Origin of the sequence: Delftia sp. UME58 (genome assembly GCF_014170385.1) — a bacterium.
Taxonomy (GTDB): domain Bacteria; phylum Pseudomonadota; class Gammaproteobacteria; order Burkholderiales; family Burkholderiaceae_C; genus Comamonas; species Comamonas acidovorans.
The window spans coordinates 1-112,971 of the sequence record NZ_LZZV01000014.1 but is presented as its reverse complement, the minus strand read 5'-3'; the positions used below and the strand labels follow the sequence as shown (position 1 = coordinate 112,971).

The 112,971-nt window shown below is 68.5% G+C and carries 99 protein-coding genes and 4 pseudogenes (1 of these 103 only partly in view); 51 read left to right on the top strand and 52 right to left on the bottom strand.

Going from position 1 to position 112,971, the window contains the following annotated elements; translation table 11 throughout:
* Positions 1-1,220, top strand: partial view of a sigma-54 dependent transcriptional regulator gene (locus A9976_RS06060; RefSeq protein ID WP_183018258.1) — the 3' portion only. 127 nt of this gene lie to the left of the window's left edge; the window shows 1,220 of its 1,347 coding nt (coding positions 128-1,347); its start codon lies off the left edge, out of view; the stop codon is at positions 1,218-1,220.
* Between the two features lie 47 nt (positions 1,221-1,267).
* Here the strand turns inward: A9976_RS06060 and A9976_RS06055 are convergent, their stop codons facing one another.
* The 3 genes and pseudogenes from A9976_RS06055 to A9976_RS06045 form a co-directional block, all read right to left on the bottom strand.
* Positions 1,268-1,609 (bottom strand): hypothetical protein, encoded by a 342-nt coding sequence (locus A9976_RS06055; protein WP_310889370.1) that lies wholly within the window; start codon positions 1,607-1,609, stop codon positions 1,268-1,270.
* 265 nt (positions 1,610-1,874) lie between these two features.
* Positions 1,875-2,249, bottom strand: a pseudogene (locus A9976_RS06050) (enolase C-terminal domain-like protein); the annotation flags it as partial.
* 43 nt (positions 2,250-2,292) lie between these two features.
* The gene (locus tag A9976_RS06045; protein ID WP_409049534.1) at positions 2,293-2,541 is read right to left on the bottom strand and encodes a tripartite tricarboxylate transporter substrate-binding protein; all 249 of its coding nucleotides are present in this window, start codon (positions 2,539-2,541) and stop codon (positions 2,293-2,295) included.
* A gap of 70 nt (positions 2,542-2,611) precedes the next feature.
* Between A9976_RS06045 and A9976_RS06040 the strand changes: the two are divergent.
* Positions 2,612-3,133: pseudogene (locus A9976_RS06040) on the top strand (substrate-binding domain-containing protein); the annotation flags it as partial.
* 4 nt (positions 3,134-3,137) lie between these two features.
* Here A9976_RS06040 and A9976_RS06035 read toward each other — a convergent pair.
* A complete protein-coding gene (locus tag A9976_RS06035) occupies positions 3,138-3,932 on the bottom strand; it encodes an arylamine N-acetyltransferase (RefSeq protein WP_183018257.1) in 795 nt (264 codons plus the stop codon).
* A gap of 96 nt (positions 3,933-4,028) precedes the next feature.
* On the opposite strand from A9976_RS06035, the gene A9976_RS06030 reads away from it, so the two are divergent.
* Entirely contained in the window at positions 4,029-5,522 is a 1,494-nt protein-coding gene (locus tag A9976_RS06030) for a PLP-dependent aminotransferase family protein (RefSeq protein ID WP_183018256.1), read from the top strand.
* On the opposite strand, the gene A9976_RS06025 is transcribed toward A9976_RS06030, so the two are convergent.
* Positions 5,491-6,072 (bottom strand): peroxidase-related enzyme, encoded by a 582-nt coding sequence (locus tag A9976_RS06025; protein ID WP_183018255.1) that lies wholly within the window; start codon positions 6,070-6,072, stop codon positions 5,491-5,493. The genes A9976_RS06030 and A9976_RS06025 overlap by 32 nt on opposite strands.
* A gap of 120 nt (positions 6,073-6,192) precedes the next feature.
* Positions 6,193-7,119 carry a LysR family transcriptional regulator gene (locus A9976_RS06020; RefSeq protein ID WP_183018254.1) on the bottom strand — a complete coding sequence of 309 codons (927 nt, stop codon included), beginning with the start codon at positions 7,117-7,119 and terminating at the stop codon, positions 6,193-6,195.
* 133 nt (positions 7,120-7,252) lie between these two features.
* On the opposite strand from A9976_RS06020, the gene A9976_RS06015 reads away from it, so the two are divergent.
* Together A9976_RS06015 and A9976_RS06010 are read left to right on the top strand one after the other, a co-directional pair.
* Complete coding sequence (locus tag A9976_RS06015; RefSeq protein WP_183018253.1) at positions 7,253-8,155, top strand: alpha/beta fold hydrolase; 903 nt, start codon at positions 7,253-7,255, stop codon at positions 8,153-8,155.
* 393 nt (positions 8,156-8,548) lie between these two features.
* A complete protein-coding gene (locus A9976_RS06010) occupies positions 8,549-10,111 on the top strand; it encodes a YdgA family protein (protein ID WP_183018252.1) in 1,563 nt (520 codons plus the stop codon).
* A gap of 40 nt (positions 10,112-10,151) precedes the next feature.
* Here the strand turns inward: A9976_RS06010 and A9976_RS06005 are convergent.
* Positions 10,152-10,502, bottom strand: a pseudogene (locus A9976_RS06005) (IclR family transcriptional regulator C-terminal domain-containing protein); the annotation flags it as partial.
* A gap of 201 nt (positions 10,503-10,703) precedes the next feature.
* A pseudogene (locus A9976_RS31315) lies at positions 10,704-12,047 on the bottom strand (IPTL-CTERM sorting domain-containing protein); the annotation flags it as partial.
* 1,721 nt (positions 12,048-13,768) lie between these two features.
* Between A9976_RS31315 and A9976_RS05985 the strand changes: the two are divergent.
* Positions 13,769-14,800 carry a helix-turn-helix domain-containing protein gene (locus A9976_RS05985; protein WP_259649122.1) on the top strand — a complete coding sequence of 344 codons (1,032 nt, stop codon included), beginning with the start codon at positions 13,769-13,771 and terminating at the stop codon, positions 14,798-14,800.
* A 93-nt stretch (positions 14,801-14,893) separates the two neighbouring features.
* Here the strand turns inward: A9976_RS05985 and A9976_RS05980 are convergent, their stop codons facing one another.
* Positions 14,894-15,433, bottom strand: coding sequence for a PadR family transcriptional regulator (locus A9976_RS05980; protein WP_183018251.1), 540 nt, complete (start codon positions 15,431-15,433; stop codon positions 14,894-14,896).
* Between the two features lie 159 nt (positions 15,434-15,592).
* Here A9976_RS05980 and A9976_RS05975 point away from each other — a divergent pair, with 159 nt between their 5' ends.
* Both A9976_RS05975 and A9976_RS05970 read left to right on the top strand, forming a co-directional pair.
* A complete protein-coding gene (locus A9976_RS05975) occupies positions 15,593-17,614 on the top strand; it encodes an NADPH-dependent 2,4-dienoyl-CoA reductase (RefSeq protein ID WP_183018250.1) in 2,022 nt (673 codons plus the stop codon).
* A 47-nt stretch (positions 17,615-17,661) separates the two neighbouring features.
* Entirely contained in the window at positions 17,662-18,102 is a 441-nt protein-coding gene (locus tag A9976_RS05970) for a nuclear transport factor 2 family protein (RefSeq protein ID WP_183018249.1), read from the top strand.
* Positions 18,103-18,168: 66 nt separating this feature from the next.
* On the opposite strand, the gene A9976_RS05965 is transcribed toward A9976_RS05970, so the two are convergent.
* Together A9976_RS05965 and A9976_RS05960 are read right to left on the bottom strand one after the other, a co-directional pair.
* Positions 18,169-19,620, bottom strand: a complete 1,452-nt coding sequence (locus A9976_RS05965; RefSeq protein ID WP_043821544.1) for a catalase — start codon at positions 19,618-19,620, stop codon at positions 18,169-18,171.
* Positions 19,621-19,882: 262 nt separating this feature from the next.
* Positions 19,883-20,425, bottom strand: a complete 543-nt coding sequence (locus A9976_RS05960) for a PAS and helix-turn-helix domain-containing protein (protein ID WP_012206070.1) — start codon at positions 20,423-20,425, stop codon at positions 19,883-19,885.
* A 73-nt stretch (positions 20,426-20,498) separates the two neighbouring features.
* On the opposite strand from A9976_RS05960, the gene A9976_RS05955 reads away from it, so the two are divergent.
* Both A9976_RS05955 and A9976_RS05950 read left to right on the top strand, forming a co-directional pair.
* Complete coding sequence (locus tag A9976_RS05955; protein WP_013802011.1) at positions 20,499-21,206, top strand: CoA transferase subunit A; 708 nt, start codon at positions 20,499-20,501, stop codon at positions 21,204-21,206.
* 2 nt (positions 21,207-21,208) lie between these two features.
* Positions 21,209-21,847 carry a 3-oxoacid CoA-transferase subunit B gene (locus A9976_RS05950; protein ID WP_012206068.1) on the top strand — a complete coding sequence of 213 codons (639 nt, stop codon included), beginning with the start codon at positions 21,209-21,211 and terminating at the stop codon, positions 21,845-21,847.
* Between the two features lie 42 nt (positions 21,848-21,889).
* On the opposite strand, the gene A9976_RS05945 is transcribed toward A9976_RS05950, so the two are convergent.
* The 5 genes from A9976_RS05945 to A9976_RS05925 all read right to left on the bottom strand — a co-directional run bounded on the left by A9976_RS05945 (position 21,890) and on the right by A9976_RS05925 (position 25,923).
* Complete coding sequence (locus A9976_RS05945) at positions 21,890-22,612, bottom strand: UTRA domain-containing protein (protein WP_183018248.1); 723 nt, start codon at positions 22,610-22,612, stop codon at positions 21,890-21,892.
* A gap of 102 nt (positions 22,613-22,714) precedes the next feature.
* The gene (locus A9976_RS05940) at positions 22,715-23,488 is read right to left on the bottom strand and encodes an amino acid ABC transporter ATP-binding protein (RefSeq protein ID WP_183018247.1); all 774 of its coding nucleotides are present in this window, start codon (positions 23,486-23,488) and stop codon (positions 22,715-22,717) included.
* Complete coding sequence (locus tag A9976_RS05935; RefSeq protein ID WP_183018246.1) at positions 23,485-24,135, bottom strand: amino acid ABC transporter permease; 651 nt, start codon at positions 24,133-24,135, stop codon at positions 23,485-23,487. The genes A9976_RS05940 and A9976_RS05935 overlap by 4 nt, the downstream gene beginning before the upstream one ends.
* 24 nt (positions 24,136-24,159) lie before the next feature.
* A complete protein-coding gene (locus tag A9976_RS05930) occupies positions 24,160-25,017 on the bottom strand; it encodes a transporter substrate-binding domain-containing protein (RefSeq protein ID WP_183018245.1) in 858 nt (285 codons plus the stop codon).
* Positions 25,018-25,032: 15 nt separating this feature from the next.
* The gene (locus tag A9976_RS05925; RefSeq protein WP_259649121.1) at positions 25,033-25,923 is read right to left on the bottom strand and encodes an NAD(P)-dependent oxidoreductase; all 891 of its coding nucleotides are present in this window, start codon (positions 25,921-25,923) and stop codon (positions 25,033-25,035) included.
* A gap of 206 nt (positions 25,924-26,129) precedes the next feature.
* Here A9976_RS05925 and A9976_RS05920 point away from each other — a divergent pair, with 206 nt between their 5' ends.
* The 7 genes from A9976_RS05920 to A9976_RS05895 all read left to right on the top strand — a co-directional run bounded on the left by A9976_RS05920 (position 26,130) and on the right by A9976_RS05895 (position 34,672).
* Entirely contained in the window at positions 26,130-26,429 is a 300-nt protein-coding gene (locus A9976_RS05920) for a CoA transferase (protein ID WP_183018243.1), read from the top strand.
* Positions 26,430-26,618: 189 nt separating this feature from the next.
* Positions 26,619-26,858, top strand: a complete 240-nt coding sequence (locus A9976_RS31310) for a CoA transferase (protein ID WP_259649120.1) — start codon at positions 26,619-26,621, stop codon at positions 26,856-26,858.
* Positions 26,852-27,160 (top strand): CoA transferase, encoded by a 309-nt coding sequence (locus A9976_RS31305; RefSeq protein ID WP_259649119.1) that lies wholly within the window; start codon positions 26,852-26,854, stop codon positions 27,158-27,160. The genes A9976_RS31310 and A9976_RS31305 overlap by 7 nt, the downstream gene beginning before the upstream one ends.
* 308 nt (positions 27,161-27,468) lie before the next feature.
* Positions 27,469-28,833 carry an HD-GYP domain-containing protein gene (locus tag A9976_RS05910; RefSeq protein WP_183018241.1) on the top strand — a complete coding sequence of 455 codons (1,365 nt, stop codon included), beginning with the start codon at positions 27,469-27,471 and terminating at the stop codon, positions 28,831-28,833.
* Positions 28,834-28,923: 90 nt separating this feature from the next.
* On the top strand, positions 28,924-29,796 hold the full coding sequence (gene imuA / locus A9976_RS05905; RefSeq protein WP_183018240.1) for a translesion DNA synthesis-associated protein ImuA: 873 nt from the start codon (positions 28,924-28,926) through the stop codon (positions 29,794-29,796).
* A gap of 6 nt (positions 29,797-29,802) precedes the next feature.
* Complete coding sequence (locus A9976_RS05900; protein WP_183018239.1) at positions 29,803-31,293, top strand: DNA polymerase Y family protein; 1,491 nt, start codon at positions 29,803-29,805, stop codon at positions 31,291-31,293.
* A complete protein-coding gene (locus A9976_RS05895; RefSeq protein WP_183018238.1) occupies positions 31,286-34,672 on the top strand; it encodes an error-prone DNA polymerase in 3,387 nt (1,128 codons plus the stop codon). Before A9976_RS05900 ends, A9976_RS05895 begins: the two co-directional genes overlap by 8 nt.
* A 29-nt stretch (positions 34,673-34,701) precedes the next feature.
* On the opposite strand, the gene tsaA is transcribed toward A9976_RS05895, so the two are convergent.
* From tsaA to A9976_RS05855, 8 genes are all read right to left on the bottom strand, one after another.
* On the bottom strand, positions 34,702-35,202 hold the full coding sequence (gene tsaA, locus A9976_RS05890) for a tRNA (N6-threonylcarbamoyladenosine(37)-N6)-methyltransferase TrmO (RefSeq protein ID WP_183018237.1): 501 nt from the start codon (positions 35,200-35,202) through the stop codon (positions 34,702-34,704).
* A complete protein-coding gene (locus A9976_RS05885) occupies positions 35,199-35,561 on the bottom strand; it encodes a winged helix-turn-helix domain-containing protein (RefSeq protein WP_183018236.1) in 363 nt (120 codons plus the stop codon). Before A9976_RS05885 ends, tsaA begins: the two co-directional genes overlap by 4 nt.
* A gap of 363 nt (positions 35,562-35,924) precedes the next feature.
* Positions 35,925-38,201: an AsmA family protein gene (locus tag A9976_RS05880; RefSeq protein ID WP_183018235.1), complete on the bottom strand. Its 2,277-nt coding sequence runs from the start codon at positions 38,199-38,201 to the stop codon at positions 35,925-35,927.
* Between the two features lie 135 nt (positions 38,202-38,336).
* On the bottom strand, positions 38,337-39,683 hold the full coding sequence (locus A9976_RS05875; protein WP_183018234.1) for an MFS transporter: 1,347 nt from the start codon (positions 39,681-39,683) through the stop codon (positions 38,337-38,339).
* Positions 39,684-39,720: 37 nt separating this feature from the next.
* Positions 39,721-41,046 (bottom strand): MFS transporter, encoded by a 1,326-nt coding sequence (locus A9976_RS05870; protein WP_183018233.1) that lies wholly within the window; start codon positions 41,044-41,046, stop codon positions 39,721-39,723.
* Between the two features lie 121 nt (positions 41,047-41,167).
* Positions 41,168-42,046, bottom strand: a complete 879-nt coding sequence (locus tag A9976_RS05865; protein ID WP_013802021.1) for an SMP-30/gluconolactonase/LRE family protein — start codon at positions 42,044-42,046, stop codon at positions 41,168-41,170.
* Between the two features lie 46 nt (positions 42,047-42,092).
* Positions 42,093-43,025: a 3-keto-5-aminohexanoate cleavage protein gene (locus tag A9976_RS05860; protein ID WP_183018232.1), complete on the bottom strand. Its 933-nt coding sequence runs from the start codon at positions 43,023-43,025 to the stop codon at positions 42,093-42,095.
* Positions 43,026-43,079: 54 nt separating this feature from the next.
* Positions 43,080-43,874, bottom strand: a complete 795-nt coding sequence (locus tag A9976_RS05855) for an SDR family oxidoreductase (protein WP_183018231.1) — start codon at positions 43,872-43,874, stop codon at positions 43,080-43,082.
* A gap of 138 nt (positions 43,875-44,012) precedes the next feature.
* Here A9976_RS05855 and A9976_RS05850 point away from each other — a divergent pair, with 138 nt between their 5' ends.
* The 8 genes from A9976_RS05850 (at position 44,013) to A9976_RS05815 (ending at position 51,472) form a co-directional block, all read left to right on the top strand.
* Positions 44,013-44,768: a GntR family transcriptional regulator gene (locus tag A9976_RS05850; protein ID WP_183018230.1), complete on the top strand. Its 756-nt coding sequence runs from the start codon at positions 44,013-44,015 to the stop codon at positions 44,766-44,768.
* 64 nt (positions 44,769-44,832) lie between these two features.
* On the top strand, positions 44,833-45,060 hold the full coding sequence (locus A9976_RS05845) for an AbrB/MazE/SpoVT family DNA-binding domain-containing protein (RefSeq protein ID WP_183018229.1): 228 nt from the start codon (positions 44,833-44,835) through the stop codon (positions 45,058-45,060).
* The gene (locus tag A9976_RS05840) at positions 45,057-45,473 is read left to right on the top strand and encodes a putative toxin-antitoxin system toxin component, PIN family (protein WP_183018228.1); all 417 of its coding nucleotides are present in this window, start codon (positions 45,057-45,059) and stop codon (positions 45,471-45,473) included. The genes A9976_RS05845 and A9976_RS05840 overlap by 4 nt, the downstream gene beginning before the upstream one ends.
* 12 nt (positions 45,474-45,485) lie before the next feature.
* On the top strand, positions 45,486-46,403 hold the full coding sequence (locus A9976_RS05835; RefSeq protein WP_183018227.1) for a pseudouridine synthase: 918 nt from the start codon (positions 45,486-45,488) through the stop codon (positions 46,401-46,403).
* 105 nt (positions 46,404-46,508) lie between these two features.
* A complete protein-coding gene (locus tag A9976_RS05830; RefSeq protein ID WP_183018226.1) occupies positions 46,509-47,057 on the top strand; it encodes a TetR/AcrR family transcriptional regulator in 549 nt (182 codons plus the stop codon).
* Position 47,058: 1 nt separating this feature from the next.
* Positions 47,059-48,834: an MFS transporter gene (locus A9976_RS05825; protein ID WP_183018225.1), complete on the top strand. Its 1,776-nt coding sequence runs from the start codon at positions 47,059-47,061 to the stop codon at positions 48,832-48,834.
* 29 nt (positions 48,835-48,863) lie between these two features.
* The gene (locus A9976_RS05820) at positions 48,864-50,069 is read left to right on the top strand and encodes an HlyD family secretion protein (RefSeq protein ID WP_183018224.1); all 1,206 of its coding nucleotides are present in this window, start codon (positions 48,864-48,866) and stop codon (positions 50,067-50,069) included.
* Entirely contained in the window at positions 50,066-51,472 is a 1,407-nt protein-coding gene (locus A9976_RS05815; RefSeq protein WP_183018223.1) for an efflux transporter outer membrane subunit, read from the top strand. The genes A9976_RS05820 and A9976_RS05815 overlap by 4 nt, the downstream gene beginning before the upstream one ends.
* A 66-nt stretch (positions 51,473-51,538) precedes the next feature.
* Here the strand turns inward: A9976_RS05815 and A9976_RS05810 are convergent, their stop codons facing one another.
* The 5 genes from A9976_RS05810 to dsrO form a co-directional block, all read right to left on the bottom strand.
* The gene (locus A9976_RS05810; RefSeq protein WP_183018222.1) at positions 51,539-51,829 is read right to left on the bottom strand and encodes a hypothetical protein; all 291 of its coding nucleotides are present in this window, start codon (positions 51,827-51,829) and stop codon (positions 51,539-51,541) included.
* Entirely contained in the window at positions 51,826-53,031 is a 1,206-nt protein-coding gene (locus A9976_RS05805; RefSeq protein WP_183018221.1) for a hypothetical protein, read from the bottom strand. Before A9976_RS05805 ends, A9976_RS05810 begins: the two co-directional genes overlap by 4 nt.
* A 240-nt stretch (positions 53,032-53,271) precedes the next feature.
* On the bottom strand, positions 53,272-56,472 hold the full coding sequence (locus tag A9976_RS05800; protein WP_183018220.1) for a tetrathionate reductase subunit A: 3,201 nt from the start codon (positions 56,470-56,472) through the stop codon (positions 53,272-53,274).
* Between the two features lie 77 nt (positions 56,473-56,549).
* On the bottom strand, positions 56,550-57,593 hold the full coding sequence (nrfD, locus tag A9976_RS05795; protein ID WP_183018219.1) for an NrfD/PsrC family molybdoenzyme membrane anchor subunit: 1,044 nt from the start codon (positions 57,591-57,593) through the stop codon (positions 56,550-56,552).
* Between the two features lie 16 nt (positions 57,594-57,609).
* A complete protein-coding gene (gene dsrO, locus A9976_RS05790; RefSeq protein ID WP_183018218.1) occupies positions 57,610-58,455 on the bottom strand; it encodes a sulfate reduction electron transfer complex DsrMKJOP subunit DsrO in 846 nt (281 codons plus the stop codon).
* 366 nt (positions 58,456-58,821) lie between these two features.
* Here dsrO and A9976_RS05785 point away from each other — a divergent pair, with 366 nt between their 5' ends.
* Entirely contained in the window at positions 58,822-59,286 is a 465-nt protein-coding gene (locus A9976_RS05785) for a hypothetical protein (protein WP_183018217.1), read from the top strand.
* Here the strand turns inward: A9976_RS05785 and A9976_RS05780 are convergent.
* The 4 genes from A9976_RS05780 to A9976_RS05765 form a co-directional block, all read right to left on the bottom strand.
* The gene (locus A9976_RS05780) at positions 59,271-59,672 is read right to left on the bottom strand and encodes a hypothetical protein (RefSeq protein WP_183018216.1); all 402 of its coding nucleotides are present in this window, start codon (positions 59,670-59,672) and stop codon (positions 59,271-59,273) included. The genes A9976_RS05785 and A9976_RS05780 overlap by 16 nt on opposite strands.
* A gap of 11 nt (positions 59,673-59,683) precedes the next feature.
* A complete protein-coding gene (dsbG, locus tag A9976_RS05775) occupies positions 59,684-60,490 on the bottom strand; it encodes a thiol:disulfide interchange protein DsbG (protein ID WP_183018215.1) in 807 nt (268 codons plus the stop codon).
* Complete coding sequence (locus A9976_RS05770; RefSeq protein ID WP_183018214.1) at positions 60,487-61,485, bottom strand: TlpA disulfide reductase family protein; 999 nt, start codon at positions 61,483-61,485, stop codon at positions 60,487-60,489. Before A9976_RS05770 ends, dsbG begins: the two co-directional genes overlap by 4 nt.
* Before the next feature lie 84 nt (positions 61,486-61,569).
* Positions 61,570-62,769: an MFS transporter gene (locus A9976_RS05765; RefSeq protein ID WP_183018213.1), complete on the bottom strand. Its 1,200-nt coding sequence runs from the start codon at positions 62,767-62,769 to the stop codon at positions 61,570-61,572.
* A gap of 143 nt (positions 62,770-62,912) precedes the next feature.
* Between A9976_RS05765 and A9976_RS05760 the strand changes: the two genes are divergently transcribed.
* The 8 genes from A9976_RS05760 (at position 62,913) to A9976_RS05725 (ending at position 69,828) form a co-directional block, all read left to right on the top strand.
* A complete protein-coding gene (locus A9976_RS05760) occupies positions 62,913-63,500 on the top strand; it encodes a TetR/AcrR family transcriptional regulator (protein ID WP_088164477.1) in 588 nt (195 codons plus the stop codon).
* A gap of 151 nt (positions 63,501-63,651) precedes the next feature.
* Complete coding sequence (locus A9976_RS05755; protein ID WP_012206042.1) at positions 63,652-64,314, top strand: response regulator transcription factor; 663 nt, start codon at positions 63,652-63,654, stop codon at positions 64,312-64,314.
* The gene (locus A9976_RS05750) at positions 64,311-65,852 is read left to right on the top strand and encodes an ATP-binding protein (protein ID WP_183018212.1); all 1,542 of its coding nucleotides are present in this window, start codon (positions 64,311-64,313) and stop codon (positions 65,850-65,852) included. Before A9976_RS05755 ends, A9976_RS05750 begins: the two co-directional genes overlap by 4 nt.
* Positions 65,853-66,009: 157 nt before the next feature.
* The gene (locus tag A9976_RS05745) at positions 66,010-66,744 is read left to right on the top strand and encodes a c-type cytochrome (protein ID WP_183018211.1); all 735 of its coding nucleotides are present in this window, start codon (positions 66,010-66,012) and stop codon (positions 66,742-66,744) included.
* A gap of 17 nt (positions 66,745-66,761) precedes the next feature.
* Positions 66,762-67,766 (top strand): c-type cytochrome, encoded by a 1,005-nt coding sequence (locus A9976_RS05740; RefSeq protein WP_183018210.1) that lies wholly within the window; start codon positions 66,762-66,764, stop codon positions 67,764-67,766.
* A gap of 303 nt (positions 67,767-68,069) precedes the next feature.
* Entirely contained in the window at positions 68,070-68,690 is a 621-nt protein-coding gene (locus tag A9976_RS05735; protein ID WP_183018209.1) for a DUF2325 domain-containing protein, read from the top strand.
* Complete coding sequence (gene fur, locus A9976_RS05730; protein WP_183018208.1) at positions 68,687-69,190, top strand: ferric iron uptake transcriptional regulator; 504 nt, start codon at positions 68,687-68,689, stop codon at positions 69,188-69,190. Before A9976_RS05735 ends, fur begins: the two co-directional genes overlap by 4 nt.
* Positions 69,187-69,828 (top strand): nitroreductase, encoded by a 642-nt coding sequence (locus tag A9976_RS05725; protein WP_183018207.1) that lies wholly within the window; start codon positions 69,187-69,189, stop codon positions 69,826-69,828. Before fur ends, A9976_RS05725 begins: the two co-directional genes overlap by 4 nt.
* 67 nt (positions 69,829-69,895) lie before the next feature.
* Here the strand turns inward: A9976_RS05725 and A9976_RS05720 are convergent, their stop codons facing one another.
* The 3 genes from A9976_RS05720 to A9976_RS05710 all read right to left on the bottom strand — a co-directional run bounded on the left by A9976_RS05720 (position 69,896) and on the right by A9976_RS05710 (position 72,273).
* The gene (locus A9976_RS05720; RefSeq protein ID WP_183018206.1) at positions 69,896-70,783 is read right to left on the bottom strand and encodes a class I SAM-dependent methyltransferase; all 888 of its coding nucleotides are present in this window, start codon (positions 70,781-70,783) and stop codon (positions 69,896-69,898) included.
* A 147-nt stretch (positions 70,784-70,930) separates the two neighbouring features.
* The gene (locus A9976_RS05715; protein WP_183018205.1) at positions 70,931-71,539 is read right to left on the bottom strand and encodes a cysteine hydrolase family protein; all 609 of its coding nucleotides are present in this window, start codon (positions 71,537-71,539) and stop codon (positions 70,931-70,933) included.
* A 227-nt stretch (positions 71,540-71,766) separates the two neighbouring features.
* A complete protein-coding gene (locus A9976_RS05710) occupies positions 71,767-72,273 on the bottom strand; it encodes a hypothetical protein (protein ID WP_088164484.1) in 507 nt (168 codons plus the stop codon).
* Positions 72,274-72,406: 133 nt separating this feature from the next.
* Here A9976_RS05710 and A9976_RS05705 point away from each other — a divergent pair, with 133 nt between their 5' ends.
* The 3 genes from A9976_RS05705 (at position 72,407) to A9976_RS05695 (ending at position 74,783) form a co-directional block, all read left to right on the top strand.
* Positions 72,407-72,769: a hypothetical protein gene (locus tag A9976_RS05705; RefSeq protein WP_183018204.1), complete on the top strand. Its 363-nt coding sequence runs from the start codon at positions 72,407-72,409 to the stop codon at positions 72,767-72,769.
* Between the two features lie 180 nt (positions 72,770-72,949).
* Complete coding sequence (locus A9976_RS05700) at positions 72,950-74,287, top strand: hemolysin family protein (protein ID WP_183018203.1); 1,338 nt, start codon at positions 72,950-72,952, stop codon at positions 74,285-74,287.
* Positions 74,274-74,783: a hypothetical protein gene (locus tag A9976_RS05695; protein WP_183018202.1), complete on the top strand. Its 510-nt coding sequence runs from the start codon at positions 74,274-74,276 to the stop codon at positions 74,781-74,783. Before A9976_RS05700 ends, A9976_RS05695 begins: the two co-directional genes overlap by 14 nt.
* Positions 74,784-74,925: 142 nt before the next feature.
* Here A9976_RS05695 and azu read toward each other — a convergent pair whose 3' ends face one another.
* From azu to A9976_RS05670, 5 genes are all read right to left on the bottom strand, one after another.
* Positions 74,926-75,384, bottom strand: coding sequence for an azurin (azu, locus tag A9976_RS05690; protein ID WP_012206029.1), 459 nt, complete (start codon positions 75,382-75,384; stop codon positions 74,926-74,928).
* A gap of 138 nt (positions 75,385-75,522) precedes the next feature.
* Complete coding sequence (locus tag A9976_RS05685; protein WP_183018201.1) at positions 75,523-77,331, bottom strand: ABC transporter ATP-binding protein; 1,809 nt, start codon at positions 77,329-77,331, stop codon at positions 75,523-75,525.
* The gene (locus A9976_RS05680; RefSeq protein ID WP_183018200.1) at positions 77,328-79,160 is read right to left on the bottom strand and encodes an ABC transporter ATP-binding protein; all 1,833 of its coding nucleotides are present in this window, start codon (positions 79,158-79,160) and stop codon (positions 77,328-77,330) included. Before A9976_RS05680 ends, A9976_RS05685 begins: the two co-directional genes overlap by 4 nt.
* Positions 79,157-80,443 carry an MFS transporter gene (locus A9976_RS05675; protein ID WP_183018199.1) on the bottom strand — a complete coding sequence of 429 codons (1,287 nt, stop codon included), beginning with the start codon at positions 80,441-80,443 and terminating at the stop codon, positions 79,157-79,159. Before A9976_RS05675 ends, A9976_RS05680 begins: the two co-directional genes overlap by 4 nt.
* Positions 80,444-80,453: 10 nt before the next feature.
* Entirely contained in the window at positions 80,454-82,538 is a 2,085-nt protein-coding gene (locus tag A9976_RS05670) for a TonB-dependent receptor (protein WP_183018198.1), read from the bottom strand.
* Between the two features lie 96 nt (positions 82,539-82,634).
* Here A9976_RS05670 and A9976_RS05665 point away from each other — a divergent pair, with 96 nt between their 5' ends.
* Positions 82,635-83,579 carry an AraC family transcriptional regulator gene (locus A9976_RS05665; RefSeq protein WP_183018197.1) on the top strand — a complete coding sequence of 315 codons (945 nt, stop codon included), beginning with the start codon at positions 82,635-82,637 and terminating at the stop codon, positions 83,577-83,579.
* 139 nt (positions 83,580-83,718) lie between these two features.
* Positions 83,719-83,985 carry a hypothetical protein gene (locus A9976_RS05660; protein ID WP_183018196.1) on the top strand — a complete coding sequence of 89 codons (267 nt, stop codon included), beginning with the start codon at positions 83,719-83,721 and terminating at the stop codon, positions 83,983-83,985.
* 28 nt (positions 83,986-84,013) lie between these two features.
* On the opposite strand, the gene A9976_RS05655 is transcribed toward A9976_RS05660, so the two are convergent.
* A complete protein-coding gene (locus A9976_RS05655) occupies positions 84,014-84,724 on the bottom strand; it encodes an alanyl-tRNA editing protein (protein ID WP_183018195.1) in 711 nt (236 codons plus the stop codon).
* A 563-nt stretch (positions 84,725-85,287) separates the two neighbouring features.
* Here A9976_RS05655 and A9976_RS05650 point away from each other — a divergent pair.
* The 8 genes from A9976_RS05650 to A9976_RS05615 all read left to right on the top strand — a co-directional run bounded on the left by A9976_RS05650 (position 85,288) and on the right by A9976_RS05615 (position 100,986).
* The gene (locus A9976_RS05650) at positions 85,288-88,230 is read left to right on the top strand and encodes a DUF4132 domain-containing protein (protein WP_183018194.1); all 2,943 of its coding nucleotides are present in this window, start codon (positions 85,288-85,290) and stop codon (positions 88,228-88,230) included.
* A gap of 70 nt (positions 88,231-88,300) precedes the next feature.
* Entirely contained in the window at positions 88,301-91,297 is a 2,997-nt protein-coding gene (locus A9976_RS05645; RefSeq protein WP_183018193.1) for a DUF4132 domain-containing protein, read from the top strand.
* 23 nt (positions 91,298-91,320) lie between these two features.
* Positions 91,321-94,248, top strand: a complete 2,928-nt coding sequence (locus A9976_RS05640; protein WP_183018192.1) for a DUF4132 domain-containing protein — start codon at positions 91,321-91,323, stop codon at positions 94,246-94,248.
* Positions 94,248-95,372: an AAA family ATPase gene (locus A9976_RS05635; RefSeq protein ID WP_183018191.1), complete on the top strand. Its 1,125-nt coding sequence runs from the start codon at positions 94,248-94,250 to the stop codon at positions 95,370-95,372. Before A9976_RS05640 ends, A9976_RS05635 begins: the two co-directional genes overlap by 1 nt.
* A complete protein-coding gene (locus A9976_RS05630) occupies positions 95,362-97,764 on the top strand; it encodes a DUF5682 family protein (RefSeq protein ID WP_183018190.1) in 2,403 nt (800 codons plus the stop codon). The genes A9976_RS05635 and A9976_RS05630 overlap by 11 nt, the downstream gene beginning before the upstream one ends.
* A 32-nt stretch (positions 97,765-97,796) precedes the next feature.
* The gene (locus A9976_RS05625) at positions 97,797-98,990 is read left to right on the top strand and encodes a VWA domain-containing protein (RefSeq protein WP_183018189.1); all 1,194 of its coding nucleotides are present in this window, start codon (positions 97,797-97,799) and stop codon (positions 98,988-98,990) included.
* Positions 98,987-100,675 (top strand): SWIM zinc finger family protein, encoded by a 1,689-nt coding sequence (locus A9976_RS05620; RefSeq protein WP_183018188.1) that lies wholly within the window; start codon positions 98,987-98,989, stop codon positions 100,673-100,675. Before A9976_RS05625 ends, A9976_RS05620 begins: the two co-directional genes overlap by 4 nt.
* The gene (locus tag A9976_RS05615; protein ID WP_183018187.1) at positions 100,672-100,986 is read left to right on the top strand and encodes a hypothetical protein; all 315 of its coding nucleotides are present in this window, start codon (positions 100,672-100,674) and stop codon (positions 100,984-100,986) included. Before A9976_RS05620 ends, A9976_RS05615 begins: the two co-directional genes overlap by 4 nt.
* Here A9976_RS05615 and A9976_RS05610 read toward each other — a convergent pair.
* Positions 100,971-101,798 (bottom strand): oxaloacetate decarboxylase, encoded by an 828-nt coding sequence (locus A9976_RS05610; protein WP_071956111.1) that lies wholly within the window; start codon positions 101,796-101,798, stop codon positions 100,971-100,973. The genes A9976_RS05615 and A9976_RS05610 overlap by 16 nt on opposite strands.
* A gap of 20 nt (positions 101,799-101,818) precedes the next feature.
* Entirely contained in the window at positions 101,819-102,976 is a 1,158-nt protein-coding gene (locus tag A9976_RS05605) for a hypothetical protein (protein ID WP_183018186.1), read from the bottom strand.
* Positions 102,977-103,076: 100 nt separating this feature from the next.
* Between A9976_RS05605 and A9976_RS05600 the strand changes: the two genes are divergently transcribed.
* On the top strand, positions 103,077-103,403 hold the full coding sequence (locus A9976_RS05600) for a hypothetical protein (protein WP_225971107.1): 327 nt from the start codon (positions 103,077-103,079) through the stop codon (positions 103,401-103,403).
* Between the two features lie 188 nt (positions 103,404-103,591).
* Here A9976_RS05600 and A9976_RS05595 read toward each other — a convergent pair whose 3' ends face one another.
* The gene (locus A9976_RS05595) at positions 103,592-104,350 is read right to left on the bottom strand and encodes a hypothetical protein (RefSeq protein WP_183018185.1); all 759 of its coding nucleotides are present in this window, start codon (positions 104,348-104,350) and stop codon (positions 103,592-103,594) included.
* A 23-nt stretch (positions 104,351-104,373) separates the two neighbouring features.
* The gene (locus A9976_RS05590) at positions 104,374-104,847 is read right to left on the bottom strand and encodes a hypothetical protein (protein ID WP_183018184.1); all 474 of its coding nucleotides are present in this window, start codon (positions 104,845-104,847) and stop codon (positions 104,374-104,376) included.
* A gap of 181 nt (positions 104,848-105,028) precedes the next feature.
* Here A9976_RS05590 and A9976_RS05585 point away from each other — a divergent pair, with 181 nt between their 5' ends.
* Positions 105,029-105,358, top strand: a complete 330-nt coding sequence (locus A9976_RS05585) for a hypothetical protein (protein ID WP_183018183.1) — start codon at positions 105,029-105,031, stop codon at positions 105,356-105,358.
* 121 nt (positions 105,359-105,479) lie between these two features.
* On the opposite strand, the gene A9976_RS05580 is transcribed toward A9976_RS05585, so the two are convergent.
* The 6 genes from A9976_RS05580 to A9976_RS05555 are packed head-to-tail and all read right to left on the bottom strand — an operon-like array spanning position 105,480 to position 110,123.
* Positions 105,480-106,703: a DUF1501 domain-containing protein gene (locus A9976_RS05580; protein WP_183018182.1), complete on the bottom strand. Its 1,224-nt coding sequence runs from the start codon at positions 106,701-106,703 to the stop codon at positions 105,480-105,482.
* Between the two features lie 5 nt (positions 106,704-106,708).
* Positions 106,709-108,079: a DUF1800 family protein gene (locus tag A9976_RS05575; protein ID WP_183018181.1), complete on the bottom strand. Its 1,371-nt coding sequence runs from the start codon at positions 108,077-108,079 to the stop codon at positions 106,709-106,711.
* Positions 108,080-108,127: 48 nt separating this feature from the next.
* On the bottom strand, positions 108,128-108,685 hold the full coding sequence (locus A9976_RS05570; protein WP_259649118.1) for a periplasmic heavy metal sensor: 558 nt from the start codon (positions 108,683-108,685) through the stop codon (positions 108,128-108,130).
* 2 nt (positions 108,686-108,687) lie between these two features.
* Complete coding sequence (locus A9976_RS05565; protein WP_183018179.1) at positions 108,688-109,215, bottom strand: hypothetical protein; 528 nt, start codon at positions 109,213-109,215, stop codon at positions 108,688-108,690.
* Positions 109,212-109,826, bottom strand: a complete 615-nt coding sequence (locus tag A9976_RS05560; protein ID WP_183018178.1) for an RNA polymerase sigma factor — start codon at positions 109,824-109,826, stop codon at positions 109,212-109,214. Before A9976_RS05560 ends, A9976_RS05565 begins: the two co-directional genes overlap by 4 nt.
* Positions 109,827-109,868: 42 nt before the next feature.
* Complete coding sequence (locus A9976_RS05555) at positions 109,869-110,123, bottom strand: hypothetical protein (RefSeq protein WP_183018177.1); 255 nt, start codon at positions 110,121-110,123, stop codon at positions 109,869-109,871.
* 468 nt (positions 110,124-110,591) lie between these two features.
* Here A9976_RS05555 and A9976_RS05550 point away from each other — a divergent pair, with 468 nt between their 5' ends.
* Together A9976_RS05550 and A9976_RS05545 are read left to right on the top strand one after the other, a co-directional pair.
* A complete protein-coding gene (locus A9976_RS05550) occupies positions 110,592-111,446 on the top strand; it encodes a hypothetical protein (RefSeq protein ID WP_183018176.1) in 855 nt (284 codons plus the stop codon).
* Positions 111,447-111,682: 236 nt separating this feature from the next.
* Positions 111,683-112,941 (top strand): IS3 family transposase gene (locus A9976_RS05545; RefSeq protein ID WP_232245779.1). Its coding sequence is split into 2 segments (ribosomal slippage): positions 111,683-112,013 and positions 112,013-112,941, totalling 1,260 coding nucleotides; the frame shifts between segments, so codons are not numbered across the junction.
* The last annotated feature ends 30 nt before the right edge of the window (positions 112,942-112,971 follow it).

Genomic DNA, 112,971 nt, shown 5'->3' with positions numbered 1-112,971 from the left:
GCCTGTCGCGCGACTTCGCGGGCATCGTGGTCAGCGACATCCGCCTGCCGCGCATGGACGGCATGGCCTTCCTGCGCGAGCTGGTGGCCATGGACCCGGAACTGCCCGTGGTGCTGATCACCGGCCACGGCGATATCTCCATGGCCGTGCAGGCCATGAAGGACGGTGCCCAGGACTTCATCCAGAAACCCTTCGCCCCCGAAACCCTGGTCGGCGCCGTGCGCCGTGCCCTGGAGCGCCGCCGCCTGGTGCTGGAGGTGCGGGCGCTGCGCCAGCAGCTGGACCAGCGCGACAGCCTGGAGCACCGGCTGATAGGCCGCGCGCCCAATATGCGCCAGCTGCGCCAGATGCTCACGGGGCTGGCGCAGAGCGCGGCCGATGTGCTGATCCAGGGCGAGACCGGCACGGGCAAGGAGCTGGTGGCGCGCTGCCTGCACGAAGCCAGCGCGCGGCGCGATGGCAACTTCGTGGCGGTCAACTGCGGCGGCCTGCCCGACACGCTGTTCGACAGCGAAATGTTCGGCAGCGAGGCCGGCGCCTATACCGGCGCGGGCAAGAAGCGCATCGGCAAGCTGGAGCACGCCAGCGGCGGCACGCTGTTCCTGGACGAGATCGAAAGCATGCCCCTGCCCATGCAGATCAAGCTGCTGCGCGTGCTGCAGGAGCGCGTGCTGGAGCGCCTGGGCTCCAACACCCTGATCCCCATCGACTGCCGCGTGATCGCGGCCACCAAGGTCGATCTGCTGGAGTTGAGCCGGCAAGGATTGTTCCGCGCCGACCTCTACTACCGCCTGAACGTGGCCACCGTCTCGCTGCCGCCGCTGCGCGAGCGGCGCGAGGACGTGCCGCTGCTGTTCGAGCACTTCGCGCTGCAGGGCGCCGCGCGCCACCAGCGGCCCGTGCCCGAGCTGACCACGGCGCGCGTGCAGCAACTGCTGGGCTATGACTGGCCCGGCAACGTGCGCGAGCTGCGCAACGTGGCCGAGCGCACGGTGCTGGGCATCGAGGCCGGCTCGCCCCCCTTCGGCCAGCCGGCCGGCACCACGGCGCAGGACGCCGCGCCCCGGCCGCTGTCCGCCGCTGTCGAGGCCTTCGAGCGCGCCCTCATCGCCGACGCCCTGCGCCGCCACGCCGGCAGCCTGGCGCGCACGGCCGAAGCCCTGTCCATGCCCAAGACCACGCTGCACGACAAGATCCGCAAGTACGGGCTGGATGGATAGGGGCTGGTTGCCCGCCCCCAACCCGGATTTTCGGGAAACGGCCTGGCCTACCTGGATTCGTAGGACGGGCGCAGTGCCGCAATCGCCTTTTGAATCGCAGCGCGCACGTCGGGCCGGTCGATCACCTCGCCACAGTGCAGCACGGGCAATGGCTTGCCCTGCCCGGGACGGGCCTCGTCGCGCATGACGGCCATATCGTCCTTGGCGCCATTGCCGCCTTTGGCGTTCTCCCGCTGCACCTGCTCGGCAATGCCCGCCAGCACTTCGATATCCCCGTGCATGCGCTGCACGACGACGGAGGCCCAGGCATCTCCCTGGTCCTTGAGATAGGGCTCGGCCTGCTGGGTCAGGCAGCTTGCGATGGCATAGCTTTCAACGTCGCGCTGCACTTGCGTGCGAGCGCCACCTGCGGGATTTGTGTCCGGGGTGCATCCGGCGATGGCTGGAACCAAAAGAAGCAAGGCCACGCGCATCAAGTCAGCTCCCAAATTTCGCCTGTTGAGGTTGTGATGGTCGAATGGCCCGGCCCGGCCCGGCATGGACAGCCGCTGTCGTGGTCTGGCTGCCCACAGTCCACGCCATTTAGCCGAGCAATATATGTGAAAAGCCTGAGGTACCGGGTGTAACCAGGCCCTCAGCCGCTCGCAGCCGCCCTCAGCCCCGCTCCCCGAACTCCACGCTTTCGCGCGTCCAGCGCCGCGCCTGTTCGCTCAGGCTCAGTCCCAGGCCGGGGCGTGTGGGCACAAGCATGCGGCCATTGGCGATTTCCAGGCGTTCGTTGAACAGCGGCTCCAGCCAGTCGAAGTGTTCCACCCAGGGCTCGTTGGCGCAGGTGGCGGCCAGGTGCACGTGCAGCTCCATGGCGAAGTGGGGCGCCAGGCTCAGGTGGGCCAGTTCGGCCTGGGCCGCGATCTGCAGGAAGGGCGTGATGCCGCCCACGCGCGGCGCGTCGGGCATGAGGAAGTCGGCGCTGCGGTGGCGTATGAGATCGCCGTGCTCGGCGGCGCTGGTCAGCATCTCGCCGGTGGCACATTGAGGCGCGGTGCGGTCGTTGGAAACTGGAGGGGGAGGGCTATTCCTGGCGCTGGAGTTCGGCGAATTGCTGGGGCGTGCCGGCGACCATCTGGTGGCCGATGGAGACGAACTGCTCGCGAACCCGGGGATCGTTGAGCGCCTCGACAAAGGCCGCATGCGCCTTGTCACGCAGCGCAGGCGGCAGGCCCTTGGGCGCGACGATGGCCTGCCAGGAGGCGACTTCCACGTTTTTCACGCCGGTCACGGCCAGGGCGCGCATCTTGCCGGCCCGGATGTGCCGTATCACGGCATTGATGTTCTGGAACGAGGCATCGACCTGGCCGCCGATCAGGTCGGCATGGGCCGGTGCGTCGCCCTTGTTGGTGGGCTTTTCCCACCTGAAGGTGGGCAGCGCGCTGGCCGGCTATTTCCTCTCGCGCGGCCTGCAGCGCGTGGGCATGGCCACGGGCGGCGACCACCGGGCCCAGCAGCGGCGCGAGGGCTTTCTCGCAGCCTGGGGCCGCGAGGTGCCCACGGTCACCGTGTCCGCGCCCGGCAGCCTGGAGCTGGGCCGGCAGGCGCTGGGCCAGTTGCTGGCGCAGCAGCCTGATCTGCAGGCCGTGGTCTGCAGCTCGGACATGCTGGCCCACGGCATTTTGGTGGAAGCCCAGGCGCGCGGCCTGCGCGTGCCCGTGGACCTGGCCGTCTCGGGCTTCGGCAATGCCGATTTCGCGGCCCACCTTCTGCCATCGCTGACCACCGTGCATGTGGACGGACCGGGCATAGGCCGCCTGGCCGCCGAACTCGTGCTGGCACGCTGCAAGGGCCACAGTGCCGGGCGCTCGGCGTTCGACCTGGGGTTCGAGCTGATCGAGCGGGATTCGACCCGCCTGGCTTAGAGGGTCAGCACACGGCAGCCGCCTGGCGCTCGGTCGCCAGCCCGAACAGGCTGCCCAGCACGTGCTGGATTTCATCAGGGGCCAGCTGCCTGGTCTCGGTGCCGCTGGCCGTGATGGTCTTGAGCGCGTCGCCCACCAGGATCATGCGGCCGGCCGGCTGGTGCAGCACCACCACCCGCTTTTGCACGAAGATGGCGTCCGGGTGCGTGGAGTTCAGGTAGTTGGCGGGCGCGAAATCCACCCACTCCTGGGGCGACAGGTTGAAGGCGTACTGGTTGGCCCATTCACCGTCCACGCGGGCCTGCAGCAGGTATTCGCCCTGGTCGTCCAGGCTCAGGCGGAAGGTGTCGCCGTCCTGGCGGACCTCGGTATCCAGCTCGTCCAGGGCCATGGGTGCGCGTATGCCGTAGCTGCCAAAGCCCAGGTCGCACAGCCAGCGCCGTCCCTCGACCTCGGCCACCAGGGCCATGTGGGTGCGGGGCCGGCGGGCCGGATAGAACATGGGCCGCGCCGCCACAAAGCGGTAGGCAATGCCCAGGGCCTGCAGCGCCATGGCGAACAGGCCGTTCACCTCGTAGCAGTAGCCGCCCCGGGCGCCGCCGAGGATCTTGCCCGCAATGTCTTCGGGCACCAGAGAGACGATCTTGCCGGCCTGCACGTCGAGGTTCTCGAAAGGCACGGAAAACAGCTGCTGGCGCATCAGCGCATGCAGGGTGGCGGCATTCGCCTGGGCGGAGTCCCCGGCACTGAAGCCGATGCGGCGGAAGTAGGCCTGGAGATCGAAATTGCTGGCTTGCATGGGTTTCCTCGGGTTGCTGGATGGCTGCAACGATAAATCGGGACCACCAATGCCTGTATAAGCAGAATCCAAGAAAACTGACCTGTACAGATTGGCATGCCCACCACCAACGAACCCTTGCCCCAGTACCGCCGCATTGCCCAGGCCCTGCGCCAGACGCTGGCCTGCGGCGCACTGCGTCCCGGCGACAGGCTGATCTCCGCCCGCAGCCTGGCCGAGCGCGAACAGGTCAGCCTGCCCACCGCGCTGGAGGCGCTGCGCTGCCTGGAGGCCGAGGGCCTGATCGTCGCGCGCCCGCGCTCGGGCTACTTTGTGCGGCAGGCAACCGGCGGCGCGGCGCTGCAGGCGTCCCGCCCGTCGTCGCGCCCCGTGCCCGTGACCCTGTCGGCCCTGGCGCGCTCGCTGTTCAGCAGCCCCGACACGCGCCTGATCCCGCTGGGTGCGGCATTGCCCGATCCGGCTTGGCTGCCCACGGCCCGGCTGCAGCGCGCGCTGCAGACCGCCGGGCGCCGCCTGGACGCGCACGGCCAGACCTACAGCATGCCGCCGGGCCGCGCGGACCTGCGCGGCCAGATAGCGGCCCGGGCCGCGCAATGGGGTGCGCGCTTCGGCCCCGATGACCTGGTCCTGACGGCAGGCGCCACCCAGGCCGTGCGGCTGGCGCTGCGCGCCGTGTGCAAGCCCGGCGATGTCGTGGCCGTGGAGCGGCCCGCCTATTTCGGCAGCCTGCTGCTGCTGGAGGACCTGGGCCTGAAGGCGCTGGAGATTGCCACCGATCCCCGCGAAGGCCTGCTGCTGGAGCCGCTGGCCGAGGCCATTGCCCGCCACCGGCCGGCTGCCGTGCTGGCATCGCCCACCGTGCAGAACCCGCTGGGCGCCAGCATGCCGGTGGAGCGCAAGCAGGCCCTGGTGGCGCTGCTGGAGCGGGCGGGCATTCCCTTGATCGAAGACGATGTCTATGGCGACCTTGCGGGCGACAGCCAGCGCCCGCCGGCCTGCAAGGCCTTCGACGCCAGCGGCAACGTGCTGTACTGCGGCTCCGTGTCCAAGACCCTGGCGCCGGGCTGGCGCGTGGGCTGGATTGCGGCGGGCCGCTTCCATGCCCAGGTGCTGCAGGTGCGCCTGGCGGGCGACTGGGCCGGTGCGCCGCTGCTGGAAGCCGCCGTGAGCGAGGTGCTGGCCAGCGGCGACTACGACCGGCACCTGCGCCGTCTCAAGTCCCGTGTGCAGGCCGGGGTGCAGGCCGTCACGGCCAGGGTCGAGGCCAGCTTTCCGCCCGGCACCCGCGTCTCGGCCCCGCGCGCGGGCTTTCTGCTGTGGGTGGAGTTGCCGCGCCAGGTGAATGCACTGGAGGTGCACCGCCGCGCGCTGGAGCTGGGCATTGGCGTCAGCCCCGGCCCGCTGTTTTCATCGCGCTCTGACCTGCCCAACCACCTGCGCCTGAACTGCGCCAACGAGCCCACGCCGCGCCTGCTGGGGGCCGTGGGGCAGGTGGGGGAGATATGCCGGGGTTTGGCCGAGGGTGCTGCGGCGCGCCAGGGGGCACAGGTCGGCCAGCCTACTTCTTCTCGCGCGGCACGCGCCCCATGAGGAAGAACTCGGGATTGGGCTGCATGCCGGCAAAGCTGGCCATGCGGTTGGACAGGCCGAAGAAGGCGGTGATGGCGGCGATGTCCCAGATGTCCTCGTCGTCGAAGCCATGCGGGTACAGCGCCTCGAAGTCGGCCTCGCAGATTTCATGGCTGCGTTCGCAGACCTTCATGGCGAAGTCCAGCATGGCGCGCTGGCGGGCGCTGATGTCGGCCTTGCGGTAGTTGACGGCTACCTGGTCGGCCACGTAGGGCTGCTTTTCGTAGATGCGCAGGATGGCGCCGTGGGCCACCACGCAGTACAGGCACTGGTTGGCCGCGCTGGTGGTGGTGACGATCATCTCGCGCTCGCCCTTGGTCAGGCTGCCTTCCTCCTTGAGCATGAGGGCATCGTGGTAGGCGAAGAACGCGCGCCACTCGGCGGGGCGGCGCGCAAAGGCCAGGAAGACGTTGGGAATGAAGCCGGCCTTTTCCTGCACTTCAAGAATGCGGGCGCGGATGTCCTCGGGCAGGCTGGACAGTTCGGGCTGGGGGTAGCGGGCGGTGGCCATGTGTCTTGTCTCCTGGGTGTGGTGGTTGCTGTTGCGGGCCATGTTCGCATGGCCTGCGCTGCGCAGGGTGAACGCACATGACAGCCTGTCTGCCGCCGAGGTTGCAGATTGCGCCTGGGCTCAGGCGGGCACCATGTCCGGCTCAGGCCGTTGTGCAAACCAGTCGCCCAGAAAGCCGGTGAGCGCGCGGATTCTGGCCGACATCTCGCTGCGCGTGGCGTGCACCAGGTAGATGTCGGCCGCAGGCAGCTGCCATTGGGGCAGGACCTCGCGCAGCGCGCCTGCGGCCAGCGGCGCGGCCACATCCCAGAGCGAGCGCTGCAGGATGCCGTGGCCGTCCAGCGCCCAGGCCAGGGCCGCTGCGCCGTCGTTGGTGCTCATCACGCCGTTGACCTTGATGTTGTGCTCGCTCATGCCCTGGCGCGTGCGCCGGCTCAGGCGCCAGCTGCCATAGGTTTCGTCGCTCTCGCGGATCACGATGCAGCGGTGGGCCTGCAGGTCTGCAGGCTGGCGCGGCTCGCCGTGGGCGTTGAGGTAGGAGGGCGCGGCGCACAGCACGCGGCGGTTGGGCAGCAGCAGGCGGGCGGTGAGGGCGGAGTCGGGCAGGGCGCCAAAGCGCACCACGGCGTCAAAGCCCTGCTCGACCAGGTTGACGGGCCTGTCCGTCAGCTGCAGTTGCACCTGCACTTCGGGATAGGCGCGCGCAAAGGCCGACAGCGCGGGCGCCAGCCGCTGGCGGCCAAAGCCCAGCGTGCACGCAATGGACAGCGGGCCGCGCGCCGTGGCGCGCGTGCCCGAGATGCTGCGCTCCAGCGCCTCCAGGTCGGCCAGGATGCGCGCGCCATCCAGCAGGTAGGCTTCGCCCTCGGGCGTCAGGTGGATGCGCCGTGTCGTGCGCTGCAGCAGGCGCACGCCCAGGCGCCGCTCCAGCAGGGACAGGCGGCGGCTGACGGCGGGCGGCGTCACGCCCATCTGCTGGGCCGCGGCGGCCAGGCTGCCTTCGCGGATCAGCAGCGAGAAGAAACGCAGGTCGGAAAAGCCGTCCATGGTGGATGCGGTGGATGGTTGATTCGTAAATTGAACTGATGGATCAATGCAGTATTTTGCTATTTATGCAGCCTGGTTTACTGATTAGCATGGCAGGCTGACAGTCATGAACAACGTAGAAGGAATCTCCGGGATGCACACAGATCCATGGATGCCGGGCCTGCGCCAGCAGCGCATCACGGTCGATGACGGCGTGGAGATCAACGCCTGGGTGGGCGGCCAGGGGCCGGCCCTGCTGCTGGTGCACGGCCACCCGCAGACCAGCGCCATCTGGCACCGCGTCGCGCCCCGACTGGCGCAGCAGTTCACCCTGGTGCTGGCAGATCTGCGCGGCTATGGCGACTCCTCGCGCCCGGCCGGCGATCCCGAGCATGTCAACTACAGCAAGCGCACCATGGCCCGCGACCTGCTGCGGCTGATGGCCCGGCTGGGCCATGAGCATTTCAGCGTGCTGGCGCATGACCGGGGCGCGCGCGTGGCGCACCGGCTGGCCATGGACTATCCCGCCAGCGTGCAGCGTCTGGTGCTGCTGGACATTGCGCCCACGCTGGCCATGTACGAGCAGACCGGCGAGGCCTTTGCACGCGCCTACTGGCACTGGTTCTTCCTGATCCAGCCCGCGCCGCTGCCCGAGCGCCTGATCGAGGCCGATCCCGCCGCCTATGTGCGCGAGATCATGGGCCGGCGCAGCGCCGGCCTGGCGCCCTTCGATCCCCGGGCGCTGGCCGAGTACCAGCGCTGCCTGGCGCTGCCGGGCAGCGCGCACGGCATGTGCGAGGACTACCGCGCCTCGGCCGGCATCGACCTGGAGCACGACCGCGAAGACCGCCAGCTCGGGCGCAGGCTGTCCATGCCGCTGCTGGTGCTCTGGGGCGAAGAGGGCGTGGTGCACCGCTGCTTCGATCCGCTGCGCGAGTGGCAACTGGTGGCCGATGATGTGCGCGGCCGGCCGCTGGCCTGCGGGCACTACATCGCCGAAGAGGCGCCCGACGCATTGCTGGACGCGGCCCTGCCATTTCTGCTGCAGGCCGGGTGAGTGCCGTCATTGGAGGCACTCGATACGGCATTCGGGCAAGCCGGCAAAGAGGGGAAAGGTGCATTCACGCCATATCCGTGACGCCATATGCATGACGCCATAGCATTTCCCTCCGAGTTCAATTGGCATGCCAATCATGTGCTGCAATGGTAAGCATTTGAAAAATCCGGTGGCCTGTCTTGCGCGGGCAATGCCTGGGGCGCAGGTCTTGAAAACCGCTGCAGGCAAGGCCTGGCAAGCCCTGGGCAAGGGCCTGCGTCCTTGCGTGCCTGCGACAGGAGGCATGGCTGCGCCAATGCACAGCCCATTGCCGTTCCGTGGTGAAACGCCGAACTGATACAGTCGCGCGGCCCGCCCGAGGGGGAGGGTCTTATTCATCACGGGATATTCACAATGAGCAACAAGAAAACCGCAGTGGCCGCTGCCGTGGCATTGGCCGTCGTGGCCTATGGAGGAACCACCTGGTATACGGGCCAAAGGGCCGAGTCCGGCTACAAGGATGCAGTGGCCGAATTGCGCAAGGTGCTGGGCGAAAAGGTCGTCGTGACCGACGAATACCACAAGGGATTCCTGTCATCCCAGGCCAAGCTGGTGCTGCAGTGGCCTGCGGCGGAAGCTCAGGCCGCCGAGGCAGCTGAAACGGCAAAAACGGCTGACGTGGCAAAAGCAGCCGACACAACTGAAGCGCCCGCCGCCGCAGAACCGGTCGCTGCGTCCAAGCCCGTGCGCCTGGTGGTGGACACCACGGTGCGCCACGGCCCGCTGGCCGGTGGCCGACTGGCGGCAGCGGTTTCCGAGACACGCTTTGCGCTCGATGGCCTGGACGAAAAGAGCACTCAGATGCTGGCCAAGGCCGCAGCCCCCACGCTGACCAGCGTGCACCACTTCACGGGCGGACAGGATGTGCGCCTGCTGCTGCCCGCCGGCGAGCTGGGCGACCAGGAAGTCACCATGCGCTGGCAGGAAATGGTGCTGGACACGGCCCTGGGCGGTGGCAGCGTCAAGGGCACCTGGCGCTGGCCCGAGGTGGCCCTGCTGGGCCTGCCCAGCCGCGACAAGTCCATGGGCGTGGAAGAGGAAGAGGGCGAGGAGGAGGAATCCGACAACGACGAGGCCCTCCCCACCCAGCCGGCCGCAGTGCCCGTGGAGCGCACCAGCATCATGCTCACGGGTCTGGAGAGCAGCTTCGAGAACAAGGTCATCGACGGCCTGTGGGGCCTGGGCCCCGGCAAGGCCAGCGTGCGCATCGCGCGTTTGGGCATGAGCAGCACGCCCGCCGAAGGCGGCGAGGCCAAGACGCTGCTGGACCTCAAGAACGTGGACGGCAGCTCGGTCATCGAGTCCGACAAGACCACGCTGGGCATGACCACCCAGGTCAAGGGCACGGGCCGCATCGGCCCCATCGATTTCGAGTCCGTGGGCTACGAGGAAAAGATCCAGCGCCTGGACATCGAGGCCCTGCGCGGCTTCCAGCGCGTCATGGTCGAGGGCTACCGCAAGGAGGGCCTGGCCAAGGCGCTGGAATCGCTGGAAGAGCAGGGCATGGGCGTGCTGATGCAGAACGCCCCGCGCCTGGTGGCGGCCCTGCCGGCCTACTCCATGAAGCTGCAGGCCACCTACCAGGGCCAGACCGGCCACCTGGAGTACGGCGCCGAAGTGCAAAGCGCGCCCACGCAGGAGCAGGTCGCCCAGGCCGGCTGGATGCCGGCGCTGCTCAAGACCTCGGCACTGCAGGCCAATGCCAGCCTGCCCAAGGCCTGGCTGGAGCCGCTGCTCAAGGCATCGGGCAAGCCCGATGCCTCGGCCGAGGATGTGGAGGGCATGCTGGGCATGGCCCAGGCCACAGGCTATGCCCGCCTGGAAGGCGACAAGCTGGTCAGCGCGCTCAAGATGCAGGCCGGCCAGGTCACGCTCAACGGCAAGCCCATCGCCCTGCCCATGGGCGCGCTGCAGTAAGCGGCCATCCACCCTCCGGGCGCCGCCCCGGAGGGTGTTCTCAGGGATGCCACTGGCTGGCGCGCACCACGGGGGCCTGTGTGCTGGCGCTGCCCGCCAGCGCATAGGACAGCTGGTTGGCCGCCGCCACCACGGTCTGCGCCATGGCTTCCAGCCGGGACTCGGGCAGGCGCGATGCCGGCCCGGAGATGCACACCGACCCCATCAGCCGCCAGTGCATGCCGAACACTGGCGCCGACACCGTGGCCACGCCCTGTTCGCGCTCGCCGATGGACCAGTGCTAGCCGCGCTGGCGGATCTGCTCGTACACCGGCCCCGATTCGCCTGAAAACGCCAGGATCACGCGCCCCGGCGAGCCCTGGTCCAGCGGCAGCCCCTCGCCCATGCGCGCCGATCTGGCGCAACAGGCGCTGGAGCTGCTGGCCCTCTGGCGCGAGTCCGATGCTATTTCGCTGCACTGCCCGCTGACCGAGGAAAGCCGGGCATGGGCGTGGGCGCGGCCCGCAGTGTGCTGGAGATGCTGGGCGTGTGAAGCTTCAATAGGTTGCATCCGGTGTTCATCCGGGTTGGATTTGAGAGACTGGACCACCATCGCGCATGCCGCGAGCAGGCAGGACATCAGCAGCAGGCCCCACTCGCCGAGCGTGGGAATGCCCACGCCATCGGGCGCCAGCAGCATGGGCGCGAACGGGTCTGCTATGTCGCCCGCCGTCGTGTCGTTGTCCCCTTCGCCGTTGTCGGTGACCTGGTAGGTCACGGTATGGTCGCCATTGCTGAGCGCCATGACACTGGGCGTGAACCAGCGTGCCGCCTGGCCAGTGGCTGGCGGGCCAAACTTCTGCAGTGCCAGCCCCGCCAAACTGCGCGGATACGTGATCGCCACCGTGAGCGTTGCGCCCGCGCAGCCCGTGGCGCTGAAGCTGAACACCCCCAGCGGAAAACCCGCATTCCGGGAGCCTTCCGGGGGGACGGTGGCATTGAACTGCACCGAGTCCGGCACCACAGTGCAACCCGCGGGGCCGCCGCTGATGACCACTGCAGCGCTGCCACCAGCACCGCCGTTGCCCGGCAGCGGCACCGCCGGGTCGTTCACCATCTGCGGTGTGACCGGCGGCGATGTGGACGATGGGACGCTGTTGCCCACGCCATTGGTGGCCACGGCAACGAACGTATAGGAAACGCCGGGCGTCAAGCCCGTGAACACGCACGACGTGGCGGGTGGTGTCGCCGTGCAGGATGCGCCGCCAGGTGTGGCAGTCACCGTGTAGCGGGTGATGGTGCTGGCGCCATCACTGGCCGGTGGCGTGAAGCCCACCTCCACCTGGGTGCCGGTGACCGCCACCGTCACCGCTGTTGGCGAATCGGGAACGCGCATCGGGGTGACCGATGCCGAGTCCGTCGACGCAGCGCTGTCGCCTACGCCATTGGTTGCGACCACGGAAAAAGTATGGGGCACAAGGGGAGTCAGCCCCGCAACCACGCACGATGTGGCGGGTGGGGCCGCCGTGCAGAAGGCGCCTCCTGGCGTGGCCGTTACGGTGTAGCGGGTCACCGCGCTGCCGCCATCGTCGGCCGCCGGGGTGAAGCTCACCGTGGCCTGCCGATTGCCGGCCAGTGCGGTCACTGCCGTGGGGGCGCCTGCCACCACGGCCAGCGCAACGACCGGTGCCGATGCCGCCGAAGCGGGGCTGTCACCCACTCCGTTGGTGGCAACGACGGTGAATGCGTAGGGCACGCCAGGCGTCAGCCCCTGCACCACGCACGATGTGGCGGGTGGCGTCGCCGTGCAGAAGGCGCCACCCGCCGTCGCCGTTGCGGTGTAGTGGGTTACCGCGCTGCCACCATCGCTGGCGGGGGTAAAACCCACGGTTGCCTGCCGACCGCCGGCCAGGCCCGTCACCGCGGTGGGCGCGCCCGCCGTCCCTGTCAGGCGCATGACCATGAGCCTGTTCCTGTTGGCGCCGTTTGTGTAGGCAATATAGGGCGAGCCATCGGGCGCCACAGACAGGCGCGCCTCCCTCTGAGGCAAAGCGGTGTCGCCCGCGTCAGCCCAGGCCGTGCCGTTGAAGCGCATCACCCGGAGTTTGTCGCCATTGCCACGATCAATGAAAGCCATGTAGGGCGAGCCATCGGGCGCGAACGACAGCGACATGGCCAATGCGGTATCCGAGGAAAACCCGGGACCTCCCACGTTGGCCCAGGCCGTGCCGTTGAATCGCATCACCGTAGCCCTGTAGCCATTGCCGACATCCGAAAAACCCACATGGGGGGCGCCATCGGGCGCGAACGACAGGCTATGGTCGTACACGCCTGCGGCAGAAACCCCGGACCCGCCGACGGCCTCCCAGGCTGCACCGTCAAAGCGCATCACCACGAGTTTGTTGCCGTTGCCCGCGTCCTTGAAATCCAGGTAGGGCGAACCATCGGGCGCGAACGACAAGGAGGTGGAATCCGACTGGCCCGCAAAGAAACCAGCGGTTCCGACGGTAGCCCAGGCCGTGCCATCAAAGCGCATCACGGTGGTCTTGTTGCCGCTGCCGTTTTCGCGAAACGCCACATAGGGCGTGCCATCAGGTGCTACAGCCAGAGACAGCGCACTCACGGCCACAACAGAAAAACCGGGGCTTCCCACGTTGATCCAGTCTGCTCCGTCAAAGCGCATCACGGTGGTCCTGTTGCCATTGCCGTCGTCGCCAAAAGCCACATAGGGCGTGCCATCGGGCGCGAACGACAAAGACTGGTATACCGCCGAACCCACTGAAACGACAGGACTACCCACGTCGCCCCAGGCCGTGCCATCAAATCGCATCACCCTGGTTTTGTAGCCGAGGCCTGCATCCGCGAACGCCGCATAGGGAGAGCCATCGGGCGCGAACGACAGGGAGTGGTGCAGCGCGCTGTCGGCGGAAAACCCGCTCCCCCCGACCATCTCCCAGGATGCCGCGCCAAACGCGGCCATGGCCGTGGTGCTGAACGCCGCACTGGCGTCGTCCGCGCCATTGGTGGCACAGAGGGTGTAGTCGCTGGCCTGGGCAAGGTTGCGCACGGTGTATCTGGCATCGGTGCCAGCGGCCAGTACCAGCGAGCCCTTGCGGTAGGCCGCTGCACCCGTGCTGTTCTGGCCCGCCAGGGTCTGGGCCGTGCTGCCGCAGCTCTGGCCTGCGGGCAGCAACGTCAGGTAGCCCGTTCCCGCGCTGGTGGAGTTCAGGGTGACGGTGACCATGCCCGCCGAGTGCGTGGTGGACACGACGCTGATGGCGGCTTGGGCACCGCCACCGGCAAAGCCCACGGCGAGCAAGGCAGCACGCAAAAACTGGAGGCACAAGGGTTGCAGGAACATGTTTTTCTTACGTGGGCGCCGAAGGCGCGTCTTGCGGCGGCGGAACCTTGTCCGCTGGTGCCGGGTGGGCGCATAAAAGTGATTCGTGCGAGCGAGATGCAGCAGAACGCAATGCCCGCGCGGTGTTTCACATTCTTGCCAACGGGCGCCTGCAACCTTGACAAGGTGTCTCACTTGCCAGAATTTTTTAGAGATTTGTACAAAAGAGAGGCATTGGACTGCCCCAGCGCAGAGCGCTGACGCCATGGTTGTGGCATGGATGGATTTCCTCTTTCAGGCGGCGTATGCGCCTGCAAGCATTGGATAATCCAGCTCCCATGACGTTCGTCCCTGACCGCTACGCCTACCCCACCGTCTCTGCCGGACCGACCACCCCCTTGCCGGCCATGGTCCGCCAGCACTTCACGGTGGCGCACGAGGCGGTCAACGCGCAGGCCATCGCCTGGAGTGACTACGTAGGGCGAATCCTGGACGCTCCCGTTTCGCGCAGCCAGGTGGAGCATGGGTTTCGGGGTGACCTTGACGCCTGCGTGCTGCCCGACATGATCTACCTCGATAGCCGCACCGACCGGCTGATCCAGGCCCGCACCGGCGCCCGCATCTCGCGGGATTCCATGCGTGACTTTGTATTCCATGTGGCGGTCCACGGCATGCTGGAGACCCATGTGAAACAGGGGCTGCACACCCGCTCCACCCAGTTCGTGCCGGGCATCCTGGCGCTGGACATGGCGCAGCCCATGCGCATGGTGCGGCCCACCGGGACCCGGACACTCGCGTTCTTTCTTCCGCGGGCGATGGTGGAATCCGAGATTGCGGATGCGCAATCCATTCATGGACGTGTGATCGCCTTTTCCTCACTCTCGGCCAGCCCCATCCCCGATCTTCTGTTTGCGCTGTGTCACCAGCTTTCGTCCATGCCCGCAGAAGAAGCCGCCACGAGCATTCGCACCTGCGCCGATTTGATCCTTGGGGCCTTCGGCAAGCAGCACGACCTGAGCCTGCGCACCCGGAATGCCGCACGCCAGGCGATTCAAATCCAGGTGCGCAACCATGTCCAGGCCAATCTGCACAACGCGCGCCTCTCGCCCGAGAGCATCATGGAGCGCTTCACCATCACTCGCCCGACGCTCTACCGGATGTTCGAAGAAGAAGGGGGTCTGGTCACCTACATTCGGAACTGTCGGCTATGGGCCTCGGCAGTCGACTTGGTGCGACAGCCTGATGTGGCCGCTGTCCAGGTGGGTTACAGTTTCGGTTTTGGCAGTGCCTCCGACTTCTCCAGGGCATTCCGGCGGGCCTTTGGCGTTGCACCGCAAGAGTACCGCGCGCACCAGTTCCGCATGGAGTAAAACAGTCTTCCAAACACTTTCGGAGTGGGGCGCCTCCCATAGAGCCTGAGGCTCCGACGCGTCCAATGTCGGCGCTATGGAAACACAAGCACCTCAAGGCCTGGCCGGCATCTCCAGGATCTCGCGGGCCTCGCGCAGCAGGCCTATCCACAGCTCTTCATGCTGTATGCCGGCCTTGAGCACCAGGTGCTGCAGCCGCCGCTCGCGCGTGGGCGGCTTGTCCAGGAAATCGCGCTGCTCCAGGCGCTGGTAGACGTCGAGCTGCGCCTGGTGCAGTGCCAGCAGCCGCTGCACTTCGTCCTGCAGTCCGCAGGGGCCCACCACCGCCTCGGCACGCAGGCGGACCATCCATTCCTCGCGCAGCGGCTTGGGGTCTTCCTGCTCGGCCACCCAGCGCTTGAGCTCCTTGCGGCCCGTGGGCAGGATGCGGTACTGGCGCTTGCGGCCCCGGCCGGATTCGGCGGGCAGTGCCTCGATCCATTGCGCCTCTTCCAGCCGCGCGAGTTCGCGGTAGATCTGCTGGTGCGTGGCGTTCCAGAAATAGCCGATGGAGCGGTCGAAGCGCTCGGCAAGTTCCGAGCCCGAGCAGGGGTGCTCGACCAAGGCGGTGAGAAGGGCGTGTGGCAAGGACATCGGCAACAAAGGGACTGGCGCTGGCCGCCATCTTACGGTCCTGCAGAAAGGGCCGAGCGGGCGGGAATGTCATTTCTGCAATTTTTTGCGCAACCAGTTGCATAAATAAAGGAGGCTGACTACATTCATGCAATCAGTTGCATAAAGAGCGAGACAGGCATGACCCACTATCCCCACCTGAATGCCGAACTTGACCTGGGCTTCACCACGCTCAGAAACCGCGTGCTCATGGGCTCCATGCATGTGGGCCTGGAAGAGGCGCCCAACGGCTTCGAGCGCATGGCCGCCTTCTACGCCGAGCGCGCGCGCGGCGAGGTGGGCTTGATCGTCACGGGCGGCATCGCCCCCAATGAGCGCGGCCGGCCCATGAAGGGCGGCGCCATGATGGTCAACGAACACGAGGCGGACCAGCACCGCATCGTCACGCAGGCCGTCCATGCCGAGGGCGGCAAGATCGCCATGCAGATCCTGCACTTCGGCCGCTATGCCTACCAGCCCGGGCTGGTGGCGCCCAGCGCGCTGCAGGCGCCCATCAACCCCTTCGTGCCGCATGCGCTGACGGGCGACGAGGTGGAGCAGACCATAGAGGACTTCGTGCGCTGCGCAGCCCTGGCCCGCCATGCGGGCTACGACGGCGTGGAGATCATGGGCTCGGAGGGCTATCTGATCAACGAGTTCATCGCCGCACGCACCAACCACCGCGACGACGAATGGGGCGGCAGCTACGCGGGCCGCATGCGTTTTGCGGTGGAGATCGTGCGGCGCACGCGCCAGCGCGTGGGGCGGGACTTCATCATCATCTACCGCCTGTCCATGCTGGACCTGGTGGAAGGCGGCTCCACGCTGGAGGAAGTGATCGCGCTGGCCCAGGCCATCGAGGCCGCGGGCGCCACGCTGCTGAACACGGGCATAGGCTGGCACGAGGCGCGCATTCCCACCATCGCCACCAAGGTGCCGCGCGCCGCCTATGCCTGGGTCACGCAGCGCGTGATGGGGCAGGTGGGCATCCCGCTGATCACCTCCAACCGCATCAACACGCCCGAAGTGGCCGAGCGCCTGCTGGCCGAGGGCTATGCCGACATGGTCTCCATGGCCCGGCCGCTGCTGGCCGATGGCGACTTCGTGCGCAAGGCACGCCAGGGCCGGGCCGACGAGATCAACACCTGCATTGCCTGCAACCAGGCCTGCCTGGACCATACCTTTGGCGGCAAGATCACCTCCTGCCTGGTCAACCCGCGTGCCTGCCATGAGACCGAGCTGGTGATTGCGCCCGCGCCCGCCGCCAAGCGCATTGCCGTGGTGGGCGCCGGCCCGGCGGGCCTGAGCTTCGCCGTCACCGCTGCGCAGCGCGGCCATGCGGTGACGCTGTTCGATGCGGCCAGCGAGATTGGCGGGCAGTTCAACATTGCCAAGAAGGTGCCCGGCAAGGAGGAGTTCCACGAGACGCTGCGCTACTTCCGCCGCCAGCTGGAGCTGGGCGGCGTGGCGCTGCGGCTGGGCCACCGCGTGGAGGCAGCCCAGCTCATCGAGGGCGGCTATGACGAGATCGTGCTGGCCACGGGCATACGGCCGCGCGTTCCTGACATCGACGGCGTGGACCATCCCAAGGTGCTCGGCTACCTGGACGTGCTACGTGACGAGCGGCCCGTGGGCGAGCGCGTGGCCATCATCGGCGCGGGCGGCATAGGTTTCGATGTGGCCGAGTACCTGACCCATGCCGGCGACAGCGGCGCCGTGGCGCCCCGCAAGTTCTATGCGGAGTGGGGCATAGACACGGACTACGCCCAGGCCGGCGGCCTGGCGCAGCCGCAGGCCGAGCCATCGCCGCGCCGCGTGCACCTGCTGCAGCGCAAGTCCACCAAGGTGGGCGACCAGCTGGGCAAGACCACGGGCTGGATACACCGCACCTCGCTGAAGGCACGCAGTGTGGCCATGGGCTCGGGCGTGGCCTATGAGCGCATCGACGACGCCGGCCTGCACATCACCGTGGACGGCCAGCCGCAGCTGCTGGAGGTGGACAACGTCGTGCTCTGCGCGGGCCAGGAACCGCAGCGCGAGCTGCATGCGGCCCTGAGCGCGGCGGGCTGCAGCGTGCACCTGATCGGCGGCGCCGACGTGGCGGCCGAACTCGACGCCAAGCGCGCCATCCTGCAAGGCACCACGCTGGCGGCCAGCCTTTGAGGGCGCCGCCCGATTCCGTTTTCAACCTCAACCACCAGGAGACATGCATGTCCCAGCCCCCGAAGAACGCCCATCCCGCAGTCGCCCGCTCCCTGGAGCTGTGGCATCGCATGGTTGCCGCCAGCGACCTGGGCGAGCTGCACACCATCGTCCATCCCGATGCAGTGTTCCGCTCGCCCATGGCGAACACGCCCTATGCCTCGGCGCCCGCGCTGATCCTGGCGCTGTCCACCGTGGTCCAGGTGTTCGAGAACTTCACCTACCACCGCCAGATGGCCAGCGATGACGGCCTGGACGTGGTGCTGGAGTTCAGCGCCAGCGTGGGCGGCAAGAACCTCAAGGGCATCGACTTCATCCGTTTCGACGAGCAGGGGCTGATCCGGGAATTCGAGGTCATGGTGCGCCCCATGAGCGGCCTGCAGGCCCTGGGCACGGAGATGGGCAAGCGGCTGGGCGACAGGCTTCCCGCCTTCAAGGCCGTGGCCTGAGGGCAGGGCGCGCCATGAAAAACGCCCCCGGCGATGCGGGGGCGTTTTGCGGTGGACGTCAGCCGCTCAAAGCGTGCCGGCCTTCTGGCGGGCAATGGCGTCGGCCACGCCCTTGCCGTAGGCCGGGTCGGCCTGGGTGCAGTGCGCTATGTGCTTTTGCACGATGTGATCGGACACGCCGGCGATGTTGCGCGCCGTATTCTCGAACAGGCGCTGCTGCGCATCGGGCGTGAGCAGGCGGAACAGGTCGCCGGGCTGGGTGAAGTAGTCGGCATCGTCCTCGCGGTAGTTCCAGCGGTCGGCCGCGCCGTGCAGGGCCAGCGGCGGCTCGGCGAAGGCGGGCTGCTCCTGCCACTCGCCCTTGGTATTGGGCTCGTAGGCAATGGTGCCGCCGTAGTTGCCGTCCACGCGCATGGCGCCGTCGCGGTGGTAGGCGTGGTAGGGGCAGCGCGGCGCGTTCACGGGAATCTGGTGGTGGTTCACGCCCAGGCGGTAGCGCGCGGCATCGCCGTACGAGAACAGGCGCGACTGCAGCATGCGGTCGGGCGAGGGGCCTATGCCCGGCACCAGGTTGGCCGGCGTGAACGAGGCCTGCTCCACATCGGCGTGGTAGTTGCGCGGATTGCGGTTGAGTTCCATCACGCCCACTTCAATCAGCGGGTAGTCCTTCTTGCTCCAGACCTTGGTCAGGTCGAAGGGGTGGAAGCGGTAGGTCTCGGCCTCGTGCTCGGGCATGATCTGCACGCACAGCTTCCAGCGCGGGAACTCGCCGCGCTCTATGGCTTCGAGCAGGTCGCGCTGGCTGCTTTCACGGTCGGAGGCGACCACGGCGGCGGCCTCGGCATCGCCGAAGTTCTCGATGCCCTGCTGGCAGACCCAGTGGAACTTGACCCAGTGGCGCTCGTTGCTGGCGTTGATGAAGCTGTAGGTGTGCGAGCCGAAGCCGTGCATGTGGCGGTAGCCGCGCGGAATGCCCCGGTCGCTCATGACGATGGTGATCTGGTGCAGGGCCTCGGGCAGGCCGGTCCAGAAGTCCCAGTTGTTCTCGGGCGAGCGCAGGTTGGTGTAGGGGTCGCGCTTGACGGCCTTGTTCAGGTCCGGGAACTTGAGCGGGTCGCGGAAGAAGAACACCGGCGTGTTGTTGCCCACCAGGTCCCAGTTGCCTTCCTCTGTGTAGAGCTTGACGGCGAAGCCGCGGATGTCGCGCTCGGCATCGGCCGCGCCGCGCTCGCCGGCCACGGTGGAAAAGCGCGCGAACACTTCGGTCTGCTTGCCGATGTCGGAGAACACCTTGGCGCGGGTGTAGCGCGTGATGTCACCCGTCACGGTGAAGGTGCCGAAGGCGCCCGAGCCCTTGGCGTGCATGCGGCGCTCGGGAATCACTTCGCGGTTGAAGTGGGCCATTTTTTCCAGATGCCACAGGTCCTGCAGCAGCATCGGGCCACGCGGGCCGGCCGTGAGCGAGTCCTGGTTGTTGGCAACCGGGGCGCCTGCGGCGGTGGTGAGCTTGTGGGTCATGGTCTCTCCTTGATCGAGGGGTGGTAGCGGCGCCGGCTTGCATGGAGGCAGCGCGGCGCTTGGAAAATCAATAGCTGTGTGCTATCGAATTGCTTTTATTGTTGTTTCGTTCTATGGATGCGGCAAGGCTTTGGCGATTGGCAAATCTCAACTGCGCCATAGCCAAAAATGCACAGCCGCTGCATGCGCCGATGACGGGCATGCTTTTTGCCATGGCATTGTGTTGCGCGGGCGGATACGGCCCGTGTAGGCCGTCGCCCTGTCAGCCCGAGACCAGCTTGTGGACCAGGTCGGCGGCCGTGGAGGCGCCGTACTTGCGCATCAGCCGCGCGCGGTAGATCTCCACCGTGCGGTGGCTGATGGCCAGGGCGCGGCCGATTTCCTTGGAGGTAAGCCCCTCCAGCAGGCGCGCGGCCACCTCGCGCTCGCGCCCCGTGAGTTCGGCCTTGACGGGGCGGTGGGCGCTGAGGTCCTCGAAGCTCCAGATGCCCGATGCATGCGGGTCGCTGCGGTCCAGCGTGCGGCCCGTGACATGGCACCAGAACGTTTCGCCGTTGGCGCGCTTCATGATGCGGTTGTCCGAGTAGAAACCCCGGGCGTTGAGAATGGGCGCGATGCGCGCGCCCAGCCGCTCGTACTCGTCGGCGCTGGGGTAGAGGATCTGGAAGGTCTGGCCGATCAGCACCTCGCGCGAGGCCTCGAACATCTCGCAGACCTGGCGGTTGCAGTCGATCATGGTGCGATTGCGCGAGATCACGAGGCCGACGGGGGCGGCCTCGAACGCCAGCCGGTAATCTATATCCATGGGCAAATCTTTACGAAAAACTACCTATGCAAGTACGTAGTATCGTAGCGCATCCAATCTGAAGGAGACATGTGTGAAAAAGCTCTACCCCTCCGCGGAGCAGGCGCTCCAGGGCGTCGTGGCCGACGGGCAATTGCTGGCTGTGGGAGGCTTCGGCCTGTGCGGCATTCCCGAGGCCCTGATCGACGCGCTGCGTGACAGCGGCGCCAAGGGCCTGACGGTGATTTCCAACAACGCGGGCGTGGACGGCTTTGGCCTCGGCAAGCTGCTGGAGACGCGCCAGATCAAGAAGATGATCTCCTCGTATGTGGGCGAGAACAAGGAGTTCGAGCGCCAGTACCTGGCCGGCGAGCTGGAGCTGGAATTCACGCCCCAGGGCACGCTGGCCGAGAAGCTGCGCGCAGGCGGCGCCGGCATTCCCGCCTTCTTCACCAAGACCGGCGTGGGCACCATGGTGGCCGAGGGCAAGGAGCTGCGCGAGTTCGACGGCGAGACCTATGTGATGGAGCGCTCGCTCGTGCCCGATGTCTCCCTGGTCAAGGCCCACCGTGCCGACAAGAGCGGCAACCTGCAGTTCCGCCTGACGGCGCGCAACTTCAATCCTGCCGCCGCCACGGCCGGCAAGGTCTGCATCGTGGAAGTGGAGGAGGTGGTCGAGGTCGGCGAGATCGCACCGGACGACATCCACCTGCCCGGCATCTACGTGCACCGCATCGTGCACAACCCGAACCCCGAAAAGCGCATCGAAAAGCGCACCATCACAGAAAAACAAGGAGCCTGACCATGCCGTGGACCCAAGACCAGATGGCCGCCCGCGCGGCCCAAGAACTCGAAGACGGCTTCTACGTCAACCTGGGCATCGGCATTCCCACCCTGGTGGCCAACCACACGGGTGACAAGGAAGTGTGGCTGCAGTCCGAGAACGGCATGCTGGGCATCGGCCCCTTCCCGACCGAGGATGCCGTGGACGCCGACCTGATCAACGCCGGCAAGCAGACCGTGACGACGATTGCCGGCTCGTCCATCTTCGGCAGCGACCAGTCGTTCGCCATGATCCGCGGCGGCAAGATCAACCTGTCCATCCTGGGCGCCATGCAGGTGTCCGAGAAGGGCGACCTGGCCAACTGGATGATTCCCGGCAAGATGGTCAAGGGCATGGGCGGCGCCATGGACCTGGTGGCCGGCGTCAAGCGCGTCATCGTGCTCATGGAACATGTGGCAAAGAAGAAGGACGGCACGACCGACCTCAAAATTCTTCCCGCCTGCACCCTGCCTTTGACCGGCGTGGGCGTGGTGGACCGTATCATCACCGACCTGGGAGTGATGGACGTGACGCCGCAGGGCCTGAAGCTCGTGGAACTGGCCCCCGAAGTGAGCTTCGAGGACATCCAGTCCAAGACCGGCGTGACGCTGATTCGCTGACCCGTGCCCGCAGGGCCGGCGCCTGGCGCCGGCTCTCGTTCGTTAGCTGTCGGAGCCGCCCAGCACGGTGCTGCCCGAAAAACGCTGCCGTGAGCCTGGGTGGACGAATCGCGAGACCGAGGTGAGCGCGTCATTGACCCAGGTCTTGCGTGAGATGACCAGCAATGCCTCGGGCACGGCGACTTCCAGCAACTGCGCCTCGATGTCTTGCGCCAGGCTGGCCTGCATTTCATGCTCGGCCCGGGTCGGCAGGGCAATGGACTGGAGATAGTCTGTGGTGGACTGCTGCGTGTAGTCCTGCTCCAGGTACTGCGGTGCGAACGCAGGCGAGACGTAGCGGTCTTCGAGCTGCATGGGAACATCGTCCGCGCAGTACACCAGCGTGCTGTGAAAGAGCTGCTCGCCCAGTCCTCCGGGCAGGACGGGGATGTCCTGCTCCGAAGCCTTCACGCGCTCGAGCTTGTGCACCCGGATCGTCAGGGCCTGTCCGCGGCGGCGGATCTCGTCAGCAATGTTGTGCAGACGGATGAAGGTCGAGGTGACCCTGGAGGGCGCCACGAATGTCCCCACGCCCGTGATGCGGTTGAGCACGCCAGAATCCGACAGTTCGCGCAGTGCACGGTTGACGGTCAGCCGCGATGCTCCGAGCTTGACGACCAATTCGCTTTCGCTGGGGATTTTTTCCCCTATCCGCAGCCGCCCGCTCGCGATGTCGTCCAGCACGTAGGCCTTGACTTGTTGGTACAGGGGAAGTGGTTGCTGCAAGGGAGTTCCGTTGATGAAGGCTGCGGATGGCCGCGCCTGCGGCGCCGTGGTTGACGGGATTTTATTCTGCCGCGCAGCCGGCCATGGCGCGGCGCAGCCTGTTCAGTGGGCTTGTGTCTTGCCGATGAAGGTTCGGATGCGCTCCTCCTGGTGAGGGGAAAAAAAGATGGATGGCTCGGCGTCGAGCCGGATCCGGCCGGTTTCCATGAATACGATACGGCTGCCGACCTGCCTGGCAAAAGCCAGTTCGTGGGTGACGATGAGCTGGGTCATGCCTGCGCAGGCCAACTCCTTGATCACCTCCAGCACCTCGCCCACGAGTTCCGGGTCGAGCGCGGAGGTCGGTTCGTCCAGCAGTAGCAGCGAGGGCTTCATGGCGAGTGCCCGGGCGATCCCGACGCGCTGCTGCTGCCCGCCGGACAACTGCCGGGGCGTCTTGGCCGCATGCTCGGCCAGCTTGACGCGGGTCAGCAACTGCGCGGCTTCCTGGCGGGCCTGCCGCAGCGGCACGCCCAGCACCCGGTGCGGCCCGATGGCCACGTTGTCGATGGCGCTCAGGTGGGGGAACAGGTTGAAGCGCTGGAACACCATGCCCACGGCCCGCCGCTTGATGGCGAGTTCCTTGGCCGAGGCGGGCTGGCATCCCGGATGCTGTTCCGAATGCACCATGTCCGCGCCGTTGACGAAGATCTCCCCGCTGGTCGGATCTTCGATGCGGTTGATGCAGCGAAGAAGGGTGGATTTGCCGGCGCCGCTGGGGCCCACCAGCATGACGGTCTCCCCCGGTTTGACGGTCAGGTTGATGTCCTGGAGTACGCGGGTGGCACCGTAGCTCTTTTCCAGCTTGCGCACCCGGACCAATTCTCTCTCTGTCATGCGAGCTTCCTTTCAACGTAGGTGGAGAGCTGAGCCAGCAGCGAGATGAGCACCAGATAGAAGAGGGCCAGCAGGGCGTATATCTCGAACGGCGTGAACTTTTCCGCGATGACCACCTGTGCCGAGCGCGTCACCTCGAAGATGGATATCACCGACAGCAGCGAGGATGTCTTGACCAGCGTGATCATTTCGTTCGTCAGCCCCGGGAGCACGCGTTTCCAGGACTGGGGCAGCAGGACGTGGAAAAGGGTCTGGTGCCTCCTCATGCCGATGGACTTGGCGGCTTCGCTCTGGCCCTCGTCGATCGACTGTATGCCCGCGCGCATGATTTCGCTGATGTAGCCTCCGGCGTTGAAGGTCAGCGCGACCACACCACCCCAGAAGGGCGTCATTTCGATGCCGATTCCGGGAAGCGCGAAGTACACCAGGAAGATTTGCACCAGCACCGGCGTGCCGCGCACGAAATACACATAGGCGGTCACCGGCCATGCAAGCCATCTGCTTCCCGATACGCTGAGCAGGCCACAGGCGATGCCCAGCACGGTGCCCGCAATCAGCGCGAGCACGGAGATCTCCAGCGTCACCACGATGCCGCGCAGGAGATAGGGCAGGGCGTAGAGGATGACGGATGTATCAAAGTCGGTCATAGGGGACCTCTGCAACTGTTGCGGTCACGGCAACTGGGCCGGAATGGCATCCGGCACCTGCTGTGCGGCCCCGAACCATTTGATTTGCAACTGCAGCAGCTGTCCGCTGCGCTTGAGGGCCGTGATCTGCTCGTCGATGGCTTTGAGCAATCTGTCATCTCCCTTGCGGAGCGCCATGCCCAGATAGGACTCGATGTCCTGGATTCCATCGATGATCTTGTAGCGGCCCGGCCGCTCCGCGATGACCGACTGGAAGACCGGGAGCGCGCCAGACACGGCGTCGATCCGGCCAAGACCCAGTTCCAGGTAAGTCTCGGCGAAGCCGTCATAGAGCTTGAACGCCGAGTAGCCGGGCTTGCCCGAGTCTTTCAGCCGGGCCTCGAATTGCCGTGCGACCCGGTCGCCCACGCTGCCGAGCTGCGTGGCGACCACCTTGCCTGACAGGTCCTCTGCCCGGTTGATCTTTCCGTCGTTCATGCGTGCCAGAAAGACCACCGATCCGAGGGCGACAGGCTGTGAGAAATTGACCTTCTTGAGCCGGTCTCCGGTGATGGTCATGCCGGAGAGGATGACGTCGAACTTCTTCTCCAGCAGGGCCGGCACAATGCCTGCCCAGGCAGCGTCCACGGTGCGCAGTTTCACTCCGAGGCCCTTGGCGATGAGCTGGGCCATATCCACATCGAAACCGACGGCCTGCCCATCCCTGAAGAATTCAAAGGGCTTGTAGGCGATTTCCATTCCCACGATGAGTTCGCCGCGTTTCTGGATGTCGTCCAGCGTATCGGACATGGCCGCCCGGGAATGGAAAAGGCCCAGAGCCGCGAGGACAAGCGTGCACAAGAGAGTTTTCATTGGAATGCCCTGAAGATGGTTGAGGTCCATGGAGCAGAGGGGGGCTCATTGGCCCGGGTTCGGGCCAAGCGCGTGGGTGTTGTGGCTTTCCGTGACCAGGACGATGGCCGAGATATCGTCCTGCGCATGGCCCGTGGAGGCCAGTTCAGCGAAGTGGCTGCGTGCCAGGTCCGCCACGGGAAGCTGCAGGCCCAGGCCGGCAATCAGGCTGGCGGCATGGTTGAGATCCTTGAGGAAGGTCCGCACATGCCCTCCAGGCACGAAATTCCTCTCGGCCATGCGTTTGCCGTGTATCTGGAGCACCTTGCTGTCGGCGAAGCCCCCGGAAAGCGCTTCGCACACGCGGGCCGGCTCCAGCCCCAGCTGCCGGGCCAGCACCATGATTTCCGAAATGGCGGCGATGGTGGTGGAGGTGATGGTCTGGTTCAGCAGCTTGGTCGTCTGCCCAGCGCCCAGCGGGCCGACATGCGTGAGCCTGCCCATGCACTGCAGCGCGGGCCGCGCAATGGCGAGTGCCGCCTCCCCGCCGCCCGCCATGATGGCCATGGTGCCGGCCTGCGCGCCATCAGGTCCGCCGGAGATCGGTGCATCGATGTAGGCGATGCCCAGGCGCTCCAGCTGGCGGCCAATGTCCACGGCCTGCTCTGGTGCGATGGAGCTCATGTCCACCATGACCTGCCCAGGATGCATCTGGCTGGCCAGGCCCTGGGCGAACAGGACCTCATGGATTGCAGCGCCGTTCTCGATGATGGCGATCACGATCTGCGCGCCTGCCGCCACGGCACCCGGATAGAGCACCACTTCGGCCCCGTGCTCTCTCAGTGCTTCGGCTTTTGCTGCCGTGCGGTTCCACACGCGCACGCTGTGGCCTGCGTCGATCAGCCGCCTGATCATGGGTGCCCCCATAAGACCCGCGCCAATGAATCCAATTTCCATCACATTCCTCCACTAGGGTTGGACAGTTATGTGCATGTCATGAATTGTCATGACAGGTATATATAATAGGCAGAATGAATTGAAACAGGTTTCACGATTGATCGGTAGTTACCCGGTCTATTTGGAAACAGATCTTCCTGCAGGTCGCCATGCTGGATTTCCGTTCTTCCCAAGCGCCTCGGGCGCATGCCTGCCAAGGCGGGCCCATGGCCGGACTGCGCGTCATCGATTTCACCCGAGTGCTCTCGGGCCCTTTCTCAACCGCCTTGCTTGCCGATCTGGGCGCCGAGGTCATCAAGGTGGAGTCCCCGCAGGGAGATGACTACCGCCATGTTGGCCCCTTCATCGAAGGCTCCAGCGTCCTGTTCGCGTTCGCGAACCGGGGCAAGAAAAGTGTGCTCCTGGATCTCAAGGAACCCGCCGGACTCGCCACCGCTCTGCGGCTGGCCGACGGAGCCGATATCGTGGTCGAGAATTTCCGGCCGGGCCCGGCCCGGCGTGGCTGAGCGGCTGGGCATAGGCCACCAGGTGCTGCGCGGGCGCAACGAACGGCTTGTCTATGCCAGTATTTCCGGCTTCGGGCAGGACGGCCCCCGCGCGCAGCGCCCAGCCTACGATCTGGTCGTGCAGGCCCACGGACCTGATGTCGATCAATGGTGCAGCTGACGGGCCTCCCATGATCGTTGGCGAGGCCTTTGGCGATCTGGTGGCAGGCCTTCTATGCATCCTGGGCAATCCTGGCTGCGGTGGTTCAGCGCGGCGCCAGCGGCAAGAGCTGCCATATCGATGTTGCGATGTTCGACACCTTGCTGTCCATGATGCCCACGGCAACCGCCAGCTACCTGGCGAGTGGACTGCCGCCAGCCCGTGTCGGCAATCGCCATCCGTTGTCAGCACCATTCGGTGCCTTGCAGCAGGCGACGACAGCGTGGTGATCGCCGTGCTCGGCAACCGGCAGTTCGAAGCGTTTGCGGACGTGATACAGCGGCCCGACCTGCTGCACGACGGGCGCTTCGCCAGCGATGAGGGCCATTGTCCGCATGAAGCGGATCTGCGTGTCGCCATCGAGGGCTGGAGCCGGCAGCGCAGCGTGGCCCACGTCGTCGAGGAACCGGGTGCAGCAGGTATCGCCTGCGCCGCGATTGGAGCCATGGCGTGGCCTGCAGGCAGAAGCCCAGGCATGCGCAGTCTGCTTGGCTACCTGGGACAAGGCAGGAGGCATGGCCGCCTTCCATGAAAAGCGCACTGGCATCTTCGAGTCGAGAGAGGCGAGCTCTCGCGTGACATTGTTGGCTCCGGGCGCCTGCCCGTGAGCGGCGCGGTGGGACTGTATGCGGCATGCCGCTGCCGGGGCGATAATTGCGGGTTGTTCCGCAATGATGCATGGGCCGGCCACGGTCCCGCGTCACGCGCCGGGCGGCGCGCCGACGGCAGGCGGTGGGAAGGCAGGGGCCGCAGTTCGCTGCGGCGGGTTGGCGCTGCCGCCCGTCGGGCCGCCCTGGCTTTGCCGTCCGGAGTTCATGAATACAGTCAACGGGAGTCTCTATGACGGATGTCGCGGCCGTGCGCAATCCACAGACAGCGCAGGGATGGAAGGACGAGGGCGTGCATTTCCTGCGCGCCGTCACCGACATGGCCGAGCATTGCAACGTGGTCACCGGCGAGCCCATCTTCAACGACAAGGGCGTCAAGCTCGTGGACAAGGGTGCGCGCATCGACGGCAACATGTACGAGCGCCTGGTCAAGCACAAGCTGCGCGACCCCATCGACAAGCACCTGGGCGTGGACAACCGCGTGGACGTGCTGGCCATCGAGGCCCAGTCCATGGTGCAGTGCGAGACCGTGGACCTGATGCGCCGCCTGGTGCAGTCGCTGGGCGGTACGGACCGGCTGCTGGCACCGCTGCGCCTGATGGTGCTGCCGCCGCAGATCGCCTTCAAGCTCACGGTCATGCGCGAGCAGCGGCCCGAGCTGTTCGCCCACAGCCTGCAGATGATGCTGGTGGCCGTCTACCTGGCGCTGCAAAGCGAATGGAGCGAGCGTGAATGCGGCCCCCTGGCCACGGCGGCCCTGCTGCACGACGTGGGCATGCTCTACATGGACCCGGCCTGGACCGACCCCAACTACCGGCTCACGGGCGCCGAGCGCAAGCACCTGGTGGCGCACTCGGTCACGGGCATGCTCATCATGCGGGGCGCGGGCGCGTATTCGCAGGACGTGGAAATGGCCGTGCTCGAGCACCACGAGCGCATGGACGGCACGGGCTATCCGCGTGGCGTGCATGGCGAAGCCATCTCCAAGATGGGCCGTATCCTGTTGCTGGCCGAGGTGGTCTCGGCCTTCTTCGACAAATTCCAGGACCTGCCCGGCCAGCGCCTGTCGCTGATGCTGCGCATGAACCACCGCCGCTATCCGGCCGATCTGGTCGGCATCCTGCTGCCGCTGCTCTACGACGAGATCTCGCCGGGCACGCCGCTGCCGCCGCTGCAGGCCGAGGTCACGCACAGCGTGGCAGCGCTGTCGGCCGCCTTCCAGATGTGGGACACGTTCAGCCAGGCCTTCCCCGAGCGCTGGCAGGCCATGCCCGACCACCAGGCGGCCGTCTACGTCGACTCCAGCATCAGCGGCCTGCAAAAGCAGCTGGCCGAGGCAGGGCTGCATCCCAACCAGCAAACCGACCTGCTGGCCTACCTCAAGGACGATGTGCAGGGCATGAGCGAGCTGGCCCTGCTCAGCCGCGAGGCCCTGTGGCAACTGCAGGCCATCGTCAACGCCTGCCTGCGCCGCTGGCCCGCCATCAATGCCCGCACCCACGCGGTGGACACGGCGGTCGCGCAATGGTGCGAAGCCTGCATGCAGATCGATGCCACCCCCCCGCCGGGCGGCGCAGCGAGAGCGCCAGCGCATTGAGACAGCCGGGCTTGCCCGGCTTTTTTACATCCATGGATCTCTGGGGAAATCAAGAGTGCTGTATATTCATACAGTATTTAAGGTTTCCCCATGTCCATCCACCACGCCCCTCAGCCAACGCAGCCCGCCCCCATGGCGGGCGCGGCGCGTGCGCTGCCCCAGTTGCAGGGCGTGTGGCGTGGCGATGGCTGGCAGCAGGCGCTGCAGCAGCGGGTCCAGCCTTCGGGCCATGCGCTGCTGGATGCGCAATTGCCGGGCGGGGGCTGGCCGCTGGGCGCCATGGTCGAGCTGCTGCAACCCGCCCATGGCCATGCCGAATGGCCGCTGCTGCTGCCGGGCCTGGCGGCCCTGATGCAGCGCAGTGCGGGCCAGGTGGTGCTGGTGGCGCCGCCTTGCAGGCCTTTTGCACCGGGACTGGAAGCGGCGGGCGTGGCGGCGCACCGGCTGTGCTGCGTGGAGGCCGACACCCACCCCGGCGCCCACCCGGCAGGCGATGGGGCAGGGCTGGCCTGGGTCTGTGAGCAGGCACTGCGCTGCCGCGACGTGCTGGCCGTGCTGGCCTGGCTGCCAGCCGGTCTGCCCATGGCCACGCTGCGCCGGCTGCAATGGGCGGCCGCTGCGCAGGGGCGCATTCTGTGGCTGTGGCGCGAGGCCTCGGCCGGCTTGCAGACGGTAGCCTCGCCCGCGCCGCTGCGGCTGCGCGTGGAGACAGAGTTGGGGGAGCCGGGCGAAGGTGGCACGCCAGCCTGCCTGCGCGTGCAGTTGCTCAAGCGCCGAGGGCCTGCGCTGGAGCATCCCTTGAGGCTGCCGCTGCACCACTGGGCCTGGCAGGACGTGCTGCAGGCCCAGGCCCAGCGGCGCACCCGGCAGGCGGACGAGGCGCAGCGCTGGCTTCATGGACACGGGCAACTGCTGCCCGCCGAGACGCCCGCCCTGCAGGCGGCAGCGCACACCCTGGGGTGAGATGCCATGGCACAGCCGAATCAAGCACTGCACTGGATTGCCTGGCCGCTGCATGTCGCGCAGGGCGATGGCCAGGGCAACGGCGACAGTGATGGCGAAGGCAGTGCCTGCGCGCAGCAGGCCTGGTGGGCCCTGCGCTGGACGCCGCGCGTGGCCCTCTGGTGCGGGGCAGGGCAGGCCGTGGCGTTGATGGAGGTGGGCAGCGTGGAGCGCCTGTGGGGCGGTCGCCAGGCCATGCTGCTGGGCCTGCTGCGCGAACAGCAGCCCGAGGGCGGCCAGGCGGGCGGCCCCCGGATGCCGTCCTGGGCCCGGGGCGCCACGGCGTGGCAGGCGCTGGCACGTCTGCGCTGGCGCATGCAGGGCGCGGATTCGCGCCAGCCCTGGCCGTCTGCCGACGCACTGCCCATCTGGACGCTGCCCGCACTGGAGCCGCATGCGCCGGCCCTGGAGCGCATGGGCTGCCGCCGCTGGGGCGAGCTGCGCGCCCTGCCGCGCGCGGGCCTGGCGCGGCGCATCGGGCTGCCGGCCCTGCTGGCGCTGGACCAGGCCTATGGCAGCAGCCCCCATGCGCTGGACTGGCTGGAGCTGCCCGAGCACTTTGCATTGCGCGCCGACCTGGGCTATCCGGCCAGCAACGCCCAGGCCCTGCTGCATGCCGCCCGGCCCCTGCTGCGTGCGCTGCAGGCCTGGCTGCAGGCCCGCCACCAGGGCGTGCTGGGCCTGCAACTGCGCTGGCACCACGATCTGCGGCGCGTGGACGGCACGGAGCTGCCGGCCTGGGAAGCGCTGGACATCCGCACGGCCCGGCCCGCCCAGGCGCTGGAGCACATGGAGCGCCTGCTGCGCGAACGCCTGGCCCGCACGCCCTGGCGCGCGCCTGCGGACATGCTGGAGCTGGTGGCGCTGGACACCGCGCCTTTCGCGGCCGATGCCGGCAGTTGCCTGCCACCGGCCGCGCCCGGCCCGGCGCCGCTGGGCGAGGCGGCAGGCGCGACAGACGCGGCCAGCGGCATGGCCTGGCATGAATGGGTGGAGCGCGTCTCGGCCCGCCGTGGTGCGCAGGGCGTGCGGGTGGCGCAGCTGCAATCGGACCACCGGCCCGAGGCCATGCAGCGCTGGACCCCGGCCTGCGAGGCCTTGCAGACCCCGCAGGCACCGCGGCGGCCCGCGCACGCGCGCAAGGCTGCCAATCCCTGGCAGGACCTGCTTCCGCCCTGGCTGCTCGATCCGCCCCAGCCGCTGCTCCTGCAGGGCAGCCGCCCCTGCTGGCAGGGGCCGCTGCAATTGCTGGCCGGCCCCTATCGGCTGGAGGCCGGCTGGTGGGGAGAGCCGCAGGCCGATGCGGCGCTGGCCGTGCGCGACTATTTCGTGGCGAGCAACGCGGCTGTCGGCCATGTCTGGATCTACCGCGAGCGTGCGCCTGCATCGGAGCGGCTGCCAGGCATGCCGGCCCTGCTGTCGCCCGCCGCCTGGTTTGCGCAAGGCATCTATGGCTGAGCAGGACATCCTGCTGGAGCCGCCGCCTCCGCAGCTGCAGCGGCTGCAGCCCCCACCCCAGGCCACCGGGCCGGTGTCCGGCATGGCATCGGGCCCGGGCCTGCCCGGCTATGCGGAGCTGCACTGCCTGTCGAACTTCAGCTTTCTGCGCGGCGCCTCTTCGCCCGCCCAACTGGTGCAGCGCGCCAAGGCCCTGGGCTACCAGGCGCTGGCCCTGACCGACGAATGCTCGGTGGCCGGCGCCGTGCGGGCCTTCGAGGCCGCGCGCGACTGCGAGATGGCCCTGATCCATGGCAGCGAATTCGCCTGGGGCCCGCTGCGCGTGGTGGCGCTGGCGCGCGATCTGAACGGCTGGGGCAACCTCTGCGAATTCATCAGCGCAGCGCGCGCCCGTGCCGAAAAGGGCCGGTACCTGGTCGATGCGAACAGCCCCTGGCATCTGCTGCGTGAAGGCTGCGAATGCATCGTTGTGCCGCAGCGTGCGCAGCTGTTGCCCGGCGATGTGCCCGCCATGGCCGAGGCCGTGCAGGCCGCCGTGGCGCAGCTGGGGCCGGGCTGCTGGCTGGGCGTGGAGCTGCTGCTGGCGCCCGACGACAGCCTGTGGCTGCAAAGCCTGCAGGACGTGGCAGGGTTGCTGGGCCTGTCCTGCGTGGCCTGCGGCGACGTGCACATGCATGCGCGCTCGCGCAAGCCGTTGCAGGACCTGGTGACGGCGCTGCGCCTGGGCTGCACGGTGGCCGAGTGCGGCTTCGAGCTGCACCCCAATGCCGAGCGGCATCTGCGCTCGCGCTTGCGGCTGGGCGGCATCTATCCGCGCGCCATGCTGGATGCCACCGTGCAGATTGCCGCGCGCTGCGATTTCAAGCTCGATGAGATCCGCTACCACTATCCGCAGGAAACCGTGCTGCCCGGCATGGACGCGCGCCAGACCCTGGCCTGGCATACCTGGCAGGGGGCGGCGGGGCGCTATCCGCAAGGCATTCCCGACGCGGTGAGCGACAAGCTCAAAGAGGAACTGGCGCTGATCGCCGACTGCGGCTACGAGATGTACTTTCTCACCGTGCACGACATCGTGCGCTTTGCGCGCAGCGAAGGAATCCTGTGCCAGGGGCGCGGTTCGGCCGCGAACTCGGTGGTCTGCTTCTGCCTGGGCATCACGGCCGTCGATCCCACCTTGCAGACGCTGTTGATCGCGCGCTTCATCAGCCGCGAGCGCAGCGAGCCACCCGATATCGATGTGGACTTCGAGCACGCGCGGCGCGAGACCGTCATCCAGTACATCTACGAAAAATACGGCCGCGACCGTGCGGCGCTGACGGCCGTGGTCAGCTGCTGGCGCACGCGCGGCGCGCTGCGCGATGCGGGCAAGGCCCTGGGCGTGGATGCGGTGCTGATCGACGCCATGGCCCGGCAGCACCACTGGTTCAGCGATGCCGAGGACCAGGCGGCCGAGCCGGAGCCCGAACCCGATGACCCGGCCCTGGGCTGGGTGCGCTCCAAGCTGCTGCGCCTGGCCCGGTTGCGCGAGCGGCTGGGCGACGACTGCCCGCAACTGTCGCCCCAGCGTGCGCGGCTGTGGCTGGAGCTGGCCCTGCAACTGCGCGACAGCCCGCGCCACCTGAGCCAGCACGTGGGCGGCTTTGTGCTGACCGACGGGCCGCTGACGCGGCTGGTGCCCGTGGAGCCGGCCGCCATGCAGGGCCGCTCGGTCATCCAGTGGGACAAGGACGATCTGGACACCATGAATCTGCTCAAGGTCGATGTGCTGGCCCTGGGCATGCTCACCGTGCTGCGCGGCAGCCTGAAGGCACGCGCTGCGCTGCGCGGGCCGCGCTGGGAGCTGGCCGACATTCCCAAGGAGGACGCCGCCACCTACGACATGATCTGCCGCGCCGACACCGTGGGCACCTTCCAGATCGAAAGCCGGGCGCAGATGAGCATGCTGCCCCGGCTGCGGCCGCGCGTGTTCTACGACCTGGTGGTCGAGGTCGCCATCGTGAGGCCCGGCCCCATACAGGGCGGCATGGTGCATCCCTATCTGCAGGCGCGCGAGCGTCGGCGGCAGGGTGATGCGCTGGTCCTGGAAAAGCCTGCGCTCGAGGATGCGCTGAAACGCACGCTGGGCGTGCCCATCTTCCAGGAGCAGGTCATGCAGATCGCCATGATCGCGGCGGGCTTCTCGGCGGGCGAGGCTGACGAACTGCGTCGCTCCATGGCGGCCTGGCGGCGCAAGGGCGGCGTGCACCGCTTCGAGCGCCAGTTGATCGACGGCATGCTGGCCAACGGCTACAGCGCCGAATTTGCCCAGGCCATCTTCCGCCAGATGCTGGGCTTCGGCGAATACGGCTTTCCCGAAAGCCATGCCTACAGCTTTGCCATGCTGGCCTATGCCAGCGCCTGGCTCAAGCGCCATGAGCCGGCCTGTTTCCTGATGGCCTTGCTCAATGCCCAGCCCATGGGCTTCTACACCCCCTCGCAGCTGATCCAGGACGCGCGCCGCCATGGCGTGCGCGTGCTGCCCGTCGATGTGCGCCACAGCGACTGGGACTGCACGCTGGAGGCGCCGCACGAGCGCATTGCCGGCGTCGAGCTGCCGCAGCCGGCCGTGCGCCTGGGTCTGTGCATGGTGGCGCAGTTGCCAAAGACTTCGGGCGAGCGCGTGGCGCAGGTCCGCGCGCAGGCGCCGTTCAGGAGCACCGAGGACCTGGCCCTGCGCGCCCGGCTGCAGCGCGCCGAGCTGCAGGCCCTGGCCGCGGCCGATGCGCTGCAGGGCCTGTCCGGCCACCGCCGCCAGCAGATGTGGGATGCGGCGGCCCTGCAGGTGCAGCCGCCGCTGTTCGCGGGCGTGCCTGTGCATGAGGCGCCCGTGCAGCTGGCTGCCGCGCCCGAGGGCGAGGAAATCCTGTTCGACTACGCGGCCACGGGCCTGAGCCTGCGCCGCCACCCGCTGGCCCTGCTGCGTGACCGCCTGCGCCGCCACGGGCTGCGCACGGCGCTGGAGCTGCGCGACACGCTGCCGGGCATGCGCGTGCGGGCCTGCGGCATCGTCACCGTGCGCCAGCGCCCGCCCACGGCCAAGGGCACCCTCTTCATCACGCTGGAGGACGAGACGGGCACGGTCAACCTGGTGGTCTGGCCCGATACCGTCACGCGCTGGGGCGAGCCCTTGCTGGGCGCGCGGCTGCTGGCGGTGGAGGGCATCTGGCAAAGCAGCTCGGATTGGGGCGGCGGCAAGGACTGCGGCGAGCCAGCGCCTGCAGAGCAGGCCGGCCAGGAGGTGCCCGCCGTGCGCCATCTCATCGTGCACCGCGCCCGCGACATGAGCCGCTGGCTGGGCCGCCTGGGCGGCACCGGCGTGGCGAGCCGCAATTTCCACTGAGGGCTGTTGCCGTTGCTGCCGCTGCAGGCTCAGGCCATGCGGTCGTCCGCGCGGATGTCGGGCATCTGGTCGATACGTTTGCCGAACCAGCCGATGCGCTCGGTCTGGCGCACATCCAGCCTGGGCACGTAGGGCTTGATGTCGAGCACGGGCGTGCCGTCCAGCATGTCGTTGCCCAGGAAATGCAGCACCCGCCCTTCGCGCCGCACCAGGCGCACGATGGACAGGCCCAGCCGGTTGGGCCGCGCCGGGGCTCGCGTGGCGAACACGCCGTGGCTGCTGTCGTCCATGAAGGGCACGACTTCCAGCTTTTCCACGGCCTGGTGCAGGTGGGTGATGAGGATCAGGTAGTCAAAGCCTTCGATGTCGCGCAGCCCGGCCTCGAATTCGGGATGCAGTTCCACGCTGCCGGCCTCGTCGGCCGCACCTGCCGTCTGTATGGGCATGCCCACCGGGTCGGTGAAGCGGCTGCGCACATGGCCGATGGAGCGGCAGGCGATGGCCTGCGCCGTGGAGCCGGCCGCGCTCATGCGCTCGTTCCCTGGGGGTTGAGCAGGCGTGTCAGCGCGGCGATATCGGCCGCCGCCGCCATGCGCGCCGTGGTCTCTATGGAGCGGTAGTGCCTGACGATGGCTTCGCCGGTAGCCGTGAGCGAGGCGCCGCCGCCGTGGGCCCCGCCAGCGCTGGTGTTGACGGCCGGTGTCTGCAGCGCGCGGTTCATCTCGTCGACCAGCACCCAGGCGCGCCGGTAGGACATGCCCAGCGATCGCGCTGCAGCCGAGATGGAGCCCGCCTCGGCAATGGCTTCGAGCAACTGCACCTTGCCGGGGCCGATGGCAATGGTGCTTTCGTTGTATACGCGCAGGCGGAACTGGACTTTGGAGGACATGGGGAAAGGACTTGGCACAGGAGAAAAGCGAACGTCAAGGTTAAGCGAAATCAACGGCTTGCGCCGTCGCAGGGGCTAAGGGGAAATACGCAATGCATGGATCGCTACAGCGAATGGTGCTCTGGCAGGGCGTTCCTGCACACGGGCTGTCGGGACCTGAGCGCTGCCGCTGCCGCTGCTGCTGCCACGGCGCCTGCTGCCTGCGCATCGTCTGCGAGGGCATCGACGAGGCCCTTGACCTGCCGGCGCCGCGCCTCGATGCCTGTGTGCCGCGGCGCTATTTCGTCACATTGCCACCGGGTTTGCTAGCCTTTTTGCGCCAATGCAGCGCGGCGCGTGCCGCATCAGGGCCCCGCGTCTACTCTACTTCTTGCTGCTTTCCGCCAGCAGGCGCTGGCATTGCGCATCTTCCTCGGCGGCCGGCACCGTGAGCGGTACCAGCGCCAGGGCCGCCGGCGCCACCACGGCGGCGGCCACGGCCGCGCCCGCGCGCAGCAGCAGCGGGCCGGGCTCCACGCCCACCTTGGGCTGGGCGAAACTGCCGCGCACGTACAGCGGCGTGCGCAGCGAGAAGAACTTCCACTTCAGCGACTCGGGGACGATGCGCAGGTCCATGGTCTCCTGCGCCAGGCTGATCTGTCCCGTGGCCTCGATGATGGCCTCGGGCGTGGCCAGCTTGACGTTGCGGGTGCGCGCAATGCCCTGCTTCACGGTCAGGTCGGCAACGGCGCAGTTGAGCTGCACTTCCTTGTCGGCGCCGAACAGCTTGGTGACGATGACGCTGCCCAGGTTCAGCGCGGCCAGGTCCAGCAACTGCTTGCTGAAGCGGCCATCGCGCACATACAGGCGGATGTCGCCCGAACTGGTGCCCAGCCACTCGGCGATGGACTGGCCCCGGCCTTCCAGCCCCAGGGCGCCGTCCATGCTGCCCAGGCTTTTCTTCATGAGTTCGATCTCCGGGAACAGGGCCGACAGCTGCAGCCCCTCGACCTTGCCCTTGAGGCTGGCCTTGTTCGGCTTGGCGCCGCTGTCCACCACCGCCTCCAGGTCCAGCTTGCCCTTGGCCATGCCAAAGCGCAGCGGCGACAGGCGCAGCACGCCGTTGTCCATGAGTGCATGGACACTGAAGTCCTCGATGGGCAGGGCCTGGGGCCGTTCTATGCGATCGCTCTTGAAGCGCACGTCCATGTCCATGGCTTTCCACTTGCTGGTGTCAAACCGCTGGGTGGGCAGGGCCTTGCCGCTGGCGACCTGCTTGCTTTTTTGGCCCTGCTTGGTGGAAGGTGCTCCCACCACCGGTCCCAGATCGGCCAGGCGCAGCTTGCGCGAGGCCAGGTCGCCGCTGAGCTTGGGCCGCGGCTTGCCCGATGCGTAGTGCAGCGTGCCGCGCAGATCGCTCTGGCCGACGCGGCCTTCGAAGTTTTCGTAGTCCCACTCGGCGCGGCCGGGCTGCAGGCTGCCGACCAGATGGCCCCTGGTATCGAAGGGTGGGGTGCGCGGCAGCAGCAGGCCGGTGAGCGGAAACAGGTCCGCCATGCTGGTGCCGCGCAGGCGCACCTGCAGGTCCATGCCCTTGAGGGCGCGGGGATTGTCGAGAATGCCCTCGGCCCGGGCGCGCAGGCTGCCCGCGTGGGCCCACAGTTTCACGGGAAAGCGTGCCTGCTCGCTTTGCAGGTCCAGCACGGGTCCTATGAGACCCTGGGCCTCGACCGTGGCCTTGGCGATGCGGCCGGTCAGGCCGACGCGCATGCCATAGGGAAAGTCTGGGCTGAGCGGCTGAACAAGGCTGTCCAGGCGTGCGCGCACCGCCATCTGGCGCAGGCCATCGCTCCAGCCCACCAGGCCGCCGCGCAGGCTCAATTGCGCCACCTGGAAGCGCCAGCGAGGACCCGTGGACTCGGGGCGCTTGAAGGTCCAGTTGTTGCTGCCGTCCTTGCGCCGTGCGAAGACCAGGTCAGGCCCTTCGAGCTGCAGATGGTCCAGCAGCACGTGCCGGCCCAGCAGTGGCCATAGCCGCAGGCTGGCCGTGGCGCGCGCGGCCGTGGCCATGGTGGCGGCGTCGCGCGGAGGTGGGGCCATTTTCTCGTCGGCAAGGACGATGCTGTCGCTGTCGATCCTGGGCGCGGAAGGGCTGGCCTGCGAGTCCTTGTCCCTTTCCTTGCCTTCGTCCTTGTCCTTCGCCTTCCCCTTGGGCTGTTCCTTGGCTTTCTCCTCGGGCAGGCGGCCCTTGTTCAACTGGTCGGGCGGCGCAGGCAGGGCGGGCAACTCGGCACTGCCCTTGGCCGGCTCCTGCTCCACCTGCCAGCCTTCGGGCTGGCCCAGGGTCAGCTGCTCGGCTTGGACGGTGACGCCAGGAATCCAGTGACGCCAGCCCTGGTCCAGCGGCTGGGGCCAGTTCCATTGAAGCCGCAGGTCGCCTTCAATCGCGAAATGCCGGCCGGTGCTTTCACTGACCCGCTGGTTGACCCAGGGCTTGGCGCGGTTCCAGTCGTAGGTGGCAATCAGGACCACGACCAGCGCCAGCAGCAGCACCAGGGCCGAGGCCATCCACACGAGGATGCGCAGCCAGCGGCGGCGCGGCGGGTGCGATGGTGGCCTGGATGCTGGCGTTTGGGGGCTGTCGGTCGCTGTGTCGGTCATGGCGCAGGGGGCCGCGAAATGGAGTTCGGTCCATCCTAGCGCCGCAAAACCGCTTGCCAAGGTCCGGGACGCGCTGGCGGGCAGCCGGCAGGCCCGCATACAGGAGATTGGCCTACAGCGCGGGAAGGGCCGTCATCACGGCGTCTCCTGGCCCTGTCGCAGGCGGGTGGATGACAGCGCTGCCACCACCAGCAGGCCCGCCATGATGAACAGGCCGTTGCGCGTGCTGCCCGTGGCCTGTTCGATCATCCCCATCACCGTGGGACCTATGAAGCCGCCCACCAGGCCGCAGGTATTGACCAGGGCTATGCCGCCCGCCAGCCCCGCGCCCGCCAGCCGCGAGGCGGGAAACAGGAAGACCACGGACTGCACCACGAAGAACATCAGCGCCGTCAGGCTGAAACCCAGCAGCCCCAGCGCTGGCGAGGCCTTGCCCGCCAGCGCCGCCAGCAGCAGGCCGGCGGCCATGGTGGCCAGGCCCGCCAGCAGCATGCGCCGGCAGCGCTGCGGGTGGGTGGCAAAGCGAGGAAGCCAGGCCGCGCCGATGGCCGCTGCAATCCAGGGCACGGAATTGAGCATGCCGATCTGCAGCGGCGAGAGCTGTCCGTAGGTGCCGATGATGCCGGGCAGGAAGAAGATCACCGTGTAGATGCTGATCTGGTGGCAGAAGTAGACGAGGATGGCCAGCCAGATCTGCCCGTCGCGCAGGCAGTCCCTGAGCGAATGGCCCACCTGGCCGGTGCCGGCCTGCTGGTCCTGCTCGGCCTGCAGGCGTTGCAGTACCTCGCGCGATTCGGCGGCCGTCAGCCAGGGCGCGCTGGCCGGGCCGTCGGGCAGCTTCTTCCAGACCACCCAGGCCAGGGCCACGGCGGGCAGGCCCTCGATCACGAACATCCACTGCCAGCCGTGCCAGCCCAGCATGCCGTCCATCTGCAGCAGCGCGCCGCCCACGGGGCCGCTGAGGATGTTGGCAATGCACACGCCCAGCAGGAAGTAGCCGATGGCGCGGGCCCGTTCCTCGCGGCCGAACCAATAGGTCAGGTAGAGCATCACGCCGGGGAACAGGCCCGCCTCGGCCGCGCCCAGCAGCACGCGCATCACGTAGAACGAGGTCTCTCCGGTGATGAAGGCCATGCCGGCCGACAGCAGGCCCCAGGTCACCATGATCCGCGTGATCCAGAACCGCGCCCCCACCCTGTGCATGACCAGATTGCTGGGCACTTCCAGCAGCGCATAGCTCAGGAAGAACAGTCCGGCGCCCAGGCCGTAGGCGGCCGCCGAGATGCCCAGGTCCACCTCGATGTGCGACTTGGCCAGCGCGATGTTGGTGCGGTCTATGAAGCTGATCACATAGGACAGCACCAGCAGCGGCATCAGCCTGCGGAAGATGCGGGCGTTGAGCAGCGCCTGCCTGTCGCCGGTGGCAGGCTGCAGCCGTGCGGGCGGCGCGTGAACAGGGGAGGGCGATGGGTGATGGACCATGGCAAATCCTTGGCAAGATGGATGGAGGAAAGCGGAGTCAGGCGGTGGCGGTGGCGGTGGAGGCACCATTGCCGCGCGTGCCCAGCTGCAGGGCCACGCCGCCCAGCGCGCAGCCGGCCATGACCAGGAAGCACAGGGCATAGCCGCCGGGGCTGGTCCAGCCGCCGCCCAGGGCGATCAGGCTGCCCATCAGCACGGGCGCGATGCCGCCGCCCACGAACATGGCGGTGGTGATGATTCCGTTGGCCGTGGAGGTGGCCGAGGGCTGGGCGCAGTCCGAGGCCACCGCGTAGTAGATGGGCCAGACCGCATTGGCGACCAGGCCGAACAGCAGCTGCATCACCACGACCAGGGCCATGGTGTCGGCGAAGTAGAAGGCGCCCACGCTGGCGGCCATCCACAGGCCGCAGATCACCAGGGTGACGCGGCGCCCGATCACGTCCGACAGAGCCGGCCAGACCAGCTGCCCCAGGATGCCGGTGAGCGTGAACACCACGCTCATGCCTGCCGATTCGGCCAGCGACAGGCCCATGATGTTGTAGAGATAGGCGGGCAACACCACGTTGATGCCCATGTAGACCACCTGCGTGAGCAGGGTGTTGCCAGCCGTCAGGGCGATGCTGCGATCGGCCAGCGTGTTGCGCAGGGTGCGCCAGGCCTGGCCTTTTTCCACCTGCGCCGCCACGCTGGCCTGCGGCGGGGTCATGCCCCGGGCGGCGATGTCGGCATACAGCAGTTCCATCTTCTGCGGCGTGGAACAGCGCGCCCAGAACCACATCAGCGGGATGGCGACGACCAGCGCGACGAAGAACACATAGCGCCAGTTCTCCTCGCCGAAGGCGTACAGCACAAAGCCGGCAACCAGGCCGCTGAGCATGGCGCCCACCGGATAGCCCGTGTGGTGGGCGCCCAGCGCGAAGCCGCGCCGCTCCACCGGCCACCACTCGGCGGTGTTGCTCACGCCCACGGGCTCGCCCCAGCCGGCGCCCAGGTTGACGCCGACGCGCAGCGCCACGAAGCCCGCCAGGCTGCCGCTCAGCGCCTTGAAGCCCGAGGCGAACGACAGCGCCGTGTAGCCCAGCACCAGCGGCACCTGAAAGCGTGCGCGCTTCCAGCCCGCGCCATAGCGGTCGCTCCAGATCGCCCCGGGGATGTCCAGCACGGCCAGGGCCAGCATCACGATGGTGGCCACCGTGCCCCATTCGTCGGCCGACAGGCCGAAGTGCCGGGAGATGGTCGGCCCCAGCCGCAGCACGATCTCGCGGTCGTAGGCATTCAGTACCCAGATCAGCCAGCAGACCAGCAGGGATACCCATGAATAGCGGTGGATCTGGCGCAGCGAAGCGCGCGGGGCCTGGGCCATGACAGTCTCCCGGGCACCAGCGGTGGGTGCCGTTTCATTGTTGTGTGGATGAAGGTGCCGCTTCGCGGGGCGGGCGGCGTTGCGGTGCGAAGGCTCCGGGCCTGCGTGCCCGGTTGCGGGTTCAGGCGCCGAAGCGCTGCTCGGGCAGGCCACGCACGCCCAGCCCCTTGACGGAGAACAGCGCGCCACGGGACTGGCCGTCGCCCGGGAAGCGCGGCAACGGCGGCTTGCCCATGGAGGTGACGTACAGCGTGTCGAGCCCGGGTCCGCCGAACATCACGCTTGTCACCTTGCGCACCGGCATCTCTATCACCCGGTCCACTCGGCCGTCCGGCGTGTAGCGCACCAGCTGGCCCGCGTACACCAGGGCCTGCCACAGGCAGCCTTCGGCATCGACCGTGGCCCCGTCGGCCGCGCCGCCACCGCTGGTGTCGACCGGGGCAAAGGTCCGGCGGCCGCTGGCATGGCCCGTGGCCGTGTCGTAGTCGTAGGCCCGGATCTCGCCGCTCCACGTGTCCGAGAAATAGAGCGTCGTGCCATCCGGGCTCCAGCACGGGCCGTTCGAGCAGATGATGCCCTCGTCCAGCACATGCAGGCTCAGGTCCGTGTCCAGCCGGTACAGCCGCGCCGAAGGCTGCTCCTCCAGGGTGTCCATGGAGCCGAAGACGAAGCGGCCCTGCCGGTCCACCTTGCCGTCGTTGAGCCGGTTGCCGGGAAGGTGGGACTCGGGGGCGACGACCAGCTCCAGCTCGCCGCTTTCCAGGTCCAGCGTGTGCACGCCGCCGTGCAGCGCCACCAGGGCCGAGCGGCCATCGCGGCGCAGTGCCATGGAGCCAATCTTCTGGCCGACTTCCCAGGCGCGCAGTTCGCGCCCGTCGGCCGTGCAGCGGAAGATGCGGCCGTCGAAGCTGTCTATCCAGTACAGGCGCTGCTGCCCGACGTCCCACAGCGGGCCTTCGCCCAGCGTGGTCTTGAGGTCGGCGACGATATCGATCTGCATGGGGGTCTCCTGTTCGGTGGCATGGGGGCTGGCCCGGGAAGGCGATTCAGAAGGCGACGTTGGCCGCACCCTTGAGGCCCAGCATGCTGCGCGCCTCGGCAGGCGTGGCGACGTCTACATTCAGGGCCTCGAGCACGGTGCGGATGCGGCGCACCTGCTCGGCGCTGGAGGTGGCCAGCTGCCCCGGGCCTATCCACAGCGAATCTTCCAGCCCCACGCGCACATGCGAGCCCATGGCCGCGCCCATGGTGGCCAGCGGCAGCTGGTTGCGCCCGGCGCCCAGGATGGACCACTGGTAGTTGCTGCCCAGCAGGCGGTCGGCCGTGCGCCGCATGTGCATCAGGTCCTCGGGGTGGCCGCCGATGCCGCCCAGGATGCCGAACACCGACTGCACGAACACGGGCCCCTGCACCAGACCCCGGTCCACGAAATGCGCCAGGTTGTGCAGGTGGCTGATGTCGTAGCACTCGAACTCGAAGCGCGTGCCCTGGGCCTGGCCCAGTCGCAATATCCCTTCGATATCGGCAAAGGTGTTCTTGAAGACCAGGTTGCGGCTGTTTTCCAGGTGCTCGCGTTCCCAGGCGTGTTCCAGGTCCTTGAAACGCTCCAGCATGGGGAACAGGCCGAAGTTCATCGAGCCCATGTTCAGCGAGGCCAGCTCGGGCTGGAACTCGGTCACGGGCCGCATGCGCTCTGGCACCGTCATGTGCGGGCTGCCGCCCGTGGTGATGTTGACGATGGCATCGCACTCGGCACGGATCGCCTTGAGAAAGGGGCGGAACAACTCAGGGTCCTGCGAAGGGCGCCCGTCGCGCGGATCGCGGGCATGCAGGTGCACGATGGCGGCGCCGGCCTCGGCGGCATCGATGGCGGCGCGCGCAATCTGCTCGGCCGTCACCGGCAGGTGGGGCGACATGCTGGGCGTGTGGATGGCGCCCGTGGGCGCGCAGGTGATGATGGCTTTGGTGCGGGTGGCCATGGAAGGTCCTTGCAAACGGTGAAAAGGCGAGAGGAGGGGAGGACGAGAGGGCGCTCAGCTCAGCGCCTGGGTCAGGCCATCGACGGCCAGCTCCTGGCCCGTGACGTGGCCGGCCAGCGGGCTGGCGGCAAACACGGCCATGTTGGCAATGTCGCGCGCCGTGGCCATGCGGCCCAGCGCGGCCTGGTGCGTGTAGCTGCGCATGACGTCCTCCAGCGGCAGGCCGCGCGCCTGCGCCTTGGCGGCAATCACATCGCGGATGCGCGGGCCGTCCACGGCGCCCGGCAGGATGGCGTTCACGCGGATGCCGTCGGCGCCAAGCTCCAGCGCCAGCGACTTGGTCAGGCCGATCACGGCCCACTTGGACGCCGAATAGGCCGAGCGGCCCGGCATGCCCAGGTGGCCTGCCGCCGAAGACAGGTTGACGATGGCTGCCTGCCGGCCCTCGCGTGCCGATTGCCGAAGCCGGGGCACGGCCAGCCGTGTGCACAGGAAGGCGCCGGTGATGTTCACATCCAGCGTGCGTTGCCAGTCGGCCAGCTCCAGCGTCTCCACCGCGCCCGTGGGGCCGGCCACCCCGGCGTTGTTGACGAGGATGTCCAGGCCGCCCAACTCGTTGTCCACGGCCTTGAACAGGGCCTGCACCTGCAAGGCATCCGACACATCGGCAAGACGGCCGCTGGCGCCGGGCAGGGCGGCAGCCAGCGCATCCAGGCTGGCCTGGGCCACGTCACAGACCATGACGCGCGCGCCGGCCTGGGCAAAGGCGCGGCTGATTTCCAGACCGATTCCGGCGGCGCCCGCCGTCACCAGGACGCGCTGGCCGGCCAGAAGATCGTTTTTCCACATGCGGGGACTCCTTGGGAACTCAAACAAAGGTGAAAGGGATTCGGGTTGGCTTTGGATTTTGTATCTGTGATCACAGATCAAATATGGTGAATACCCTATGTGACATGACAGCGGTGTCGCCGCGCTACCATCGCCGCCATGGCCATCAAAGAACTAGTCACCCCACTCAAACGCCAGACCCTCAGCAGCGATGTCTATGCACAGCTCAGGGAACTGCTGATCACCGGCCAGATGATTCCGGGCGAGCAGATCTCGCTGCGCACCACGGCCAGCGCGCTGGGCGTCAGCGTCATGCCCGTGCGCGAAGCCGTGCACCGGCTGGTGGCCGAGCAGGCGCTGGAACTCACGCCCAACCGCGCGTTGCGCGTGCCCTTGATGACGGAAAGCGCCTTCCGCGAAATCACCCGCATCCGCGTCAACCTCGAAGGCCTGGCCACCGAGCAGGCCGCGCTGCAGCTGCCGGCCGAAGGGCTGCAGCGCATTGCCGTCCTGCAGGACCGCTTTGCGGCCGAGATGGCCGGTGCCTCGCCCGATGGCGCACGGCTCATCGCCTTCAACAAGGATTTCCACTTCGCCGTCTACGGCGCGGCCGGCATGCCCATGCTGCTGCAGATGATCGAGGCGCTATGGCTGCGCATAGGCCCCATCCTCAACCACGACATGCGCTCGGGCTCGCGCCGCGTGAGCGAGCAGGTGGCGGTCGGCCACCACGCGCGCCTGGTCGAGGCCCTGCGCCGGCGCGACGCGCCTGCCGCGAAGGAGGCGCTGCGCGGCGACATCGAAAGCGCGGCCGACTACATCGTTTCGGCGGGCGTGCTGGTGACGGCGGACAGCGGGTTGAACGGCGTGAGTGGACTGGGAGGGCCAGCCTCGCCAGGTGAAGAAGCCCGGTGAGACGCAGAGGAATGAGGTAAGGAAGTAAGATTTCCGTGTTTTCTCTCATTTGCAGGAGCCGGCCATGCTTGCCAAATTGACGTCGAAGAACCAGATCACCCTGCCCAAGGCCGTGGTGTCCGAGGTGGAGGCCACAGAGTATTTCGAGGTGGCCGTGGAAAACGGCCGCATCGTGCTCACGCCCGTGCACGTGCAGCGTGTCCAGCGCGCACAGGCCGTCCGCGACAAGCTGCAGCAGATGGGCATCACCGACGAGGATGTGCAGGAGGCGACCTCCTGGGCGCGCAAATGATGCGTGTCGTCCTGGACACCAACGTCGTGCTCTCGGCATTGCTGTTCACGTCCGGCCGTCTTGCGTGGATACGCCGGGCCTGGCAGCACCAGCAGTTGCAGCCCCTGGTCTGTAGGGAAACGGCCAGCGAATTGCTGCGTGTGCTCGCCTATCCGAAGTTCAAGCTGTCAACGGCCGAGCAACAGGCCTTGCTGGAGGATTTCCTGCCCTGGGCCGATGTCGTCACGCTGCCGCAGCCCTGGCCTGCATTGCCGCTGTGCCGGGACGACAAGGACCAGGTGTTCCTGGTGCTGGCGCATGTGGGCCGGGCCCAGGCGCTCATCACCTGCGACGGCGACCTTCTTGCGCTGCGTGACAGCTTTCCCGGCCTGATCGTGACGCCCGATGAGTGGGCAGCGCTGCACAAGCGCTGAGGGCGGGAATCCATGCACAACGCCCACGACCCCAAGGTTCTTCCCATACGCGACGGCGTCAGCCCCAGCTGCGTGGTGCTGCCCAGCCAGGGCGGCGGGTTGCTGATCGATTTTCTGGCCGAGCGCCTGCCGGCCGTGGCGCGCGAAGACTGGCTGCGGCGCCTGGCGCTGCGCGAGGTGGTGGACGAGCATGGCCGCGCCGCCGATGCAGGCACGGCCTTTGCGCCGGGCCTGCGTTACTACTACTACCGCGAACTGCAGGCCGAGCCGCCCATTCCCTTCGAGGCCGAGGTCATCCACCGCGACGCGCATCTGCTGGTGGCCGACAAGCCGCATTTCCTGCCCGTGGTGCCGGCCGGCAGGTACCTGCAGCAGACGCTGCTGGTGCGGCTCAAGCGCGAGTTCGACCTGCCCGAGCTGTCGCCCATCCACCGCATCGACCGCGACACGGCGGGTCTGGTGGTGTTTTCGGTGCAGCGCGCCACGCGCGGCATCTACCAGGCGCTGTTCCGCGACCGCGCCATCCACAAGACCTACGAGGCCGTGGCGCCCTGGCGCGAGGACGTGGCTTTTCCGCGCACGCATGAAAGCCGCATGGAGGAAAGCGGGCACTTCTTTCGCATGCACGAGGTGGACGGCACGCCCAACACCCGCACCCACATGCAGGTGCTGGAGCAGCACGGCCGCTGGGCGCGCTACCGGCTGGAGCCCGAAAGCGGCAAGCGCCACCAACTGCGCGTGCACATGGCCGCCCTGGGCCTGCCGCTGTGGGGCGACGGCTTCTATCCCGAAGTGCATGACATGCCCGAGGGCGACTACTCGCGCCCGCTGCAGCTGCTGGCGCGCAGCCTGGCCTTCACCGATCCTCTGGACGGCCAGTCGCGGCGCTTTGACAGCCGCCGCCAGCTGCTGCCGCTGGCCGACCTGTAGAGGCTTTTCCACTGCCGGAAACCGTTGGTTTTTTGCCCATGGCCTTGCCATGGGATAGGCCTGTTGTGGACATCTAACGGACAACTTTGTCCGATAATTGCCCGCATGACTTCCAAAAGACCCAGTGCCGATATCCGCCGCGCCCAGTTGCTGGACGCGGCCGATGCCGTGTTTTCCGAGCACGGCGTGACCGCGCCGCTGGACCTGGTGGTCGAGCGCGCCGAAGTCGGCCGCGCCACGCTGTACCGGCAGTTTCCTGACCGGCGCGCGCTGATGCTGGCGCTGCTGGAGCGTTCGCTGGACAACATGCGCCTCGCGGCCGAGGCCATGGCCGAGGATGACGATGCCTTCTACAAGCTGCTGTCGCGCCTGGCCGAGCGCATCGCGGTCTCCGCTCCCATCACCGACTACTGGCGCACCGTGGAGCGCGGCGACGAGGTCATCGCCCAGGCGCGCGTTGCCATGTGGCAGATCTTTCGGCCGGCCATGGACCGGGCCGTGGCCTGCGGCCATTGCCGCCAGCCGCTGACGCAGTCCGAGCTGTCCCTGGTGTTCGGCATGCTGGGCGCCTCGCTGCGCGGCGAGACGCCGCAGCAGCGGCGCACCCTGGCGCGCAAGGCGCTGCAGATCGTCTGGCAAGGCCTGAAGGCCTGACATGGCCACCACACCGACTTCACCGGGGCCCGTGCTGCCCCCGTCGCCTCCCGTCATCTACCTCAAGCCCCCGCCGGACTGGGAAGAGCATGAAAAGCCCAGCCTGCCGGGCTCGCCGTCCATGCCGCTGCACCAGCCGGCCGTGCGCGCCGCCTATGGCCTGATCGCCGTGCTGGTGGCGCTGACGGGCGGCCTGGGCAATGCACTGTTCACGGCCAACCTGCCCACCATCCAGGGGCAGATGGGCCTGACGTCTTCCGAGGCCGCCTGGCTGACCGGCGCCTACGTCATGCTCAACATGACGGCCAACCTGCTGGTCTACAAGTTCCGCCAGCAGTTCGGCATGCGGCTGTTCGCCGAGATCGGCCTGGGCCTGTATGCGCTGCTGACGCTGCTGCACCTGGTGCTGGGCAGCTACACCAGCCTGCTCATGCTGCGCGCGGCCAGCGGCCTGGCGGGTGCCACCTGCAGCACGCTGGGCACGCTCTACATGCTGCAGGCGGCGCCGCGCAAGCATGTGCTGAAGATGCTGGTGATCGGCGTGGGGCTGGGGCAGATCGCCACGCCGCTGGCCTGGATCCTGTCGCCGGGCCTGCTGTTCAACAGCGAGTGGCACAACCTCTACCTGTTCGAGGCCGGCCTGGCCCTGATCTCGTTCGCGGGCGTGGTGGTGCTCAAGCTTCCGCCTGGCGTGCACATCCGCAGCTTCGAGCGGCTGGACTTCCTGACCTTCTTCCTCATGGTGCCCGGCGTGGGCCTGCTGATCGCCGTGCTGGTGCAGGGCTACAACCACTGGTGGCTGGACACGCCCTGGCTGGCCTGGATGCTGATCGGCTCCATCGTCCTGCTGAGCGTGGCGCTGTACATCGAGCACCACCGCCGCAATCCCATGCTGCAGACGCGCTGGTTCGTGCTGGCGCCCACGGTTCGCTTCGTGATCGGTGCGCTGCTGCTGCGCTTTCTGACCACCGAGCAGACCTATGGCGTGATCGGCATGCAGCGCATGCTGGGCATGACCGTGGACCAGATGCAGCCGCTGTTCATCGTCATCCTGCTGGGCACCATCGCGGGCATTGCCGTGTCGGCGCTGACCTTCGGGCTGGAGAACATGGGCAAGCAGATCGTGGGCTCCATCGTGCTGTTCGCGCTGGCGGCCTGGCTGGACCACAGCCGCACCAGCCTGGCCCGGCCCGAGGACTTCTTCGGCAGCCAGTTCCTCATGGCCGTGGGCGCGGGCCTGTTCATGGGGCCGCTGATGCTGATCGGCGTGGTGCAGGGCCTGAAGTTCGGCGCGCACTACATGCTCACGGCCATCGTCACCATATCGATGACCCAGGCCATGGGCGCGCTCATGGGCTCGGCCCTGCTGAGCACCTACCAGATGCACCGCGAGCAGGTGTATTCGGCCGCCATCGTGGCCGATGTCGATCCCACCGACCCCATCGTGGCCGACCGCCTGCGCCTGCAGCAGCAAAGCCTGGCCCGTGTCATCGCCGACCCCGCCCTGCGTGCGGCCCAGGGCACGGCCCAGCTGGCGCAGGCCGCACGCCGCGAGGCCAATGTGCGCGCCTACAACGACGTGTTCGCGCTCACGGCCGGCGTGGCCGTGCTCTACCTGCTGTGGATGCTGGCCCTGGCCGGCCGCGCACGCCAGCGCGCTTTCGTGGAGCGCATGCGCGCCGCCGCTGCCGATGCCTCGGCCATGCGCGGCACCGATGCCGCCGCGCCGCAGGACGCGCCGGGCCAGCCGCCCACCCAGCCCGTCGCCCGCGCCTGAAACCGTTCGCCCAGAGAAAAGACAACAACATGAGTGACTCCGAAAATTCCAATGGCGGCGCGGCCGCCTCTGCCTCGCCTGCGCCGGCTCCCGCTGCGGCGCCTTCGCCCTCGCCTTCACCTTCGCCATCGCCCAAGCTCATCAAGCCCTCGCTGCGCAGCGTGCTGGTGATGCTGGTGGTCGCACTGGCCGGCGTGCTGCTGGTGCTGCGTGCCTGGAACCTGTTCCCCTTCGCCGGCACCGTGGTCAGCACCGACAACGCCTATGTGCGCGGCGCCGTCACCGTGCTTGCGCCCCAGGTCAGCGGCTATGTGACCGAGGTGCTGGTGCAGGACTACGAGAACGTCAAGGCCGGCCAGCCCCTGGTGCGCATCGACGCCCGCACCTACGAAGCCGCCCAGGCCCAGGCGCAGGCCCAGCTGGCCAATGCCCGCGCACAGCTGGCCAATGCCGACCAGACCCAGGCCCAGAACCGCGCCACGCTGGGCGCCAGCCGCGCCGGCCTGGCGGCGGCGCAGGCCGAATCCGACCGCGCCGCGGCCGAGCTGCAGCGCGTGCAGGCGCTGTCCGAGCGCGGCTCCGTCTCGCTCAACGAGCGCGACAAGGTGCGTGCCACCGCGCGCCTGGCGGCCACCAACGTGGCCAAGGCCCAGGCCGACATCGAGATCAACGCCCAGAAGATCAAGGCGACGACGGTGAACCGCGCCTCGCTCGAAGCCCAGGTCCAAATGGCCGAGGCCCAGCTGCGCCAGGCCCAGATCAACCTGGACAACACCGTGGTGCACGCGCCAGGCGATGGCCAGGTCAGCGAGGTGGGCGTGCGCCGGGGCCAGTACGTCACGGCCGGCTCCCAGCTCATGTACGTGGTGCCGCACACGCTGTGGGTGGTGGCCAACTTCAAGGAAACCCAGACCGCCCAGGTGCGCATAGGCCAGTCCGTGCGCTTCAGCGTCGATGCGCTGGGCGGCGCCCATCTCACGGGCCGCGTGCTGGAGATCGCGCCGGCCACGGGTTCGGAATTCAGCGTGCTCAAGGCCGACAATGCCACGGGCAACTTCACCAAGGTCGTGCAGCGCCTGCCGGTCAAGATTGCAATCGATCCCGACCAGGAACTGGCCGCGCGGCTGCGCGCGGGCATGTCGGTGGTGGTGAGGCTGGATACGGCGCAGCCTGAGCCGCAACCCGCACAGCAGCCCGCACTACAACCCGCACCCCGACCGGAGGCCCGCCCATGACCGCCCGCGCACTGGCCGTGGCCATCGCCTGCGCCACCGCGCTGGCCGGCTGCGGCGTGCCGCCGCTGAGCACCGCGCCCGAAGCGGCCCGGCCCGCCATGCCCGCCCAGTGGAGCGGGGCAGGGCAGGAGCCGGCCGCCGCCATCCAGGCATCGTGGTGGCAGGCCTTTGGCGATCCGCTGCTCACGCGCTGGGTGGAACTGGCCCAGTCCCGCAACAACGATGTGCTGCTGGCCCTGTCGCGCGTGGATGAGGCGCGGGCCAACCTGGACGTGGCAGGCGCTGCGGGCCTGCCCCAGCTCTCGGCCACGGCCGGCGCCTCCACGGGCCGCAGCCTGGGCGCGCGGGGCCTGGCGCACACACGCTCGGTCCAGCCCGGCCTGCAGGCCAGCTGGGAGCCTGATCTGTGGGGCCGCATCGCCCACCTGGAAAAGGCCGCCGCCCTGCGCCTGCAGGCCAGCGAGGCCGACCGCGACGCCGTGGCCCTGGCCGTGGCCGCCACCACGGCCCAGGCCTATGTGGGCCTGCGCTCGCTGCAATCGCAGCTGCAAGTGGCCCAGGCCACGGCCCGCTCGCGCGAACAGGCCCTGCGCCTGGCCGACGATCAGGCGCGCGTGGGCTACACCTCGCAGCTGCAGCTCACCCAGGCCCAGGCCGAGCTGCAATCCGTGCAGCAGGCCGTGGAGCAATTGGAGCTGTCGCTGGCACGCCAGCGCACGGCGCTCCTGCTGCTGGCCGGTGGCGAGGGTGACGAGCAGGCTGCCGCGCTCATGGCAACGACCGACGGCCAGTCCGCCACGCTGGGCGCGCCGCCGCCCGCGCCGGCCGCAGGCCTGCCTTCGGCCTTGCTGCAGCGCCGCCCCGACATTGCACGCGCCCAGCTGCAACTGGCGGCCGCCGACGAAAGCCTGGCCGTGCAGCGCACCGCCTTCCTGCCCCAGGTCTCGCTGACGGCCAGCGCCGGCAGCCTGCTGGTCAACGCCCTGCAATACCACCCGGCCACGGTCTGGGCCCTGGGCGGCAGCGTGCTGGCGCCGCTGTTCACGGGCGGGCGGCTGCAGGGCCAGTTCGACGCCGCCGCCGCCCAGCGCGACCAGGCCGCCTATGCCTACCGCGGCGTGGTGACCAAGGCGCTGGCCGATGTGGAAAACGCCCTGGTCGGCACCCAGCGCCTGCAGTCGCAGTGGCAGCATGCCAGCGAGCGCGAGGCGGTGCTGCAGCGCTCCCTGGGCTTTGCCAAGGACCGCTACGAGGCCGGCTACGCCAGCTACCTGGAAGAGCTGGACGCCCAGCGCAATCTGTTCCAGGCCCAGCAGGAAGTCATACGCCTGCGCCAGGGCCAGCTGGAAAACGCCATTGCGCTGTACCAGGCGCTGGGCGGCGGCTGGCAGGCCGGGGACTGACCTTTCAGGAGCTGCTCCGGGCTGTGCTGGCCATGGCGGGCTATGGCGCACTGGCCCGGTGCGCAGTCAGCCGGACACGAGCGCATATATCACCATGACGGCGAAAGCCCAAAACAAAAGTGTGCCGAACAGCTTGGTGGATGCGATGGCTGCGGCCAGTAGCGCCGCGCCCATTGCGAGTCCGGCGTGCTGTGTCTTGTGCCAGCAGTAGAGGCCGGTAGCAGCACCCGCGAAAAATGCGATCAACCCACGGTCTGCCCCCGGGCTTGAGGGACTTTGCTTGCAGTCGTGATCGGGTGGCAGCGTGCCGGTGGAGCTTATCGTTCGGCCGCATTTGTTACAGGTCCATTGCGTCATTGCGGGTTTCTCCCGGCCGATTGCCTTGCGTTGCTGCGCACCCAGTTCCTTGCCTCCTGAGGCGAGAGGCCTGGGGGCATGGGGGCTGCAGGAGGGGGGGCCATTCCAGGACTTGATGGCAAGGGTTGCGCTGTGCCGGTGACGGGGTGCCGGGCCATCAGGCTGCGGCGCAGCGCAAGCGCGGCCTTGTCGCTGGGCGGGCATTCCTTGATGGCCTGGTCACCGATGAAGCGCAGCACTCCCTTAGGGTCCCGCGCGAGCATGGCCGGGATGTCTTCGGGCGCCTTCGCATACCAGAAGCCATAGGTGGCATAGCTTTTGACACCGCTGGAGTTCAATTTAGGCCCGTAGGTGCATTGCAGGGTTTGATGGCCTTTGTTCCCGGTTTCAACCATCCAGCGATACACATCGCCTTCGGCCAGACCGTGGAGATCGACGGCGGAGAGGCGTTGCCGCTGTTGCTCGAACAGCCGTGCGCCACCATCGGGTGCAGTGGCGGCCTGCACATCCCTGATGGCGGCTGCCTGCGCCTGCTGTTCCTGGCCCATGCCGAGCTGGATTTCCTGTCGGTCTCTGAGCCGCTTGTACGCCTGGTAGGTCGAATCGTTGGCCTGCAGTGCCTGTTGCAGGCGGTCGGGCTGAAGTGCCGCCATCGCCATCTGGCCGTCTCGCGCCGCTCCCAGCGAAGCCCTGATGCCTCTGACCCAGCTTTCAAAGGCCGCACGGCCATCCGATGGGATGCCGTTGTCCAAATCGCCCCCTGTCACGCGCTCCAGTCCCTTGACGATGGATATATTTCGTTCCGAAAAGCCTTCGTTGAGGTAGAGCGTGAGGAAGTAGAGATCCTTTTCCAGCAGCAGCTTGGCGAACTCCGCTTCCGCCTTGGCTCTGGTGCCTGGCGTCCGGGCTGTTTCAAGAAAGCCCTGACGTGCCTGGGCGATCCTGCGGTTGAACTCGGACTTGTTCTTCGTAGCCTGTTGCTGGGCCGCCAGTGCATTGGTCAGATCCTCGCGGATCACGTCCCCGATCGTGACCCTGCCCACCCAAGTGGTTTGCGCGTGACAGGCGTGCGCGAAAGCGATTGCGGCGGCGGCCAAAGCCACGGTTGCGCCGTGCTGCCACCGGCCGCCGGGAACCGGCTCGCGTATTGGGGTGGCAGCTCGCCAGGTGCCACCAGATTGGAAGAAGGAGTCAACCTGCATGTAGCGTCCCTCTCTTGGGTGTGCTTTCGAAACGTAGCGGCCTGCAGTAGCCTGCCTCGCACCCCTTGGGTGTGCAGGCTCTGCCGGGATTTCAGCATCCGCCACGAGGACCGGCAATCCCGCGAATGGTGTCTCCTTTTGTAAATGGTGGCCCTGGCCAGACCCTTCAACCCTGCGACAACGCAGCCACTGGGCAGGGAGTGGGTCGTGTGGTGCATTGATCCTGATGGGATGAAGACACTAGGTTTTCTCGATGCGCGCAGGCAGGCCCTGGCGCACCGTGGCGCCGGACACCCAGTCCACCCACACGTTCCTGCAGCCGGGCCGCGTGGGATCGGCAAAGCCCAGGTCGTTGAGGTTCACGCCATTGGCGTGCTCGGCGTTCACCGGCATGGGCTTGCCGTCGATGCTGTGGCGGCCCGCGCCCAGCTCGCGGTGGCCGTAGCCGTGCTCGATGGCCACGGTGCCCGGCATCACGCCGTCGCGCACCATGGCCACGGCCGTCACCGCGCCGCCCGGCGTGCGGATGCGCACCGTGTCGCCGTTGGCGATGCCCAGCCGTTCGGCGTCCTCCCGGTGCAGCGATACCGGGTTGTGCGGATGCACCTGGCGCAGCCGCGAGACGGCAATCGACATGGAACTCATCAGGTTGGACTTGTACGAGGTCAGCAGCAGCGGCCATTGCTGCTCGCCGAAATGCGTGCGCATGGCGCTGCCGTCGGCCAGTCGTGCCGGATACCAGGTGGGGCAGCCGCTGTAGCGCTCGCCCGTCATGGCGTGGCGCATGCGGGCCAGCTCCTCGCTCCAGACCTGCAGGGCAGGCGCGTGGGCCTTGCGGGTGTGGCCGTCCTTCCAGGCGTCCTCGATGCGGTCGAAGCGCCCGCCGCGCGTCAGCAGCATGGCCACCTGGCGCCATTCATCGTCCTTCAGGCGCTGGCGCAGCGCGGGCACCAGCCTGTCCACGCCGGTGATGGCGATGTCGTCATCGCTGGCCGCCGGCACGGGCTTGCCGCCTGCCCAGGCCACGTTGGCCAGGGCATGGATGAAGAAGTCCTCGGCCGAGCGCAGCGCATGGGGCTGGCCCTGGGCGTCCTTGATGGCGGCCTCGCCAAAGCCGGGCATGCCCAGCCGTTCTGCCACGGCGAAGAGAAAGCTCTCCACATTCACGGGCTGGCCGCCGGCCGTGCGCGCCACGGCGGGCTGCACCACGGGCCAGCGCACGGTGGAGCTTTTGGCCACCACGTCGGCCCAGGGCGCCGAGATGCCCCAGCTCTCGTAGGTCACGGTGTCGGGCACGATGAAATCGGCCAGCGCGCTGGTCTCGTTGATGAAGGGGTCGATGGAGACGATCAGCGGCAGCTTCTTCGGGTCCTTGAGATCGTCCACCAGCGCGTTGCGAAAGCCCGCAATGCCGTAGACGGGGTTGCTCATGTGGTTGATCCAGGCCTTGGCGCGATAGGGGTAGCCGGCCAGCGCGCTGGCCAGCATCTCGCTGGACAGGCCGCCCACGGCCGGGTACCACGGGGCCTGGGCGGCGGGGTAGTCCTTCGCGCCCTCGGGCTGGCCCTCGCGCTTGCGCTGGAATTCCGCGCTTTTCTCGTAGGGCTGGCGGTGGCGTGACAGCGCCAGGCCGCGCGGCTTGACCTTGCCGTCGAAGTTGGCGAAGTCGTAGCGCGGGCCGGGGCCGAAGGGGCCGAACGGGCCGGCATCCAGCACCAGGCCGCCCTGCACGTTGAGGTTGCCCACCAGGGTGTTGAGCATGCTGATGGCGTAGGCGGTGTAGAAGCCCGCGCCGCTCATGGTGCCGCCATGCGCATCGGCCACGGCGCGCTTGCCATGGCTGGTGAACTCGCGCGCCAGCGCCTCGATCTCGCCGCGCGCCACGCCGCACAGCGCCGCGTACTCGTCCAGCGTCTTCAGGCTGGCCTGCTCATGCAGCTTGGCCAGCGAGGAGCAGACCGACAGCTCGGGGGCCTGGTCCGCGCCTTCGGCCTTCAGGCCGGGCACGGCCACGCGGGTGCGCACCATCAGCTGTGCAGGCTCGGCCTGGGTGTGCGGCGCCAGGCTGCCATCGGCACGCTGCACCACGAACACATCCTGGGCCGGCTTGCCGTCTTCGGCTGGCGCGGGCATGGCCCAGCCCAGGTCGGCGCCGCGCAGAAAGCTGCCATGGCGCGGGTGGCCGGGCTCGTTGACCAGCAGGTGCGTGGCATTGCTCCAGGACGCCTCGCCCGCCGCCTGCATGGCGGCCGGGCCGGGCTGGGCGAGAAAGCCCGTGTCATGGCGCGCCTCGTCCAGGATGACGCGGATCAGCGCCATGGCCAGGGCCAGGTCGCTGGCCGGCTTGACGGCCAGCCAGCGGTTGCCGCTGCCCGCAGCCAGGCTGGACGAGGTCGGCAGCACGGGCGAGACCACCACGTAGCGGAAACGGTTGTCCTCGCGCGAGCGGGCCTCGGCCAGCTCGCGGCCCTGGCGCTGGAAGGGGTTGCCGGACTGCGCGGGCGCCGCGCCGATGAACAGGCCGAAGCTGGCATGGCTCCAGTCGGGCTTGCCGTGCGGCATGCCGGGCAGGTCGCCCAGGGCCGCTGCCGCACCCACGCGAAAACTCTGGCCGCAGTAGGCGCCGTGGTTGCTGACGTTCACGGTGCCGAAGGACGGCCCTGCAAAGCGGCGCAGCAGCTGGGCGCGGCCTTCGTTGGAGGCGTCGGTCACCAGCAACTGGTTGGAGCGCGGGCCGAACTCGGGGTTGTCGGCGTCCAGCGGCGTCCTGGGGTCCCAGATGGCGCGCAGGCCATCGACCTGGCCTTCGCCGAACAGATCGCCGCCCTCGCAGACTTCCTGCACCAGCTGCTCGAAGGAAATGCTCTGCCAGCGGCCGCTGCCGCGCGGGCCCACGCGCTTGAGCGGGGTGAGCACGCGGTGCGGCGCGTTCTGGTGCTCCAGCATGGACGAGCCGCGCGCGCAGGACGTGGCGCGGCCCTCAAGGCCCAGCTCCTTGCCCAGTTTGGCGTAGACCTCGCGCACGGGTTCTTCCATGGCGGCCGGGCGCGTGGTGGCCAGCGGGTGGTAGGGGTTTCCTGCCACGCGCAGGATGCGGTTGCTGGCGGTATCGACACGCACGCGCACGCCGCACTGCGTCCAGCAGCCCAGGCAGCTGGAGGGGCTGACCACCTGGCCGGGCTGGGTGGCGAGCGCGCCCGTGGCCGGGTCGATGCGGAACTCGGGCGTCAGCGAATTGCCGCGCGTGGCGCTGGCCGTGGGCGTGCCCGAGGTGCCTGCGACCAGGCCCTTGGCACCGCGCGCCAGTGTTTCACCGTAGCCGGCCGCAAAGGCGGCCAGCCCACCGGCGGTGAGGCCGCCGCGCAGCAGCAGGCGGCGGCGTGTGGCCTCGGCATCCAGGGAATCTTCGGGAGCTTGGGAGAGTTTCTTCTTGTCGATCATGAATGGCTTTCTGTGGCGCGGCCGGCCGGTGGCGGGCCGCGCTCCGTGATGGGTGAGGGGTCGTCAGGGCGGCGGTGTCAGAGGGCGCGGGCCGTGGCCGAACGCGCGGGAAACAGCTCCAGCGCCCAGGTGGCCAGCGTCACCAGTGCAATGCACAGGCCGGCCACGCCCAGCATGCCCAGCAGGCCGTCGCCGCCCAGCGGCATGTGGTAGATGTACAGGCCCGCGCCGTACTTGGGCACGCCTTGCACGCCCATGAACAGCGCCCAGCGGAAGGCCCAGGCCGCGGCGGCCAGGCCCAGCCCCAGCGCCAGCGTGTAGCGCGGGCAGGCCATGCGCTGCCCACCCCGCACCAGGGCCCACAGCAAGGCGGCACCGGCCACGGCCGAGCCCAGCATGCTCAGGCGCCAGACCGGAAACTGCTGCCACAGCTGCAGCGCCGCCTGGAAGGAGCGGCCCTGGCCCAGCCAGCCGGCAACGGCCCAGACCGCCACCATGGCCAGCAGGCACAGCGCCAGCCCCAGGCCCAGCATGCGCAGCGCCTGCAGGGCGCCGGCATCGGGGCGGTGGCGGGCGGGCAGAAAGCGCGCCGTCACCAGCATGCAGCCCACCGTGGCCAGCCAGCCCGTGAGCGCCAGGTTCAGCGGCACCCACAGCGTGTTCCACAGCGGGCGCGAGCGCACGGCCATCAGCTCGGCGCCGGTATAGGCGGTGATGGTCAGCGCCGACACGGCCAGCAGCGGCGCCAGCCAGCGCAGCCACTGTGGCCGGCCCAGCCACCAGGCCAGCACGAAGGCCAGCGACAGCCCCACGAAGACCGGCAGCAGCAGGGCGCCCACCGACATCCACGACCACGGCGTGAAGTGCGCATAGAAATGCCAGAAGCGCGCAGGCTGGTGCAGGTCGGCCAGCAGCGACACGGGCGCGGCGATGGCGCTCACGGCCAGCACCAGCACGGCGGCCGGCAGCAGGCGCGCCATGGCGCTGGCGCGCGGCGCCCAGGCGCAGGCGGCGGCCAGCAGGGCGGCGCCCGTGGCAATGCCGGCCAGGAAGAAGTACTGCACGGCCCAGGGCAGCCAGGCCGATTCGTAGGCTGGGGTCAGGAGTTCGACGATGTGCATGGGGTGCTCCTTGCGTTCAGTGGGAAGTGACCAGCCGCACGCTGGCCTGCCCGTCCACGCCGTCGACGAAGGCGTCGGGCAATCCCAGGTAGTACACATGCGGGTCCGTGCCCATGGCGGGCTTGAGCACCTTGAGGTCGCTGGCGTGCTCGCGCATGCGCTGGCGGATCTCGCTGCCCTCGTCGTTGAGGTCGCCGATCACGCGGGCGCCGCCCACGCAGCTTTCCACGCAGGCCGGCAGCAGTCCGGCTTCCAGGCGGTGCTCGCAGAAGGTGCACTTGTCGGCGGTCTGCGTCTCGTGGTTGATGAAGCGTGCGTCATAGGGGCAGGCCTGCACGCAGTAGCCGCAGCCCACGCAGCGCTCGTTGTCCACCAGCACGATGCCGTCGCTGCGCTGGAAGGTGGCCTGCACGGGGCAGACCGGCACGCAGGGCGGGTTGTCGCAGTGGTTGCACAGGCGCGGCAGGTTGAGCATGGCCGGCGGCAGGTCCTCGTTGCCCGCATGCTGCACCTCGTACTGCAGCACCGTGGTGCGGAACTGGCCCAGCGGCGGCAGGTTCTCCATGGAGCAGCTCACGGTGCAGGCCTGGCAGCCTATGCAGCGGCGCAGGTCCACCAGCATTCCGTAGCGCCTGCCGGCCTGGCCGGGGCGGCGTGGCGGCTGGAAACCCGGGTTGCCGGGCGCGGCCGCCGCCACGGGCAGGGCCACGGCCGCCATGGCGGCGGCCAGCAGGTCCTGCAGGAAGCCGCGCTTGCCTGCGGCGGGCTGCGCATGGGAGAGGGTAGGGGCGGGGATGTCCTGGGTGGAGGGCTTGCAGCTGCAGTCGTTGCAGCCGCTGCCGGCGCGGGATGTTTTTGGCATGGCCTGTCTTTCATCGTCCTGCGGCCACGGATCGTGGTCGCTCAAACTCAATAAAGCATTAAAAATATGCTTTTTATATTGAATTTAATATATGAAATTCAGGGCCTTGGCGGCTTGATGTGAGTCAAGCAATGGGCTTTCCGAGTGGCTGCCGAGTGCTTGCCGAGTGCTTGCAAAGTGCCACCGACGGCCTGCCATGGACAGGCGCCCAAGGCAGTCCATAGCGTGTGGCGCAGGGATTAAGACGGGGTTAACAGGGTGACTGCATTCCTCGGGAATGCGGGGCGCGTATCGGAAATCACCCTCTTGTTTCCGTGCGCGGCCCCGGTCTACGCTGCTTGTGTCGCCACTGCCAAGGAGTTCTCCATGAACCATGCCCTGAACAGCCTTGCTTCGGAACTGGACCTTGCCGCCGAAGCCGGCGAGCACCTGAGGCTGCAATTCACACAGGCCTGCGTGGACCGTATCTCGCACCTGCTGGAAGACCCCGAAGTCATCCGCTGCGCACAAGGCCTGCGCCGCTACCTGGACGGCCAGATCGACAGGCAGGAGCTGGACCGCCTGGCCCGCGAGGCGGCCAGCCTGGCCAACCACCACCAGGGGTCGCGCTCCCTCGACGGCTGCGGCCATGCCGCCGTGTCCGCCACCTATGCCACGGCCCATGGCCTGGCGGGCCGGGCGCTGCAGGCGGCCGACTATGCGGCCTATGCCATGGTCTATGGCGCGGGCGGCCACGGCGCCGTCACGGACCGCGAGTCCTTCGAGCCTGAATACCAATGGCAGGCGCGCTGCCTGGCCTCGCTGGCGCAGGCCGCTCAGCAGCGCACGTAGCACCAGCCCGACTGCTGCAGCAGGGCCAGTGACTCGATCCCGCCCTGCGGCAGCACGCGCATGCCGGCAGGCGCCTCGCGGCCCAGCTTCTTGAGCGTGTTCGGGCAGACCAGCGCATGGGCCAGGGCCTCTGCATCCAGATGCTGCGGCGTGCCCGGCGCGGCGTCCAGCAGCGCCTCGACGGCCGGGCCGTTGATGACGATGCGGACTTCGGCACCGGGCCGGTCCTGGCGCAGGTTGGCCAGATTGCTGCGTGCACGGGCCAGGGCGCCGGGTGTGGGCGCATGCAGCACGATGCGCAGCGGCGGCGCATCCGGCCGGGTTGGGAACAGGTCGCTCCAGTCGTTGGAGGAGGTGGAAGCGGCGGGAGAACGGCTTGTGCTCATGGTCGCCCTCGTCATTTCCTGCCACGCGGCCCCATGACCTCTTCGAGCAGGCCCGGCGGCAGGCCGGTGCGTACCTGCACCACTCCCTTGTCATCCTTCCAGACCAGGGCCGGCGTGGCACGCAGTCCCCAGGTGGACATCAGCGAGGCATGGTTGGCCAGCACCTGCCGCGTGGCCTGCGGCACTGGAGCCAGTGGCGTGGCGCCCGCGCCTTCTGCGCTGGCGCGGCCGGCCTTGGCATAGGCGCGTGCGTGCTCGGCCAGGGCCAGTTCTGGCTGGCGCGCGGTCAGGATGGCGGCGGCCTTGCCCTCGCTGCTGGGCTTGAGGATGCCGACCAGAATGTGGCGCAACTGCACCTGGCCGCTCTCCACCCAGGGCCGGGCATCGTTCCACAGCTGGTTGCAATAGGGGCAGTTGGGGTCGGTGAACACATAGACCGTGCGCGGCGCGTCGGCGCGGCCATCCGGTATGGACTGGGCGCGCTGCACATCGCTCCACAGTTGCTCGCCCATGGGCTTTTGCACGGCGGCCTGCAGGGCCTGGGCGTTCACGTCGCGGCCCTGGGCGTCGATCACCGTGCCCAGCACCCAGTGCTTGCCGTCCGGCATGCGGTAGATGGGCACGGGCTGGCGGTCGCGGTAGGCGGCCCAGGCCTTGAGTCCGCCCACGGCCGGCAGCGGTCCCACCAGGGTCAGGCCCTGCTGGGCCAGGAAATCCTCCGATGGCAGCTCGGATGCCGCAGCCGGCAGGGCCAAGGCTGTCGACAGGGCCAGGGCTCCTGCCAGTGCAGGCAGGGGGAACAGGGGGGAAGCGCTCATGAACATTCCTTCAGATGCTGGGCCAGGCTGGCGCGCGACAGCTCGCCCATGCGCATGCCGCACAGCCGGCCGTCGGCGCCATAGAAATAGGTGGAAGGCAGGCCCTGCTGGCGCCAGTGCCGGCCGGCCTGCTGCTGCGGGTCGAACAGCACCTGGGCCAGTGGCAGCGGGGCTGCAGCCTGCTCGCGCCGCAGGTAGCCCATCACGGCCTCGGCCGTCTCGCCCTGGTTGATCCAGATGAAGCGCACATCGGGCCGCTGCTGCTGGGCCTGGGCCAGCACCGGCATCTCGCGCCGGCAGGGCGGGCACCAGGTGGCCCAGAGGTTGATCACCATGGGCTTGCCATCGGCCTGTTGCAACTGCTGCAGCGAGACCGGCTGCGCCTGCACGTTGACCAGGGTGAAGGCCGGCAAGGCCGGTGCATCTGCGGAGGGCAGCGCCTGCAGCAAGCTGCCCAGCACCAGCAGGGCCGCCCCCGCGCCCAGCGCCAGCCCTGTGGCGCGGCGCAGCACCGGGGAGCGGCGGCTGCGCCACAGCATGTACAGCAGCGCGGCCAGCAGGCCGGCCCACAGGTTCCAGCCGCCGTCACGGATGTCGGCGACACGGCCTGCGAAGGCCGGCATTCCGCTCCAATCCCAGGGGGCAGGCGCGTACTCTGTCCACCATTGCGCGACAAAGGCCAGGCGCGCCGCCAGCAGGCCGGCCAGGGTGCTTTGCCACAGCAGTGTGTCCACGGGCAGGCCCGTGCGCCTTTCATTCCTGCGCGCCAGCCACTGCGCCAGCAGCCAGGCCAGCATGGCCACCACTACGCCCGTCGGCAGGACCAGCGGCCCCAGCGCCAGGCTGGCAGGCAGGTGCAGCCAGGCGCCCAGCGCCGATAGCGCTGACGGCCCGCCAGGCTCGGCCGCTCCGGCAAGAACAGGCGAAGGCGCCAGCAGCAGGCCGGCAAGCAAGGGCAGGAAGGACGAAAGAAGAGGGGATGACCGGAGATGCATGGAAGGGAGTTTCAGCCATGCAGGCTGACAGGTCGTGGATGCTGGCAGCGGGGAATTAACGGGGGGTTAACGGCCTCATGGCCATCAGGCTGCGACCGGTCCATTTCGCCCAGCCAATCCCATGGCCGCAGACAGCAGCAAGGCCGCAGCGGCCAAGCCGCCAGACAGCCAGAGCGTGGCGTGCAGCCCCCAGCCATCGACCAGTTGGCCGCCCGCCCATGAGCCCAGCGCAATACCGATGTTGAAGACGCCCACGTACAGCGCCGTGGCAATTTCCACGGCGCGTGGCGCAGCCTGCATCATCCAGGTCATCAGTCCCACCGATACGCCGCCGTAGGCCAGGCCCCAGACCAGCAGCACGGCGCCACCACCGGTTGGCGAGCCGCCCACGGACAGGAACAGCACAGGCGCCAGCAGCAGGCCCAGGGCGATCGCCGCCAGACTCGGCGCCGTGCGGCGCGCCGCGATGATGCCCGCCAGGAAGTTGCCCGCGATGCCCGCGATGCCGTAAGCCAGCAGCAGCGCGCTCATCCATTGCGCATCGAACCCCGACACCGTCAGCAGCAGCGGGCGCACGAAGGTGAAGGCCATGAAATGCCCGGCCACCAGCAGCAGCGTCAGTGCCAGCCCGGCCTGCAGCCTGCGGTTGGCCAGCTGATGGCTGAACTGGCGCAGGCTGGCCGAGCCTGTGGCAGGCAGGGCGGGGAGAACGGCCACGTGCAGCGCCAGCACCAGTGCGCTGAAGCCTGCCATGCCACCGAATGCCCAGCGCCATCCCGCGAAATCGCCGATCAGCGCGCCCAGCGGCACGCCCAGCACCGAGGCCGCCGCCACGCCGCCAAAGATGACGGAAGTTGCCAGGCCGATCGACGCCTGGGGTACCAGCCGTGCCGCCAGCCCGCCCGCGATTGCCCAGATGCCGCCCATGCAAAAGCCCACCAGGACGCGCGCGGCCAGCAGCCAGATCAGCGACGGCGCCAGCGCCGAGGCCAGGTTGGCCAGCACGAGCAGGGCCAGCAGTCCGCACAGGATGCGGCGCCGGTCCATGCCGCCCGCCGCCATCACCACCAGCGGCGCGAACAGCGCGGCCAGCAGCGCCGGCAGCGAGATCATCAGGCCGGCCCTGCCCATGGAGGTGCCCAGGCTGCCGGCAATGGATGTGAGCAGGCCGACTGGCAGCATTTCCGTGGTCACCACGGAAAAGGTGGCCAGGCCCACGGCGGACACGGCCAGCCACGGGCGGCGCGCGGCGGGTTCGGGCCGCGTGGAGGAAGACGAATTCATGGTCCAGATCCCTTCAAACAGGTGGGGAGGTTGCACCGCCGTCGCGGGACAGGGAAAATACATACGCTGCGTATGAATAGAATCCTATATACATACGCGGTGTATGTAAATAATCATGCACGCCGTATGTAAGGAGATTGGCCATGGTTCGCCGCACCCGCGCCGAGATGGAAGAAACCCGCGCCACGCTGCTGGCCACGGCCCGCAAGGCCTTTGGAGAGCAGGGCTACGCCGATGCCTCCATGGACGATCTCACCGCGCAGGTGGGCCTGACGCGGGGCGCGCTGTACCACCATTTCGGCGACAAGCAGGGCCTGCTGGCGGCCGTGGTCGAGCAGATCGATGCCGAGGTGGATGAACGCCTGAAGGCCATCACCGCCCATGCCCAGGATCCCTGGCAGGGCTTTCGCAGCCGCTGCCGGGCCTACCTGGAAATGGCGCTGGAGCCTGAAATCCAGCGCATCGTGCTGCGCGATGCGCGCGCGGCTTTGGGCGGAGCGCTGCCGCAATCGCAGCGCCACTGCATTGCGTCCATGCAGGCACTGATTGCGGACCTCATGGCGCAGGGCATCGTGGCCCGGGCCGATCCGCAGGCGCTGGCATCGCTGATCTACGGCAGCCTGGCCGAGGCGGCTTTCTGGATTGCCGAGGGCGAGGACGCCGACCTGCGGCTGGAGCGCGGCGCCGCGGCGCTGGACCTGCTGCTGGGCGGGCTGCTGGCCCGGCCCTGAGCGGGCCGCCTGGCCGCATTCTTGTGCGCGTGCCTGCGAGATTCGGCATGCCGGCGCACACCTCGCTACAAATCTGCGATGCTCAGTCGCTTTTCGTTCCCGACTTGGATACAGACGGCGGGGCCTGGCGCCAGGCCCTGCGGACAACAACATGCATGTTCTCTTGGTGGAAGACAACGCGCTGGTGGCCAGCGGCGTGCGAGCCGGCCTGCAGCTGCAGGGCTTTGGCGTGGATACCGTGGCCTCGGCCGGGCAGGCGGATGCGGCCATCCGTTCCTCGCATTTCGATGCCTGCGTGCTGGACCTGGGCCTGCCCGACGAGGACGGCCTCTCGCTGCTGGCGCGCTGGCGCGGCCAGGGCCTGCAGGTGCCCGTGCTGGTGCTGACGGCGCGCGATGCCGTGTCACAGCGCATCGAAGGCCTGCAGACCGGCGCCGACGATTACCTGGTCAAGCCCTTTGACCTGCACGAACTGGCGGCGCGCCTGCATGCGCTGCTGCGCCGCGCGGCCGGCCGCAGCGTGGACTGGATCGAGCTGGGCGAGGTGCGCATCAACCCCGCCGCAGGCCACATCCAGCGCCAGGGCCGCACCGTGGAGCTATCGCGCCGCGAGTGGTCGCTGCTGCGCGCGCTGCTGCAGTCGCCGGGCCGCATTCTCAGCACCGAGCAACTGCGCGACAGCCTCTACGGCTACAGCCAGGACGTGGAGAGCAATGCCGTCAACGTGCATGTGCACCACCTGCGTCGCAAGCTGGGCCATGAACTGGTGGAGACGGTGCGCGGCGAGGGCTATCGCCTGGGCCTGCACCCATGATGCGCAGCCTGCGCGTGCGCCTGCTGGCATGTCTGTGCCTGGCGCTGTGCACGCTGTGGGGCGGGGTGGCGGCCTGGATGTTCTCGGACATGCGCAACGAGCTGCGCACCGTGCTGGATGACCGGCTCATCGCCTCGGCGCGCATGGTGGCAGGCATCGTCCACCAGTTCCGGCCTGCCCGGGAGCTGCCGCAGGACTGGAGCCCCATGCTCAACGTGATCGCGCGCGACGGCGTGGCCTGCGAGGTCAGCCTGGTGCGCGGCGAGGTCCAGCCCGTGCGGCCCGAATCGGCCCTGCCGCAGGTGCTGGCCAAGACCGAGGGCAGTCCCGTGTTCCCGCAGAGCATGCCGCTGGGCTTCTCGACCATCATCAAGGGGGGCAAGCCCTGGCGCACCTATGTGCTGGAGGACCACGGCGTGCGCATCGCCACGGCCGACCGCATCGATGTGCGCGAGGGCCTGATCCACGGCTTTGCCTACACCATCGTCCTGCCCTTCGTGCTGGCGCTGCTGGCCAGCATGGGGCTGATGTGGTGGGCCGTGACCCAGGGCCTCAGGCCGCTGGAGGCCCTGCGGCGCGAGCTGGCGCGCCGCCCGCCCGGCGACGACTCGCCCGTGGCCCAGGGCCTGCAGACGCGCGAGCTGGCGCCGCTGGTGGGCACGCTCAACCAGCTGCTGCACCGCGTGCGCGCCGCCATCGACCGCGAGCGCCGCTGGAGCGACGACGCCGCCCATGAGTTGCGCACGCCGCTCACCGCCATCAAGACCCATGTGCAGGTGGCGCAGATGGCGCTTGCGGCGCCCGGCATGCCTGCCGGCCTTCTGGCCGCGCCGCCCGGCTCCATGGCCCGCGATTCGCTGGCCCAGGCGGGCGAGGGCGTGGAGCACCTGCAGCACACGCTGGAGCAGTTGCTGCTGCTGGCGCGGCTGGAGCAGCATGAGCCTGGCGCCGCCTCCGTGCTGGCCTGCGGCGATGCGCCTGCCGATGCGCTGCAGGCGCTGGACAAGGCCTGGCAACTGGCTGTGAATGCCGTGAGCGCCCAGGCCCCAGCGCCCGCGCTGCGCACATGGCTGGACAACGGCCAGCCCGTGCAGGACTGGCCTCTGGCCATCTCCGAGCCCCTGCTGGTCTCGGCCCTGCGCAATCTGCTGGAAAACGCCCTGCGCCATGCGCCGCAGCATCCCGTGGAACTGGCCGTGCGCCCCATTGGCGCCATGCCGGGCAAGACGCAGCAGCCGGGCACAGGCTATGTGGAGTTCACCGTGGCCGACCACGGCCCGGGGCTCAGCACCCAGGAATGCGAGGAGGCCACGCGCCGCTTCTGGCGCAAGCGTCCCCAGGAGCATGGCAGCGGCCTGGGACTGCCCATCGTGCAGCGCATCGCCGAATGTGCAGGCGGCTGCCTGCTGCTGCAGCCGCGCAGCCTGTGGCGGCCCGAGGAAGGCCAGGCCAGCGGCCTGGTCGCGCGCCTGTACTTGCCGCTGGCGCAAGGCCCGGGCCTGCAGGCAGCGGCCGCCCGCCCATTAACGCCGGCTTAATCTCGGTTTCGTATCGTGCGGCCCTGGCTGGCCAGCCCTGGGGGCATTGCGCCTTGCGGGGCGGCGGCCGGTACCCCTATTCGATCCTGTCCGCCGCAGCCGTGCGCTCCTGGGTGCGTGGCGCGGACGCATGGCAGGGCAAATGCCTCTTCCCACGATGAACCGCAAGAACCAACAGACCCTGTCCCGGTCGTGCCTCGCCATCGGCATCTGCGTGCTGATGGGCGGCGCCTGGGCGCAAGACGCCGCGCCCAAGGCAGCAGCGCCCACGGCCACGGTACAAGGCAGTGCAGCAGCCGGCGAGAAGATCGCCCGGTCGGGCACGCCCCAGGGCGCGGCCGCATGCGCCACCTGCCACGGAGCCAAGGGTGAGGGCATGGCCGGTTTTCCGGCACTGGCCGGCCAGCATGCCGGCTACCTGGCCCGCCAGCTCCAGCACCTGGCCGACGGCAGCCGGCAGGCGCCCGTGATGGCGCCCATGGCCAAGGCCCTGTCGGCGCAGGACCGCGCCGATGTGGCCGCCTACTACGCCAGCCTGCCGCTGCCCATCCAACCCGTGCGCGGACCGTTGCCCAAGGGCAAGGACGATGACGGCGCCTGGCTGGTCGAGCGCGGCCGCTGGGCCGACGGCATTCCTGCCTGTGCCCAGTGCCACGGCCCTGGCGGCGTGGGCGTGGGAGCGGACTTTCCCGCCATCGGCCATCTGACGGCCGACTACATGCAAAGCCAGGTCACCGCCTGGAACAAGGGCCAGCGCGAGGCCGGCCCCCTGGGCCTGATGGGCAAGATCGCCCAAAAGCTCACCTCCGAGGACATACAGGCCGTGGCGGCCTACTACGCCCGCCTGCACGGCGCCTCCGCCACCACGGCCTCCGCGCCAGCCAAACCCTGATGGACCTGGAGCCGAACATGTCCGACACACCACACCAATCCGCCCCCTCCAGCTCCAACACCGCCGAGTACATCGTCGTCGCCTGCCTGTTCGCCGCACTGGTGAGTGCGCTGGGCTACGGCATGTACATCAGCCGCCCGGCCAGGCCCGATGTGCCGGTCACCGTGGCCGCTGCGCCCGCTGCTGCTGCCACGGCAAAGTCCGACGCCCAGCCGGTGAAGGCAGCTGCCGACGGCGCGGCCTTCGCGCCACCCGGTGCCCGCGACATTCCGGACACCCCCATGGGCGAGTGGATCCGCCGCGGCGAGGCCATCTTCCTGCGCACGCCGGCCAACGCCGTGGGCTTTTCGGGCAATACCCTCAACTGCGTGAACTGTCACCTGGACGCGGGCCGCCTCAAGGGCGCGGCGCCCATGTGGGGCGCCTATCCGCTGTACCCGGCCTACCGCAAGAAGACCAACCACGTGGACACCTTCGCCGAGCGCGTGCGCGGCTGCTTCATGTACAGCATGAACGGCAAGGCCCCCGACGACGGCCACGACATCCTCGTGGCGCTGGAGGCCTACGCCTACTGGATGGCCCAGAAGGCGCCCACGGGCGAGAAGCTGCCCGGCGCGGGCTTCACCAAGGTGGGCAAGGCCGCGCAGGAGCCCAGCTTCGAGCGCGGTGCCAAGGTCTACGAGGCCAAGTGCGCGCTGTGCCACGGCGCGCAGGGCCAGGGCCAGGAAGCGGGCGGCGTGACCGTGTTCCCGCCGCTGTGGGGCAAGCAGTCCTACAACTGGGGCGCGGGCACGCATGAGGTGGACAAGGCCGCCAGCTTCATCAAGGGCAACATGCCCTACGGCAACCCCACGCTGGATGACCAGGAGGCCTGGGACGTGGCCACCTACATCAACAGCATGGAGCGCCCCCAGGACCCGCGCTTCACCGGCAACGTGGCCGAGACGCGCAAGCAGTTCCACGACACGCCGTTCTCGCTGTACGGCACCGAGGTCAACGGCCGGCTCCTCAAGGGTCTTTGAGCGGATCGGAAGGGCAACGGCAGGCCGGGCGCAGGCCTGCGTTGCTGTACAGGGCAGGGTGCTGAAGGGCGCCCTGCAAGCGCATTTGCGTCGGTGCGGCCTTTGCACCAGACGGCGTACGGTCATCGGTTTGACGGCCGGCATTTCATGATTTAATAAGAATCATTCTCACTGATTTGCCAGCGCATCCGGCTTGCACCGCAGCACACCGCCTTGTCGGCAAGCCAGGCCCGTGCCGCACGGGGCCATGCGCAATGGCCTTCGCGCGATCACCGCGCGATGTTCAGGTTTGCCGAGGAAACCATGACCCAGACCTTGGACGACATTCAGCAACTGGCGCACGAGCATCAGGTGCTGCTGCGTGGCTACGGCCACGCCCAGTTGCGCAGCAGCGAGCTGCTGTGCCTTCAAGCCCAGGAAATAGAGAGGCTGCAAAGGCTGGTGATCCGCCAGCGTGCGGCCTTGATGGCCAAGGAAACCCAGCTGCTGTGGGCGCGCGAGGAGCGCGAGGCGCTGGAAAAGGCCATTCCCGGTCTCTCGCGCCGCGTCACATTGGCACGGCGCGTGGAGTCGCTGCTGGCGCGCGTGCAGGACCTGCTGCGCGAGCGCGCACGCTGGCAGCGCCAGACGGCCGCGCCCGTGGCACAGCCCGCCATGCCTGCTGCAGCCGCAGACGCGCTGGAGCCCGAGCAGGACGCCGAAGCCTTCGAGGCCAGCCTCAGCGAGGCCGATCTGGTGATCTGCCAGACCGGCTGCCTGAGTCACGGCGAGTACTGGCGCGTGCAGGACCATTGCCAGCGCACGGGCAAGACCTGCGTGCTGGTGGAGCAGCCCGATGCGCTGCGCATCGTCCGCATACACCGGGGTGCCGAAGGCGGCGACAACCCCGCCATGACACTCACACACGGAGACACCACCGCATGAAACGCCGCAAGATGCCCCTGAGCCCGGGCGGAGAACCCGAACTGCGCAGCGTGGGCCTGAAGGCCACGCTGCCGCGCATGCAGGTGCTGGAGATCTTTCGCCAGAGCGAGTCGCGCCACCTGCACGCCGAAGACGTGTTCCGCCTGCTGGCCGAGCGGCGTGCCGAGGTGGGCCTGGCCACCGTCTACCGCGTGCTGTCGCAGCTGGAGGCGGCGGGCCTGCTGCTGCGCCAGACCTTTGAAAGCGGCAAGGCGGTGTTCGAGCTCAATGAGGGGCCGCACCATGACCACCTGATCTGCCTGCAGTGCGGACGCGTGGATGAATTCAGCAACGACCACATCGAGGCGCTGCAGCACCAGGTGGCCCAGGCCCACGGCTACCGCCTGGCCGACCACCGCCTGGCCCTGTACGGCCATTGCGGCGCGTGCTTGCAGCTGCAACCCGAATCACCGGCACAGCCCATGCAGGCAAGACAGCCTGCGCTGCAGGACAACGGATGAGCACCAACGACAGATCCCTGACCCCCGAGCAGCGCGCCGCGCTGGACCTGCTGATGTCGCGCCAGTCGCGCTGGCCGCTGCAGGAGCCGGCGCCCGGCCCCGGTGTGATCGACACCGTCATCGACGCCGCCTTGCGCGCGCCCGACCACGGGCAACTGCGGCCCTGGCGCTTCGTGCTGGTGCAGGGCGATGCGCGCCATGCGCTGGGCGAGGTATTCGTGCAGGCCGCCAAGGCGCGCGATCCCCAGGCCGACGCCGAGCGATTCCGCGCCAAGGCCCTGTCTGCCCCGCTGATCATTGCGCTGGGCGTGCACCTGCAGCCCGAGCACAAGGTGCCTGAAAGCGAGCAGCTGCTGGCCGGTGGCGCTGCCGCCATGAACATGCTCAATGCCTTGCACATCCTGGGCTTTGGCGGCTTCTGGGCCAGCGGTGCCAACAGCCACGATGCCCGTGTGCGCGAGGCCCTGGGATTCGAGCCCCATGACCGGCTGGTCGGCCTGCTGTATGTGGGCACGCCCGTCTCGGCAGGCCGCGAAGCCCTGCGGCCGCCGCGCAACCGCTTTGTGCGCGAATGGCAGCCCGGGCAAGACCTGGTGCAAGGCCTGGCCCTGTCCTCCAGCGCGGCCGACGAAGGCTGATCCCGCTTCCCTGAAACAAAGATGCCCGGCTTGACCGGGCATCTTTCGTTGCGGCTGCGCAATCGGCCTATGGCGCCGTCTCGACCGACTTCAACTGGTAGATGGCATAGAAGTGCACGCCAAAGGTCCAGCGGAAGGCCGGGCCCAGCAGCGAGAAGGGCAGGTCGTAGCTTTCCATCACCGGGTGCACGGCCACCAGCTGCAGGCGGGGATGGGCTTGCGCCAGATCGGCCTCGCGGCGCAGGCCCCAATGGAACTGGGCCTGGGTGAGCCGGACCGAAGGGTGCTGGCTGGCGTGCCCGGTGGCCAGCCAGCACATGGCGTCGAACACCAGTTCCGAGCCCGGCGGGCTGTGCTGCGCAAACGCGGTCCACAGCGCCTGTATCTGCGCTTTTTGCAGGTACATGGAAACGCCTTCGGCCATCATGAACACCGCAGGCCCTGACCTGTCGGCCGGCAGTCCCAGCCGTTGCCACCAGTCGGCGTCGGCCAGGTCGAACTCGCGGATCTGCTGGCGCTCCGATTGCCGGGGCAGCAACTGCCTGCGCAGTGCGACCACCGGCCCCAGGTCCGCATCCGTCATGCGCATCTGTCCGTTGTCCAGCCATTGGAAATAGTCGCTGAGGCCGCAGCCCAGGTTCACCACATGGCCCTGCGGCTGGCGCTGGAGAAAGTCCTGCGCCAGCGCGCGAAAGCAGTGCGTGCGCGCCAGCACGCCATAGATGCTCTGCCTGTCCTGAAGCCAGCGGCTGCCGTCGTCGCCCAGCTGGGTCAGGGTGTCCAAGGCATGGGCGTCACTGACGGCCATGCCGGGAAACAGCCGGTCGCCCAGGGCGCGGGCGGTCAGCGGAATGCGCAGCGTCTCGCTGACGTCGGACAGTTTTTCCTGCCGGGGCGTGGGGGGCGGCGCATCGGTGAAAGCCGGGCCGGCCGACGGTGCAAGAGGTTCGGACATTGCTCGCTCCTGTGGTGCGCTGCAGGCCAGCATGCCAGGCCTGCGCACGTCATGAACAAGTTAGCGGGAATCATTCATATTGGTTGGATGCAAGGCTGCCACGGCACGACCCGCGACGCTGCCAGGGCCATCATGCGCGAAGTCCGTTCAGAACCGGCAGTCCGCAGTCTGTATCAGTTGCGCAAAGGCACCGCCCAGCGTGCGGTTGTGGTGGCCGATGATGAGCTCGGCCTGCAGCAGCGGCGAATCGGTGGTGGTATGGGCATCCGCCACCAGCACCGGGCGGAAACCCAGGCCGGCTGCGGCACGGCAGGTGGTGTCCACGCAGAACTCGGTCTTCATGCCGGCGATGACCAGTTCGGCAATGCCGGCTTCGGCAAGCCAGGCGGCCATGCCGGTGCCCTGGAAGCAGCTGGGCCGTGTCTTGTCGAAGACGCGGTCCCGCTGCGCATCGATGCCCAGCTGCGGCAGCAGTTGCGTGAGCGGGCTGCCGGGGGCGATCGGCGAGCCTGCAGGGCCGGTGTGGCGCGCGGCGAAGATGGGCGCGCCGGCTTCACGGGCGCGGGCGATCAGTTGTCGGGTGTTCGCCAGCACGCGGTCCTTGTCGAACGGCGCATCGCTGCCGTTGAAAAGACCTAGCTGCATGTCGATGACGAGCAGGGCACGCCGTGGGCCGTCCGGTACGGCCGTCGAGGAGGGGGAGGAAGCTGCGGACGCGACGGAAGGGGTGGAAGGGGCGGAAGCGGGAATCTGCATGAAGTCTCTCCGGTGATGCCCTGGATGCACGGAGAAACGCAAAGGCCCCGTCCATCGTGGGCGGGGCCTTGGGGGATGGTGGCTGCCTTGCGGCGCTCAGGTATCCGTCCACGGTCCGCCGTTGGCGGTCGTGGTGGTGGTCGTGAGGCGGTGCGTGGCAAAAACCATCCGCGCATCCTGAGGCCGGCGCTGCGGCCTGTCAACCCTTGCGTGTGCGGGTCTGGCCCTCACGACTTGTTGACCTTGTGGTCCTCGCCCTTGGCTTCTTCCATGGCCTCGGGCTCCAGTTCCTCGGCGGAGCGATTGAGGTGGATGAAGGCGCCCCAGCCCAGCAGCAGGACGCCCACGGCGCTGACCAGGGCGGCGGGATAGAGAAGGTGGGCCGGCTCTTCCTGCGTCTTGAAGGCAGCGACCAGGGCCTCCACGGCCAGGGCGACGACCAGCACCACCAGAAAGCGCGAGAGAAAGCGGCGCACGCGCGTGGGGCCGCTGATGTGGGCTTCGCGTATGACCTCCTCTTCGGTGATGGTCTGGGCGATCTGCAGTGCAACCACGCCGGAGGCCAGGATGCCCAGCGCCTCGACGATGCGCAGGCCCGATTCGCCATCCACGCCATGCGCCATGGCGTTCCAGCCCTTCAGGCCCGCGATCCAGAGCAGGGCCATGGCGGCCAGCGAAAACAGCAGCGCGATGAGTGCGTGCAACACGGTGAAAAGGGTATGGATGGCTTTCATGGCAGAAGGCGGAGAGTGGGCCGTGGCGCATGTTTCCACGGCGCAGGCGCGCCGCTTGTAGGAAGCGGCGAACAGCGTTGGACAGGCGGCCTGCCTGTCTGCGGGTCACGGGCATGGATAGAATCCGGGGACCATGCCCAGATGGTTCATCGCGGTTTTCTCCCTGCACTTCGTCGTCAGCGTGGCCTTGTCCACGCTGGGGCTTGCGCCATGGCGCGCCCTGCCGCACGAGCCATGCGAGCCGCCCGGTGTCCACCCGCGCGCCGCCTGCGCCGGCCCGGAGCGCGTGGCGGCGCCCCGGGTGGACACGGCCTCCCTGCTCGACGACTTCGACCACGCGCTGATGGACGACCAGCAGGACCTCCCCGATGTCGTGCATGCCGTGGACGGCATGCCGGCACCCCGCCTGCAGGCGGGGCGCCACATCACCGCCAGCCTGCGCGAAGGCCCGTGGCGCAGCCTGGCCCCGCCCGACCGGCCTCCCCGGGCAGGCTGATCCCACATTGCCGTTTTTCTGACCTGCAGTGCCCTGCGCCTGCGGTACCTCTGCCGCTTCCGGCCCCTGTCCTGAATGCCCGGCTGCCTGGCCGGCCCCTGGCTTTCCTTCTTCCCGGACCCATCGCCGCATGGGCCCTTTCTGCCGCAGCTGCGGCTCCCGGTTCCCACAACACGCATCATGGAAATTGCCATACTTTTTGCGCTGATCCTGCTCAATGGCGTCTTCGCCATGTCCGAGATCGCGCTGGTGACGGCGCGCAAGGCGCGCCTGCAAAAACTCATTGACGAAGGCGATGCCGGCGCCGCCGCCGCCGCGCAGCTGGGGGCCGACCCCACGCGCTTTCTGTCCACCATCCAGATCGGCATCACCTCCATCGGCGTGCTCAACGGCATCGTCGGCGAGGCCGCGCTGGCCGCCCCGCTGGCCGAGTGGCTGCAGCGCATGGGCGTGCCCGCACCCTATGGCGGCTACACGGCCACGGCGCTGGTGGTGGTGTTGATCACCTACTTCTCCATCGTCGTCGGCGAGCTGGTGCCCAAGCGCATCGGCCAGACCTACCCCGAGACCTTTGCGCGCCTGATCGCACGCCCCGTCAACTGGCTGGCCCATTTGACCAAGCCCTTCGTGGTGCTGCTGTCCGTGTCCACCCATGCGCTGCTGCGCCTGCTGGGCGTCAAGGAAAACAGCGGCAGCGCCGTCACCGAGGAAGAAATCCACGCCATGCTGGCCGAAGGCACGACGGCCGGCGTCATCGAATCGCACGAGCACACCATGGTGCGCAATGTGTTCCGCCTTGACGACCGCCAGATCGGCTCGCTCATGGTGCCGCGCAGCGACGTGGTCTGCCTGGATGCCGATGCGTCGTTCGAGGACAACCTGCGCGTGATCGAGCAGTCCGACCATGCGCGCTTTCCGGTGGTGCGCGGCGGCATGGACTCCATCATCGGCGTGCTCAACGCGCGCCAGTGGCTGTCGCGCGCGCTGCAGGGCAAGGAGCAGGGCCTCACGGACCAGCCCATGCAGACCGCGCTCTATGTGCCCGAGACCATCACCGGCATGGAGTTGCTGGAGAGCTTTCGCCTGTCCGACGTGCACATGGCCTTTGTGATCGACGAGTACGGCGAGGTCCAGGGCATCGTCACCCTGCAGGACCTGGTGGAGGCCATCACGGGCGAATTCCAGCCCCGCGATCCGCGCAACTCCTGGGCGCTGCAGCGCGAGGACGGCAGCTGGCTGCTGGACGGCCACATTCCTGTGCCCGAACTCAAGGACCGGCTGGAGCTGGCCACCGTGCCCGAGGAAGAGCGCGGCCGCTACCACACGCTGGCCGGCATGGTCATGCTGCTCACGGGCCGGCTGCCGCGTGTCACCGACACCGTGCAATGGGAGGGCTGGCGCTTCGAGGTGGTGGACATGGACGGCAAGGCCATCGACAAGGTGCTGGCCATGCGCGTGGACGTGTCGCTGCAGGTGCCGGGTGATGAAGACGGCGGTGCGGCCCATGCCGTGCGCTGAACGCCGGGGCCCGCGCGGCGCATGGAAACTGCTGGCATGCGCGGCGGCCGTGGTCTTCATGGCCGCCTGCCTGGACGGCGTGCAGGGCTACCCGCAGCAGCAGGCGCCCATCATCAGCCCCTACGACATGACCCAGGAGCAGCGGCTGGCCGAAATGAACCTCATGGGCGCGGCCGGCCATGCCGACCATCGCTGGACCTACGAACTGCGTCCCGGCTGCGTGCTGCGCGTGGACCTGGACGGCCCGCAGGGCCCCAGGCCTTCGCATGACATTGCGCTGCTGGGCAGCGTGGTGGCCGTCACGGCACAGCGCGAACGCGGCAGTTTCCGCGTGGAGCTGCAGCCCGGCGACGGCCTGCAGGCCGCGCGCTCCCTGGTGCTGGAAAGCGCCAAATGGGCCGACGCCAGCTGGACCCAGCTGCTGCTGCGCCTGATGCAAAAGGGCTGCGTGGAAATGCAGGGCCGCCCGCATGGAAGGGCCGCAAGCCGGCACTGACACTGGCGTTCAAGGCGGCATCGCCATGGCACGGAGCGCGGCAGGCAAGCCGCTTTGCGCGCCCTTGAAAACAAAAGGCGGCACCGAAGTGCCGCCGGTTTGAACGCGGGACGAGAGCCCCGCGCCAAGGCAGATCGCCGGCTTACTTGGCCAGCGTCAGCGTGCCCTTCATCAGCGCGGAGTGGCCGGGGAAGGAGCAAAAGTAGCTGTAGGCCTCGCCGGCCTTCAGGGCAGCGGTGGAGAAGGTCACGGAATCGCTCTCGCCGCCGCCGATCACCTTGGTATGGGCGATCACGCGGGCATCCTTTTCCTTCACGAAGTCCTTGGCGGCGCCGGCGGCGATGCCGTCATTGGCCACGGGCTGCAGGTCGGCCGTCTTGCTCAGCACCCAGTTGTGGCCCATGGCAGTCTTGGGCAGCTTGCCCACATGCTTGAGCTTGACCGTGAACTGCTTGCAGCTGGCGGGCACGCTGATGGTGGGCTTGTTGAACTGCATGGCGTCGTTGCCTTCGATCTCGACGGCGCAGTCGGCAGCCAGCACAGGGGCGGCGACGGCGGTCATTGCGAGGGCCAAGAGGACGGGCTTCCATTGCTTTGCCATTGTTTTCTCCTTGAAAAGCGGGTGAGGTGGCTGGCATCCGAGGGCCATGGACCGGCAGGCGGCCTGTCGCCATGGATGCTTTGTATGGCTGCCTCTAGCATAGACAGGATCTTGGCAGGCGGGTTGATTTGAATCAATTCAGTCCGGTTCAGAGACTTGTGCTTGACGGAGCAATAGTGCGTTGCTCATGCCGTGCTCAGGCCCTGCTACGCGCCAGCGCGCCGCCTGCTCCTGGCATCGCCACAGCCGCGCATAGAGACCCTGGCGCTCCATCAACTCGTCGTGCCGCCCCTGTTCGACCAGCCGCCCTTCGTCCATCACCAGGATGCGGTCGGCCGAGCGTATGGAACGCAGCCGGTGGGCAATGACCACCACGGTGCGGCCACGCGCCAGCTGGCTCAGGGCCTGCTGTATGCCGGCTGCACAGGAGGCGTCCAGGCTGGCCGTGACCTCGTCCAGCAGCAGGATGGGGGCATCCTTGAGCAGGGCGCGCGCAATGCTGATGCGCTGGCGCTCGCCGCCCGACAGGCGGGCGCCGTTCTCGCCCAGGGGCGTGTCGTAGCCCTGGGGCAGTTCCATGATGAAGCCATGGGCGCCGGCCTGGCGGGCCGCCCGTTCCACGGCCGCGCGTGGCGCGTCCGGCCTGCCCAGCGCGATGTTGTCGTGCACCGAGCCTGAAAACAGCATCACCTCCTGGAACACCATGGAGACCTGGCTGTGCAGTGCCTGGCTTCCGATGGCCCGCAGGTCGTGGCCGCCGATGCGGATGGCGCCACCGTCCACCTCCCACAGCCGCGCGATCAGGTGCACAAGGGTGCTCTTGCCCGCTCCGCTGGGACCCACGATGGCCGTGACCTCGCCCCCGCCCAGGGTGCAGCTGATGCCGTGCAGCACGGGCGCTCCGGGAGCATGGCCGAAGACCACCTGGTCGAACACGATGCCGTGCGTGTCCGGCACTGCGGGCCGGGCGGGCTCGGGCAGGCCGCACTCGGCCAGCAGTGCGCGCAGGCGGCCCAGTGACTGGCGCGCGAAGCGCAGCTGCATCATGGCCAGGCCCACTTCGTAGAGCTGGCGATAGACCGCAAGCGCGAGCACGGCCAGCAGCAGCAAGGTCGTGCCGTCCAGGTCATGGCCCAGCCTTTGCGCGCCCCACCACACGGCCAGCGCAAAGCCGGCCTCGACCGCAAAGCCGAACAGCACCATCAGCGGCGCGGGCCACAGCTCGATGGCCAGCGCCTGGAGGCGCATGGCGTCCAGCGCCTTCGACAGGCGCTGGAAGGCCAGGCCGCCGCTGCGGCCCCCGAAGGCCCGCACCACGGCAATGCCCTGCACATAGTCCAGCACCTCGGCCTGGCCGCGTGCATTGGCGGCCTGCAGCCGGGCGGCCAGCCCGGTCAGCAGGTGCTGGGCGAACACCAGCAGGCCGAAGGCCGGCGGCAGCGAGGCCGCAACGGCCAGGCCCAGCTTCCAGTCCAGCGCCACCAGCAGCACCGTCACCAGCAGCGGCACCAGCAGGCCACCAAAGAACACGCCCAGAAAGTGCGCCCAGATGTCCTCGACCACGAGCAGGTCGCTCACCAGCGAGCCCGCCAGGCTGCCCGTGCGCTGCCCGGCGTACCAGCCCAGCGGCAAGGTCCTCAGATGGTCGGCCAGCCGCAGCCTGGCCCGGCCCATGGTGGCGTAGGCTCCTGCAAACGTGCTGGGCATGGCCTGGCGCGCGCAGGCAATGCGCGCGGCCAGGCAGGCCAGCAGGCCCAGGGCCACGGTGGCGATCTGGCCGCTGGCAAGGCGGTCCTGCAGCAGCCCGTTCAGCAGCCACCACAGCAGCAGATAGGGCAGGGTGCTGAACACCGACTCGGCAGCCGCCCAGGCCAGGCCACGGCGCAGGCGCGGATCGGGCCGGCCACCCGCCAGTTCCTGGCCGGCGCGCATCAGTTCGCGGATCATGGCCGTTCTCCTTTTTCTGTCATTTCCTCTTCTGCCGTTTCTTTGAATGGTGGCTCTTCGGCGGGCCGCAGCTGCCAGCCGGCGCTGCGCTGCTGGTCATCCCACAGCTGGCGGTACAGCGGGCAATCGGCCAGCAGGGATGCGTGCCGGCCCTGGCCGACGACGCGGCCACCATCCAGAACGACGATGTGGTCCGCCTCGGCCACGGTCTGCAGCCGGTGGGCAATCATCAGCACCGTGCGACCGCGGCAGGCCTGGCTCAGCGCCTGCTGGATCAGCAGTTCGCTCTCGGCGTCGGCATGTGCCGTGGCCTCGTCCAGCAGCAGGATGGGTGCGTCGCGCAGCAGGGCGCGCGCGATCGACAGCCGCTGGCGCTCACCGCCCGACAGCCGCGCGCCACGCTCGCCCAGTGGCGTGTCCCAGCCCTGTGGCAGCCGCTCGATGAAGTCCAGCGCGCGTGCCGTGCGGGCCGCCTCGCGCAGTGCGGCATCGCTGGCATCGGGCCGCGCGATGCGCAGGTTGTCGCGCACGCTGCCGTGAAACAGATGTACTTCCTGGAACACGATGGCAATGCGTGCCAGCAGTTCGTCCTGGGGCCAGTCGCGCACATTGCGGCCGCCCACGCGCACGCTGCCTGCCGTAGCCTCGGCCAGGCGCGGCACCAGGCGCGCGACCGTGCTCTTGCCCGCACCCGAAGGGCCGACCAAGGCCGTCACGCGGCCCGCCGGTGCCTCGAAGCGAATGCCGTTCAGCACGCCGGCCTGCTCATAGGCGAAGTGCACGTTCTCGAAGGCGATGCCGTGCAGCGCCTGCCGCGCGGGCAGGCTGGGCATGGCCAGCTCCGTCGGCTCGGGCAGCACTTCGGCACGCAGCACCTCGTCCATGCGGGCCAGGGCCGGGCTGCGCCTGGCCTGCTCGCCAAAGGCAAAGGTCAGGCGCAGCAGCGGCTGCAGCACCACGGGGGCGACCAGCAGGAACAGCACGACGGTGGCCGTGTCCACCTCGCCGCTCGCATGCAGCCATGCGCCCAGCGGCGCGACGATGACCAGGTTGGCCGACAGCAGGGCCATGAAGGCCGCCCAGCCGCCCGCCGATTCGGCCGCATGGCGCTCCACCCACTGCACGGCGGCATCGATGGCCTGCGAGAAGTCGCCGAAGGCCCGCGCGTCCAGCCCGAAGACCTTGACCACGGGCATGGAGCGCAGGTACTCGACGATCTGCGTGGAAATGCGTTCCTGCACGGCATGCCACTGCTGCATGCGTTCCTCGGAGCCCCTGAGCATGTGGGCCTGGTATGCCAATGCTACTGGCAGCGGTGCCAGCGAGGCCAGGGCCAGGCGCCAGTCGGCCAGGAACAGTAGCGCCAGCGCGGCCAGTGGAGCCGCTGCGGCGGCGGCCGCGTCAGGCAGCATGTGGGCCAGAAAGCCCTCCATGGATTGGCTGTCGTCGATCACGGTCTTGCGCAGCGCGCCGCTGCCCCTGCGCGCAAAAAAGCCCAGAGGCACCTGGGACAGGCGGTTTGCCATGGCCAGGCGCAGCCGGTACAGCACGGCAAAGGCGCCCCAGTGGGCAAAGCCGTGCGACAGCGCCATCAGCAGCCAGCGTGCCATGACCAGCAGCAGGGCCTGCGTCGCCAGCGCACGGATCTGATCCGCATCGGCCTGCGGCGCCGCCAGTTCCAGCGCAATGCGGTAGAGCATCCAGAAGGGCGCCAGCGACAGCGCTGTCGAGGCCACGGCCAGCAGTGCGGCCAGCGACAGGGAAATGGGCGCCATGCGCACCAGGGCCACGAAGCCCAACGGGCGGGAACGGTCGGGGCCGGCCTTCATCGCGGTGCATCCTGCTGCAGCCGGATGCGTGGCAGCGCGGCCCAGATCAGCAGCAGCACGGCCAGGCCTGCGGCCCAGGCGGCGGCAAAGGCCCAACCATAGCCCTGGCTGGCGCCCAGGCTGCCAATGGCGCCGGCAGCCGCGGCATTGGCCAGGCTCTCGCAGCACTGCATGGCCGTGTAGTCGGTGCCTGGCCGCTCGGGCGAAGCCCAGTTCATGAACAGCGCCCAGATGGCCACATACATGGCGCCTGCCGCGACGGACTCCATGCCGAAGGCCAAGCACAGCAGCGGCAGATTGCGCACGTCCAGCAACTCCATGGCCCAGGTCGTTCCCAGCAGTGCCGTGGCCAGTGCGCAACTGAAGGCCACGGCGCGTCGGTTGCCCAGCCGGCGCACCAGCGCAATGCCCAGCAGCACGCCGCCGGCGGCCGTGGCCAGCAGCTTCAGCGTCTGCAGCAAACCGATCTGCGACAGGCTCAAGCCCCGGTCCACCAGCCAGGGCTGGGCCAGCGTCTCCACGGCCGTGCTGGCGAACTTGAACACCAGGGCCAGCATCAGCGCCCAGGCCAGATCCGAATGGCGGCGCAGATCGCGCAGACGGGCGGGTGGCGGCCTGTCGCCGCCGCCCGGGGCCGCCCGGTTCGGCGATGCCGATGCCCAGCGCGTATCCAGCGCCAGCGGCAGGTACAGCGCCAGCGGCAGGTACAGCGCCAGCATCAGGGCGGCCATGCCGCCCATGGCCGCCTGCCAGCCCCAGCGGTCCACGACCATCAGCAGGCCGCCGCCGCCGACCAGCATGCCCGCGATGAAGCCCGCCACCTGGATGGCATTGGCCGGCCCGGCGGACCTGCCCTGCAGCCGCGCCACGGCATAGGCATTGGTGGCAATGTCCTGCGTTGCCGCCAGCGTATTGAGCGCGAGCACGGCGGCCAGCGTGGCATGCAGGCCCTGAGAGGGCGGTAGCGCGATCAGCGCCAGGCAGGCCAGCACGGCCAGCGCCTGGGTGACGCCCACCACGCGGGCATGGCCCCAGCGTGCGCAGGCGTTGTCCACGGGCGCAGCCCATAGGAACTTCAGCGCCCAGGGCAGAAAGGCCAGGCCCACCAGGCCCACTTCTGCCACGCCATGGCCGCCCTGGCGCATCAGCGTGCCCAGCGCGTGAAAGGCCAGACCTGTGGGCAGGCCCTGGGCCGTGTACATCAGCGCCAGGGCGCGGTACTCGGTGGCGAGCGAAGCTGGGGTGGCCGGCAAGGCCATGCCGGCTTGATCGATGGGATTCATGCCGCCGCCCTCAGAAATCGACCGAGGCGCGCACGCCCAGGGTGCGCGGCGCGCCGGCCACGACGGTGCGGGCATCGAGCGCACGCACCAGGTATTTCGCATCGCCAAGGTTCTTGCCGTACAGGCCCAGCGTCCAGCGGCCTGCGCGGAAGCTCACATGGGCATCGACCAGGGTGTAGGCCGCGTTGGTCACCGTGCTGTCGGGATACAGGGCCGAGCTGCCCACGCGGCGCACGGACACCCCGGTCTCCCAGCCGTCGGCGGGCTTCCAGTTCAGCGCCAGGCCGAAGCTGTGGCGCGGCGTGTTGGGAAACTGCCGGCCCGCAAAGTCCTCGCCGCCCTTGACGTAATCGTCGTACTGCGCGCGCACCCAGCCTGCGCAGCCCCGCAGTTCCAGGCCCGCAGTCGGCCGAAGCGCGGCATTCAGCTCCACGCCCTCGCTGTGGGAGCGGCCCGCGTTGCTGACCAGGCTGGCGCCGCCTGCGCCGATCACCACCACCTGCTGGTCACGCAGCCGCGTATGGAACACGGTGGCGCCCAGGTCCCAGCGGTTGCCCGCGCCGCGCATGCGCCAGCCGGCCTCCACATGGTTGCCGTACTCGGGCGCATAGGGCGTGGCCGCGGAGGAGGGCGTGTAGGCATAGAGATTGAAGCCCGAGGCCTTGTAGCCGCGTGCCAGAGTGAGCCAGGCGAATTGTTCCGCAGCCGGGGTCCACTCCAGCGTCAGGCGCGGCAGCCATTCGCTGTCGCGCACGCGCAGGCCGTCGATGCGGTCGGCGCTGGTGTAGGGCGTGTCGGGCACGCCGTCGCCGTCGCTGTCGAAATAGCCGCTCTGGTCGCTGGCCCAGTCCATGCGGCGGCGGTCCTGCTCCAGGCGCAAGGCGCCGGCCAGCCGCCACCGCTCTGCAAGGCGCCAGCCCAGCTCGCCGAACACGGCGGCCGTGGCACCGCGCACGCGTGCCGTGGTCTCGCTGCGCATGTAGCCGGGCACCTCGAACAGGTAGGGCGCGGACTTGTCCATGCGCGAGGCATAGGCGCCCGCCATCCAGTCCAGGCCGCCGACCGGGGCCGACGCGCTGGACAGCCGGGCTTCGGCACTGAACTGCCGTGTGCGGCTGTCGAAGCCCGAAGGCCCGCCGTACTGCGACAGCGGCATCCAGTAGTTCCAGTGCGCCTCGGTGGCGCCCAGCGTGATGGCCAGGCGCTGGCCACCGCGCAGCGCGCGCTGGTACTCGCCCGTCAGCAGCGTGTAGTCGGTGTCGCTGCGCCCGGCATCGCTGGCCGCGGATTCATGGGCGTGCGCCTGGGCTGTCGACACGAAGAAGTCATTGCCGCCCTCGCGCCTGGCATGGTGCAGCCCCAGTCGCCATTCGCCGCCCGCCCCGTCGGTATGCAACAGCTTCAGCCGTGCGAAGCGGCTGCTCCAGCCCGCCGTGTCGCTGCGGCCCAGCGCGCGGTTGTCCACATGGCCATCGGCATCTTCGCTACCCAGCGACAGGCGCAGGCCCGTGCGCTCGCCCAGCGGCATGTCGAAGGCCGCGCTCGCGCGCCGGCGGTTGCCGCTGCCGTAGTCGAACTGGGCCGATCCGCCCCATTGCAGGCCCGGGTCGCGCGTGCGCAGCGAAACCAGGCCACCCATGCTGTTCTGGCCATACAGCGTGCTCTGCGGGCCACGCAGCACCTCGATGCGATCCAGGTCGAACAGCGTGCCCAGCGCATTGCCGTAGACGGGAACGCCGTCGATCAGCACGCTGGTGCTCAGGCTGTCGGACTCGTCGTCGGAAAAGCCCAGTCCGCGCAGCGACAGCGTGGGCGTGCTGCCCGTGAAGTCCGTGAAATAGACGTTGGGCAGCTGCTGGGCGACATCGGCCAGCGACTGCAGACCCTGGCGCTCCACGGCCTGCCCATCGACCAGGTCGATGCTGGCGGCCGTCTGCAGCAGCGTGCGCTCCTGCTTGGTGGAGCGCACGACGACGGAGTCCAGTACGGCGGTGCCGTCCGGGTCCTGCTGGGCGCGGGCACCGCAGGTGAAGGCGCCGCCGGCAAGCGCCAGGCACAAATGGGCGGTCAGTGGCCGCATCGAGGTCGAAAGCATGGTCATTCCAATGGTTTGCGTGCAACGATGCTAATAATTCTCATTAAGATCCTGTGCTCCAGGAGGGAGCGCTCGTGCTCAGCGAAGGAGTTTTTGATGCCAGACATTCCCGTGGTCGATGTGGCCGGCCATTTGCCGACGGACCTGATGCAACGCCCCGAGCTGTGGCCGGCCGGCCCGCAGCGCAGCGGTGCCCATACCAATGCGCAGGGACTGTCGGCCTTCGCCAGCCGCAGCGAGTACGCCAGTCCGATAGCCATCACCGTGACCGATTCCGAGCATAGGCTGCACCTGTCGGTCTGGCTCAGGGACGGCGTGGATGTCGATGCCGAGGGCTTGCGCATGCGCATCGAGGGACGGCAGACCGTCGCGGGCTTCATGCCAGGCGCACGCTGGACCACGCGCTTCGTGGGCGAGGCCCATCATGTGGGCCTGCTGCTGCACCCCGAGTGCCTCAAGGCCCTGGCTGGCGAGGAGGGCGAGGCCTTCTTCGACGCCTTGCGCCGGGACGGCGGCCTGCGCGTGGCCGCAGGCGACGCCCGCACGCTGCGCGCGGCAAGGGAACTGGAGGAGGTGCTGCTCGCGCCCGACCGGCTGGCCCTGCTGCGCGAGGCCAAGAGCCTGGAGCTGCTGGCCTGCCTGATCGAGGACTGCCGGCGCCAGGCCAGCCAGGCAGGCACGCTGCCGCGCCAGGCGCGCGAGCGGCTGCAGCACGCGCGTGATCGCCTGCTCAGCGACATCGCCGATCCGCCCACCCTGCAGCAACTGGCCGACGAATGCGGGCTCAACACCTTCGCGCTCAAGCGCGGTTTCAAGCAGTTGTTCGGCGAGCCTGTGTTCGTGCTGTTGCAGCGCGAACGCATGCGCAGGGCCTGGGAGCTGATCGCCGTGGGCGGCATGTCGGCAGCAGAGGCCGGCAGCCAGGTCGGCTACTGCAACATGAGCCATTTCGGCGCCGCCTTCCGGCGTGCGCATGGCATGCTGCCTGGGGAAGTACGCCGGCGGTCGCGCGTTGCGGACATGGGGCTGGCCGATGGCTGAAGTCCGGGTGCAGGGATCGGCTGATGTGCGATGCCTGCATTTTTTTCCATTTCTCCCGCAGACGCTTCGTGCATTTTGTTACGATAGCGGCAGTCTATAGGGGAAATTTATGAGAGTTACTGTTTTCATAGGTGCAGCCATGGGTGTCATTTTTCTGCTGGCCGCGTTCTTTGTCAGCGGAGCGCCGCAGGAAGCGGCGCTGGCGGGCATGGCCTGCGCCAGCGCCATCATTCCCTATGTGCTGTTCAGGCTGCAGTCGGTCGCGGTGGAGCAGCGGCAGCGCCAGGAGATCATCGACCTGCTCAAGCAGGGCCATGGCCCGATGCATGGCGCAGTGCCCGGCCATGACGCGCCGCAAGACCAAGGCACGGGCGGCCTTGCCACGCCCAGGACCTGGATGTCCTGAGATGGGCAACAGGTCCTGAGCGCCGGTCTCAGGTGAACTGCACCACCACACGCCGGTTGGTGCGGCTTTTCTTCTCGATCCTGGTGACGGCCACCGTGCCGATCTCGGCCGTGCTGCGCACATGCGTGCCACCGCATGGCTGGCGGTCCAGGCCGGGGATGTCGATGATGCGTATCGTCGCCGTGCCGCCCGGAGGCGCCGCGCCTGCGGTGCGCACCAGGTCGGGCTGGGCGGCCAGCTGCGCTGGGGTGATGCGGTCCACGCTCACCGCATGGCCGGCAGTGATCATGGCGTTCAGGCGCTCGGTCAGGTCGGCCTTGTCCAGCGTGGACTCGGGCAGGTCGAAATCGAGGCGCGCCGAGTCGGGCGAGATGCTGCAGCCCGTCATGGGCACAGGCACCAGCACGCCCAGCAGGTGCAGGCAGGTGTGCAGGCGCATCAGCCGGTGGCGCCTGTCCCAATCGATGGCTACCTGAACGCGCTCGCCCACCTGGGGCGGGGCATCGGTCTGCAGCACATGCAGGATGCGCTGACGGTCATCGGCATAGACGGTGTCGATCAGGGCCAGGCTGCGGCCATCGGCCAGGGTCAGCGTGCCGGTGTCGCCGGCCTGGCCGCCGCTGCGGGCATAGCAGACCGTGGCATCGAGCTCGATGCCCTCGGCGCTGACGGCCGTCACGGTGGCTTCGCAGCGGTCCAGGTAGGCGTCGTCGTCAAAGAGCTTGTGCGTCTGGGGCATGGGGTGTCTCCGGGGTCCTGGTTGTTGGGTTGGGGGCTTCAGCGCAGGGCGCACAGGCCCTGGGCGATCTCCATCTGGTGGCATGGGAGCCGCCGGCCCGGGGTGCAATGCCCCGTAGGTCGGCCGCATGCCGGGCGCTGCGGTCCAGACCGGCTGCGGCGGCGATGAGATGGTCAGGCTCCAGTGTCATGGCGCGGTCCATGGTATCGGCGGCATGGCGGGGCCGGGCAGTACGCCTGGGCGAAAAGCCCCCAGTACAGTCCATGGCCCGCAGCGGCGGCAGTCGCCTGCTTGACAGCCTGTCAAGTGGCGGTGCCCGCGACCTGACAAGTCCGGCGCCCGCGCCGCCTGCGTGCCGGGGAACAATGGCGCAGCCCTTGCCGATGGCGCTACAGATTTTTCCGAAGCTGACGACATACGCAGGGCATGAATCTGTGAGTTTTCCGAGGGACTGTCCGGATGGATCAAGAGCTTTTGCTTCCGACCGGTGCAGGCTCCACCCCCGTCTCCATCCCGGCAGGCCCTGGTTTGCGGCTGCCCACATTGTTCATCTCCTCATCCCCATGAGCACTACCGATCTTCACGCGGCTTCCCTGAGCGATCTCTATGACCGGCTGCATGAAGGCCTCAGCGACGAGGCCTTTGCCGCCGAACTCGACGCCCGCCTGCATGACGGGCGGGCCGACGAGGTCCGCACCTTCCTGCGCGACTGCGAGGAGCGTTGTCTCAACATCCTGGGGCATCTGAGCGGCAGCGACGCACCCTGGTCGCGTGACGGCGATCGCTGGCTGGCTTTTGCGCGGCTCACCGTGCCGCGCGGCCATGTGCTGTCGGGCCGCAGCGAGGAGCTGACCAATGCCCATGTGGCTGCCGAAGTGCGCGTGCTGGCCGAGCAATGGCTGGCCCACGCCCGCAGCGCCGACCTGCCTGTGTACAAGGGCATAGGCTTGGTGCTCGGCAGCCTGCTGCCCTGGCTCAGCTATCCCGGCATGCCCTATGGCGAGGTGACGTCCACGCTGGACTGGGCGCTGGTGCTGCGCGAGGAGGCCGGGTTCCGCCGCAACCATGAGTACCACGCGGCCTGGAAGCCCCTGGTCGCCCAGCTGAACGATGCCGACCTGCTGCGCTACGCCGCCGTGGGCGGCAAGCTGTTCGACGATGTGCTGGACCACTACCGCAACGAGCGCCAGCCCATGCAGCCCAAGGGCCAGGGCTGGAAGGACTGGCTGCCTTTCTTTGCCGAGCATCCCCAGCTCTTCGACAAATCCTACATAGATGATCCCGACCTGATCGGGCAGCGCTGGGCCAGTGCCGGCGCGCCCCGGCGAGAGGAACTGGCCGCGCTGCTGCTCAGCCAATTGACCTACTCCCAGCGCGCCGAGCGTACGAGCGCATTGCAATTGCTGGACCGCCTGGTGGCCGAGGATCCCGCGCCCTTTGCCAAGCAGCTGCGTGAGAATGGCCGCTACCAGATCAGCCTGGCGCTGGCCATGCATGTCATGAAGCAGGACGATGCCGCCTTGCTGCCCCTGCTGCTGCCCGCCATGGCCCAGCGCTGCGACCGCGAGGACGAGCTGCGCCGCTACCGCAGCGTGATCCGCGAACTGGTGACCCGCCGCCCGGCCGATCTGGCCGAGGTGCCTGTCAAGGACCTGGTCAATGTGCTGCCCGTGCTCGACACCGCCAGCCTGAAGGCCGCGATGCCTGCGCTGACCGCCATCATCACCGGCAGCAGCGCCAAGGGCCTGCGCGCTGCCATGGCCGGCCTGGCCGCCCATATTCCGCTGGCCAGCTTGGTGGATGCCGGCTGGCTGAACAAACCGCCCAAGAACCTGCTGCTGACCTGCCGCGACGTGCTGCTGGCCCACCCCGACACCGCTGTCGGTCCCTTGCTGGCGCAGTTGCTGGCCGGCGGCAAGCTGGATGCGGCCTCGGCCAGCAGCGTGCAGCAGCGGCTGCAGCAGTTGGGCCTGACAGGGCAGGGCGCCTCGGCATCGGATGAAAGCCAGGCAGATGCCGCATCGCCAGCGTCTGCCGCTGGCGGCGTGGACCTGGAAGCCCAGCTCGCTTCCATCAAGCGCCTGAGCGCGGCCATCAAGCCCTTCGATACGCCCGAGCTGCTGGCGCTTTGTGCGCCGCTGTCCGAACACGCGGCCCGCGTGCTGCTGCATGTGTCCGCCATTGCCGAAGGCGGCCTGCCGCCGCTGGCCGGCGAGCTGCTGGCGCGCATTCCGGCCGACAACCGTGCCCGCCTGGCGCTGGCCCTGGTGCAGCAATGGATTGCTTCCGAGGGCGAACCCAAGCAGCGCTGGGCGCTCAGGCTGCTGCCCGGCCATGCCGATGACCGCGTGGTCGATGCGCTGGTGTCCGCCGTCCAGGCCTGGAACCGCCCGCGCCTGCAGCGCGCGGCCGCCGCCGTCGAGCATCTGGGCGAGGTGGACAGCCTCTACGCTCTGCTGCGCGTGCAGGAGATCTCCGAGTCGCGCTCGCTCAAGGACCAGGTGCAGCGCACGGCGCGCATCGCCCTGCGCGCTGCCGCCGCGCGCAGGGCGATGCGCGTGCCCGAACTTTTCGACGAGCTGACGCCGGACTTCGGCCTGGGCCAGGGCCTGACGGTCACGGTGGGGCCGCAGAGCTACCGCGTGGAGCTGCAGGGCGATCTGAGCCTGCGCGTCATCAACGACAAAAACAAGGCCAGCAAGACCATTCCTGCGGTCAAGGACGAGGCGCTCAAGCCCGAATGGGAGGCGGCCACCGCGCAGCTCAAGACCCTGGCCACCAGCCTCAAGACCGTGGTCAAGCAGCAGGCGCCGCGCATGCTGGCCGCCCTGGTCAGCGGCAAGCGCTGGCCGCTGGATCGCTGGCAGCGGCTGTTCGTGGCTCACCCGCTGCTGCGCATCGTGGGGCGCAGCCTGATCTGGCGCGCAGAGGATGCGCCGGGCCTGGCGCGCACCAGCTTCCGCCTGGCCGAGGACTTCTCGCTGGTCGATGTGGAGGATGAAACCGTGGCCCTGCCGGCTGGCTCCAGCATCAGCCTCTGGCACCCGGCCACGGCCCAGCCCGGCGAGCGCGAAGCCTGGCAGGCCTACATGGCCGACTATGAGCTGGAGCCCCTGGTTGACCAGCTGGGCGCCTGCGCCGAGCAGCCCGCGCCAGGCCAGTTCAAGAACGGCATGCTGCTGCCGCCTGCGCCGATCACGCTGGCGCAGGAGCAGCTTGGCGGCCTGCTCAAGAAGTTCGGCTACCGGCCCGGCCCCGTGGGCGATGGCCCCAGCATCAATGAGCATGTGTGGCGCCTGCCCGCGCTGGAGCTGAGCCTGGAGCTGTCGCATGGCTATTTCCCGCCCTACCTGGATCTGGGCCTGCCCGTGGCCGTGGAAGGCCTGCGCGTGCACGACCTGAGCAAGGAATACGGGGCCAGCGCCGACCCGGCGCGGCTGCCCAAGCCGCTGCTGGCCACGCTGCAAGGCCAGTGGCTGGCCCTGGCGGCCAAGGCGGCAGCCTGAGCCTTTGTGAACCTTTGCTCCCTTGAAACGTTGGCCGCCCGACCGCCCATCACCCAAGACTCCACAGACCATGAGCAACAACGAGACAGCAGCGCTTCCCCTGCAGGCTTTGTACGAACTGCACACGGCCGCGCCGGCCGGGCGCGAGGGCATGCCGGCCTTTGCCGCCGAACTGGCAAAGCGCCTGGCCCAGGGGCGCGATGCCGAGGTGGCGGACTTCCTGCGCGACAGCAGCAGCCTGTGCCAGGAGCGGCTGCACCAGTTGCCCGGCGAGCATGCGCCCTGGCAGCGCGACCACGCGCTGTGGCTGGCGCTGGCGCGCATCAGCCTTCCGCTGGGACAGTTCTATGGGGGCAACTCGGGCGTGCCCCGGCGCAGCGCCGAGCTGACGGCCGAACTGACGGCACTGGCCCGCGCCTGGCTGGATGACTGGGGCAGCCGCAGCCACCAGCCCTGGAGGCTGCGCGATGGCTACGACCTCGTGCTCAGGCAGGTGTTTGGCGTGCTGGGCCATGAAGGCATGTCCAGTGCCGAGATCACCGGCCTGCTGCGCTGGGCGCGGAAACTGAGCGCAAAGGCCGGCATTGCGCCCGGCGCGCAGTACTACTGCCAGTGGCAGCACCTGCTGCACCAGCTGCCCGAGCCCGAACTGCTGGCCATGGCCATCGAGGACGGCGGCGGCCAGCTCAGCCGCGACATCGTCCAACGCCAGCTGCCGCTGCAGCGCACGCGGCCTGCAGCGCAGCGCTGGGCGCTGTGGCGGGATTTTTTTGCGCAATTGCCCGCCATGCTTGACCAGCTGCGCCTGCCCGAGCCGGTGCTGATCGCATCGCGCTGGGAGACGGCCGAGGCCGCGCGCCGCGACCTGCTGGCCCAGGACCTGTTCAAGGCCTTGTGCTTTGCCTCCGAAGAAGACTGGCCGCATGACCGTGCCCTGGTGGAGCGCATGCTGCAGACCGATGCCGCACCCCTGGTCGCCTGGTTCAGGCAACTGGGCCACCTGGCGATCAATCCCGCCGTGGCGCAGCGGCTGTGGGAAGCCCGGTGGACGGCCCTGCTGCCGCTTCTGTTGCCGGCCTGCGCAGACGGCTGCAAGCACGAATCCGACCGCGCCGGCTACGCTTCCGTGGCCGAGACCTTGCTGGCCGATCGCCCTGGCGACCTGGCCCGGCTGGCCGCCGGCCCGCTCACGCACCTGCTGCCCGCGCTGCGCGTGGACACGCTGCAGCGGCTGCTGCCGCAACTGGGCAAGGCCGCCTCCGGCAGTGCCTCCAAGGGCTTGCGTGCGGCGCTGGCACAGGCGCTGTCTGCCTTGCCCGTGGATGCGCCCCAGGCCGCCGGCTGGCTGGCCAAGCCCAACAAGAACCTGGTGCTGGCCTACCGCGATGTGCTGGTGGCCCATCCTGATCCGGCGTCCGGCAGCCTGCTGTCGGCATTGCTGGCCGGTGGATTGCTGGATGCGGCCGAGCAAGGCCCGGTGCAGGCGCGCCTGAAGGATTTGGGTGCCGCAGCCCCGGCTGCGGACGCAGCCAGGCCACCTGCCGGCGAGGCCGCGCCAGCTGGCAGCGATGGTGCCGACTCTCTGGCAGAGCTTGAAGCCCAGGCCGCCAGCCTGCAGCGTCTGTCGCCCGCCATTGCCGCGCTGGACCAGCCGGCGCTGCTGGACCTGCTCGCGCCCCTGTCCGCCCAGGCCGCGCGCGCGCTCCTGCACCTGGCGGCCACCAGCCCGCAGGAGCTGCCTGCGCTGGCCCATCAACTTCTGGCCCAGGCCAGCGCCGAGAATCGCGCGCGGCTGGCCCTGGCCCTGGTCCAGCACTGGGTGGCTGCCGATGGCGCGCCCGAATCGCGCTGGGTGCTCAAGCTGCTGCCCGGCGCGGCGGACGACCGCATCGTCGATGTGCTGTCCTCGGCCGCCCTGGCCTGGCACAAGACGCGCAAGGAGCGCGCCGTGGTCGCGCTGCAGCAGCTGGGCCGGCTCGACACCGTCTATGCCCTGTCCTGCGTGCAGGCCCTGGCCACCGGCAAGACGCTCAAGCCCAGCGTGCTGGCCGCCGCGCAGGCCGTGCTGGCCGGGGCCGCCGTGCGGCGCGGCATGGCGCTGGCCGACCTCGGCGACGAGCTGACGCCGGACTTCGACATGGGCCGGGGCGTGCAATTGCAGGTGGGCGCGCAGACCTATGACGTGCTGCTGCAGGGCGACCTGTCGCTGCGCCTGCGCACGCCGGCCGGCAAGCTGGTGCGCAGCCTGCCGGCCCTGGCCGACGAGGGCCTGCGCACGGAGTGGGATGCGGCCGCCGCGCGGCTCAAGACGCTGTCCAAGGGCATCAAGGCCGTGCTGCAGCAGCAGGCGCCGCGCCTGCAGTCCTGCCTGATGCTGGGCCGGCACTGGCCGCTGGACACCTGGCGCCGCCTCTTCCTGGAGCACCCGCTGCTGCGCGTGGTGGCACAGGGCCTGGTCTGGCGGGTGGAGCCCGCGGCCGGCCAGCCGTTCAGCCTGCGCATTGCCGAGGACCTGTCCCTGGTCGATGCCCAGAGCGATGCGGTGCAACTGCCGGCCGAGGGCCGCATCGCCCTGTGGCACCCCGCGCAGGCCACCGAACAGGAGCGTGCGCAGTGGCGCGAATGCCTGGCCGACTACGGCCTCAAGGCCCTGATCGAGCAGGTCGATGCGCCCGCCGACCTGCCGCTGGCCAGCCAGTGGCAGCAGGAACTGCTGCAGCCCCTGGCACCGATACGGCTCACGCAGCAGGCGCTGGACGGCCTGGCAGGCCCATGGCGCTTTCATGCCGGCCCCGTGTGCGATGGCCCCGGCATCTACCTGCACCTGCGGGACTTTGCCGTGCAGCGCTGGCGCGTGGAACTGCTGCACAGCGCGGCCATGCCGTACTACGAGCCCGGCCATGAGATCGACATCGAAGGCTTTGCCCTGCGCGACATGGCCGCCGACCGCCTGCTGCCACCGGCCGAATGGCCGCTGCCGCTGCAGGCATCGCTGTGCAGCATGCTCCAGGCCCTGGCCGCGCGCGCTGCGGGCGCGGCAGCCACAGCGGCTGCAGCCCAGGTTTGACTCCCTCCAGAACCCCTGAATCCATGAACTCTTCGACCCTAGAACACACCGACCAGGCCACGCTGGAGGAACTGAGCGCCTCGCTGCCACCCGCCGAACTGGTCCAGGTGCTGGCCAGCCGCATGCGCGCGGGCCGGCATGACGAAGTGGGCGCCTTCACGCGCAAGGCCTTCGACGACTATTCCAACCCCATCCGCGCCCTGGGCAACTTCGATCTGCCCTGGACCCATGACCATGAACTGTGGCTGGCCTTCGCGCGGCAGACCATCCCTTTCGGGCGCAGGATCGACGGCAGCCTGGACGGCGACATTCCGCGCCACAGCCCCGAGCTTGCGGCCGAGTTCGAGCAGATGGCGCGCGCCAGCCTGGCCCGTCCACCTGCGCCGGACGGCGACAACGACTACCGTGAAATCCGCATCCTGGACATGTTCGGCTGGCTCTGGTACCCGGGCATCAGCCGCGAACGGGTGATGCAGCTGCTGGACTGGGCCGCAGAGCTGAACGTCCAGTCCGGCGGCAGGTATGACAGAGCCGACTGGAAACTGCTGCTGGGCAGCCTGGACGACCAGGACCTGATGGAGCTGGCAGAGCGCGGCGGCGCGCTCTATGCCGACATCCGCGATGTCTACATGAAGCGGCACAGCGACGTTCCGCACCCGCAGCGCTGCGCGCCCTGGTACGACTTCTACCGCCGCCATCCCGACTGGTTCGACGACAAGCCCATCAACGAAGACCCGGGCCTGATCGCGCTGCGCTGGGACCTGGGCGCCGATGCCCAGCGGCGGCTGGAACTGGTCAACCTGCTGCTGGGCAGGGCGGACCGCGAGCCGGCTGATTACTTCATCCCCATTTTCGACCGCCTGGTGCGGGAGGATGCCGCGCCCTTCATCGCCTGGATCGAAGGGTGGCAGCCCAAGTACCACTTCGATGCGGTGGTCGCCCGGCAGATCTGGACGGCACGCTACCCGGAGCTTTTGCCCCATCTGCTGCGCTGCATATTGCAGAAATCGCGGATCGAGCCCTTCATCGGCCTGCTCAACCAGATGCTGACCGAGCAGCCCGACTATCTGCGCGAGATTCCTACCGTGCGCCTGGCCCCGCTGCTGGCGCAGCTGGACCCGGCCATGCTGCATGCCCGGCTGCCCCTGCTGGGCGAACTGCTGGCGGCCAGCAGCTCTCGGGCGCTGCGCGAGGCGGTGGCGCGCTTCATGCAAGGGCTGGATGCGCAGGCCGTAGGCGCTGCCTTCGAGTCCAACGCCTGGCTGCAGCGGCGCGAGAAGGCGATGCAGCTGGCCTGCCGCGACATCCTGCTGGCCCATCCCGATCCCGGGGTCGCACCGCTGCTGCAGGCGCTGCTGCGCACGGGCCTGGACCTGGGCTCCGAAAGCATGGTCGAGGGCCGGCTGCTGGCCCTGGGCGTCCCAGTGCCGGGCGCTCTGACCGTGGCGCAGGGTGAGGAGGGCTTGGTCCCGCTCGATGCGCTGGAGTCCCGCGTGGCGCGCTTCAAGCGCTTTTCCAGCAGCATCAAGGCCTATGACCAGCCCGAGACCCTGGCGCTGTTCGCGCCGCTGTCCGGGCATGCGGCACGCACCGTGCTGCACCTGGCGGCCACGGCCGAGGAAGAGCTGCCGCCGCTGGTGGAGCAGTTGCTGGCCCATGTGCCGGCCGAAAGCCGCGCCCAGCTGTCCCTGCACCTGGTCAATGCCTGGGTGGCCCTGGAGGGCGAGCCCAAGGCGCGCTGGGCGCTGCGCCTGGCCACCGGCCATGTCGATGACCGCCTGGTGCAGACCCTGGTGGCCGCCGTGAAGGCCTGGGGCTGGAGCAAGAAGCTGCGCGCCATCATCGCCGTGGAGCAGCTCGGTGCGCTGGACACGCTGTATGCGCTGTCCCAGGTCCAGACACTGTCCACCTCGCGCAAGCTCAAGGACCTGGTGATCGAGGCCACGCATGACGCGCTCAAGGCGGCCGCCCAGCGGCGCTGCCTGAGCCTGATCGAGCTGTATGACGAGCTGACGCCCGATTTCGGCCTGGGCGGCGAAGGCCTGGTGCTGGAGGTGGGCCCGCAGCGCTACCGCTTGCAGCTGCAGGGCGACCTGAGCCTGCGCGTGGTGGGCGACAAGGGCAAGGCCTCCAAGACCCTGCCTGCGCTCAAGGACGAATCGCTGCTCCTGCAGTGGAATGCGGCCCAGGCCGAATTCAAGACCGTTGCCGCTGGCGTCAAGGCCATCGCCAGGCAGCAGGTGCCGCGCCTGGGTACCGCCTTCATGACGGGCCAGCGCTGGTCCGTCCCGCGCTGGCGCAGATTGTTCCTGCAGCATCCCCTGCTGCGCATCGTGGGCCGCAGCCTGATCTGGCGGCTGGAGCAGGGCGCCAGCTTTCGCATTGCCGAGGACTTTTCCCTGCTCGACGCCGCCGACGATGCCGTGGAGCTGCCCGACGATGCGCAGGTGCTGCTCTGGCATCCGGTCGATGCCGCAGCGGGCGAGCTTGAGGCCTGGCGCACCTGCCTGGCCGACTACGAGCTGCAGCCGCTGATCGACCAGCTGAACGCAGGCGCACAACTGCCCGACGCCGGGCAGTGGAAGAACCATGCCCTGCACCCCGCCGGCCCGCTGCAGATACGCCAGGGCGCTCTGTCCGGCCTGCTGGCCAAGTGGAACTACCGCCCCGGCCCCGTGGGGGACGGCCCCGGCATCTACGAGCACAAGCTGGACCTGGCAGGCCCGCAGCTGTACATCGAACTCCACCACGGGCGCTACCTGCCGTTCATGGACCTGGACAACCGCGTGGACATCACCCATGCCGTGGTCTATGACAGCAGCCATCGCGGCGAGGATGGCCGCTGGCCCCGGCTGCAGCCGCAGCAGTGGCCGCGCGCACTGCAGGCCACGCTGATGGCGCAGTTCGCGGCCATAGCCGCCAAATCGGCCAGCACCAAAGAGAGCGACTGATGGCCACCAAACGCATTGCAGCGGCCACCCCGGAGCCTGCCGCCCAGCGGCTGCCGGCCGAGATGGCCCACGCCCGGGAACTCGCGGCCCTGCAGGCCGCCGACCAGGGCCCGCGCCCCGACGGCTGGCGCCTGAGCCCGCGCTCCGTGCGCCGCTTCATCCTGGGCGGCCCGGCCCCGGATGGCGGTAGCCCGGACATCGCCCGCAAGATCCACGGCAACGATGCCCTGGTCGAGCGCGCCATCGTCACCCTGGCCGGCCAGCGCGGCCTGATGCTGGTGGGCGAGCCGGGCACGGCCAAGTCCCTGCTGTCCGAGCTGCTGGCCGCCGCCATCAGCGGCGACAGCAAGCTCACCGTGCAGGGCGGTGCCGGCGTGGTGGAGGAGCAGATCCGCTATGGCTGGAACTACGCCCTGCTGCTGCGCGACGGCCCCGGCCCCGAAGCCCTGGTGCCCGGCCCGCTGCACCGCGCCATGGGGGAAGGGCGGCTGCTGCGTTTCGAGGAAATCACGCGCTGCTCCACCGAAGTGCAGGACTGCATGGTGCCCGTGCTCTCCGAGCGGCTGCTGCAGATTCCCGAACTCAAGCACGAGCAGCCCTGGCTGCTGGCACGGCCGGGCTTCAATGTGATTGCCACGGCCAACCTGCGCGATCGCGGCGTCAACGAGATGTCGGCCGCACTCAAGCGCCGCTTCAACTTCGAGACCATGCGCCCGCTCGAAGGCGTGGCCGCGCAGGCCGCGCTGATAGGGCAGGAGGTGGGCCGCGCACTGGCGCAGCAGCGCATCGGCACCACCGTGGCGCCCGATGTGCTGGCCCTGCTGGCCACGGCCTTCCAGGAGCTGCGCAGCGGCAGCGTGGAGGGCACGGCCGTGGAGCGGCCGGGCACCGTGCTGTCCACGGCCGAGGCCATCGACGTGGCCTTCAACGCCGCCTGCCAGTGCTGGTACTTCGGGCAGGAGCAGGTGGGACCGGCCCACCTGGCGCGCCACCTGCTGGGCACGGTGATCAAGGACGACGACGAGGACCGGCGCCGTTTCGCCGAATACCTGCGCGTGGTGGCACGCCAGCGCGCAGGGCAGCCGCAGTGGCAGGACTTTGTCGCAGGCGGCCGTGAGCACTGACGCTGCCGCCTGGCTGGCGCCGCTGCCGCAGCTGCGCCTGGTGCCCGTGCGCCACCACAGCCCGCGCTGCGCCCACCACCTGCGCGCGCTGATGCGCGAGTTCAAGCCCACCCACGTGCTGATCGAAGGCCCGGGCGAGCTCGATGCCCTGCTGCCCGCGCTGCAGCACGCCCAGGCACGTCCCCCGCTGGCCGCCTACCTGCATGCGGCCATGGCCGGGCCCAACGCGGCCGAGCAAGACTGGCGCTGCCGTTGCTACGTGCCCTTTGCCGCCTTCTCGCCCGAATGGGTGGCCCTGCGCGAGGCGGCGCGGCTGCGCAGCGCCGTGCGCTTCATCGACCTGCCCTATGCCGACAGGCTGGCGCAGGCCGCGCAGCTGGACTACTTCGCCTGCGCGCCCGAACCCCTGCTGGCCGACGAGCCCGCGCGGCGCGCGCCCGACGTGCTGGCCGGCCTCATCCAGGCCAGCGGCTGCCGCGACTTCGATGAATGGTGGGACCGGCATTACGAATCTGGCAACGAGGACGCCTCGCCCCAGGCGTACTTTGCCGGCGTGCTGGCCTTCAGCCAGCTGTTGCGCGAGCGCGAGCAGGGCGCGGGCGGCAGCGGCATGGATGCCGAGGACGTGGCCCGTGAGGCCCATATGGCCGCCCAGGTCAGCGCGGCCCTGGCCGAAGGCGGGCGCTGCCTGGTGGTCTGCGGCGGCTTCCATGTGCCCGGCATCGTTGCCGGCCTCTCGGCCCCCGCCCGGCCTGCGGACGCCAGGCCCGCCATCGATGTGGGCGTGCACCTCATTGCCTACACGCTGCAGCGGCTGGAGCGCGCCAGCGGCTACGCGGCCGGCATGCCCATGCCCGGCTACTACCAGGACGTTTGGCAGGCGCTGGAGCGGGGCGCTTCGCAACCCGATGCCCAGGCCTGGCCCGAGATGGCGGCGCGCACCGTGAACGGCCTGCGCGCCCGGGGCATGCCCGCCAGCCTGCCTGACGCGGCAGAGGCCGTGCGCCTGGCCCATGGCCTGGCCGCCTTGCGCGCCTGCCGCGGCGGCCGGGCCGAGCTGTTGGAGGCGCTGGACAGCGCCGTGTTCAAGGAGCATGCCCAGGCCCTGCGACCGCAGCCTATGGTGCAGCAGACCGGGCAGCAGACTGGTCAATGGCTGCTGGACGCCGACGACTACGGCCAGTTGCCGCCCAACGCGCCGGCCGCCCCGCTGCTGGTCGATGTGCAGGCCTTCTGCCTGCGCCACCGCCTGCCCGTGCGGCCTGCCGCACCCGTGCGCAAGGAGCTGGACATCTACCGCAGCGCGCGCCACCGCCGGCTGTCGCAGGGGCTGCACCGCCTGTGCTACCTGGGCGTGCCCTATGCGCAGCGCCTGGCCGGGCCGGACTTCGTGGCGGGCACGGGCCTGGCGCGTGTGCGCGAGGTCTGGACGCTGGGCTGGCAGGTCGAGACCACGGTCGCCCTGACCGAGGCCATGTGCCATGGCTCCAGCCTGGAGGAAGCCGCGGTGCACCTGGTACGCGAGCGCCTGGCGCAGACGGCCCACGCGGAGCCCGCGCAGCGCGTGCTGGAGGTGCTGGTCATGGGGCTGGACGGTATCGCCCAACAGGTGCTGGACACCGTGCAGGCCTGGATGGAGCGCAGCCACGACGCGCTGGCCCTGGCCCGCGCCACGGGCTGCCTGGCCCTGGCCTACGAGGCCCGCCATGCGCTGGGCGGCGTGGGTCTGGCGCGCCTGCTGCCGCTGCTGCGGCGCTGCTTTGCCCAGGCCTGCCTGCGCCTGCCCTGGCTGGGCGAGGGCGATGCATCCCAGCAGGCACAGGCCCTGGATGCCCTGGCCGATCTGCACGGCATGGTCTGCCGCCACGCGCCCTGGGCCGACGCCGGCCTGTTCCACGATGCCTGTAGCGCCTTGCATGAGGCAGGAATCGATACCACGCCCGCGCGCGTGCGCGGCGCCACGGCCGGCATTCTGAGCATGGCCGGCCGCTGGCAGATTGCGCAGACCGATGCCGCCCTGCGCGCCATGCTGGGCCTGGCGCAGGTCGATGGCGCCGCCATGGGCGAATACCTGCAGGGCTTTGTGCGCGTGGCCAAGGGCTGGCTGCTCAGCCATCCGCCGCTGCTGCGCCTGCTCAGCGACGGCATTGCGCACTGGCCGGAAGACGCCTTCCTGGCCGGCCTGCCCGCCTTGCGGCTGGCCTTTGCCCAGTTGACCCGTGCCGAACTGCGGCAGCTGGCCGGGCGGCTGGCGGGTCTGTCGGGCGCGGCCACGCCACCTGGCGCAACCACGCTGGGCCAGGTGCACCTGCCATCGGACGAGGCCCTGGCGCACAGCCGCGCCTTGGCGGCCCAGGTGGGCCGGCTGCTGCAACCCTGGGGACTGTCATGAGCCGGGAAGATCCGCCAATGCACGAGCCGCCAATGCAGGAACAGGCAATCGATGCCGCCACCCTGCGGCGCTGGCGCCTCATCCTCGGGCCCGAGGCCGCCCAGCCCCTGGCTGCCGCGCAGCCGCTCGATGACGCCGATGCGCGCCGCGACGCGGCACTGGACTATCTCTACCAGCGCGAGCACCGCCTGCGTGAGCAGCCCGACGGTGCAGGCACCGACGCCTGGCAGGGCACAGGCGGGCTGTCCGCGCGCCAGGGCGGCAGCGGCGTGCCCGAGCCCCAGGCCGTGCACTGGCTGGGCGAGGTGCGCGATCTGTTCCCGCGCAGCGCCGTGGAAACGCTGCAGCGCGATGCGCTGTCGCGCTATGGGCTCCATGGCCTGCTCAGTGATCCCCAGGTCCTGGCCGAGGCCGCGCCCAGCATCGAACTGGTGGCCGCCTTGATGGCGGTGCGCGCCAGCCTGCCCCCCGAGGTGCTGGTCGAGGCCCGCCGGCTGGTGGCGCGCGTGGTGGCCGATCTGCAGGCGCGGCTGTCCTCGCGCGTGCACTCGGCCCTGGGGCGGCGGCGCAGGCGCCGCAGTAGCCGGGGCCAGGGGCAGATGAGCGATCTGGACTGGCCGCGCACCCTGCGCCACAACCTGCGCCATTACCAGAGCGAGGAGCAGGTGCTGGTGCTGGAGCGCCTGTTCTTCAGGGAGAACCAAGCACAGCGCCTGACCTGGGACCTGTGGCTGGTGGTGGACCAGAGCGGGTCCATGCATGAATCCGTCATCCACAGCGCCGTCATGGGCAGCATCTTTGCGCGGGTGCGCGCCCTGCGCACCCATGTGCTGCTGTTCTCCGATGCGGTGGCCGATGTCACCGGCCAGCTGCATGCGCCCGAAGAGCTGCTGCTGGGCGCGCAACTGGGCGGGGGCACCAACATCGGCGCGGCACTGGCGCATGTGGCCGGGCAGCTTGCCGCGCCGCGCCGCAGCGTGATCGTGCTGATCACCGACCTGTACGAAGGCCATGACGAGGCCCGCATCATCGCCGAGACAGAGCGGCTGATCGCCAGTGGCGCCCGCGTGCTGGTGCTGGCCGCGCTGGACCGCCGCGCCCACCCCGACTATGACCGCGACCTGGCCGCGCAGCTGGTGGCGCGCGGCGCTCAGGTTGCCGCCATGACGCCCGACCATCTGGTGGATTGGCTGGCCGGGGCCATGCAGGGAGGGCGATCCTCATGATGCAGGAATGGCTGCGCACCCTGGACGATGACGCCATTGCCGACTGGGCCAACAAGGGCCTGCTCAAGCGCGGGGCCAAGGCCCTGGCGGCGGTGGATGCAGGGCAGTGGGAACTGGCGGCCAACCAGGCCCGCGCCGGCATCGAAGGCCATGTCCAGACCCTGGCCGGCGCGGGCTTTGCCACGCTGCAATGCAGCTGTCCCGCCTTTGGCCCCTGCCACCATCTGTGCGCCTTGCTGCTGGGCCTGCGGGCGCGGCTGGCCCACGAGACCCCGGCCGATGGCATGGCCCAGGCGCCCGCTGCCCCGTGGCTCGACGGCGATGCCGGCGCCGTGGCCCAGGCCTTTGGCATGGGCGCCCAGCGCAAGGCCCTGCGCTGGATGGCCCAGGGCTTCGAGGCGGTGCTGGAAGAGGCCCCGGCCACGCTGATCGGCGAACTGTCCAACCCCGACGAAGTCACCGTGCGCCTGCCGCGCGCCGGTGGCCTGGCGGCGGCCAGTTGCAGCTGCAAGGCAGCGGCCTGCGCCCACCGTGCCCTGGTGGCATTGCAGGCCCGGCGCCTGGCGGGCGCACCCGTGCCGCAGCTGCCGGCGCATGCGCTGGAAGCTGGCGCACTGCAGCGGCTGGCCCAGGCGCGCCAATGGCTGACCGGCTGGGTGCTGCAGGGTCGTGCAGGCATGAGCCCGGCCTTCCTCGACCAGGGCGAGGCACTGGCCACCGAACTGCGCCAGGCCGACCTGCCGCGCCCTGCCAGCGTGCTCAACCTGCTGGTACGCGCCTTGCGCGACGAGCGCGCAGGGCGTGCCGGTGCAGCCGAACGCGTGGCGCCCTTGCTGGCCGCGCTGTGGATGCTGCTGCGCGGCCTGGCGCAACAGCCCATGCCACGGCCCCTGAGCGAACTGGCGGGCGTGCACAGGCGCAGCTACCGGCGCGTGCAAGGCCTTTGCCTGCACGCCGTGGCGGCCGAGCTATGGCATGCGCGCGGCGGGCAGCGCGGGTTTTCCGTGCATTTGCAGGACGCGGCCAGCGGTCGGTATCTGACCTGGTCCGTATCGCGCGCCGAAGGCTTCGATCCGGAGTGGGAACCGGCCGGGGCGCTGGACTCGGAAACCCTGGGCGGCCTCACTGCAAGGCAGTTGCTGCAAGGTCCCCATGTGCTGCTGGACGGCTGGGCCAGCGACGATGGCCGCCTGTCGGCGCGCGACGCCACGCGGCTGGCGCCGGCCCAGGCGACCGGCCCGCTGCCGACCCAGGCGACCGGCCCGCTGCCGGGGGCCGACGATCCCCAGGCCCTGCTGCAGCGCCATCTGCAGGATCTGCATGCCGATCCCTGGCGTCAGCAGCCGCCCCTTTGGGCACGGCTGCAGGTGGCCGGCAGCGGCCTGGCGCAGCGTGACGAGCTGCTGCAGCGCTGGACGATTGCGTTGCAGTCGCCGGCGCCCGGGCCTTCCCTGTCCCTGGTGGGCGATCTGCACGGCATGCAGGGCAGGGCGGGTGAGGCATTGCACAGGGAACTGGCGCGCGGCCGCGTGCTGCGGGAAGTCTTTGGCCGCGTGGAGATCGCGGCAGGGCAGTTGCAGATTGCCGTGGCTTCCGTGCGCTGGCAGGACAGCGCGCACTGGCACCATCCCAGCACGGCCTGGCCGGCGCCGCTTGCCGAAGTCGGTGTGGAGAAGGCTCCATGAGCAATTCAAGCAAAGCAAGCAACGAGAGCACCACCGCGCCGCTGCGCCATTGGCTGGCACAAGGCCAGGCCTGGCTGGCCGACATGCAGGCCGCAGGCCTGGCCGGGGCGGGCATGCCGCTGCTGGCCGCCGGCCGGGCCTGGGCCGACGAGGGCGCGCTGCTGGGCTGGGGCGCCCTGGCAAGGCAGATGGATGGCGTGCTGGACCCGCAGCTGCCGCCGGCGGAGCGCGCGTCCGCCCTGCTCGATATCGCAGTCTGGGTCATGACCGCGCAGCGGCTGCAGGCCGGTGCGGATCAGTCCTTGCCCTGAAAAAAGCCATTGAGTTCGGCGCCCGGCGTGGCCTGGGCGAACGCGTCGAAGCGCCCTGTCTCGGCAATGGAGCGCGCCGCATGCAGAAAACCGCCCCAGGCCGCGCGCGCCAGTGCGCCGCCCACGCTGATGCGGCGCACGCCCATGGCCTCGGCATCCTGCAGGCTCCATTCGCTGGCCCCTCCGATCAGCAGATTCACCGGCTTGGGTGCCACGGCCGCCACCACGGCGCGGATCTGCTCGGCGCTGCGGATGCCGGGTGCGTACAGGCAGTCCGCGCCGGCCTCGGCATAGGCCTTGAGCCGGGCAATGGTGTCGTCCAGATCGGGCCGGCCCACGAAGAAATTCTCTGCACGCCCGACCAGCAAGGTGCCGCCACCGGCCTCGTCGATGGCGGCACGGGCGGCGCGCAGCCGGGCCACGGCTTCCTCGATGCTGCGCAAGGGGTTGGCTGCATCGCCCGTCGAGTCTTCGATGGACAGGCCCGCCACGCCGGTGTCCACGGCCATGCGCACGCTTTCGGCAACCTCCTGCGGACCCAGGCCGAAGCCGCTTTCAAAGTCCGCATTCACGGGCAGATCGGTGGCCGCGACCAGGCTGCGCAGATGCTCCAGCGTCATCTCGCGGGAGATGGCGCCATCGGGCTGGCCCAGCGACCAGGCATGGCCCGAGCTGGTGCTGGCCAGCGCCTTGAAGCCCAGGCCCTGCAGCATGCGGGCGCTGCCCGCATCCCAGGGATTGGGCAGCACAAAGCAGCCCTGGCGGTGCAGGGCGTGGAAGGTGGCGCGCTTTTGTTCGGTGGTGGGGGTCATGGGGGCACTCCGTTGCGGGGTCAGGGCGCTGGTGGAAACAGCAGGGGCCGGGCCGCCAGGGACGGCAGCACGCAAGCCACATCATGGGCGCAGTCCGGCACCACGACGAAGCGGCGTGGCCGCTGCGGCGCCAGCAGCTCGCGCTCGTAGGCCGCGAAGGCGTGGCCTCGCTGCAGCCGGAACGGGCCTTGCAGCATGGCGGCACAGGACTTGTCGAGGATGGGATAGAACGCGCCCTTGTCCGCGCTGCTGTCCAGGGCGCCTTCCAGGTAGTCGATCTGCGCGGCCGCATAGCGGGCCCGCGCGGCAGCCGCATCGCGCCCCAGGTGGCCGGGCAGGTCCTGCAGGCCGTACTTCCAGCGGTCATGGCCCGGGCAGGCGCTGGCTGCGGGCGGCGCATGGAAGACAAAGCTGCACGCCCCCGGAAACGCCGCGCCTGTGCCGCAGGCTGCCCAGTCGGTACTCTGCCCGGCCATCTGCGGCTGTGGCCGCACGGGATCGAAATACAGCCAGGTGCCCGGGTCGGCGATCACGTAGCGCAAGGTCACGGAGCCCGGCGCATCGGCAGCAAAGGCCACGCTGTGCTGCAGCATCTGCGCTCCTGCCGAAAACCCCGCCAGGGTCACGCTGCGCAGGCCGGGCCAGCGCTGCACGAGCTCGGCCACCAGCGCATCCAGCGCGGCGAAAGAACCTATCGGATGCGGCCCCAGCGAGGGCTCGCCGGCCAGCCAGCCTGCGCAGGTCCATGCCGCGTCTGCGCTCCCGGCTGCGGGCACGCCACGGCTGTGGCAATGCGCAGCCTGGTCCTCGGGCACCTGGTACAGCGGGGCGATGACCAGGGTGTCCTGCAGCCGCTGCGCGCCTTCGGCGGCCCGCAGGCCGGCCTCGAAGCTGCGGTTGGCATCGCGCGGATGCCCGTGCATCACCACCAGCGCGGACCGGGGCATGGCGCCGTTGCTGGCCCCCGGCGCCTGCGATGCGTAGTAGCGCATGCGCCCCGCGTCGCCCGGCAGGTTGAAGGATTGCAGGCAGGCGGTGTCGGCCCGGTGCCTGCAAACGGAGGCATCGGCGGATGCAGCGGCGGTGACAGGTTCGGGAGCTGGCGCTTGCGCCAGCGCCTCGACCGATATCGCCAGAAACAGCAACAGCAGGGAGCGCAGAGGACGGATGGACGGCATGTGCGGGACGTCATTCGCAGGGGTGGGTCGGCCTGCTAGTATGCGGGCGGCCGCAAGCCATGGCCTGGCTTGTTTCTCAAGACCCACTCCCTTGTCGCATATGCCACTTCTGCCGCGTTTCAGCCTTGTCCTTGCCTGTCTCGCACTGCCGGCCTTCGTTCACGCCGCAGACTTCGACAAGAAAAACTGCACCTACAAAGGCATCCGCCTCTACGGCAAGGTCCAGATAGTGCACTCCTTTCCCGACATCAAGGTCCAGGCCACCAGCTCTTTCCCGGACCTCAAGGTCAAGGTGGTGGACTCCTTTGCAGACAGTTGCGGGGAGTGGAAGATCGTCACCTCCTTCCCCGACTTCAAGGTCCAGATGGTCAGCTCCTTCCCGGACCTGAAAGTCGACATGGGCAGCTCGTCGCCCGGCGTGCGATAGCACCCTGTTGCCGCTCCCCCCCGGGCGCGTCCCCTGTCAAGCGATTGCCGCACCGTGAACCCATCCAGTTGACCGCACCGCCGTCGATGCCTTGCTGAACGCATCGGGCGATTTGAACTCCTGCTGACCCGGGCCAAAGTCGCTTTCAGAATCCGCAGTCGCGCAAGGATCTTTGGCCGCAGCCAGGGTCAGTGCCTGTTCAACTGCGGGAACAGCCGGTGGGCGAGCGCCCAGTTCACCGGCGGCGTTCCGCGGCCTGCAGACAAAGGCCAGACAGGATCGGCTCGATGCGACATGCCTGAGAACGCATCCTCTTGCATCTTGATGCGTTGCAGGAAGCCGTGGAAATGGAATGCGCCCGTGTACTCGGGGATGGACGCGTTGGTGACGACACCCAGCTGCGCCAGAATTCTCAGACACCACAGCCGGGATGCATTGTTGCTTCCTCTCAATATCTTGGCTTGCGAAATTTGCTTGAGCAACTCGGTCGTTGACGTCGCGGGATCAATGGAGTCAATGGTCGTGAGCAGCAATCTGAGCACTTGCACATGGGCCGGCTGATATTCGAGGCGGATATTCGTCACATCTTCAAGATCGATCAGATGGCTGTGACTGGGCTCTGTGGCGCAACGGCCGGCGTTGGCGAAATCGCTGATCTGATCGTTGCGGCTGATCTTGTCGGTGTGCAGGATTCCGCAGACGGCGCAGGGTACCTCCGTCTCCTGTGCGTAGTAGCGGTTGTGAGCGGCATAGTCGAATCGCTCCCAGTCATGGGCAGGAAGCTGGGAGGCCGAGTAATACGCCATGAGGGGTGTCATTGCACGGCGTACCCCCGTTGCGAGGCTGGCAATGAACAATTCGGTCACTCGGTCACGCAGGGTGTTTTGCGTCACCAGCTCGCGAAGCCTTTTGACGCTTGCGTCATGTCGGAAAATTTCTGTGTCCATGGTCTCCATTCCTGTCACTGGCACTATGCCCGGATGGGCGCATGCAGCCTAACTTTGAAGCCTTCCGCGATGCTGTAGCGAGGAATGCCGTGCCCCTCATACCGCCGCATCAGACCAAGAAAGCGGTGCTTGAGCTGCATGGCCGCGCTGAACTCCTCCCAGCCGATCAGCGCACAGGGTGAGTCGCCGTAGGTACTGCAGATGCGCACCTGGCGCTGGTCCGGCTCCATCTGCGCCCAGCCGTCCTCACGCAGGCTGACGGCGCGCACCTGAGGATTGCGCAGGTCCAGAAGCGCGGCGAGATAGGGCAGGTCCAGGTCGTTGAGCCAGTGGTAGTTGAAGAAGTGGTGCATCACGTCCAGTGCATCGGGCGAGCCCCTGGCTTCGAGATCCATGTGCATGCGTGCGATGCCATTGCAGACGCTCATGCCCCGCACGCGCACGGCGCTCAGCTGGATGTCTTCGGTGGTGTTCTCGCAAGAGAGGGTGTGCTGCATGCTGCCTGGTGAGGTGGGACGGATACGGTGCTTGCCAATGTAGCGTGCACGGCCCCGGATGGACGATGGACTTGCTTGATCCGCGACGGATTGGCCTTGGCCGTGCGTTGAAGTGATGTGGCAAGCCGACATCGGCCTTCTGCAAGCAACGTCCGTCCACATCCTTTCAAGGAGAAACACCATGTCCCTGCGCAAAGCCTTCATGCTCGTCATTGCCACTGCTTCGTTGGCCGGCCTCGGCAGCGCCGCGTCCGCCGCAACCTGGGAGCATACCCATCCGCGCCGCGCCGAGGTCAACGGCCGCCTGGCCAACCAGGACCGCCGCATCCACAACGAAGTGCGCAAGGGCGAGATCAGCCATGGCCAGGCGGCTGCGCTGCACCAGCAGGACCACAAGATCCGCCAGGAAGAACGCCTCATGGCCAGCCAGAACGGCGGTCATATCACGCGCAGCGAGCAGCATGTGCTGAACCAGCAGGAGAACCAGGTCAGCCGTGAGATCGGCCACTGAGCAGGCACTGAGCGGCCACTGCGCGGCCACCGGTCAGATCTCGCCAGATCTTGCGCACATGACACAAGGGCCGGCCGCCCTGAGGCGCCGGCCCTTTTTCATGTTGGCGCGCGGCCCGCGTTCAGGCTCTCAGCAATGGCGGCAGCGACCGCGCCGGGGCACCGCCTGGCAGGGCATGGCCTTGGGGGAACAGGTTGCGCGCCAGCCGCTGCGGGTCGATGCCGAAGCACTCGCCGGCTGCCGAGGCAATCAGCGCATCGACGCTGGTGGTCGGCTTCAGGTCCCGGTTCTCCAATAGCTGGCCGGTCTGCAGGCCAGGCCAGTCGGCCAGCACGCGGCCGCCCTGAACCGCGCCGCCCATCAGCATGGCGACGGCGCCTGTTCCGTGGTCGGTGCCACCGGTGCCGTTGGCCGCAGCCGTGCGGCCGAACTCGGTGGCCACCAGCACCACGGTCTGCGACCAGGCATCGCCGAGGCCGTCATGCAGCGCCGCAATCAGTGCATCGAGGTTCTTGAGCTGGGCTGCCAGCCGGTTGTTTTGTGCACTGTGCGTGTCCCAGCCGCCGGTTTCGATCATGGCGATGCGCGGCCCGTCCTGGCGGGCAAGAAAGCCGGCTGCCAGCTTGCCCAGGCTGGCGCCATCCAGGCGCGGCCGGTTGTTGCCACCGTCCATGGCCACGCCGCGCGTGTCCATGGCGGAAGTCCAGAGAGCATGCAGCTGCGCATCTCCCTCGTAGAGCCTGGCCACGCGCAGCAGCAGGTCGTCACTGGCCTGGGGCAGGGAGGAAGGCGCGTAGGAGGCCACTTCCGCCGGCCCGCGCAGCGCCATGGGCACGGTGGGCGCGAAGGCAATGGCCTCTTCCCGGTGCGGCAACTGGGCGACCAGGCGGTTGAGCCAGCCGTCCTTGACCTGGTAGGGCGCGCTGCCTCCGGTTTCCAGTACGTTCTGGCCGTCGAAATGAGAGCGGTCACTGTAGGGCGATGCGACCGCGTGCACGAACAGCGCCTGGCCCTGGGCGTAGAGCCTGCCGGTCTCGGCCAATGAGGGATGCAGCGCGAACATGCCGTCCAGCCGCGTGGCCGCGGCCGTGTCCACGGCGATGGCGCCGCGCAGCCGGGCGTAGCCGGGGTCGGCATAGGGAATCAGGGTCTCCAGCCCGTCGGCCGCGCCGCGCTGGATGATGAACACGAAGCGGCGCTCGGTGGCTGCACGCGCCAGCGCCAGGTGGGGTGCGGCCAGTGCCAGCCCGGTGCCTGCGGCCAGCAGGCCAAGGAGATGTCGGCGATTGCGCCTGGCCATCGTGCTGGTCGCGATCTTCGTGGCGGTCGTATGGATCGTGGTCATGGTGTTCACCTGCGCAGGAAGTCGGGCGAGACCAGCAGCAGCGCGAGTGCGCCGCTGCCGCTTTCGGAGCGGGCAATGGCCTCGGCCGTGCCCGCGCCCAGTGCATCGCCGGGCAGCAATCGGGGTGCCAGCGCGCGCGCATCGACGCTGTTGCCGGCCTGGGCTGCGAGCCGCTGCGCCAGCTCGACACGGCGCACCAGCGCATCGGGCGCAGCCCAGCTGGCGGCGATGTCGTCGTAGCCGGCCGGCGAGCCGGGGCGCCACACCGGCTGGCCGAGCTGGTTGAGCAGGCCGGCGGCCTGGGCACCCTTCAATTCGCGCCGGCCCAGTGCGCGCATTGAGGAGACGGCCCATTCCCAGGGGGTCTTGAACTTCGTGGCTGGCGCGGCCCAGGGTTCTGGCGAATCGATCAGCGCGCGGTAGACGGCTGGCAGGTCCCCGCCGCTGCGCTGGTAGGCGGCCGCAAGGCGCTGCACCAGCGCGGGCGGCGGATCGTCGGCGACGAAGTGCCGTGCCAGCTTGGTCGCGACATGGAGCGCGGTAGCGGGGGAGGCCGCCAGGTCGCGCAGGATGGCCAGCGCCTGCTCCTGCCCGCCTGCGGCATAGCTGCGGCCCAGCAGGCGGCGCGGACCGGGCTCGTGCAATGCCGGGCGGTACTGGAAGCCGGCGCCGGCGGCCGGGCTGCCTGCATCATTGCCCAGGCTCCAGCCGGTGAGCGCGCGGGCGAATTCGGTCACGTCCTGCTGGATGTAGCCGCTGCGCACGCCCAGGGTGTGCAGCTCCATGATTTCCCGCGCCAGGTTTTCGTTCAGGCCGCGTGCCTTGTCCGGGTTGCGCCGGGCAGCGCGCTGTGCGGCGGGGCTGGCGGGGCCCACCGACTGGGCCTGGTCCAGATAGACCAGCATGGCCGGGTGGCGCACGGCGGCAAGCAACAGGTCCTCGAAGCGGCCCAGCACGTGCGGGCGTATGGCCTCGGCCTCGTAGGCGCCGGCCAGGTCGAGCACCACGGGCTTTTCCACCGAGACAGCGAAGTGGTTCGACCAGAAATGCACCAGGCGTTCCACAAACGGCGCGGGTGTGTCGATGGCGCTGGACAGGCGCGCGTTCACTGCGTCCAGGTAGCCGTTGCGTGCGCCACGGCGCAACTGCTGGCGGGCGGCGGCGCGCTCGCCTTCAGGCAGGGAGCGCAGCTCGCGCTGCCGGGACTGGTAGTCGGACAGCAGCGCGTCCGTGTCCGTGTGACCGGCCCAGGCAGGGGGCTGTGGCTGGTAGCGCGCGAACTGCTCCAGCAGCCAGCGCCGAGGGTCGGCGGGCAGCGCTTCGTCAGGGCGGGCGCCCAGGCCGAAGCGGTTCAGGGCGATGGCGGCAGAATTCATGGCTTCACCTCGAAAAATCGCGGGCGGGGCAGGCGTGTCCTGTGCTCCTCAGCGCTTGGCCGGGGATGCGGGCACATGGAAGGGGCCTTGCTGCGCTGCCAGTCCCTGCACCAGTGTCTGTCGCTCGGCCAGCGTGAGCTGGGCCGCGAAGTCGACCACGTGCGCCTCCACGCGCTCGCGCACCGCCGTGTCGGCGGCCCGGGTGCGTGCCAATGCAGCCTCGACGGCAGCGCGATCGAACTGAGGCGCAGCCAGCAGTCGAACCACTTCGGCGCGGCCTTCGCGGCTGCCTTGGGTCAGCGCAGCAGCCTCGCGCCGCACTTCACGCAGTCCTGTGCGGAAGGCCTGGCGCCGCTCCGGCGGCAGGCCGTCTGCGGCAAAGCGCAGTCCGCGCGCAGTGGCCGAGGGGGGGCCTGCCTGTGCTCCGGTGGGCGTTCCTGTCTGCGTGGACGTGGCTACCGACCTGGCCTCGGCCTGGTGTGTCCACCAGCGCCAGGTGCCACCGGCAATGCCGCCCACCAGAAACAGATTCAGCAGGGCAGAGGCCCACAGCCAGCGGCGCAGGTGCGTCGTGCGGGGGGCATCGCCGATGGGGGATTCGTTCATCGTCATTCCTCGCTTCCTTCCACCAAGGCGCCGCCCGTGTCGAAGGCGGTACCTGGCCACCAGCCGCCCTCGGACTGTGCCGGCCGCGCCGTGGGCAAGGCCGTGCCTATCAGCAAGGCCACGGCCACGGCACCTGCGGCCACACCGGCCAGGCCCGCACCGGCGATGCTGGCGCCGGACCACCAGCCATGCCAGGGCTTGCGACCGCTGGCGCGCACCGGCCGTGCGGGCGCAGTACCACGGGGCTGCGGCCATGCATGCGGCGATGGTTGGCCTGGCGCAGTCGCCATGCCTGGGCGAGCTTGCAAACCGGCCAGCACCGCGCTTGCCAGCGCTGCGCTGGGGGGAGCGACGGCATGGCTGTCGAGCAGCCTGTCGAGTTCATTCGCACGGGCGAGCAAGGACCGGGCCGCAGGCGCAAAGGCCGGCTGTTCCATCAGCGCGCGTGCCGCAGCCTGCTCTTGTGCGGGCCAGTGCCGCAGGTCGGCGCCCCAGGCGTCGGCCAATTGTTCAAAGCGTTCTGGCGTCATGGCGGTGATCCTCCAGGGTCTGCGGGTGCGGCGATTGCGCTTGTGCTCGTGCTTGCGTCCTGCAGGCGGGCGCGCAAGCTGCGCCGCGCGCGGGCCAGCAGGCTTTCCAGGGCGTCCACGGAGACGCCCATGAGTGCTGCCGCCTCGGCCTGGGGCAGCGCCTGGTAGTAGTGCAGCACCAGCGCCTCGCGCTGGCGCGGCGGCAGTGCATCCAGGGCGACAGCGACCCGGGCGCTGTGCTGCGCGTGGTCCAGCTGCTGCTCCGGTGTGGGGCCGGGGTCGGCGAAGGTGGCGGCTTCGGCGTGCTCGTCCAGCGCTTCTTCGCGCCGCACCGCGCGCCGGCGGAGCCGGTCGCGGCACAGGTTGAGCACCACCTCATGCAGCCAGGTGTCGAAGCGGGCCTGGCCCGGCCGCCAGTGGCCAACCTGCTGCCAGGCGCGCACCAGGCCTTCCTGCGCCACCTCTTCGGCCTCGGCCCGGCTGCCCAGCAGGCGCTGGGCCAGACCGAGCATGCGTGGCAGCTTGCGCGCCACCAGTTCGCGGGCGGCCTGCGGCTCACCGCGGGCCAGTCTCGCCAGCAGGTCGGCATCCGGGTCATCGATTTCAGCCAAAGGGCATCGGTGTAGTGGCGGGGTCAGCCGGTGTCGTGCGGCTCAACGCCAGCCGCGATGCCAGCCGTAGACCGGATGGTGCCAGCCCCAGCCGTAGCGCGGGTGGTACTGCCACACGAAGCCGACGCTGGGCATCGGATAGGCTGGCGCCACGTAGGCGACGCCCGGCGGCACCACATAGGGGCCGGGCGCAACAGGCGCTACCACGCAGCCGGCCAGTGCGGCCAGGCTGCCGGCGGCAAGCGCCAGCGCAAGCGGACGCAAAGCGCGGCGAACAGTCAAACGGGATGAGGACATGAAAGACTCCTGCATCGGCCACATCAGGCGGCCTTATTGCGTTCAACGCGCGGGCAGCGCAGATCCGTCGCGGGGGAGCAAAAATGTCGCGGAGAAACAGCGGGGGAGGGCTCGGCGGGAAAGAGGTCGGGCCCGCGCGGAAGGCGGTCCGTGGGATATCAGTGGCGGATGTACATCCGGGACTGATGGAATTCGCTCCAGGAAATCTGGAGCGGGCGAAGGGAAGAAATCCCAAAACACCCGTAACCCATTGATTTCAAAAGAATATTTAACGAAAACTTGATGGGTTTTGTTAACAAAGTGGTGACACTTACGACAAGCTTTAAATTATACCACAAAAAATGTGGCAATGTTTGAAACGAATATTTCCAAGGTCGTTTATTCGGGCTTACCGAATGAATGACCTCTCGAAGAGTAATATTAAATTACGTTTATTTACTATAGCGAGCTCTTAAAAATATTGATTATATGCCATATATTACAAAAAACACCTTATATAAAATTGTTTCAGAAATAGATTTAAAAAAAGAACCCAGTCCAACTAAGTCGAGATTAGAAGGTAAAAATCTAACTCTACTTAGCAAAAGAGAGCTTCAACGACTTGCTTTAATTACTGAAATTCTTGGCTCAGAATATATCCCGGTTGATAGATTTTTTCTAAAATTAAAGAGACCAGAAGATAGTTATAGCCACATTCACCCTGAAAGAGTCCCTTCATATCATTCGGATAGAATGTGTTCTGCACTCACACGAGAATATGAGAATTATGAGATTCCAGTCGAGGTTAGAGAGCAAGGGGCAGCGTCAGTCAAGAAGTTTAGAAAATTTTTTCATGAAAACATTCAATTATTTCAAGAAAATAGAACCGATTTTTACGTTAAAGCGAAACAAGAGTTTCATTTAAAGAAAGTGCTAACAAACCGCGACATGGTAGAAATCAAAACGCCAAACAGCGGTAGAGGTGCTATTCAAGATTTCAATATTTCGCATTTGGAGCATGATTTAGACGAAGAGATAGCAAAGGCTGAAGTCTATAAAAACACAAGTAACATACATCGTCTGACAATAAATATGTATGGAAATCTATTCAACCCAGAGATTAATGATGAAGAACAAAAAAACATTTTAATCAAATGGAGTAGTTTGAAAAAAGAAATAAAAAGAAAATACATTACCTTTAGCATGATAAAAAATAACCCAGATATAAATCTGGATGGGAATTTTTTGGATGCCTTGGGTTTAAATCGCTGCTCATATTGCCACAACGATAAGGTTGATTTAGATTTCTCCTCAATTTTACATGAAGAGCAGAAATCTTTTTAGATGTCTGAATCAATGGAATACTTGGGGTTGTTTGTGAAGGTGCAGGGGTGCGATGTATGACCCCCAGAGCCTGAACCATGCGAAGGTGGTCAGCCTCGTCTGTTGCCTCGTAGATACCGTTTTTGATATCAATACGGTACTTCTGGAGCTTTGCCTCTGGTTCCAGTGAGATAGCCCCCTGATTCCCCGACCCCGTCCTATCGCTTATCTTTGAAGATAGGAACAGGACTGTGCATATGACTAGGCATACGGAGTCAATAGAGGTAGTCGTGAAGGACCAGCGCCGCAGGCGCTGGTCCCTCGCAGAGAAGGCGGCGCTGGTGCGCCGAACCTACGAACCAGGCATGAGCGTGTCATTGGTCGCTCGGCAGGAAGGCGTTTCGGCTGGACTGCTGTTCCAGTGGCGCAAGCTCGAACGGCAAGGTGCTTTGACCGCCGTCTCCGCTGGCGAGGCCGTCGTGCCCGCAGCCGAACTGGCGGCTGCCCGCGCGGAAATCGCCAAGCTGCAGCGCGTGCTCGGCAAGAAAACCTTGGAGAATGAAATCCTCAAGGAAGCTGTGGAGTACGCCGCAGAAAGAAAGTGGATTGCGCGCTCGCCCTTGTTGCCCGGGGAAGACCAGTGAAAACGGTCTGCCGGGCGATGGGGCTGGCGCGCTCGCATGTGCGCGACCTGCTTGGGCGCGGTGAAGGCTGGGCCGATGGCCGCAGCCATCGCACACCCAGCGACGACGCCGGGTTGCTCGCCGAACTGCGCCAGCAAATTGCCGACTTGCCCAGCTATGGCTACCGACGTGCCTGTGCCTTGGTGAACCGCCAGCGTGCGGCACGGGGCACCCCGAGGGTCAATGCCAAACGCGTCTATCGCGTCATGGCACAAGCCGCTCTGCTGCTGCCCAAGGCGCCTCGCCGGCGCCAGTCCGCACGCACGCATGAGGGCCGTGTTGCGGTCTCGCGCAGCGACCTTCGATGGTGCTCCGATGGTCTGGAAATCAAGTGCGATTCGGGTCAAACCGTGACGGCCGCCTTCGCCAAGGACTGCTGCGACCGTGAGGTGCTGGCCTGGCGTGCATGGGAGGGCAAGGGGCTGCCAGGCGAGCTGGTTCGCGAGATGCTCGTCGAGGCCGTCGAACGCCGATTCGGCTCGGTCGAAGCGGTCCCGCAGGGACAGGAGTTGGAGTTCCTCAGTGACAACGGCGGTGCCTACATCGCCGCCGAAACGAGGGCGCTGGCGCGCGCTCTGGGCCTGAAGCCCATCAACACGCCCGTCTGCAGCCCGCAGAGCAACGGCATGGCCGAGAGCTTCGTCAACACCTTCAAGCGCGACTATGTGGCGCGCATGGACCTGAGTGACGCGCAGACGGTACTGGCACAACTGCCAGCAGCCTTCGAGCACTTCAACGAGGTGCATCCGCATTCTTCGCTGAAAATGCGTTCACCTCGGGAGTTCAGGCGGCAACAGGCTGCAGAGGCTGACCAAGTGCTTTATTGCGAATAGGGTGGGGTCGGGAATACGGGGGCAACATCA

Bases quoted from the DNA above. Each gene is read 5' to 3' on its own strand.
- A9976_RS06035 (WP_183018257.1), bottom strand. From the start codon at position 3,932: ATGCAAGCCAGCAATTTCGATCTCCAGGCCTACTTCCGCCGCATCGGC.
- A9976_RS06030 (WP_183018256.1), top strand. From the start codon at position 4,029: ATGCCCACCACCAACGAACCCTTGCCCCAGTACCGCCGCATTGCCCAG.
- A9976_RS06025 (WP_183018255.1), bottom strand. From the start codon at position 6,072: ATGGCCACCGCCCGCTACCCCCAGCCCGAACTGTCCAGCCTGCCCGAG.
- A9976_RS06020 (WP_183018254.1), bottom strand. From the start codon at position 7,119: ATGGACGGCTTTTCCGACCTGCGTTTCTTCTCGCTGCTGATCCGCGAA.
- A9976_RS06015 (WP_183018253.1), top strand. From the start codon at position 7,253: ATGCACACAGATCCATGGATGCCGGGCCTGCGCCAGCAGCGCATCACG.
- A9976_RS06010 (WP_183018252.1), top strand. From the start codon at position 8,549: ATGAGCAACAAGAAAACCGCAGTGGCCGCTGCCGTGGCATTGGCCGTC.
- A9976_RS05985 (WP_259649122.1), top strand. From the start codon at position 13,769: ATGACGTTCGTCCCTGACCGCTACGCCTACCCCACCGTCTCTGCCGGA.
- A9976_RS05980 (WP_183018251.1), bottom strand. From the start codon at position 15,433: ATGTCCTTGCCACACGCCCTTCTCACCGCCTTGGTCGAGCACCCCTGC.
- A9976_RS05975 (WP_183018250.1), top strand. From the start codon at position 15,593: ATGACCCACTATCCCCACCTGAATGCCGAACTTGACCTGGGCTTCACC.
- A9976_RS05970 (WP_183018249.1), top strand. From the start codon at position 17,662: ATGTCCCAGCCCCCGAAGAACGCCCATCCCGCAGTCGCCCGCTCCCTG.
- A9976_RS05965 (WP_043821544.1), bottom strand. From the start codon at position 19,620: ATGACCCACAAGCTCACCACCGCCGCAGGCGCCCCGGTTGCCAACAAC.
- A9976_RS05960 (WP_012206070.1), bottom strand. From the start codon at position 20,425: ATGGATATAGATTACCGGCTGGCGTTCGAGGCCGCCCCCGTCGGCCTC.
- A9976_RS05950 (WP_012206068.1), top strand. From the start codon at position 21,209: ATGCCGTGGACCCAAGACCAGATGGCCGCCCGCGCGGCCCAAGAACTC.
- A9976_RS05940 (WP_183018247.1), bottom strand. From the start codon at position 23,488: ATGACAGAGAGAGAATTGGTCCGGGTGCGCAAGCTGGAAAAGAGCTAC.
- A9976_RS05935 (WP_183018246.1), bottom strand. From the start codon at position 24,135: ATGACCGACTTTGATACATCCGTCATCCTCTACGCCCTGCCCTATCTC.
- A9976_RS05930 (WP_183018245.1), bottom strand. From the start codon at position 25,017: ATGGACCTCAACCATCTTCAGGGCATTCCAATGAAAACTCTCTTGTGC.
- A9976_RS05925 (WP_259649121.1), bottom strand. From the start codon at position 25,923: ATGGAAATTGGATTCATTGGCGCGGGTCTTATGGGGGCACCCATGATC.
- A9976_RS05920 (WP_183018243.1), top strand. From the start codon at position 26,130: ATGGCCGGACTGCGCGTCATCGATTTCACCCGAGTGCTCTCGGGCCCT.
- A9976_RS05910 (WP_183018241.1), top strand. From the start codon at position 27,469: ATGACGGATGTCGCGGCCGTGCGCAATCCACAGACAGCGCAGGGATGG.
- imuA (WP_183018240.1), top strand. From the start codon at position 28,924: ATGTCCATCCACCACGCCCCTCAGCCAACGCAGCCCGCCCCCATGGCG.
- A9976_RS05900 (WP_183018239.1), top strand. From the start codon at position 29,803: ATGGCACAGCCGAATCAAGCACTGCACTGGATTGCCTGGCCGCTGCAT.
- A9976_RS05895 (WP_183018238.1), top strand. From the start codon at position 31,286: ATGGCTGAGCAGGACATCCTGCTGGAGCCGCCGCCTCCGCAGCTGCAG.
- tsaA (WP_183018237.1), bottom strand. From the start codon at position 35,202: ATGAGCGCGGCCGGCTCCACGGCGCAGGCCATCGCCTGCCGCTCCATC.
- A9976_RS05885 (WP_183018236.1), bottom strand. From the start codon at position 35,561: ATGTCCTCCAAAGTCCAGTTCCGCCTGCGCGTATACAACGAAAGCACC.
- A9976_RS05880 (WP_183018235.1), bottom strand. From the start codon at position 38,201: ATGACCGACACAGCGACCGACAGCCCCCAAACGCCAGCATCCAGGCCA.
- A9976_RS05875 (WP_183018234.1), bottom strand. From the start codon at position 39,683: ATGGTCCATCACCCATCGCCCTCCCCTGTTCACGCGCCGCCCGCACGG.
- A9976_RS05870 (WP_183018233.1), bottom strand. From the start codon at position 41,046: ATGGCCCAGGCCCCGCGCGCTTCGCTGCGCCAGATCCACCGCTATTCA.
- A9976_RS05865 (WP_013802021.1), bottom strand. From the start codon at position 42,046: ATGCAGATCGATATCGTCGCCGACCTCAAGACCACGCTGGGCGAAGGC.
- A9976_RS05860 (WP_183018232.1), bottom strand. From the start codon at position 43,025: ATGGCCACCCGCACCAAAGCCATCATCACCTGCGCGCCCACGGGCGCC.
- A9976_RS05855 (WP_183018231.1), bottom strand. From the start codon at position 43,874: ATGTGGAAAAACGATCTTCTGGCCGGCCAGCGCGTCCTGGTGACGGCG.
- A9976_RS05850 (WP_183018230.1), top strand. From the start codon at position 44,013: ATGGCCATCAAAGAACTAGTCACCCCACTCAAACGCCAGACCCTCAGC.
- A9976_RS05845 (WP_183018229.1), top strand. From the start codon at position 44,833: ATGCTTGCCAAATTGACGTCGAAGAACCAGATCACCCTGCCCAAGGCC.
- A9976_RS05840 (WP_183018228.1), top strand. From the start codon at position 45,057: ATGATGCGTGTCGTCCTGGACACCAACGTCGTGCTCTCGGCATTGCTG.
- A9976_RS05835 (WP_183018227.1), top strand. From the start codon at position 45,486: ATGCACAACGCCCACGACCCCAAGGTTCTTCCCATACGCGACGGCGTC.
- A9976_RS05830 (WP_183018226.1), top strand. From the start codon at position 46,509: ATGACTTCCAAAAGACCCAGTGCCGATATCCGCCGCGCCCAGTTGCTG.
- A9976_RS05825 (WP_183018225.1), top strand. From the start codon at position 47,059: ATGGCCACCACACCGACTTCACCGGGGCCCGTGCTGCCCCCGTCGCCT.
- A9976_RS05820 (WP_183018224.1), top strand. From the start codon at position 48,864: ATGAGTGACTCCGAAAATTCCAATGGCGGCGCGGCCGCCTCTGCCTCG.
- A9976_RS05815 (WP_183018223.1), top strand. From the start codon at position 50,066: ATGACCGCCCGCGCACTGGCCGTGGCCATCGCCTGCGCCACCGCGCTG.
- A9976_RS05810 (WP_183018222.1), bottom strand. From the start codon at position 51,829: ATGACGCAATGGACCTGTAACAAATGCGGCCGAACGATAAGCTCCACC.
- A9976_RS05805 (WP_183018221.1), bottom strand. From the start codon at position 53,031: ATGCAGGTTGACTCCTTCTTCCAATCTGGTGGCACCTGGCGAGCTGCC.
- A9976_RS05800 (WP_183018220.1), bottom strand. From the start codon at position 56,472: ATGATCGACAAGAAGAAACTCTCCCAAGCTCCCGAAGATTCCCTGGAT.
- nrfD (WP_183018219.1), bottom strand. From the start codon at position 57,593: ATGCACATCGTCGAACTCCTGACCCCAGCCTACGAATCGGCCTGGCTG.
- dsrO (WP_183018218.1), bottom strand. From the start codon at position 58,455: ATGCCAAAAACATCCCGCGCCGGCAGCGGCTGCAACGACTGCAGCTGC.
- A9976_RS05785 (WP_183018217.1), top strand. From the start codon at position 58,822: ATGAACCATGCCCTGAACAGCCTTGCTTCGGAACTGGACCTTGCCGCC.
- A9976_RS05780 (WP_183018216.1), bottom strand. From the start codon at position 59,672: ATGAGCACAAGCCGTTCTCCCGCCGCTTCCACCTCCTCCAACGACTGG.
- dsbG (WP_183018215.1), bottom strand. From the start codon at position 60,490: ATGAGCGCTTCCCCCCTGTTCCCCCTGCCTGCACTGGCAGGAGCCCTG.
- A9976_RS05770 (WP_183018214.1), bottom strand. From the start codon at position 61,485: ATGCATCTCCGGTCATCCCCTCTTCTTTCGTCCTTCCTGCCCTTGCTT.
- A9976_RS05765 (WP_183018213.1), bottom strand. From the start codon at position 62,769: ATGAATTCGTCTTCCTCCACGCGGCCCGAACCCGCCGCGCGCCGCCCG.
- A9976_RS05760 (WP_088164477.1), top strand. From the start codon at position 62,913: ATGGTTCGCCGCACCCGCGCCGAGATGGAAGAAACCCGCGCCACGCTG.
- A9976_RS05755 (WP_012206042.1), top strand. From the start codon at position 63,652: ATGCATGTTCTCTTGGTGGAAGACAACGCGCTGGTGGCCAGCGGCGTG.
- A9976_RS05750 (WP_183018212.1), top strand. From the start codon at position 64,311: ATGATGCGCAGCCTGCGCGTGCGCCTGCTGGCATGTCTGTGCCTGGCG.
- A9976_RS05745 (WP_183018211.1), top strand. From the start codon at position 66,010: ATGAACCGCAAGAACCAACAGACCCTGTCCCGGTCGTGCCTCGCCATC.
- A9976_RS05740 (WP_183018210.1), top strand. From the start codon at position 66,762: ATGTCCGACACACCACACCAATCCGCCCCCTCCAGCTCCAACACCGCC.
- A9976_RS05735 (WP_183018209.1), top strand. From the start codon at position 68,070: ATGACCCAGACCTTGGACGACATTCAGCAACTGGCGCACGAGCATCAG.
- fur (WP_183018208.1), top strand. From the start codon at position 68,687: ATGAAACGCCGCAAGATGCCCCTGAGCCCGGGCGGAGAACCCGAACTG.
- A9976_RS05725 (WP_183018207.1), top strand. From the start codon at position 69,187: ATGAGCACCAACGACAGATCCCTGACCCCCGAGCAGCGCGCCGCGCTG.
- A9976_RS05720 (WP_183018206.1), bottom strand. From the start codon at position 70,783: ATGTCCGAACCTCTTGCACCGTCGGCCGGCCCGGCTTTCACCGATGCG.
- A9976_RS05715 (WP_183018205.1), bottom strand. From the start codon at position 71,539: ATGCAGATTCCCGCTTCCGCCCCTTCCACCCCTTCCGTCGCGTCCGCA.
- A9976_RS05710 (WP_088164484.1), bottom strand. From the start codon at position 72,273: ATGAAAGCCATCCATACCCTTTTCACCGTGTTGCACGCACTCATCGCG.
- A9976_RS05705 (WP_183018204.1), top strand. From the start codon at position 72,407: ATGCCCAGATGGTTCATCGCGGTTTTCTCCCTGCACTTCGTCGTCAGC.
- A9976_RS05700 (WP_183018203.1), top strand. From the start codon at position 72,950: ATGGAAATTGCCATACTTTTTGCGCTGATCCTGCTCAATGGCGTCTTC.
- A9976_RS05695 (WP_183018202.1), top strand. From the start codon at position 74,274: ATGCCGTGCGCTGAACGCCGGGGCCCGCGCGGCGCATGGAAACTGCTG.
- azu (WP_012206029.1), bottom strand. From the start codon at position 75,384: ATGGCAAAGCAATGGAAGCCCGTCCTCTTGGCCCTCGCAATGACCGCC.
- A9976_RS05685 (WP_183018201.1), bottom strand. From the start codon at position 77,331: ATGATCCGCGAACTGATGCGCGCCGGCCAGGAACTGGCGGGTGGCCGG.
- A9976_RS05680 (WP_183018200.1), bottom strand. From the start codon at position 79,160: ATGAAGGCCGGCCCCGACCGTTCCCGCCCGTTGGGCTTCGTGGCCCTG.
- A9976_RS05675 (WP_183018199.1), bottom strand. From the start codon at position 80,443: ATGAATCCCATCGATCAAGCCGGCATGGCCTTGCCGGCCACCCCAGCT.
- A9976_RS05670 (WP_183018198.1), bottom strand. From the start codon at position 82,538: ATGCTTTCGACCTCGATGCGGCCACTGACCGCCCATTTGTGCCTGGCG.
- A9976_RS05665 (WP_183018197.1), top strand. From the start codon at position 82,635: ATGCCAGACATTCCCGTGGTCGATGTGGCCGGCCATTTGCCGACGGAC.
- A9976_RS05660 (WP_183018196.1), top strand. From the start codon at position 83,719: ATGGGTGTCATTTTTCTGCTGGCCGCGTTCTTTGTCAGCGGAGCGCCG.
- A9976_RS05655 (WP_183018195.1), bottom strand. From the start codon at position 84,724: ATGCCCCAGACGCACAAGCTCTTTGACGACGACGCCTACCTGGACCGC.
- A9976_RS05650 (WP_183018194.1), top strand. From the start codon at position 85,288: ATGAGCACTACCGATCTTCACGCGGCTTCCCTGAGCGATCTCTATGAC.
- A9976_RS05645 (WP_183018193.1), top strand. From the start codon at position 88,301: ATGAGCAACAACGAGACAGCAGCGCTTCCCCTGCAGGCTTTGTACGAA.
- A9976_RS05640 (WP_183018192.1), top strand. From the start codon at position 91,321: ATGAACTCTTCGACCCTAGAACACACCGACCAGGCCACGCTGGAGGAA.
- A9976_RS05635 (WP_183018191.1), top strand. From the start codon at position 94,248: ATGGCCACCAAACGCATTGCAGCGGCCACCCCGGAGCCTGCCGCCCAG.
- A9976_RS05625 (WP_183018189.1), top strand. From the start codon at position 97,797: ATGCAGGAACAGGCAATCGATGCCGCCACCCTGCGGCGCTGGCGCCTC.
- A9976_RS05620 (WP_183018188.1), top strand. From the start codon at position 98,987: ATGATGCAGGAATGGCTGCGCACCCTGGACGATGACGCCATTGCCGAC.
- A9976_RS05615 (WP_183018187.1), top strand. From the start codon at position 100,672: ATGAGCAATTCAAGCAAAGCAAGCAACGAGAGCACCACCGCGCCGCTG.
- A9976_RS05610 (WP_071956111.1), bottom strand. From the start codon at position 101,798: ATGACCCCCACCACCGAACAAAAGCGCGCCACCTTCCACGCCCTGCAC.
- A9976_RS05605 (WP_183018186.1), bottom strand. From the start codon at position 102,976: ATGCCGTCCATCCGTCCTCTGCGCTCCCTGCTGTTGCTGTTTCTGGCG.
- A9976_RS05600 (WP_225971107.1), top strand. From the start codon at position 103,077: ATGCCACTTCTGCCGCGTTTCAGCCTTGTCCTTGCCTGTCTCGCACTG.
- A9976_RS05595 (WP_183018185.1), bottom strand. From the start codon at position 104,350: ATGGACACAGAAATTTTCCGACATGACGCAAGCGTCAAAAGGCTTCGC.
- A9976_RS05590 (WP_183018184.1), bottom strand. From the start codon at position 104,847: ATGCAGCACACCCTCTCTTGCGAGAACACCACCGAAGACATCCAGCTG.
- A9976_RS05585 (WP_183018183.1), top strand. From the start codon at position 105,029: ATGTCCCTGCGCAAAGCCTTCATGCTCGTCATTGCCACTGCTTCGTTG.
- A9976_RS05580 (WP_183018182.1), bottom strand. From the start codon at position 106,703: ATGACCACGATCCATACGACCGCCACGAAGATCGCGACCAGCACGATG.
- A9976_RS05575 (WP_183018181.1), bottom strand. From the start codon at position 108,079: ATGAATTCTGCCGCCATCGCCCTGAACCGCTTCGGCCTGGGCGCCCGC.
- A9976_RS05570 (WP_259649118.1), bottom strand. From the start codon at position 108,685: ATGAACGAATCCCCCATCGGCGATGCCCCCCGCACGACGCACCTGCGC.
- A9976_RS05565 (WP_183018179.1), bottom strand. From the start codon at position 109,215: ATGACGCCAGAACGCTTTGAACAATTGGCCGACGCCTGGGGCGCCGAC.
- A9976_RS05555 (WP_183018177.1), bottom strand. From the start codon at position 110,123: ATGTCCTCATCCCGTTTGACTGTTCGCCGCGCTTTGCGTCCGCTTGCG.
- A9976_RS05550 (WP_183018176.1), top strand. From the start codon at position 110,592: ATGCCATATATTACAAAAAACACCTTATATAAAATTGTTTCAGAAATA.